101 protein-coding genes, 1 tRNA gene, 2 pseudogenes and 1 riboswitch (2 of these 105 running past the window's edge) are annotated in these 112,144 nt (G+C 74.6%); of the genes and pseudogenes, 41 read left to right on the forward strand and 63 right to left on the reverse strand.

What is annotated here, in order from left to right; translation table 11 throughout:
* The 10 genes from IE106_RS11980 to IE106_RS12025 all read right to left on the reverse strand — a co-directional run.
* Positions 1 to 409, reverse strand: the start of a protein-coding gene (locus tag IE106_RS11980; protein ID WP_229840299.1) for an LLM class flavin-dependent oxidoreductase. Its footprint begins 866 nt before the window's first position; the window shows 409 of its 1,275 coding nt (coding positions 1-409); it begins with the start codon at positions 407 to 409; its stop codon lies off the left edge, out of view.
* Positions 410 to 738: 329 nt separating this feature from the next.
* Positions 739 to 2,022 carry an MFS transporter gene (locus IE106_RS11985; RefSeq protein ID WP_189532819.1) on the reverse strand — a complete coding sequence of 428 codons (1,284 nt, stop codon included), beginning with the start codon at positions 2,020 to 2,022 and terminating at the stop codon, positions 739 to 741.
* A gap of 143 nt (positions 2,023 to 2,165) precedes the next feature.
* Positions 2,166 to 3,227, reverse strand: a complete 1,062-nt coding sequence (locus IE106_RS11990; RefSeq protein WP_189532821.1) for a polysaccharide deacetylase family protein — start codon at positions 3,225 to 3,227, stop codon at positions 2,166 to 2,168.
* On the reverse strand, positions 3,224 to 4,600 hold the full coding sequence (locus tag IE106_RS11995; RefSeq protein WP_189532823.1) for a condensation domain-containing protein: 1,377 nt from the start codon (positions 4,598 to 4,600) through the stop codon (positions 3,224 to 3,226). The genes IE106_RS11990 and IE106_RS11995 overlap by 4 nt, the downstream gene beginning before the upstream one ends.
* A 62-nt stretch (positions 4,601 to 4,662) precedes the next feature.
* Complete coding sequence (locus tag IE106_RS12000) at positions 4,663 to 5,802, reverse strand: acyl-CoA dehydrogenase family protein (RefSeq protein ID WP_189532825.1); 1,140 nt, start codon at positions 5,800 to 5,802, stop codon at positions 4,663 to 4,665.
* Between the two features lie 132 nt (positions 5,803 to 5,934).
* Positions 5,935 to 6,684 (reverse strand): class II aldolase/adducin family protein, encoded by a 750-nt coding sequence (locus IE106_RS12005; protein ID WP_189532827.1) that lies wholly within the window; start codon positions 6,682 to 6,684, stop codon positions 5,935 to 5,937.
* Positions 6,681 to 7,397: a dihydrodipicolinate reductase C-terminal domain-containing protein gene (locus tag IE106_RS12010; RefSeq protein WP_189532829.1), complete on the reverse strand. Its 717-nt coding sequence runs from the start codon at positions 7,395 to 7,397 to the stop codon at positions 6,681 to 6,683. The genes IE106_RS12005 and IE106_RS12010 overlap by 4 nt, the downstream gene beginning before the upstream one ends.
* Positions 7,390 to 7,653, reverse strand: coding sequence for a phosphopantetheine-binding protein (locus IE106_RS12015; RefSeq protein ID WP_189532831.1), 264 nt, complete (start codon positions 7,651 to 7,653; stop codon positions 7,390 to 7,392). Before IE106_RS12015 ends, IE106_RS12010 begins: the two co-directional genes overlap by 8 nt.
* 27 nt (positions 7,654 to 7,680) lie before the next feature.
* Positions 7,681 to 9,120 (reverse strand): class I adenylate-forming enzyme family protein, encoded by a 1,440-nt coding sequence (locus IE106_RS12020; RefSeq protein WP_189532833.1) that lies wholly within the window; start codon positions 9,118 to 9,120, stop codon positions 7,681 to 7,683.
* A gap of 5 nt (positions 9,121 to 9,125) precedes the next feature.
* Positions 9,126 to 10,586, reverse strand: a complete 1,461-nt coding sequence (locus IE106_RS12025; protein WP_189532835.1) for a nitroreductase family protein — start codon at positions 10,584 to 10,586, stop codon at positions 9,126 to 9,128.
* 722 nt (positions 10,587 to 11,308) lie between these two features.
* Between IE106_RS12025 and IE106_RS12030 the strand changes: the two genes are divergently transcribed.
* The 3 genes from IE106_RS12030 to IE106_RS12040 all read left to right on the forward strand — a co-directional run bounded on the left by IE106_RS12030 (position 11,309) and on the right by IE106_RS12040 (position 14,102).
* Positions 11,309 to 11,782, forward strand: a complete 474-nt coding sequence (locus IE106_RS12030; protein ID WP_189532837.1) for a carboxymuconolactone decarboxylase family protein — start codon at positions 11,309 to 11,311, stop codon at positions 11,780 to 11,782.
* Between the two features lie 158 nt (positions 11,783 to 11,940).
* A complete protein-coding gene (locus IE106_RS12035; protein WP_189532839.1) occupies positions 11,941 to 12,456 on the forward strand; it encodes a SigE family RNA polymerase sigma factor in 516 nt (171 codons plus the stop codon).
* 56 nt (positions 12,457 to 12,512) lie between these two features.
* A complete protein-coding gene (locus IE106_RS12040) occupies positions 12,513 to 14,102 on the forward strand; it encodes a hypothetical protein (RefSeq protein WP_189532841.1) in 1,590 nt (529 codons plus the stop codon).
* 7 nt (positions 14,103 to 14,109) lie between these two features.
* Here the strand turns inward: IE106_RS12040 and IE106_RS12045 are convergent, their stop codons facing one another.
* The 4 genes from IE106_RS12045 to IE106_RS12060 all read right to left on the reverse strand — a co-directional run bounded on the left by IE106_RS12045 (position 14,110) and on the right by IE106_RS12060 (position 18,272).
* Positions 14,110 to 14,754 (reverse strand): flavin reductase family protein, encoded by a 645-nt coding sequence (locus IE106_RS12045; protein WP_189532843.1) that lies wholly within the window; start codon positions 14,752 to 14,754, stop codon positions 14,110 to 14,112.
* An 84-nt stretch (positions 14,755 to 14,838) separates the two neighbouring features.
* On the reverse strand, positions 14,839 to 16,344 hold the full coding sequence (locus tag IE106_RS12050) for a PTS transporter subunit EIIC (RefSeq protein ID WP_189532845.1): 1,506 nt from the start codon (positions 16,342 to 16,344) through the stop codon (positions 14,839 to 14,841).
* Between the two features lie 28 nt (positions 16,345 to 16,372).
* Positions 16,373 to 17,299, reverse strand: coding sequence for an N-acetylmuramic acid 6-phosphate etherase (gene murQ, locus IE106_RS12055; protein ID WP_189532846.1), 927 nt, complete (start codon positions 17,297 to 17,299; stop codon positions 16,373 to 16,375).
* A 28-nt stretch (positions 17,300 to 17,327) separates the two neighbouring features.
* Positions 17,328 to 18,272: a MurR/RpiR family transcriptional regulator gene (locus tag IE106_RS12060; RefSeq protein WP_189532847.1), complete on the reverse strand. Its 945-nt coding sequence runs from the start codon at positions 18,270 to 18,272 to the stop codon at positions 17,328 to 17,330.
* 57 nt (positions 18,273 to 18,329) lie between these two features.
* Between IE106_RS12060 and IE106_RS12065 the strand changes: the two genes are divergently transcribed.
* Together IE106_RS12065 and IE106_RS12070 are read left to right on the forward strand one after the other, a co-directional pair.
* The gene (locus IE106_RS12065) at positions 18,330 to 18,686 is read left to right on the forward strand and encodes a DUF8819 family protein (protein WP_189532848.1); all 357 of its coding nucleotides are present in this window, start codon (positions 18,330 to 18,332) and stop codon (positions 18,684 to 18,686) included.
* Entirely contained in the window at positions 18,683 to 18,958 is a 276-nt protein-coding gene (locus IE106_RS12070; RefSeq protein WP_189532849.1) for a DUF4031 domain-containing protein, read from the forward strand. The genes IE106_RS12065 and IE106_RS12070 overlap by 4 nt, the downstream gene beginning before the upstream one ends.
* Here the strand turns inward: IE106_RS12070 and IE106_RS12075 are convergent.
* The 3 genes from IE106_RS12075 to IE106_RS12085 all read right to left on the reverse strand — a co-directional run bounded on the left by IE106_RS12075 (position 18,930) and on the right by IE106_RS12085 (position 23,944).
* Positions 18,930 to 20,159 (reverse strand): Cmx/CmrA family chloramphenicol efflux MFS transporter, encoded by a 1,230-nt coding sequence (locus IE106_RS12075; RefSeq protein ID WP_189533215.1) that lies wholly within the window; start codon positions 20,157 to 20,159, stop codon positions 18,930 to 18,932. The genes IE106_RS12070 and IE106_RS12075 overlap by 29 nt on opposite strands.
* A 102-nt stretch (positions 20,160 to 20,261) precedes the next feature.
* Positions 20,262 to 20,939: an HD domain-containing protein gene (locus tag IE106_RS12080; protein WP_189532850.1), complete on the reverse strand. Its 678-nt coding sequence runs from the start codon at positions 20,937 to 20,939 to the stop codon at positions 20,262 to 20,264.
* A gap of 734 nt (positions 20,940 to 21,673) precedes the next feature.
* On the reverse strand, positions 21,674 to 23,944 hold the full coding sequence (locus IE106_RS12085) for a heavy metal translocating P-type ATPase (RefSeq protein ID WP_189532851.1): 2,271 nt from the start codon (positions 23,942 to 23,944) through the stop codon (positions 21,674 to 21,676).
* Positions 23,945 to 24,084: 140 nt separating this feature from the next.
* Between IE106_RS12085 and IE106_RS12090 the strand changes: the two genes are divergently transcribed.
* Positions 24,085 to 24,798, forward strand: coding sequence for a copper homeostasis protein CutC (locus tag IE106_RS12090; RefSeq protein ID WP_189532853.1), 714 nt, complete (start codon positions 24,085 to 24,087; stop codon positions 24,796 to 24,798).
* A gap of 281 nt (positions 24,799 to 25,079) precedes the next feature.
* Here the strand turns inward: IE106_RS12090 and IE106_RS12095 are convergent, their stop codons facing one another.
* Both IE106_RS12095 and IE106_RS12100 read right to left on the reverse strand, forming a co-directional pair.
* Positions 25,080 to 25,589 carry a DinB family protein gene (locus tag IE106_RS12095; RefSeq protein ID WP_189532856.1) on the reverse strand — a complete coding sequence of 170 codons (510 nt, stop codon included), beginning with the start codon at positions 25,587 to 25,589 and terminating at the stop codon, positions 25,080 to 25,082.
* Between the two features lie 93 nt (positions 25,590 to 25,682).
* Positions 25,683 to 26,639 carry a hypothetical protein gene (locus IE106_RS12100; RefSeq protein ID WP_189532859.1) on the reverse strand — a complete coding sequence of 319 codons (957 nt, stop codon included), beginning with the start codon at positions 26,637 to 26,639 and terminating at the stop codon, positions 25,683 to 25,685.
* A gap of 85 nt (positions 26,640 to 26,724) precedes the next feature.
* Between IE106_RS12100 and IE106_RS12105 the strand changes: the two genes are divergently transcribed.
* Positions 26,725 to 29,187 carry a helicase C-terminal domain-containing protein gene (locus tag IE106_RS12105; RefSeq protein WP_189532860.1) on the forward strand — a complete coding sequence of 821 codons (2,463 nt, stop codon included), beginning with the start codon at positions 26,725 to 26,727 and terminating at the stop codon, positions 29,185 to 29,187.
* Positions 29,188 to 29,307: 120 nt separating this feature from the next.
* Positions 29,308 to 30,951: a DNA repair helicase XPB gene (locus IE106_RS12110; protein WP_189532863.1), complete on the forward strand. Its 1,644-nt coding sequence runs from the start codon at positions 29,308 to 29,310 to the stop codon at positions 30,949 to 30,951.
* Positions 30,952 to 31,095: 144 nt separating this feature from the next.
* On the opposite strand, the gene IE106_RS12115 is transcribed toward IE106_RS12110, so the two are convergent.
* Positions 31,096 to 31,275 (reverse strand): hypothetical protein, encoded by a 180-nt coding sequence (locus IE106_RS12115; protein WP_189532865.1) that lies wholly within the window; start codon positions 31,273 to 31,275, stop codon positions 31,096 to 31,098.
* A 621-nt stretch (positions 31,276 to 31,896) separates the two neighbouring features.
* On the opposite strand from IE106_RS12115, the gene IE106_RS12120 reads away from it, so the two are divergent.
* Together IE106_RS12120 and IE106_RS12125 are read left to right on the forward strand one after the other, a co-directional pair.
* On the forward strand, positions 31,897 to 33,933 hold the full coding sequence (locus IE106_RS12120) for a HelD family protein (RefSeq protein WP_189532867.1): 2,037 nt from the start codon (positions 31,897 to 31,899) through the stop codon (positions 33,931 to 33,933).
* Positions 33,934 to 34,267: 334 nt separating this feature from the next.
* Positions 34,268 to 34,891: an HAD family hydrolase gene (locus IE106_RS12125; RefSeq protein WP_189532869.1), complete on the forward strand. Its 624-nt coding sequence runs from the start codon at positions 34,268 to 34,270 to the stop codon at positions 34,889 to 34,891.
* Here IE106_RS12125 and IE106_RS12130 read toward each other — a convergent pair.
* A complete protein-coding gene (locus IE106_RS12130) occupies positions 34,861 to 35,118 on the reverse strand; it encodes a hypothetical protein (protein ID WP_189532871.1) in 258 nt (85 codons plus the stop codon). The genes IE106_RS12125 and IE106_RS12130 overlap by 31 nt on opposite strands.
* A 128-nt stretch (positions 35,119 to 35,246) precedes the next feature.
* Here IE106_RS12130 and IE106_RS30825 point away from each other — a divergent pair, with 128 nt between their 5' ends.
* On the forward strand, positions 35,247 to 35,630 hold the full coding sequence (locus IE106_RS30825; RefSeq protein ID WP_189532873.1) for a cold-shock protein: 384 nt from the start codon (positions 35,247 to 35,249) through the stop codon (positions 35,628 to 35,630).
* Positions 35,631 to 35,742: 112 nt separating this feature from the next.
* Here IE106_RS30825 and IE106_RS12140 read toward each other — a convergent pair whose 3' ends face one another.
* From IE106_RS12140 to IE106_RS12155, 4 genes are all read right to left on the reverse strand, one after another.
* Complete coding sequence (locus IE106_RS12140) at positions 35,743 to 36,576, reverse strand: 1,4-dihydroxy-6-naphtoate synthase (protein WP_189533217.1); 834 nt, start codon at positions 36,574 to 36,576, stop codon at positions 35,743 to 35,745.
* Positions 36,577 to 36,588: 12 nt separating this feature from the next.
* Complete coding sequence (locus tag IE106_RS12145; RefSeq protein ID WP_189533219.1) at positions 36,589 to 37,341, reverse strand: futalosine hydrolase; 753 nt, start codon at positions 37,339 to 37,341, stop codon at positions 36,589 to 36,591.
* A 2-nt stretch (positions 37,342 to 37,343) separates the two neighbouring features.
* Entirely contained in the window at positions 37,344 to 37,841 is a 498-nt protein-coding gene (locus IE106_RS12150; protein WP_189532875.1) for a DUF2771 domain-containing protein, read from the reverse strand.
* Between the two features lie 64 nt (positions 37,842 to 37,905).
* Positions 37,906 to 39,330, reverse strand: a complete 1,425-nt coding sequence (locus IE106_RS12155; protein ID WP_373295939.1) for an MFS transporter — start codon at positions 39,328 to 39,330, stop codon at positions 37,906 to 37,908.
* A gap of 260 nt (positions 39,331 to 39,590) precedes the next feature.
* Between IE106_RS12155 and IE106_RS12160 the strand changes: the two genes are divergently transcribed.
* The gene (locus tag IE106_RS12160; RefSeq protein WP_189532879.1) at positions 39,591 to 40,511 is read left to right on the forward strand and encodes a DUF3027 domain-containing protein; all 921 of its coding nucleotides are present in this window, start codon (positions 39,591 to 39,593) and stop codon (positions 40,509 to 40,511) included.
* A gap of 114 nt (positions 40,512 to 40,625) precedes the next feature.
* Here the strand turns inward: IE106_RS12160 and IE106_RS12165 are convergent, their stop codons facing one another.
* From IE106_RS12165 to IE106_RS12175, 3 genes are all read right to left on the reverse strand, one after another.
* The gene (locus IE106_RS12165; protein WP_189532881.1) at positions 40,626 to 41,669 is read right to left on the reverse strand and encodes a hypothetical protein; all 1,044 of its coding nucleotides are present in this window, start codon (positions 41,667 to 41,669) and stop codon (positions 40,626 to 40,628) included.
* Between the two features lie 27 nt (positions 41,670 to 41,696).
* Positions 41,697 to 42,392, reverse strand: coding sequence for an RNA polymerase sigma factor (locus IE106_RS12170; protein WP_189532883.1), 696 nt, complete (start codon positions 42,390 to 42,392; stop codon positions 41,697 to 41,699).
* Between the two features lie 118 nt (positions 42,393 to 42,510).
* Positions 42,511 to 44,238, reverse strand: coding sequence for an LAETG motif-containing sortase-dependent surface protein (locus tag IE106_RS12175; protein WP_189532885.1), 1,728 nt, complete (start codon positions 44,236 to 44,238; stop codon positions 42,511 to 42,513).
* Between the two features lie 273 nt (positions 44,239 to 44,511).
* Between IE106_RS12175 and IE106_RS12180 the strand changes: the two genes are divergently transcribed.
* The gene (locus tag IE106_RS12180; protein WP_189532887.1) at positions 44,512 to 47,619 is read left to right on the forward strand and encodes a sacsin N-terminal ATP-binding-like domain-containing protein; all 3,108 of its coding nucleotides are present in this window, start codon (positions 44,512 to 44,514) and stop codon (positions 47,617 to 47,619) included.
* Between the two features lie 308 nt (positions 47,620 to 47,927).
* On the opposite strand, the gene IE106_RS12185 is transcribed toward IE106_RS12180, so the two are convergent.
* Both IE106_RS12185 and IE106_RS12190 read right to left on the reverse strand, forming a co-directional pair.
* The gene (locus IE106_RS12185; RefSeq protein ID WP_189532889.1) at positions 47,928 to 50,333 is read right to left on the reverse strand and encodes an HAD-IC family P-type ATPase; all 2,406 of its coding nucleotides are present in this window, start codon (positions 50,331 to 50,333) and stop codon (positions 47,928 to 47,930) included.
* Between the two features lie 183 nt (positions 50,334 to 50,516).
* On the reverse strand, positions 50,517 to 50,783 hold the full coding sequence (locus tag IE106_RS12190) for a DUF2530 domain-containing protein (RefSeq protein ID WP_189532891.1): 267 nt from the start codon (positions 50,781 to 50,783) through the stop codon (positions 50,517 to 50,519).
* A 170-nt stretch (positions 50,784 to 50,953) separates the two neighbouring features.
* Between IE106_RS12190 and IE106_RS12195 the strand changes: the two genes are divergently transcribed.
* Complete coding sequence (locus IE106_RS12195; RefSeq protein WP_189532893.1) at positions 50,954 to 52,402, forward strand: NCS2 family permease; 1,449 nt, start codon at positions 50,954 to 50,956, stop codon at positions 52,400 to 52,402.
* Here the strand turns inward: IE106_RS12195 and IE106_RS12200 are convergent.
* Positions 52,372 to 53,301: a helix-turn-helix domain-containing protein gene (locus tag IE106_RS12200; RefSeq protein WP_189532895.1), complete on the reverse strand. Its 930-nt coding sequence runs from the start codon at positions 53,299 to 53,301 to the stop codon at positions 52,372 to 52,374. The two genes, IE106_RS12195 and IE106_RS12200, sit on opposite strands and share 31 nt — an antisense overlap.
* A 103-nt stretch (positions 53,302 to 53,404) precedes the next feature.
* Between IE106_RS12200 and IE106_RS12205 the strand changes: the two genes are divergently transcribed.
* A complete protein-coding gene (locus IE106_RS12205) occupies positions 53,405 to 54,931 on the forward strand; it encodes an MFS transporter (protein WP_189532897.1) in 1,527 nt (508 codons plus the stop codon).
* On the opposite strand, the gene IE106_RS12210 is transcribed toward IE106_RS12205, so the two are convergent.
* Positions 54,916 to 55,098, reverse strand: coding sequence for a ribbon-helix-helix protein, CopG family (locus tag IE106_RS12210; RefSeq protein WP_189532899.1), 183 nt, complete (start codon positions 55,096 to 55,098; stop codon positions 54,916 to 54,918). The genes IE106_RS12205 and IE106_RS12210 overlap by 16 nt on opposite strands.
* 257 nt (positions 55,099 to 55,355) lie before the next feature.
* Here IE106_RS12210 and IE106_RS12215 point away from each other — a divergent pair, with 257 nt between their 5' ends.
* Genes IE106_RS12215 through thpR form a run of 3 tightly spaced genes read left to right on the forward strand, consistent with a single transcriptional unit; the run spans position 55,356 to position 57,819 of the window.
* On the forward strand, positions 55,356 to 55,808 hold the full coding sequence (locus IE106_RS12215; protein WP_189532901.1) for a MarR family winged helix-turn-helix transcriptional regulator: 453 nt from the start codon (positions 55,356 to 55,358) through the stop codon (positions 55,806 to 55,808).
* A 28-nt stretch (positions 55,809 to 55,836) separates the two neighbouring features.
* Entirely contained in the window at positions 55,837 to 57,225 is a 1,389-nt protein-coding gene (locus tag IE106_RS12220; protein WP_189532903.1) for an MFS transporter, read from the forward strand.
* Between the two features lie 12 nt (positions 57,226 to 57,237).
* Positions 57,238 to 57,819 carry an RNA 2',3'-cyclic phosphodiesterase gene (thpR, locus tag IE106_RS12225; protein ID WP_189532905.1) on the forward strand — a complete coding sequence of 194 codons (582 nt, stop codon included), beginning with the start codon at positions 57,238 to 57,240 and terminating at the stop codon, positions 57,817 to 57,819.
* Positions 57,820 to 58,033: 214 nt separating this feature from the next.
* Here the strand turns inward: thpR and IE106_RS12230 are convergent.
* Positions 58,034 to 58,891: pseudogene (locus IE106_RS12230) on the reverse strand (aldo/keto reductase); the annotation flags it as partial.
* Positions 58,892 to 58,978: 87 nt separating this feature from the next.
* Here IE106_RS12230 and IE106_RS12235 point away from each other — a divergent pair.
* From IE106_RS12235 to IE106_RS12245, 3 genes are all read left to right on the forward strand, one after another.
* The gene (locus IE106_RS12235) at positions 58,979 to 60,628 is read left to right on the forward strand and encodes a recombinase family protein (RefSeq protein ID WP_189532909.1); all 1,650 of its coding nucleotides are present in this window, start codon (positions 58,979 to 58,981) and stop codon (positions 60,626 to 60,628) included.
* Between the two features lie 816 nt (positions 60,629 to 61,444).
* The gene (locus IE106_RS12240; protein WP_229840300.1) at positions 61,445 to 61,549 is read left to right on the forward strand and encodes a helix-turn-helix domain-containing protein; all 105 of its coding nucleotides are present in this window, start codon (positions 61,445 to 61,447) and stop codon (positions 61,547 to 61,549) included.
* 56 nt (positions 61,550 to 61,605) lie between these two features.
* A complete protein-coding gene (locus tag IE106_RS12245; protein WP_189532911.1) occupies positions 61,606 to 62,598 on the forward strand; it encodes an aldo/keto reductase in 993 nt (330 codons plus the stop codon).
* 156 nt (positions 62,599 to 62,754) lie between these two features.
* Here the strand turns inward: IE106_RS12245 and IE106_RS30960 are convergent.
* From IE106_RS30960 to thrC, 10 genes and pseudogenes are all read right to left on the reverse strand, one after another.
* Positions 62,755 to 63,102 (reverse strand): annotated as a pseudogene (locus IE106_RS30960) (hypothetical protein); the annotation flags it as partial.
* Positions 63,015 to 63,251, reverse strand: coding sequence for a hypothetical protein (locus tag IE106_RS12255; protein ID WP_189533221.1), 237 nt, complete (start codon positions 63,249 to 63,251; stop codon positions 63,015 to 63,017). The gene IE106_RS12255 and the pseudogene IE106_RS30960, both read right to left, overlap by 88 nt.
* Before the next feature lie 53 nt (positions 63,252 to 63,304).
* Positions 63,305 to 63,523, reverse strand: coding sequence for a hypothetical protein (locus IE106_RS12260; protein WP_189532913.1), 219 nt, complete (start codon positions 63,521 to 63,523; stop codon positions 63,305 to 63,307).
* 262 nt (positions 63,524 to 63,785) lie between these two features.
* Positions 63,786 to 65,912, reverse strand: coding sequence for an FG-GAP-like repeat-containing protein (locus tag IE106_RS12265; RefSeq protein WP_229840301.1), 2,127 nt, complete (start codon positions 65,910 to 65,912; stop codon positions 63,786 to 63,788).
* 11 nt (positions 65,913 to 65,923) lie between these two features.
* Positions 65,924 to 66,382, reverse strand: a complete 459-nt coding sequence (locus tag IE106_RS12270; protein WP_189532915.1) for a hypothetical protein — start codon at positions 66,380 to 66,382, stop codon at positions 65,924 to 65,926.
* Between the two features lie 36 nt (positions 66,383 to 66,418).
* Complete coding sequence (locus tag IE106_RS12275; RefSeq protein WP_189532917.1) at positions 66,419 to 70,432, reverse strand: polymorphic toxin-type HINT domain-containing protein; 4,014 nt, start codon at positions 70,430 to 70,432, stop codon at positions 66,419 to 66,421.
* Between the two features lie 621 nt (positions 70,433 to 71,053).
* On the reverse strand, positions 71,054 to 72,676 hold the full coding sequence (groL, locus tag IE106_RS12280; protein WP_168440692.1) for a chaperonin GroEL: 1,623 nt from the start codon (positions 72,674 to 72,676) through the stop codon (positions 71,054 to 71,056).
* Positions 72,677 to 73,013: 337 nt separating this feature from the next.
* Positions 73,014 to 73,217 carry a cold-shock protein gene (locus tag IE106_RS12285; RefSeq protein ID WP_010474007.1) on the reverse strand — a complete coding sequence of 68 codons (204 nt, stop codon included), beginning with the start codon at positions 73,215 to 73,217 and terminating at the stop codon, positions 73,014 to 73,016.
* 550 nt (positions 73,218 to 73,767) lie between these two features.
* Complete coding sequence (locus IE106_RS12290) at positions 73,768 to 74,046, reverse strand: ubiquitin-like small modifier protein 1 (protein ID WP_189532919.1); 279 nt, start codon at positions 74,044 to 74,046, stop codon at positions 73,768 to 73,770.
* 20 nt (positions 74,047 to 74,066) lie between these two features.
* The gene (gene thrC / locus IE106_RS12295; RefSeq protein ID WP_189532921.1) at positions 74,067 to 75,353 is read right to left on the reverse strand and encodes a threonine synthase; all 1,287 of its coding nucleotides are present in this window, start codon (positions 75,351 to 75,353) and stop codon (positions 74,067 to 74,069) included.
* An 18-nt stretch (positions 75,354 to 75,371) separates the two neighbouring features.
* Positions 75,372 to 75,516: riboswitch (SAM riboswitch) on the reverse strand.
* 147 nt (positions 75,517 to 75,663) lie between these two features.
* Here thrC and IE106_RS12300 point away from each other — a divergent pair.
* Positions 75,664 to 76,632 (forward strand): glucosyl-3-phosphoglycerate synthase, encoded by a 969-nt coding sequence (locus IE106_RS12300; protein ID WP_189532923.1) that lies wholly within the window; start codon positions 75,664 to 75,666, stop codon positions 76,630 to 76,632.
* 44 nt (positions 76,633 to 76,676) lie between these two features.
* Positions 76,677 to 78,080 carry an alpha,alpha-trehalose-phosphate synthase (UDP-forming) gene (locus IE106_RS12305; protein ID WP_189532924.1) on the forward strand — a complete coding sequence of 468 codons (1,404 nt, stop codon included), beginning with the start codon at positions 76,677 to 76,679 and terminating at the stop codon, positions 78,078 to 78,080.
* Between the two features lie 195 nt (positions 78,081 to 78,275).
* Here IE106_RS12305 and otsB read toward each other — a convergent pair whose 3' ends face one another.
* From otsB to IE106_RS12320, 3 genes are all read right to left on the reverse strand, one after another.
* Positions 78,276 to 79,118, reverse strand: coding sequence for a trehalose-phosphatase (gene otsB, locus IE106_RS12310; protein WP_189532926.1), 843 nt, complete (start codon positions 79,116 to 79,118; stop codon positions 78,276 to 78,278).
* Between the two features lie 86 nt (positions 79,119 to 79,204).
* Entirely contained in the window at positions 79,205 to 79,444 is a 240-nt protein-coding gene (locus tag IE106_RS12315; protein WP_189532928.1) for a DUF3263 domain-containing protein, read from the reverse strand.
* 14 nt (positions 79,445 to 79,458) lie between these two features.
* Positions 79,459 to 80,703, reverse strand: a complete 1,245-nt coding sequence (locus IE106_RS12320) for an ABC transporter substrate-binding protein (RefSeq protein ID WP_229840302.1) — start codon at positions 80,701 to 80,703, stop codon at positions 79,459 to 79,461.
* Between the two features lie 174 nt (positions 80,704 to 80,877).
* Here IE106_RS12320 and IE106_RS12325 point away from each other — a divergent pair, with 174 nt between their 5' ends.
* The 5 genes from IE106_RS12325 (at position 80,878) to IE106_RS12345 (ending at position 86,022) form a co-directional block, all read left to right on the forward strand.
* Entirely contained in the window at positions 80,878 to 81,789 is a 912-nt protein-coding gene (locus IE106_RS12325) for an SIS domain-containing protein (RefSeq protein ID WP_189532929.1), read from the forward strand.
* A gap of 134 nt (positions 81,790 to 81,923) precedes the next feature.
* Entirely contained in the window at positions 81,924 to 82,862 is a 939-nt protein-coding gene (locus tag IE106_RS12330) for an ROK family protein (protein WP_189532931.1), read from the forward strand.
* Complete coding sequence (gene nagA, locus IE106_RS12335) at positions 82,862 to 84,034, forward strand: N-acetylglucosamine-6-phosphate deacetylase (RefSeq protein WP_189532934.1); 1,173 nt, start codon at positions 82,862 to 82,864, stop codon at positions 84,032 to 84,034. Before IE106_RS12330 ends, nagA begins: the two co-directional genes overlap by 1 nt.
* A gap of 140 nt (positions 84,035 to 84,174) precedes the next feature.
* Entirely contained in the window at positions 84,175 to 85,101 is a 927-nt protein-coding gene (locus IE106_RS12340; RefSeq protein ID WP_189532936.1) for a 1-phosphofructokinase family hexose kinase, read from the forward strand.
* 33 nt (positions 85,102 to 85,134) lie between these two features.
* Positions 85,135 to 86,022, forward strand: a complete 888-nt coding sequence (locus tag IE106_RS12345) for a class II fructose-bisphosphate aldolase (RefSeq protein ID WP_189532938.1) — start codon at positions 85,135 to 85,137, stop codon at positions 86,020 to 86,022.
* A gap of 83 nt (positions 86,023 to 86,105) precedes the next feature.
* On the opposite strand, the gene IE106_RS12350 is transcribed toward IE106_RS12345, so the two are convergent.
* Complete coding sequence (locus IE106_RS12350) at positions 86,106 to 87,068, reverse strand: carbohydrate-binding protein (protein ID WP_189532940.1); 963 nt, start codon at positions 87,066 to 87,068, stop codon at positions 86,106 to 86,108.
* Positions 87,069 to 87,133: 65 nt separating this feature from the next.
* Positions 87,134 to 88,825, reverse strand: coding sequence for a diguanylate cyclase CdgB (gene cdgB / locus IE106_RS12355; RefSeq protein WP_189532944.1), 1,692 nt, complete (start codon positions 88,823 to 88,825; stop codon positions 87,134 to 87,136).
* Between the two features lie 354 nt (positions 88,826 to 89,179).
* Here cdgB and IE106_RS12360 point away from each other — a divergent pair, with 354 nt between their 5' ends.
* On the forward strand, positions 89,180 to 89,644 hold the full coding sequence (locus tag IE106_RS12360) for a flavin reductase family protein (RefSeq protein ID WP_229840344.1): 465 nt from the start codon (positions 89,180 to 89,182) through the stop codon (positions 89,642 to 89,644).
* Between the two features lie 22 nt (positions 89,645 to 89,666).
* Here IE106_RS12360 and arfB read toward each other — a convergent pair whose 3' ends face one another.
* On the reverse strand, positions 89,667 to 90,104 hold the full coding sequence (gene arfB / locus IE106_RS12365) for an alternative ribosome rescue aminoacyl-tRNA hydrolase ArfB (protein WP_189532946.1): 438 nt from the start codon (positions 90,102 to 90,104) through the stop codon (positions 89,667 to 89,669).
* A 130-nt stretch (positions 90,105 to 90,234) separates the two neighbouring features.
* On the opposite strand from arfB, the gene IE106_RS12370 reads away from it, so the two are divergent.
* Complete coding sequence (locus IE106_RS12370) at positions 90,235 to 90,810, forward strand: TerD family protein (protein ID WP_189532947.1); 576 nt, start codon at positions 90,235 to 90,237, stop codon at positions 90,808 to 90,810.
* Positions 90,811 to 90,912: 102 nt separating this feature from the next.
* The gene (locus IE106_RS12375; RefSeq protein WP_189532948.1) at positions 90,913 to 91,425 is read left to right on the forward strand and encodes a GNAT family N-acetyltransferase; all 513 of its coding nucleotides are present in this window, start codon (positions 90,913 to 90,915) and stop codon (positions 91,423 to 91,425) included.
* A 10-nt stretch (positions 91,426 to 91,435) separates the two neighbouring features.
* On the opposite strand, the gene IE106_RS12380 is transcribed toward IE106_RS12375, so the two are convergent.
* On the reverse strand, positions 91,436 to 92,827 hold the full coding sequence (locus tag IE106_RS12380; protein WP_189532949.1) for a M1 family metallopeptidase: 1,392 nt from the start codon (positions 92,825 to 92,827) through the stop codon (positions 91,436 to 91,438).
* A gap of 64 nt (positions 92,828 to 92,891) precedes the next feature.
* Positions 92,892 to 93,461, reverse strand: a complete 570-nt coding sequence (locus IE106_RS12385) for a GlcG/HbpS family heme-binding protein (RefSeq protein WP_189532951.1) — start codon at positions 93,459 to 93,461, stop codon at positions 92,892 to 92,894.
* A gap of 223 nt (positions 93,462 to 93,684) precedes the next feature.
* Here IE106_RS12385 and IE106_RS12390 point away from each other — a divergent pair, with 223 nt between their 5' ends.
* The 5 genes from IE106_RS12390 (at position 93,685) to IE106_RS12410 (ending at position 98,430) form a co-directional block, all read left to right on the forward strand.
* Positions 93,685 to 94,938, forward strand: coding sequence for a sensor histidine kinase (locus IE106_RS12390; protein WP_373295940.1), 1,254 nt, complete (start codon positions 93,685 to 93,687; stop codon positions 94,936 to 94,938).
* Positions 94,935 to 95,564 (forward strand): response regulator, encoded by a 630-nt coding sequence (locus tag IE106_RS12395; protein WP_189532953.1) that lies wholly within the window; start codon positions 94,935 to 94,937, stop codon positions 95,562 to 95,564. The genes IE106_RS12390 and IE106_RS12395 overlap by 4 nt, the downstream gene beginning before the upstream one ends.
* 35 nt (positions 95,565 to 95,599) lie before the next feature.
* On the forward strand, positions 95,600 to 96,100 hold the full coding sequence (locus tag IE106_RS12400; RefSeq protein WP_189533230.1) for a hypothetical protein: 501 nt from the start codon (positions 95,600 to 95,602) through the stop codon (positions 96,098 to 96,100).
* An 80-nt stretch (positions 96,101 to 96,180) separates the two neighbouring features.
* Positions 96,181 to 97,383 (forward strand): FAD-dependent oxidoreductase, encoded by a 1,203-nt coding sequence (locus tag IE106_RS12405; protein ID WP_189532955.1) that lies wholly within the window; start codon positions 96,181 to 96,183, stop codon positions 97,381 to 97,383.
* Between the two features lie 48 nt (positions 97,384 to 97,431).
* The gene (locus IE106_RS12410) at positions 97,432 to 98,430 is read left to right on the forward strand and encodes a zinc-binding dehydrogenase (RefSeq protein ID WP_189532957.1); all 999 of its coding nucleotides are present in this window, start codon (positions 97,432 to 97,434) and stop codon (positions 98,428 to 98,430) included.
* Between the two features lie 35 nt (positions 98,431 to 98,465).
* On the opposite strand, the gene IE106_RS12415 is transcribed toward IE106_RS12410, so the two are convergent.
* From IE106_RS12415 to IE106_RS12425, 3 genes are all read right to left on the reverse strand, one after another.
* Positions 98,466 to 98,939 carry a GNAT family N-acetyltransferase gene (locus tag IE106_RS12415; RefSeq protein WP_189532959.1) on the reverse strand — a complete coding sequence of 158 codons (474 nt, stop codon included), beginning with the start codon at positions 98,937 to 98,939 and terminating at the stop codon, positions 98,466 to 98,468.
* A 118-nt stretch (positions 98,940 to 99,057) separates the two neighbouring features.
* Positions 99,058 to 99,303, reverse strand: coding sequence for a hypothetical protein (locus IE106_RS12420; protein WP_189532962.1), 246 nt, complete (start codon positions 99,301 to 99,303; stop codon positions 99,058 to 99,060).
* A 56-nt stretch (positions 99,304 to 99,359) separates the two neighbouring features.
* Positions 99,360 to 99,436, reverse strand: a tRNA-Thr gene (locus tag IE106_RS12425).
* Positions 99,437 to 99,619: 183 nt separating this feature from the next.
* Between IE106_RS12425 and IE106_RS12430 the strand changes: the two genes are divergently transcribed.
* The 3 genes from IE106_RS12430 to IE106_RS12440 all read left to right on the forward strand — a co-directional run bounded on the left by IE106_RS12430 (position 99,620) and on the right by IE106_RS12440 (position 102,139).
* On the forward strand, positions 99,620 to 100,756 hold the full coding sequence (locus tag IE106_RS12430; protein WP_189532964.1) for an ABC transporter ATP-binding protein: 1,137 nt from the start codon (positions 99,620 to 99,622) through the stop codon (positions 100,754 to 100,756).
* Positions 100,757 to 100,956: 200 nt separating this feature from the next.
* A complete protein-coding gene (locus tag IE106_RS12435) occupies positions 100,957 to 101,373 on the forward strand; it encodes a hypothetical protein (protein WP_189532966.1) in 417 nt (138 codons plus the stop codon).
* Between the two features lie 49 nt (positions 101,374 to 101,422).
* A complete protein-coding gene (locus IE106_RS12440; RefSeq protein ID WP_189532968.1) occupies positions 101,423 to 102,139 on the forward strand; it encodes a nucleotidyltransferase family protein in 717 nt (238 codons plus the stop codon).
* Here the strand turns inward: IE106_RS12440 and IE106_RS12445 are convergent.
* The 4 genes from IE106_RS12445 to cysS form a co-directional block, all read right to left on the reverse strand.
* A complete protein-coding gene (locus IE106_RS12445) occupies positions 102,136 to 102,711 on the reverse strand; it encodes a helix-turn-helix domain-containing protein (protein ID WP_229840349.1) in 576 nt (191 codons plus the stop codon). The two genes, IE106_RS12440 and IE106_RS12445, sit on opposite strands and share 4 nt — an antisense overlap.
* Positions 102,712 to 102,918: 207 nt before the next feature.
* Positions 102,919 to 104,595, reverse strand: a complete 1,677-nt coding sequence (locus IE106_RS12450; RefSeq protein ID WP_189532972.1) for a DoxX family protein — start codon at positions 104,593 to 104,595, stop codon at positions 102,919 to 102,921.
* Between the two features lie 164 nt (positions 104,596 to 104,759).
* Positions 104,760 to 105,710, reverse strand: coding sequence for a 23S rRNA (guanosine(2251)-2'-O)-methyltransferase RlmB (gene rlmB / locus IE106_RS12455; protein ID WP_189532974.1), 951 nt, complete (start codon positions 105,708 to 105,710; stop codon positions 104,760 to 104,762).
* Between the two features lie 84 nt (positions 105,711 to 105,794).
* A complete protein-coding gene (cysS, locus tag IE106_RS12460) occupies positions 105,795 to 107,192 on the reverse strand; it encodes a cysteine--tRNA ligase (protein WP_189532976.1) in 1,398 nt (465 codons plus the stop codon).
* A gap of 137 nt (positions 107,193 to 107,329) precedes the next feature.
* On the opposite strand from cysS, the gene IE106_RS12465 reads away from it, so the two are divergent.
* On the forward strand, positions 107,330 to 107,578 hold the full coding sequence (locus IE106_RS12465; protein WP_229840303.1) for a DUF5133 domain-containing protein: 249 nt from the start codon (positions 107,330 to 107,332) through the stop codon (positions 107,576 to 107,578).
* 159 nt (positions 107,579 to 107,737) lie between these two features.
* Here IE106_RS12465 and ispF read toward each other — a convergent pair whose 3' ends face one another.
* The 3 genes from ispF to IE106_RS12480 form a co-directional block, all read right to left on the reverse strand.
* Positions 107,738 to 108,232, reverse strand: coding sequence for a 2-C-methyl-D-erythritol 2,4-cyclodiphosphate synthase (gene ispF, locus IE106_RS12470; RefSeq protein ID WP_189532980.1), 495 nt, complete (start codon positions 108,230 to 108,232; stop codon positions 107,738 to 107,740).
* On the reverse strand, positions 108,222 to 108,962 hold the full coding sequence (gene ispD / locus IE106_RS12475; RefSeq protein WP_189532982.1) for a 2-C-methyl-D-erythritol 4-phosphate cytidylyltransferase: 741 nt from the start codon (positions 108,960 to 108,962) through the stop codon (positions 108,222 to 108,224). The genes ispF and ispD overlap by 11 nt, the downstream gene beginning before the upstream one ends.
* Positions 108,963 to 109,314: 352 nt before the next feature.
* A complete protein-coding gene (locus IE106_RS12480) occupies positions 109,315 to 109,797 on the reverse strand; it encodes a CarD family transcriptional regulator (RefSeq protein ID WP_003953493.1) in 483 nt (160 codons plus the stop codon).
* Positions 109,798 to 110,411: 614 nt separating this feature from the next.
* On the opposite strand from IE106_RS12480, the gene IE106_RS12485 reads away from it, so the two are divergent.
* Positions 110,412 to 111,095 (forward strand): DUF461 domain-containing protein, encoded by a 684-nt coding sequence (locus tag IE106_RS12485; RefSeq protein ID WP_189532984.1) that lies wholly within the window; start codon positions 110,412 to 110,414, stop codon positions 111,093 to 111,095.
* A gap of 114 nt (positions 111,096 to 111,209) precedes the next feature.
* On the opposite strand, the gene phoP is transcribed toward IE106_RS12485, so the two are convergent.
* Together phoP and phoR are read right to left on the reverse strand one after the other, a co-directional pair.
* Positions 111,210 to 111,881 (reverse strand): two-component system response regulator PhoP, encoded by a 672-nt coding sequence (gene phoP / locus IE106_RS12490; RefSeq protein WP_467221130.1) that lies wholly within the window; start codon positions 111,879 to 111,881, stop codon positions 111,210 to 111,212.
* A gap of 5 nt (positions 111,882 to 111,886) precedes the next feature.
* Positions 111,887 to 112,144, reverse strand: the end of a protein-coding gene (gene phoR, locus IE106_RS12495) for a two-component system sensor histidine kinase PhoR (RefSeq protein ID WP_189532988.1). It continues 975 nt past the right edge of the window; only the last 258 of its 1,233 coding nucleotides appear in the window; its start codon lies beyond the right edge, outside the window; it ends in the stop codon at positions 111,887 to 111,889.

Consider the following 112,144-nt stretch of genomic DNA (forward strand, 5'->3'; position numbering starts at 1 on the left):
TGGCGCGGTCGACGCCGAAGCCGTCCAGCTCCATCTGCGAACTGCCCTGCCCGGTACCGAAGTCGACGCGCCCGCCCGAGATCAGGTCGAGCGTGGCGATCCGCTCGGCGACGCGCGCCGGGTGGTTGACGGCCGGGGAGAGGGTGACGATGCCGTGGGAGAGGCGGATCCGCTCGGTGCGGGCGGCCGCCGCGGCGAGGAAGACCTCCGGCGCGGAGGAGTGGGAGTACTCCTCCAGGAAGTGGTGCTCCGTCGCCCAGGCGTGGTCGAAGCCGAGCCGGTCGGCCAGCTCGATCTGCTCCAGCGCCTCCCGGATGAGGCGCTCCTCGCTGTCACCGTCCCACGGTCGGGGCAACTGGAGCTGGTACAGCAGTCCGAAGCGCATGGTGGGGAACTCCTCGATCGTCATCCGTCACAGGGGCATCGGGCGCACCTGTGGCACCTTCGCCCAACGATCTTGAGCTGCCCTTCCGTACCTCTGCGCATACCGAATCGGCCACGCTTTGGCCGGTAGCCGACGGATGTTCGGCCGTCGATATCCCTCTGGCAAAGGCCAGTTGACGAGGTGGACACGATCGCGCCCGGCCGTGCCCCGGGCGGACCGGGGTCCGGCCCCGGTCTCGGGGCCGGCCCGGATCCCCGCCTTCCCGGACGGCCCGCCTCCCCGGAGGGCGGCGGCCGGAAAGGACCCCTTCCGAAGGGCCCGGCCCCGCGCCGCCCGGGTCCGGCCCCCCTCGCTCAGGCACGGTCCGGCACCCGGGCCAGGGTGCGGATCGGGCGGGCGGCCAGCAGGGCGGCGGCGGTGAGGAGGGCGAACAGGATGCCCACCTGGAGCACCCGATCGGTGCCGAACGCCCCGGCCGCGGGGCCGGCCAGCGCGCTGCCGACCGGGAACATGCCGACGGAACCCGCGACCTCGTAGGCGTGGACGCGGTTGAGCACCTCGCCCGGCACCTGGGTCTGCACGCTGGTGGCCCACATGACGCCCCAGAAGGTGATGCCGATCCCGACCGCGACCTGGGCGACGGCGAGCAGCCAGACCGGCCAGTCGAGGACGATGCCCAGCGGGTAGAGCGGGTAGGCCAGCATCGCCACGGCCCCGACGGCGAGCGGCCGTTCGGGTTTGTAGCGCAGGGCCAACAGGCCGCCGACCACGGTGCCCGCGCCGAAGGCGCAGTTGAGCAGGCCGAAGGCGGTGGCCCCGTGCTCGGGCACGATCACCCCGGCGGCGATCGACAGCTGCGGCCCCCAGGCGAAGACGGCGAAGAACATCCAGATCACCATCACGCCCCAGAGCCAGCTGCGGCTGCGGACCTCCCGCCACCCGGCCACCAGGTTGCGCCACAGGCTCTCGCCGGCCGGCGGGGCGGGCACCACCCCCAGCCGGAGCGCGCACAGGCAGACCGCGCTGGTCCCGTAGGCGACGGCGGAGATCACCATCACCCAGCCGGTGGCGCCCACTCCGACCAGCACACCGGCCAGCGCCGGGCCGCCCAGCGCGGTGAGCGCCTCGGAGATGCGCAGCACCCCGTTGGCGCCCTGCACGTCCCGGGCCACCAGCGGGACGGTCGAGGAGGCGCCCGGCTGGAACATCGCGTTGGCGACGCCGGCCACCACCAGCAGCGCGTACAGGTGCCACAGCTGGTCGATGCCGCGGAGGAAGAGGAGGGCGAGCAGCACGTGGGCGGTGAGGTTGGCCAGGTCCGCGGCGATCATCAGCCGGCGGGCGGTGAAGCGGTCCGCGAGCACCCCGCCGAACAGCACCAGCCCGGCGAACGGGCCGACCAGGAAGGCCATCGCGTTCCCCGCCGTGCTCAGGCCGTACCCGGCGCTGAGCAGCCCGGCCGAGACCGCGACCGGCAGCATCGCCCAGCCGAGCAGGCCCGCGCTGCGGGCGGTGAAGTAGTACTGGAAGTTGCGCGACCAGATCGCCGGTTCCCCCGTCGGCGGGCCCTCGGCGGGCCGGTCCTGGTCCTGCGGGGGCGCCACCGCCGCGGTGTGCTCTGCCGAGCGCTCTCTCATGACTCTTCCCTGCTCCAGCCGTGGTTCGTGGTCGTGGTGGTCGAGTGGCCGCCCGGCGTCCCGTCCAGCGCCGCGCGGTGGGCCGCCGCCGGGGCGCCGGGGCCCCGGCGGCCGGTCCGCGGGGCGGTCCGGGACAGGGCGGGTCAGGGGGGTCCGGCGGGGCCGGCCTGGACGGGCGGCGCGGGCAGCTCTCCCACGGGCACCAGTTCCAGGCCGCGCGCGAGCAGACCCTCGATGATCGCCGGGAGGGCCCGCACGGTCTGGTCGCGGTCGCCGCCGCCCTCGTGCATCAGCACCACCGAGCCCGGCCCGGCGGCCCCCAGGACGGTCGCGGCGATCCGCTCCGGCCCCGGCCTGGCCCAGTCGCGGGAGTCCACGTCCCACAGCGCCAGGGTGGTCGGGTGCTCCGCCAGGGTGGCCAGCACCTCCGGGTCCAGGCCGCCGTACGGCGGCCTGAACCACCTCGGGGCCCCGCCGGTCACCCGGGCCACCGCCTCCGCCGTCCGGTCGAGCTGCTCGCGCAGCTGCTCCGGCGTCAGGTCGGGCAGGAAGGGGTGCGACCAGGAGTGGTTGCCCAGTTCGTGGCCGGCCGCGGCGATCCGGCGCACCTCGTCGGGCAGCGCCGCGACGTGGTGGCCGACGCAGAAGAAGGTCGCCCGGACGCCGTAGCGGTCCAGGATCCCCAGGATCCGGCGGGTGTGCACCGGATCGGGGCCGTCGTCGAAGGTGAGCGCGGCCCGCGGGGTGTCCCGGCGGCCGTGCTCGAAGCAGCGTCCGGCCGCCGTCAGCGCCGCCAGCATCGGCTCGCCGCGCCGTACGCCCTCGTGGAACTCGTCGGCGCGGCCGGTCAGGCTGCCGCCCTCGGCGGTCACCCGGGCCAGCGTGCCGGGCGCGCTCCGCGCCTGCTCCGCCAGCCGGCCGGCCGGGACGGAACCGAACCGCGGCCGGGGCGGCAGCAGCCAGGGGTCGGCGCGGTAGACCTCCAGGCCCGCCGCCGTCATCGGCCCGTCGAGCAGGCCGTTGGTGCTGTCGACGACCACGGCCGGCGGCCGCTGCCCGTCCAGGTCCCGCAGCCAGGCGATGAGTTCGGCGACCCGGTCGGCACGCCAGTCGCCCGGCTCCGCCACCCGGCGCCCCGCGGCGTCGAGGACCTCGACCCGGTAGCCCGCGCCCGTCCAGGCGATTCCCGCGTACCGCGCGCTCATCCGTCCCCCCGGGCGACCGCCTCGGCGACCACCGACTCCTCGACCCCGCGCAGGAAGCGCTCCATCCCCTCGCGGGTGAGGACCGCCGGGTCGGCGGTCATGGCCAGCTCCAGGGCGCCCGGCGCGGTCAGCACGTCCACCGCCATCGAGACGTTCGCCCGGGGCAGGAACTCCGTCGGCCAGGTCAGTTCGGTCCGGCCGAGCAGCTCGCCCAGCGGGGACCGCGGCCGCTCGACGGTGTCGAACGGCCCGTCGGCCGGGTCCCGGGTGTCGTTCCACCAGTACGAGTGGTCGGCCGCCTCGCCGCGCCCGACCAGCCGCGCCACCTCCCGGTCCAGCGCCCACTTGTCGTATCCCGCGTGGCGGAACGCGCCGAACGAGACGGACCGCGTCCGCCGTACCGCGTCCTCGAAGTCCCGGTCCGCGTCGGTGAGGAGGAACACGGCCTCCTGCGCCATCGTGCTGACCGACTCGGCGGCGGCCGGCTGGAAGCGGTTGCTCACCACCACCTGGAACAGGACGTCGCGGCTCCCGGACATCCGGGCCAGCCGGTGGGAGGCCGCCCCCAGCAGCACCGCGGCGTCGCTCACCCCCAGCCGCCGGGCCACCCGCTCGACGGCGACCGCCAGCGCGGGCGAGCGCAGCAGCGCGTTGGGGAACCGCCGGTCCGGGTCGGCCGCCGCCCGGTCCGGCGCCGCGGGCCCGGGGAGGATCCGCCGGGGCCCGGCGGCCAGCCGCTCGCACCAGTAGCGCCGGGCCGCCTCGTCCCGGCGGCGGCCGAGCGGCGACGCCTGGAGCTCCGCGGCCTCCAGGGGCTGGAGGGCGGGGCGTGCCAGGAGCAGCGCGCCGGCGGACTCCCCCGACTCGATCAGCCGCAGGTCGCGGAGCATCCGGCCCTCCCCCCACAGGTCCATCGCGGTGTGCGACGCCGCCAGCACCAGCCGGTGGACCAGGCCCCCGCACTCCACGAGGCCGACCCGGAAGGGCCACTCCCGGGCGTGGTCGAAGGGGCGCCCCGCCAGTTCCTCCATGAGGGCCCCGCCGACCTTCGGGGCCTCGGCGGCGGAGCACGCGCGGACCTCCACCGGGAGTTCGCCGCCGCCGTCCACGACCTGCTCCAGGCCGTCCCCGCCGTCCGGCAGGAGCCTGGTGTGCAGGCTGTCGTGCATCCGCAGCAGCTCCGTGAGGTCCGCGAGCACGCGGGAGGCGGGGCGGGGCGGGGCGAGGGGGAGGTCGAGCCGCAGGTTGTACCTGGGCGCGTCGTCCCCGAGCCGGGTGACGACGCCCCAGATCGCCCGCTGCCCCCAGGTGGCCGGGCCCGTCCCCGCTCGCGCGCGGTCCAGTGCGAGGGTCCGCCTCTCGACCGTGGTCATCGTGTTCCCACACCTGCTTTCGGTTGTCTCGTACGACGCCGGCCGGAAGGGGGCCGGGACGGCTAGTCCAGGCCCTGCGAGATGACCAGGCGCTGGATCTGGTTGGTGCCCTCGACGATCTGCAGCAGCTTGGCCTCGCGCATCCAGCGCTCCACCGGATGGTCGGAGACGTAGCCGGCGCCGCCGAGGACCTGCACCGCGTCGGTGGTCACCCTCATCGCCGTGTCGGTGGCGAACAGCTTCGCCTTCGCCGCCTCCAGCGAGTACGGCAGACCGGCGTCCTTCAGGCGGGCGGCCGCCAGGGTGAGGGCCCGCGCCGCGGCGATCTGGGTGGCCATGTCGGCGAGCATGAAGCCGACGCCCTGGAAGGAGGCGATCCGCTGCCCGAACTGGCGGCGTTCCCTCGCGTACCGCACGGCGTAGTCGGCGGCGGCCTGGGCGATGCCGACCGCGCAGGCCGCGATGCCCAGCCGGCCGCAGTCCAGGGCGCCCATCGCGATCAGGAAGCCCTTGCCCTCGCGGCCGATCAGCCGCCCGGCCGGCACCCGGACGTCCTCGAACCCGACCTGGGCGGTGGGGTTGGACCAGACGCCCAGCTTCCGCTCGGCCGCGTGCACCACCATGCCCGGCGTGCCGCCGGGGACCACCAGGCAGGACAGCCCCCGGGCCCCCGGCCCGCCGGTGCGGCAGAAGACGTTGTAGAAGTCCGCGTGGCCGGCGTGGGTGACCCAGGCCTTGGTGCCGGTGACGCGGTAGCCGTCGTCCTCCCGCACCGCCCGGGTGGTGAGCGAGGCCGCGTCCGAGCCGGCCTCCGGCTCGGACAGGCAGTAGGCGCCCAGGAGTTCGCCGCCCAACATGTCGGGCAGCAGCTCCTCGCGCTGGGCCGGGGTGCCGTACGCGGCGGTGCCGAAGCAGGCGAGGTTGTGCACGTTGACGGCCTCGGCCACCGCGAACCAGTGGTAGGCGATCTCCTCCAGCGCCTGGAGGTAGACCTCGTACGGCTGTCCGCCGCCGCCGTACTCCTCGGGGTACGGCAGGCTCAGCAGCCCGGCCTTGCCCAGGGTGCGCACGACCTCCCGGGGGAACTCGTGGGCCGCCTCGAACGCGGCGACGCGGGGCGCGAGTTCACCGGTCGCGATCTCCCGGACCAGGCCGAGCAGCTCGGCCGCCTCCTCCGTGGGCAGGATGCGCTGGACCTTCATCGGACGACCTCCGTGGGTGTCGGGTGTGGTGGGCGGAGCGGGGCCGCGCGCCCCCGGCCCGCGAGGGCGCGGCGGCCCGCCTGCTCCGTGGCGGCGGATCCTCCACCGGTGGGGACCGTTCGGGCGGCGCGGTCAGGCGCGGCCCCAGCCGGTGGTCTCCGGCCAGTGCCGGCCGACCCGGCGGACGGCGTGGTCCCAGTACGAGCGGACGGAGAGGTCGGCGTAGATGAAGTCCTGCTTGGCGGCGACGTCCCGTTCGGTGGACCAGGTGTACGGGACGCCGGTGCCCTCGGCGGTCAGCTGGAGGCGGCAGGCCCGCTCCAGCACCTGGGCGAAGACGGCGGCGTGCCGCACGCTCTTGCCGACGACCACCCCACCGTGGTTGCGCAGCAGGACGGCCGGGTGGTCGTCGAGGTCCTTGGCGATGCGCTCACCGGTCCCGATGTCCAGGACGGTGTTGCTGGTCTCGGTGAACAGGCCGATCCGGTCGCGGAAGTAGGCGCCGTCGTGCGAGATCGGGCGCATCGGCAGGTCGGTGGCGCCGAACAGCAGGGTGTACGGGGCGTGGCTGTGGACGATGCCGTTGACGTCCGGGCGGGCGCGGTAGACGGCCTGGTGCAGGGGCAGCTCCGGCGGCGCCAGCGGCGGCGCGGGCAGGGCGGGGTCCACCGGGCAGCGGACCACGTCCGCCGGGGCGGCCTCGTCGAAGCCGACCAGCGCCCCCTTGATGAAGAACTCGTCCCCGCCGGGCATCCGGGCGGAGATCTGGCCCTGGTTGAAGTCGTCGTGCCCGTCGAGGGAGAGCATCCGGGCGCCGATCGCCACCTGGAGGACGAGCCGGCGTTCGGCCGGGCTCAGCGGCTGGGGTTCGTCGGTGGTCATGTCGTGCTCCTCGCTGTCAGGTCGCCGTAGACGGTCCGCATGGTGACCAGGCCGGGGGACGCGGCGCGGGCCCAGCCGGCGGCGGCCAGCGCGCCCCGGGCCGGTACCGTCCAACTGCCGACGTGGTGCCGTACGTGCAGCGACTCGCCGTCCCAGGTGTGGGTCAGCTCGTGTTCGCTGACCGGCAGCCCGGCCCGCTCGTCGGCGACGTCGGCCACCGCCCGGCCGCTCGCCCGGGCCCAGGTGTCGGCCAGCGCCAGGGCGGTGGCGCTCGGCCGGTGGGCCTTGCCGAGCGGGTGCCGCTCCCGGACGGTGGTGGTCGCGCCGGGCCCGCCGGCGGTGAGGGCGGCGGTGAACTCGGCGATGCGCACCTGGAGGTAGTGGGCGAAGGAGAGGTTGGTGGCCCGGACCACCGGCACCTTCTCGGCCAGGCCCTCCAGCGCCTTCCACTGGGTGTCCGCCAGGTTCGAGACGCAGGCGACGAGCGGGACCCGGTGGGTGGCGCAGTAGTCGAGGACCTCGGCGTGGGCCCCGGGCGCGCTGGCGTCGACGAGCACGTCGGGGACCTCCTCGACGGACCAGCCGCCGCGGCGGGAGGCGGTGAGGGTCACCCTCGTGCCGTGGTCCCGGCAGACCGACCGCAGGGCCGAGCCGAGCCGCCCGAGGCCGACGATCCCGATCGTGGGGCTCCCGCCCACGGGTCTCTCAGGCATCGGCGCCCGTCCCGCTGGCGATCACCAGGGCCGTGACGGAGTCGATGGTCTCGTAGTGCTCGATGTCGGCCTCCGGGTCCAGGTAGACGCCGATCTCGTTCTCGATGCTGTCGATCAGGCGCATGTAGGAGAGGGAGGAGTAGCCGACGTCGCGCAGCGAGTAGCCGGCGCCGGCGAGTTCGGCGGCGGTGACGCTGCCGTCCCCCGCGGCGACGGCGAGGTCGAGGATCTTGGTGCGGAGCGCGCTGCTGTCCATGGGGTTTCCTGTGTCTCGAGAGGGGGTTCAGTCGTTCCGGGGCTCGCCGAGCAGGCGCCGCAGGCGTTCGACGGACGGCTTTCCGATCGAGTTCGCCGGGATGCGGTCCACCAGGCGGAGGATGCCGGGCACCTTGAACGAGGGGAGCGTCGCCGCGCAGTGGGTGCGCAGGGACTGCGCGGTCACGCCGGCCCCGACGGCGACGACGGCGGCCAGGGCCGGTTCGCCGTGCTGGTTCTCGGCCTCGAAGGCGACCGCGTCCAGCACCCCGGGGGCCGCGCGCAGCACGTCGGCGATCTCGATCGGGTCGATCTTGCGTCCGCCCACGTTGACCAGCCGGCTCGTGCGCCCGGTCAGGTGGAGCACGCCGTCGACCAGGTGGCCCTGGTCGCCGGTGCGGTAGTAGCCCTCGCCGTCGAGGCGTTCCTCGAACACGCCGGGGGCGTTGAGGTAGCGCGAGCCCATCGACTCGCTGCGGACCCGGATGCCCTGCTCCTCCGCGAGCAGGCGCACGCCGGGCAGGGGGGGTCCGAGCCCGCTGCCGGACCCGTCGGGGGCGTACGTCAGCGGCCCCGCCTCGGCGACCCCGTAGTAGTTGTGGATCGGCACGCCGGTGAGCCGGGTGAACTCCTCGCGCACGGTCTCGCGCAGCGGGGCGCCGGAGGAGATCGCGGCCCGGACGGTGGCGAAGCCCTCCTTCGGGGCGCGCCGCACGATCGACTCGTACAGCGCGGGGAACGCCACCAGCCGGGTGGCGGCGGTGCCCTCCAGGAGCCGTACGACCCGGGAGGCGGTGGGCAGGCCCTGCGACAGGTGCAGGGAGGCGCCCGGGAGGAAGGCCGCCAGCAGCGAGGTGTTGAAGGCCAGGCCGTTGGAGAGCGCGGCGAAACAGGCGATCCGGTCCCCGGCCGTGAGTCCGGTGCCCTTCGCCCAGTTGGCGGCCGCCGCGGACACGGCCGCGCCGGAGAACTCGATGCAGTTGGGCCGGCCGGTGGAGCCGGAGGTGAAGCGGCACACCTCGGTGTCGTCCAGCAGCCGCGGGCGGGGGGCGTCGTACCGGCGGACCCGGCTGACGCCGAGGGCGCCGATCCCGCCGGCGTCCCCGGGGGCCCGGTCCACGACGGCCCGGACGTCGGCGCCCGGGGCGTGGACCAGCAGGTCCAGCCCGCAGTCCTCGGCGATCCGGGAGAGTTCGAACGGGCCGAAGGCCGAGTCGGCCAGGAAGGGCACCGCTCCGGCGAACAGCGCCGCCAGGTAACCGACGACGTAGTCGGTGGAGTTGGCGGCGTACAGGCCCACCCGCAGCCGCTCGCCGGGCACTTCGTGCCGGGCGAGCGTGTCCGCCGCGGCACGGGCCCGGTCGGCGAGTGCGGCGTAGCCGAGGGAGCCGTCGGCGTCGGTGACCGCGACGCGGTCGCCGTGGCGGGCGAGGACCTCGGTGAAGACGTCGGGAAGGACGGTGTTCATCGGGCTCACCGCTCGTTCTGGGCGTGCGCGGTGGCGAGCCGGTCGAACTTGATCCCCGAGTCGTCCGGGCAGCCGAGCAGCAGGGCGTAGAGGATCTCGTCGTCCTCCGGCAGTCCCGCCAGCGTGCGCCACAGCGGCGTGTCGAAGCCGCCGATGGCGGTCACCCCGACCGCCGCGCGGTTCGCGCCCAGGTAGAGCAGCTGGCCCAGGGCGCCGCAGCGGAAGGCGAGTTCGCGCAGGTTCTCGGCGTCGGCGGCCGATCCGGCCCCGGCGAGCGAGGTGCGCGGCACGTGCAGCAGCAGGACGGCGGCGGCGCCGGCGAGGGCGCGCTGCTGCATGCAGGCGCGGGCCACCTCGTCGGTGGACGGCAGCCGTCCCGGCCGCCGCTCGCCGGTGCGCAGCCGGTACACGGCGTCCTGCCCGGGTTCCGTCGTCGACCGCAGGACCAGGGTCGCGGACAGCGGCGAGGGGGCGGGCAGGTCGGTCTCCAGCGGCGTCGACAGGGCCGAGACCGCCTGCCAGACGGCGGCGGCGGAGACGGGTTCGCCGGTGAACGCCTTGCTGGAGACGCGCGTCCCGATCAGTTCCGGCCACTGGGACGGGTCGCCCAGGCCGCCGTCCCCGCCGTCCGGCCGCCGGTCGGCGGACAGGTGCGCGAGCGGGGCGGGGGCGGCCTTGAGGGCGGGGGCGCCGGAGGGCGCGGACCACCCGGTGAGGGAGTCCCAGCAGGTGCTCTCCAGCCACGACCGCCAGGTGGGCCCGCGCAGTTCCCGGTCGGTGTCGTCGTGCACCGTCCAGCGGGTCCACGACTCGTCGGCCGGGGCGGCCGGCACCAGGACCGCGGAGTGGATCTCCCGGCAGTTCTCGCCCGCCTCCAGCAGCGCGGAGAGGGCCTCCCTCGGGAAGCGCAGCCGCAGCGCCCCCGCGGCGCCGCGGCCGGCCGCGGCCAGGACGAGGTTCCCGGCCGCGTGCCCCGCGTCGAGCTGCGTGTACAGGTAGCCGCGGTCGCCGTACTTGCGCATCGAGAGCCAGGGGCGGGTGAGCGTGACCACCAGCGCGCCGCCGTCCGGGACGTCCAGCGCGGACGCGTCCAGCGCGGCGGTGACGGGGGCGCCGGCGGCCGTCCGGGCGCAGGTGCGGCGGTCGGCGTCGATCCGGAAGGCCGTCGGCACGCCGTTCTCCACGGCGAGGACGGCGAACTCGTACGGGTACACGGCTCCGGCCGACGGCACCGCCCGCGCCACGTACGACCCGCAGGAGCGGTTGGCGCGGCTGGTCAGCACGCCCTCCTCCAGCAGGGACAGGGCGAGGCGCAGGCCGGGGGCGGCGACGGGCTCGGCGGGGGGCTCGGGTGACGCCGCCGGCAGGGCCACCCGGGCCCACAGGTCGGCGGCGTCGCCCGGGGATTCCCGCTCGGACGCGCAGGCGACCGGTACGGCTTTCTGTGTGATCAGATTTCCTTGCACGGCTGACGCAGACCTCCTTTTCTCTGACAGTCCACGGAATGCACATGGGGCAGAAATCGTCCTCCGCGCAGATATTGCGGGCTTATTGCGTGGCGGAGGAATGTGAGGAGCACGCGGCCGGCGATTGCGAAAGCCCTTTCACAGGGCCTCTGACCGCTCTTTGACCAGGGGCGATGCATCATCGGATCGCGAGAAGGGTGGCACGGTTTTCTGACACCTGAGCCGCTGCGCCGGTCACGGCGAGCGCTTTCCTGTCCGGCCCCCTGTCTCAGAATGTGACACATATCCGATGGAGCGCCCGCATCACGCGAGCGCATGATCGGTTACGGCCATTGCCAGCATGCCAAGCACCGTGGGCATTGGTCAAGACCAATAAAATCAAAGCTAGTTGAATAAATAACGGCGGACCGGGCGGCCTCCGTGAACCGGGGCGCGCTTCCGGAGCGGCCGGGCCCCGGAGCGGTCCGCGGCGCCCGTCCGGCCGGGGGCGCCGTGAAGCGGCGGGGGGGCCGTAAGGCAACGGGGGGGCGTGAGGCGGTGGGGGCCGTGAGGCGGCGGGACACCGTGAGGCGGTGGGAGCTCACGCGGCGCCGGGGACCCGCTCGGCGTCAGCCCGCGCCGCAGGCGGGTGACCCAGGTCACCTCCCTGCGCCGTCACGACCTCCCTGCCCGGTCCGTCAACCCGGTGCAAGCAACCCACCGCAACGACCCAGGAGTTCCCCATGGACGCTCGTCTCGCCTTCTACGGCAACCCCGTCGGCGCCCGGTTCCTGCGCTCCCTCGCCTCGGCCGGCAAGGTCGTCACCGACTCGCCCCTGCCCGCCGCCGTCCAGGAGCTGGTGAAGATCCGCGCCAGCCAGATCAACGGCTGCGGCGCCTGCACCGACATGCACACCAAGGACGCCGCGCACGCCGGTGAGTCCCCGACCCGCCTCCACCTGGTCGCGGTGTGGCGCGAGGCCACCGTCTTCACGGAGGCCGAGCGGGCCGCCCTGGAACTGACCGAGCAGGGCACCCGCATCGCGGACGCGGCCGGCGGCGTCACCGACGAGGCGTGGGCGCGGGCCGCCCGGCACTTCGACGAGGAGCAGCTCGCCGCCCTCGTGTCGCTCATCGCCGTCATCAACGCCTACAACCGGGTCAACGTCCTCACCCGTCAGCCCGCCGGCGACTACCGGCCGGGCCAGTGGGGGTGATCCTCCTGCCCCGGCCCCTGCCCCGGCCCGGACGGCGGCCGTCCGGACCGGGGCGTTCCGCGCCGAAGGGGATGTGAAACGTTTCCCCGGCCCCACCGGGTCGTACGGGTGAGGGGGCACGCAGGCCCCGCCCGACGACAGCGACGAACGGTGAGGGCATGAAGAGGTCCCGTGCGGACGAGTTCATGGAGTTCGCGGCCGCCCGCACGGGGCATCTCCTCCGGTCCGCGTGCCTCCTCACCAGCGGCGACGTCCACCTCGCCGAGGACCTGGTGCAGGAGACGCTGCGGCGGATGTACGTCGCGTGGGGGCGCCGCCTGGGCCGCCGGATCGACAACCCCGCCGCGTACGCCCAGACCGTCCTGGTCCGGGCGTTCCTCACCCACCGGGGCCGCCGCTCCTCCGACGAGGTCGTCCTCTCGGAACTCCCGGACGGGCAGGCCTTACCGGCCTGCGACCCGGACACGCGGCTGGCACTCCTGCACGCCCTCGCGCAACTGCCGCCGAAGGACCGCGCGGTGGTGGTGCTGCGCTACTGGGAGGACCGCAGCGTCGAGGAGACCGCCCACGCCATGAACACCAGCGCCGCCGCCGTACGGACCCGGTCCACGCGGGCACTGGCGCGTCTGCGGGCCCTCCTGGGGCCCAGCCTGGCCGAGTTCGTGTCGGCCTGACCGCCGGCCCGCGGGCCCGCCCCTCCTCGACCCCCTACGCGAACTGGTGGATGTCCATGCCCTTTGAGGACGAACTCGGCGAGGCGCTGCGCCGCGTCGGCGACAGCTTCGACACCGACCGACAGGAGAAGTTGATCATGACAGCCACGGAGCGGGGACGTCACAGCGTGCGCCGCAGGCGGACATGGGCCGTCGCCGCGAGCGTGATCGCGCTCGGCGTGCTCGGCACGGGCGCCTACGCGAGCGGGATCCTGCCCGACCTCGACCGGGAGGCGTCGGTCGCCGACGAGACGCCGGTGGTGGGGGGCGAGCGGGTGCTCGCGACCTTCGAGAAGCTCCTGCCCGACGGCACGATCAGCCGGAGGAAGGACTTCCCGCGCAAGCCCGGCGAGTACGTGCACGTGTCGTTCGTGTACGACGACGGCAGGAGCGGCGCCGGACTCGTCGACTTCCGCATGGGCGTGGCGGACCCCCGCCGGGGGGACACGGGCCGCGACACCTCCCGCTCCGGCCGCACGGGGAAAGCCGGCGCGGCCGAGGTCTGGCACGACCGGAACCAGGAGGTCACGCCGGACGGGCACTTCATCGAGGTGACCGTGTGGAACGCGCCCGACCCGAAGAGCCCCAGGGGCAGCCGGCCGGAGCCGGTGCTGTGGGGGGACGTGACCCGGCTGATGCGCGCCGGTGAGTGGCGCAAGGAACTCGACCGGCTCCCGAAGCCCGATCCGCTGCTCGGCGAGAAGCCGATGGACCCGGCCTGGGTGAGGCCCCCGGTCACCGTGACCGGCCCGGGCATGGCCGCCACGCTCACCTCGCTGCTGCCCAAGGGGACGATCACCGCGCCGGACGGGCGGGACACCTCCCACCCGCTGGGCCCGGCCGGGTCCGTCCTGTACGACGACGGCGAGGGCGGGGCCCGGGTCGAGGTCGCGCTGTACCGCGTCGACCCGGACGGCCCCTCCACCCAGCAGTTCACGAGGTGCTACCCCCGCGCCTGCAAGCGGCAGGAGCTGCCGGGCGGATCCGCGGTGGACGCCTACGAGGCGCGCCCCGGGAAGGGGCTGGTGGAGCGGAAGGCCACGTACGTCTCGGCCGGCGGCGACATGGTGGAGGTCACCGCCTGGAACGCCCCGGGGGAGAAGCGGCGGCCCGTCCGGGACGAACCGCCGCTGACGCTGGAGCAGTTGAAGTCCGTCGCCATGTCACCCGCGTGGAAGAAGGCCCTCGGGGCCCTGCCCGCCGCGCCGGAAGAGGAGACCGGCGGCCCCACCCGGCCGACGGCGCCCTACCGCTACATGGACGAGCTCGGCATCGAGGGGAAGCGGATCGAGGACGAGGACGGCCTCGGGCCCGGCCTGATCGAACTGCGGCGGGACGAGTCCCGGCGGAACACGACGTCCGAGCCGCAGCTCGCCGTCCGCCAGGAACCGGTGGAGGGCGGCGGCAAGGGCGTCGTCCGCTGGGTCGTCACCGGCGCCCGACCGGGTGGCGTGTACGTGACCGTCACGGCGTACAACGCGCCCGCGCCGGACGCCGACGCGACCCGCACCACCCCGGCGGTCGGCCTGCCACTGCTGAAGGCGACGGTCCTGTCCGGGCTGTGGAACGACGAGACCTACCTCAGGTCCCTGGAGGCCAGGCGCTAGCGCCCCCTCATCCCGCCCGGCGGGCCGCCGTCTCGGAGCGGAAACCGTGGCCGAGCTCCGGGCCGAGGCCGTGGTAGTGGCGGAAGTTGTAGACGAGGGGGCTCCACGCGCCCGGGTCGACGTGCTGGGTGCCCGGGACGGTGATGTCCGGGTCGGCGTGGACGTGGAGGACCTCCGCCTCCACCGTCCAGAAGGAGCCGTCGGCGCTGGGGGTGCGCTGCCGCACGCGGGCCTCCAGCTGGAGCGGGCACTGCGCGACGCGCGGCGGGCCGACCCGTACCGACGCCTGCGGGGTCAGCCCGGCGGCGGCGAACTTGTCCGGCTCGTACCGGTAGACGGGCCGCTTGGCGGGCGGCACCGGGTCGGCGCCGGTCAGCGGGGCCAGGCGCTCCACCGCCTCCCACAGGTCCGGGGAGGGCAGGTTGACGACCAGGTCGGGGCGGTCCGCCAGGTTGTGCGCGGTGCGGCCGTCCACGCCCAGGCCGAGGACGACCGTCCGGCCGAGCGCCCACGCGGACGACACGGGCGCCAGGTTGGCGGTGCCGTCCGGGTTCTCGGTGGTGAGGAGGACCACCGGGGTGCCGAAGTACAGGATGCTCGGGGTGAGGGTGCGGTGGTGCCGGACGGGCGCGGTCGTGGGCGTGGCGTTCATGGTCCCGACCGTAGGCGGCGGACCCTTCGGCGGACGCCGAAGGGTGGACCGCCCGCGGCGGGCGGCAGGAGCGCCGCGCCGCCGTCACGGGGCGGGCGGGGTCACGTTCCGGAGGCCGAAGAAGTACGTCGCGACGAAGCCCGCCGCGTACCCGGCGAACAGGCCCGCCGCGTAGGCGCCGACCGTGGCGAGGGGGCCGCCCGGCCCGTCCAGCAGGGGGAACAGCGCCCAGCCGGACGGGCCGATCGCCGTCGAGCCGACCGTGTCGCCCCCCATCCCGAACAGGCCGACCACTCCCCCGCCGACCGCCCCGCCCACGCACGCCGTCACGAACGGGCGGCCCAGCGGCAGCGTCACGCCGTAGATGAGGGGCTCGCCCACGCCCAGCAGCCCGGCGGGCAGCGCGGAGCGGATCGTCCGGCGCAGCCCCTCGGCCCGGCGCAGCCGCACGTACACGGCGAGCGCCGCGCCCACCTGCCCGGCGCCCGCCATGGCGAGGACCGGCAGGAGGACCGTGTACCCCTGCTGCTCGATCAGCGTGGCGTGCAGGGGGATCAGCGCCTGGTGCAGGCCCAGCATGACGAGCGGCAGGAACAGCCCGCCGAGGACGAACCCGGCCGCCGCGCCGCCGTGGGCGAGGAGCCCGTCGGTGGCGGTGCCGATGGCCGACGCGACCTTCCCGGCCGCGTACATCAGCCCGTACACGGTGGCGAGGCCCGCGACGAGGACGGTCAGGGTGGGGGTGAGGAGGACGTCCAGGGCCTCGGGGACGCGGCGGCGGCACCACTTCTCGACGCGCGTCGCGAGGAACGCCGCCGCGAGCGCGCCCAGCACCCCGCCCTGGCCGGGTGACAGCTGCTGCCCGAACACCTCGATCCGGGCGACGCCCGCGTAGACGACGACCGCGGCGACGGCCCCGCCCAGGATCGGGGTGCCGCCGAACTCCTGCGCCGTGTTGTAGCCGACGAAGACGGCGATCAGCGCCATGAAGCCGGACGCGATCGCGGTGAGGGCGGGGGTGAGGGAGGGCAGGACGCCGAGGTTGACCAGCAGGCCGCCCAGTCCGGCGATGACGCCGCAGCCGATGAGGGCGGGGATGAGGGGGACGAAGACGTTCGCGACGCGGCGCAGGAGGCGGCGCACCGGCCGCGCGTCCCCCGCGGCGGCGGGCCGCGCCGCCGCACCGCCCGGCCCGCCCGGCCCTCCGGGGCCGCCCGGCTCGACAGGCTCACCCGGCTCACCCGGCCCGCCCGGTTCGGCGGGACCTGCCGGACCCGCGGTGTCCGGGGGCCCGGTGGCGTCCGGGGCCGCCGCCTCGGCGACCAGGGCCCGGAACTCCGGGGCGACCCGCGCCACCCTCCCCGGGCCCAGCACGATCTGGTACGTCCCCTCGTCCTCCACCACGCCCAGCACCGCCGGGTGGGCGCGCAGCTCCGCGTCCCGGACGAGGGCGCGGTCGCCGAGGGCGAGGCGCAGGCGGGTCATGCAGTGCGTGACGGACGTGACGTTGGCGGCGCCGCCGACGAGCGGCAGGAGCGCGGCGGCCGTGGAGCGGTGGTCCGACGGGCGGGGGTCTTCGGTCGTCGTCATGTGGGGGGCCTCGCGTGCGGGGAGTGCGTCAGGGGGCCGCCGCTGCCAGCGCGGCGCGCAGGTGACCGTGGTGCTCCGCGAGGAGGCGCGCGGCGGCCGGGGCGTCCACCCCGCCCAGCAGGACGAGGATGGCGTGCTTCACCTCGCCGCCCGTCGCCTCCAGGGCCCGCGCTATCTCCTCGTCGCCGGCGCCCGTGGCCTGCGCGACGATGCGGTGGGAGCGGGCGCGCAGCTTGGCGTTGGTGGCCCGCACGTCGACCATCAGGTTCCCGTACGTCTTGCCGAGGCGGATCATCGTGATCGTCGAGATCATGTTGAGGACGAGCTTCTGCGCCGTACCGGCCTTCAGCCGCGTCGAGCCGGTGACGAACTCGGGCCCGACGACCACCTCGATCGCGTGGTCGGACGCCGCCGCCAGGGCGCTGCCCGCGTTGCAGGCGAGGCCGACGGTGAGGGCGCCCGCCTCGCGCGCGCGGGTGACGGCGCCCACCGCGTACGGGGTGCGGCCGGACGCGGACACGCCGACGACCGTGTCGTCCGGGGTGAGGGCGAGGGCCCCGAGGTCGTCGTGGGCGAGGGCCGCCGAGTCCTCCGCGCCCTCCACGGACCGTACGAGCGCGTCGGGCCCGCCCGCGATGAGGCCGACGACCTGCGACGGGTCGGCGTTGAAGGTGGGCGGGCACTCGCTGGCGTCCAGCACGCCGAGCCGCCCGGCGGTGCCCGCGCCCGCGTAGACCAGGCGCCCGCCGCGCGCCATGCGGGGCGCGATGGCGTCGATCGCCGCGGCGATGCGGGGCAGCTGCGCGGCGACCGCGTCGGGGACGGTCCGGTCCCCGGCGTTCATGGCGCGGGCGATGTCGAGGGTGGAGCGCGTGTCGACGTCCGCGAGGTCGGGGCGGAACTCCTCGGTGGTGAGGGCGCCCAGCTGGGTGCGGAGTGCGGCGGGGTCGTTCATGGTGCGGCTCTCTCGGTGCTCGGCGGGCTCAGCGGGGGGTCGTGCGCTGGCGCGGCGTCCTGCGGTGGGCGAGCGCCTCGTACGACGCGGACAGGGCGGGCGCGGCCGTCGCGTACGTGCGCTGGGTGACGCCGGTGAACAGGCAGTCCACGACGAGGAGCTGGCTCGTGCGGGACGACATGGCGGCCGGGCGCAGCTCGGACTCGCGGGCGGTGGAGGTGGTCAGGACGTGGTCGGCGTACTGGGCGACCGGCCCGTCCGGGCGGCCGGTGACGGCGACGGTCGTGGCGCCCCGTTCGAAGGCGACGCGGAGCGGTTCGATGACGTCGGCGGTGGCGCCCGAGTGGGTGATGGCGACGGCGACGTCACCGGAGCGGAGCTGCACGGCGCCGGTGACGGCGACGTGCGGGTCGCTGTGGGCGTGCGCGACGAGCCCTATGCGCAGCAGCTTCTGCGCCAGGTCCTGGGCGACGAGGCCGGAGGCGCCGATGCCGTACACGTCGATGCGGCGGGCGTCGACGAGGGCGGTGACGGCCGCGGCGAGCTGCGCGGTGTCGAGCGCGGCGGCCGTGTCGGCGAGGGTCTGCTGCTCGTCGCGGGCGAGCTTGGCGACGACGGCCTCGATCGGGTCGTCGACGGCGATGTCGGAGGTGACCGACGGGGAGCGGCCGGAGGTGCGCTGGGCGGCCAGTCCGGCGAGGGCCAGCCGCAGGTCGCGGTAGCCGGGGTAGCCGAGGAGGCGGGCCGTGCGGACGACGGTCGCCTCGCTGGTGCCGGTCCGCTCGGCGAGGCCGGTGACCGTGAGGGCGGCGCAGGCCGCCGGGTCGGAGGCGACGGCCTCGGCGACGCGCTGCATGGACCGCGTCATGGACGGGGCGAGGGTGCGCACCTTCGCGGCGAGCGGGTCGGGGGCGGCCCCACCGCCCACCGCCACCGCACCACCGGTGAAAGTTTCCTTCAGTTCCTCGGTCACTCCTGAAACGTATTTTCAGTGATGGTGGGCGTCAACCCCGCGCGTCAGAATGGCCGTATGAGCAAGCCGGACCCCGTGGAGCAGGCACTGCACACCGCACGTGCGCTGGTCCTCGCCGACCTGTCCGCCCGGGACGTCGCCCAGGCGGAGATCGTGTCACTCGTCGAGGACGCCGTCGCGGACCGCCGGTGGTGGGTCGAGCAGTGGCCGGACGGCCTCGCGTACGTCGCCGGGCTGGTCGCGCAGGACGTGCAGGACGCGCTGCTGGAGCGGTACGGGCGCTGGCCGCTGTGCCCGGTCTGCGACTCCGGCGACCCGCACGCCCTGGACGTGGAACCGGAGCTCGGCCCGGACCCGCACTGGGTGTGCGGGCGGGCCGGCGTGGTGGTCGCCCCGGTCGGCGGTCTCACGTGACCCTGTACATCGACCCGCCGAACTGGCCGGGCCACGGCCGCATGTGGTCCCACCTGGTCAGCGACGAGTCGTTCGACGAACTGCACGCGGCGGCCGCCGCGATCGGCTGCCCGCCCCGCGCCTTCGACGGCGACCACTACGACATCCCGTCCGACCGGTACGCGGACGCCGTCGCGGCGGGCGCCGTGGAGATCGGGTCGAAGGAACTCGTGCGGCGCCTCACCGCGGCCGGGCTGCGCCGCCCTAAACGGCGTCCGGCGCCTTCCGCGTGAGCGCCCCGGCCTGCTCCGCCGACGCCCCCATGACGATGCGGCTGGGCGTACGGGCCTCCCGGCGGTGCAGCCGCAGCGCCACGGCGACCGCCGCGAACGCGACCAGCGTCATCGCGGCACCCGCCCACGCGGTCGCCGGGAAGCCGAGCCCCGCGTCGATGACCGTCCCGCCGAGCCACGGCCCGCCGGTGTTGCCCAGGTTGAACGCGGCCGTCGTCGTGGCGCCCGCGAGGGTCGGGGCGGCACCGGCGACGTTGAACATCCGGGCGTTCAGGGCGGGCGCCGTGTAGAACGCCGACACGCCCAGCAGGAACGACAGGGCGACCGCCGCGACCGGGCTGCCCGCGAACAGCGCCAGCGCCGCGAGCAGCACCGTCGACGCGGCGATGCCGCTGAGCAGCACGCCGAACAGGTGCGCGTCCGCGACCCGCCCGCCGATCGTCGTCCCCACCAGCGCGCCGACCCCGAACAGCCCGAGCACCGTCGGCACCCAGCCGGACGCCAGCCCGGCCACGTCGGTCAGCAGCGGCGCCAGGTACGAGAACGCGCAGAACACGCCGCCCGCCGCGAGCGCGGTGACGACGACGGCGAGCCACACCTGCCGGTCCCGGTAGATGGTCAGCTCGCTCCGCAGCGCCGGCTTCCGCTCGGGCAGCGGAATGCGCGGGATCCGCGTCACCACGCCGACCAGGGCCACCGCGGACGCGGCGCCGACCGCCCAGAACGCCGACCGCCAGCCCAGCTGCTCACCGAGGAACGCGCCCGCCGGGACGCCCAGCACGTTCGCGATGGACAGGCCGCCGATCATCACGGCCATCGCGCGGGCCCGCGCCCCCGGCTGCACCATCGCGATGGCGACGGCCGCGCCGACCGCCCAGAACCCGGCACACGCCAGGGCACTGACCACCCGGGACGCGAACAGCACCCCGTACGACGGCGCGAGGGCACCCGCGACCTGGCCGAGGCCGAACACGGTGATCAGCGCGACGAGCGTCGTCTTGCGGGGCAGCCGCAACGTCGCCACGGCGAGGAGCGGCGCACCGATGACCATGCCGATCGCGAAGGCCGATATCAGCAGCCCCGCCCGCGGGATCGACACGTCCATGTCGTCCGCGATGGGCGGCAGCAACCCGGACAGCATGAACTCGCTGGTACCGAGCGCGAAGACGGACAGGCCCAGGATGTACACGGCCGCCGGCATGCGGGCCGGGGCCGGGGCGGAGGAGGCGGGCAGGGGGGAACCGGAGATGGAGGGATGATCGTCGTTGGACGGCATGTCCGGTGAGAACACCGCCCGGACGATCTAGATTCCCAGCCGCTCCAGCTCGGCGGCGACGTTGCGGCGCGCCGCACCCTCCCACCGCCCGGCGCCGTAGGGGGTGCGGAACAGCCGCGGCAGGGCCAGCAGCTGCCCCAGCACGGCGGCACGGCCCCCGCGGAACGCGTCGTCCGGCACGAACCCGTACTCCTCGCGCACCGCCGCCGCGTACGCCTCGTACGCCTCCGGGGCGCCCGCCAGCACCGCCAGGTCCGCGTCGCACAGCACCTCCCCGTCCCGGTCGCCGGGCGCCGGGTCGTGGGTGGCGGTGAGCCGGACGAGCCGGGCGACCTCCGCCGTACGCGCCGCCCCCACCCCCAGCTCCGGCAGCGCCCGCTCGGCGAGCCGCGCGCTGCGCTCCTCGTTGGTGTCCCGGTCGGGCAGGTACACCGCGTCGTGGAACCAGGCCGCGAGCCGCACCGCGGCCGGGTCGTCGGCATGGCCGGCGAGGTCGTCGACGCGGCGCAGGACGGCGAGGAGGTGGTCGGTCGTGTGGTAGCGCCGCTGCGGCTCGGCCCAGCGGCGCAGGAGGTCGTCGGCGTACCGGCCGACATCCGGCCCGCCGTCCCCGACGGGACGCCCCTCCCGCGCCTCGTGGACGGTCTCCGCCCAACGGCGGCGCAGCTCGTCGTGGGCGGGGTGCGGGGGCGGGGTGAGAGGCATGGGCCTATGTTCTCCCCTTTTTTGGCTCGTTCCGCCTCCGGGGCGCCCCCCTTTTTGGGCTCGTTCCGCCTCCGGGGCGCTGTGAGCGGGTGTCGAGGCGGTGAACGTGCTCGGCCCCTCGTACCTCGGGGCGCTGCGCGCGATCACCGCCTCGACACCCGCGCGCCCCTTCGGCTCCACGAGCGCTACAGGGGGGCGCCGTCCCCCTCCCCGGCACAGAGTGTGGCCCCTCAACCTCCCGAGCGGCCCGCATGGGCGCCCTCCCTCAGCCCGGACACCTCGTACCTCGGGGCCTGCGCGCGCTCGTCTTCCCGACACCCGCGCGCCCCTTCGGCTCCACGAGCGGTACAGGGGGGCGCCGTCCCCCTCCCCGGCACAGAGTGCGGCCCCTCAACCCCCCGAGCGGCCCGCATGGGCGCCCTCCCCCAGCCCGGACACCTCGTACCTCGGGGCCTGCGCGCGCCCGTCTTCCCGACACCCGCGCGCCCCTTCGGCTCCACGAGCGGCCCAACACGGCACCCTCCCCCTCCCCGGCACGGGTGTGGCCCCTCTGCCCATAAGCCGCCCACGAGCGGCCCACGAGGGAACCCTCCCCCAGACCCGGGCACCCATACGCCCCCAGTCCCCGTAGGCGGCCCCGCGAGAGCAGCCCGCGTAGGCGCAGCCGTCCGGCCCGGTACGCCCGTGCGCCCCGTCGGCAGGGCCGGCGGGGCGCGCGGGGAGGGGGGCCGTGCTCAGGCGGCGGCCTTGAAGCCGCGCAGGCGCAGGCTGTTGCCGACGACGAACACCGACGAGAACGCCATGGCCGCGCCCGCGATCATCGGGTTCAGGAAGCCCGCGGCCGCCAGCGGCAGGGCCGCCACGTTGTAGGCGAACGCCCAGAACAGGTTCCCCCTGATCGTGGCGAGGGTCCGCCGCGACAGGCGGATCGCGTCGGCCGCGGCGCGCAGGTCGCCCCGTACGAGCGTCAGGTCGCCCGCCTCGATGGCCGCGTCCGTGCCGGTGCCCATCGCGAGCCCCAGGTCGGCCTGGGCGAGGGCGGCCGCGTCGTTGACGCCGTCCCCGACCATGGCGACGGTGCGGCCCTCGGCCTGGAGGCGCTTGACGACGTCGACCTTGTCCTCGGGCATGACCTCCGCGATGACGTGCCCGGCGTCGATGCCGACCTCGGCGGCCACGGCCCGCGCGACGGCCTGGTTGTCGCCGGTGAGCAGCACCGGCGTGAGGCCCAGGGCGCGCAGCCGGCGGACGGCCTCCGCGCTGGTCTCCTTCACCGCGTCCGCGACCTCCAGGACCGCGCGGGCCTCACCGTCCCAGGCGACGAGGACGGCGGTGCGGCCGGCCGCCTCGGCGGCGTCCCGCGCCGCGGCGAGCGGCGCGGGCAGGGCGACGGAGGCCTGCGCGAGCAGCTTCTCCCGCCCCACGAGGACGGTGCGCCCCTCGACGACGCCCCGGACGCCGAGGCCGGGGACGTTCGCGAAGTCCTCGGGTACGGCCAGGTCGCCCACCTTGTCGGCCGCTCCGGCCGCGACGGCGCGGGCCACGGGGTGCTCGGAGGCGTTCTCCAGGGCGCCGGCGAGGCGCAGCGCCTCCGCCTCGTCCGTCGCCCCGGTGGTGCGCACCGCGAGGAGGGTCATGCGGCCGGTGGTGACGGTGCCGGTCTTGTCGAGGACGACGGTGTCGGCCTTGCGGGTGTTCTCCAGGACCTCGGGGCCCTTGATGAGGACGCCGAGCTGGGCGCCCCGGCCCGTACCGACCATGAGGGCGGTGGGCGTGGCGAGGCCGAGGGCGCACGGGCAGGCGATGATCAGGACGGCGACGGCGGCGGTGAACGCGGCGGTCATCCCGGCACCCGACAGCAGCCAGCCGGCGAGCGTCGCCAGGGCCAGGACGATGACGACGGGGACGAAGACGGCGGAGATCCGGTCCGCGAGGCGCTGCGCCGCCGCCTTGCCGTTCTGGGCGTCCTCGACGAGCTTCGCCATGCGGGCGAGCTGGGTGTCGGCGCCGACGCGGGTGGCCTCGACGACGAGGCGGCCCCCGGCGTTGAGGGTGGCTCCGGTGACGGCGTCGCCCACCGCGACCTCGACGGGCACGGACTCGCCGGTCAGCATGGACGCGTCGACGGCGGAGGCACCCTCCACGACGGTGCCGTCCGTGGCGATCTTCTCGCCGGGCCGCACGAGGAACCGGTCGCCCACCCGCAGCTCCGCCGTGGGCACGCGCACCTCGCGGCCGCCGCGCAGCACGGTGACCTCCTTGGCGCCCAGCTCCATGAGCGCCCTCAGCGCGGCGCCCGCCTTCCGCTTGGAGCGGGCCTCGAAGTACCGGCCGGCGAGGATGAAGGTGGTGACGCCTGCGGCGGCCTCCAGGTAGATGTTGGCGCTGCCGTCGCCGCGGGCGATGGTCAGCTCGAACGGGTGCCGCATGCCGTGCATGCCGGCCGTGCCGAAGAACAGCGCCCACAGGGACCACAGGAACGCGGCGGCCGTGCCGACCGAGATCAGCGTGTCCATGGTCGCGGCGCCGTGCCGGAGGTTCGTCCAAGCGGCGCGGTGGAAGGGCCAGCCCGCGTGGACGACCACGGGCGCGGCGAGGGTGAGGGAGAGCCACTGCCAGTTGTCGAACTGGAGCGGCGGGATCATCGCCATGGCGACGACGGGAACGGACAGGAAGAGGGCGATCAGGAGCCGCTGCCGCAGGTCGCGCAGCTCGTCGTGCTCCCCGGAGGACTCCGCCCCCGCCTCCGCATCCGCCTTCGCGGGGGGCGCGGGCGGCCGGGCGGTGTAGCCGGTGGCCTCGACGGTGGTGATGAGGTCCTGCACGGACACGTCGGCGTCCTTGTAGGTGACCTTCGCCCGCTCGGTGGCGTAGTTGACGGTGGCCTCGACGCCGTCCATGCGGTTGAGCTTCTTCTCGATGCGCGCGGCGCAGGAGGCGCAGGTCATGCCGCCGATGGCGAGTTCCACCTCGGCGGTGCCGGGTGTGGTCGCGGGACCCTTCATCTCACTCCTCCAATACCCAGGGGGGGTATACCAGGACCCCCAGTGTATACCCCCCTCGGGTAGACCGCGCCCTCCTGCGGACGCCGTCCACGCATTAGCATTGGACTAGACCTGTAGCCGTCTGTCGAGATTGGGGTCCGATGAACAACCGTGTACTCCTGGAGGTGATCGCCCTCGACGCGGAGGACGCGATCGCGGCCCAGGCCGGAGGAGCGGACCGCCTGGAGCTGGTCACCGACATGGCCGCCGACGGCCTGACCCCGTCCCGCGAGACGTACGCCCGCGTCCGCGCCGCCGTGGACGTCCCGCTGCGCGTGATGCTGCGCCTCGCGGACGGCTTCACGGCGGGCGACGTGGACGCGCTGGTGCGGGTCGCCGGGGAGCTGCGCTCCGAGGGCGCCGACGAGTTCGTGCTGGGCTTCCTCGACGCGGACGGCCACCCCGACCTCGTGACGCTGGAGCGGGTCGTCGCGGAGCTGGACGGCTGCCGGTGGACGTTCCACCGCGCCATCGACCACTGCGCCGACCGGGACGCCCTGCGCAGACGGCTCGCGGGCCTCCCCGGCCTCGACACCTACCTGACGGCCGGCTCGGCCGCCGGCGTCGACACGGGCCTGCCGGTCCTGGCGGCGGAGTCGGCGCGGCAGGGCGAGACCGGGTACGACTCCCGGCTCCTCGTCGGCGGCGGCCTGCGCCTCGACCACGTGCCGGCCCTGCTGGCGGTGGGCGTCGACGCCTTCCACATCGGCGGCGCGGCCCGCGCGGCGGGCTGGGCCTCCCCCGTCGCCCGCGGCGCGGTCGGCGCGTGGCGGCGCACCCTGGACGGCGAGACGGCCATGGTCGCCGCCGTCTGACCCCCTGGTCCTCCCCGCCTCCCCCGGCGTGCCGGGGGCTTCCGCGACGAACCGGCGGTCACCCGGCCCAGCCGCGCCACGCCCGGCCCGGCCGGGCGGCGCGCCCTGCCGGGGCCGCCGGGACCGGGCCGGGGCACGTACGACATCGACGTCACGGCAGCCACCGGTACGAGCTCCGGTACGCGTCCGCACCGGACCACGCCGACCACGCCCTCCGCGCTCGGCCGTGACCGCGCCGGGCGCCCCGCCGGCGCCCGGGACCGGCGGGTCCGGGCGGCCCCTCAGGCCCCCACGGACCCGTCGACGCCCTCGCGGAGGAAGTCCGCGTGCCCGTTGTGGCGGCCGTACTCCAGGAGCACGTGCACCATCACCATCCGCAGCGAGACCTCCCGGTCCCACCGGGGCTGGTACCCCGTCACGTCCAGGGAAGGGGCCCGCCGTTCGACGCGGCGGGAGTTCTCGACCTCCGCCTCCCAGGCGGTGAACGCCTCCGCCCGGGTCGACGCGCTCGCGTCGTACGCCGCCTGGAAGTCGATCTCGTCGGACCAGACCATGGGCGCGTCGTTGTCCTCGAACACCCGGCGGAACCAGGCCCGTTCCACCTCCGCCAGGTGGCGCACCAGGCCGAGCAGCGACAGCGTCGACGGAGGCATCGACCGCTGTCGCAGCTCCTCGTCGGTGAGCCCCTCGCACTTCATGGCGAGGGTCGCGCGGTGGTAGTCGAGGAAGGCCCGCAGGGTGTCGCGCTCGCCGCCCGCGACGGGCGGGGCGATCCGGTCGTCGGTGGCCACTGCCGCTCCCCTCGTCCGCGTCCGTCCTCCCACGGAACCTACCCGCTCCCGCCGTCCCGGCGGGAGCCGCCCGCCGGACCCAGCGGCGCCCCCCTACCGGCGGCGGGCCCTCCAGAGCAGGTACGCCGCCGTCACCAGGGCCGCCGCGCGCAGGGTCCACGGCCAGGTCTCGCGCAGGGCCTGCGTCAGCGCCGGGCCGCCCGGCTCGATCCGCTCCCCCCAGCGGCCGCCCATGCGCCCCCACAGCCAGACCGCGGCGCCCGCCGCCACCGCGCCGGGCAGGCCCAGCACCCCCCACTTCGCCTGGTTCCTGCTCAGCCGGCGCGTCGCGTACGCCAGGAGCCAGCCCGCCGCCAGCGCGATCCAGGAACCGGTGAGGGTGCCCGCCACCAGCAGCGCCGCCGCGAGCAGCAGGACCGGGTCGCCGAGCCGCCGCGCGGGCGCGGCGGCGACCGGGACGGCGACGACCGGCGCGGGGGCCGCCCTCCGCCCGCGCAGGAGGCGCCGCACGAGGCCGGGGCCCGCACCGGCCGCCGGGGCCGGCGCCTTCGCGGAGTCCGACGCGGACCGCGCCGCCGGCCGGTCCGCGCGCCCCCGGCCCAGGAACCGGCGCAGGCCCCGCCGGTCCGGCGGCGCGGCGGGCACCGGGGTCGGGTCCTGCGTCGGCTTCGGCGGCGCCAGCAGCTCCGGCACCTCCACCCCGCCCGTGAACCCGGGCACCACGCTCCACCAGTCCGGCTCCGGGCCCTCGTCCGGGCCCCGGGGCTCCGGCGGCTCCGGCGACTCCGCGGCGCGCTGGCCCGGCACCGTCATCCCGCCGCCCTCCAGCGCCGACACCACCGCGTCCGGCGTGCCCAGCCCGGCCAGGATGCGGCGGACCCCGGCCGGGCTGTCCGCACCGCCACCGCCGCCCTCCCGCTGCCGGGCGATCTCGTCCCGCAGCGACGCCACCAGGCTCATCCGCGCCTTCGACGGCAGCTGCCGTTGCTGCGCCAGGTCCCCGACCCGGCTCAGGTAGTCGAAGACCAGCTGGTCGCTCTCGATCCCCACCGCGTGCCCTCCATGCCGCCCGTCGCCTGGCCGACGTCCCGACGTTAGCGCCTGCGGCGGGCGGCATGGGGCTAACGTGGTGCGGATGGCGACCGGCGAGACCGAGCGGGAGGCGTACGTGCCCGAGGACCAAGGCGGCGCGGCGGCGCCCCGCACCCTCGCGGAGGCGCTGCGGGCCCGGGGCGACGAGGGGCTGGCGGCACTGCTGCGCGCCCGCCCCGACCTGCTGGCCCCCGTACCGAACGACCTGACGCAGCTCGCGACGCGGGCCGGCACGCGCGCGTCCGTCGTGCGCGCCCTGGAGCGGCTGGACCGGTTCACGCTCCAGACCGCCGAGGCGCTGGCCGTGGCACCCGACCCGGCGCCGTACCCGGTGCTGCTCCGGCTCATGGCCGGCGACGCCGGCGACCCGGGCGTCGAGGCCGCCCTGCCGGACGCCGTCGCCGTCCTGCGCGACCAGGCCCTGGTGTGGGGCGGCGACGACCGGCTGCGGCTGGTGCGCACCGCGCGCGAACTGCTCGTCCCGTCCCCGCAGCACCCCTCCCCCACCGGCCTCGGCCCGACCGTCGCGGAGGCCACCGCCGGGATGTCGCCGGGCCGGCTCCAGGAGATCCTCCAGGCCGTCGGGCTGCCCACCACCCACGACCCGGTGTCGGCCGTCGTCGCGCTGACCGGCCTGTTCACCGACCGCGCCCGGATGGACGCCCTCCTCGACCAGGCCCCGGCGGACGCCCTGGGCGTGCTGGACCGGCTCGTGTGGGGCCCGCCGTACGGCGAGGTGACCGCCAACCCCACCCCGCCGGTGCGCTGGCTCCGCGACCGCGGCCTGCTCCTGCCGACCACCGCCCGCACGGTGGCGCTGCCCCGAGAGGTGGCGCTGCACCTGCGGGCCGGGCGGGCGCACCGGACGCCGGAACCGGTGCCGCCGGCCGTCGGCCCGGCCCGCGAGTACCGCCCGCAGGTGGTGGACAGCACCGCGGCGGGCCAGGCGTACACGACGCTCGCCACCGCCGAGGAGCTGCTGAAGAAGTGGGACGAGGGCGGCCCCGCCGTCCTGCGCGCCGGCGGCCTGTCCGTCCGCGACCTGAAGCGGACCGCCGTCCTCCTCGACGTGGCCGAGCCGGTCGCCGCGTTCTGGCTGGAGCTGCTGTACGCGGCGGGGCTGCTCGCCTCGGACGGCGAGGCCGACGAGCGGTACGCGCCGACACCCGCGTACGACGAGTGGCTCGACCTGCCGGCCGCCCGCCGCTGGGCCCGCCTCGCCACCGCCTGGCTCACCGCGACCCGCACGTCCGGCCTGGTCGGCGGGCAGGACGCCAAGGGCCGCACCCTGTCCGCGCTCGGCCCCGACCTGGACCGGGGCGCCGCCCCCGAGGTACGCCGCCGGGTGCTGGAACTGCTCGCCGCGCTGCCGCCGGGCGCCGCCCCGGAACCGGAGGACGTACTGGCCCGGCTCCGCTGGGAACGGCCCCTGCGCGGCGGCGCCGGCGCCGGCGCGGACCTGCGCGCCCGCCTCGCCACGTGGACGCTGGACGAGGCCGAACTGCTCGGCCTCACCGGCCGGGGCGCCCTCTCCGGCCACGGCCGCGCCCTGCTGACCGGCCCCGGCGAGGACGCGGCCGTCGCGCTGCTGGCGCCGCTGCTGCCCGAGCCGGTCGACCACGTCCTGCTCCAGGCCGACCTGACCGCCGTCGCCCCCGGCCCGCTGCGCCGCCCGCTCGCCGACGCCCTGGCGGTCCTCGCGGACGTCGAGTCCAAGGGCGGCGCGACCGTGTACCGCTTCACGCCCGCCTCCGTCCGCCGCGCCCTCGACTCCGGGCGGTCCGCCGCCGACCTGCACGCCTTCCTCGCGGCGCACTCCCGCACGCCCGTGCCGCAGCCGCTGGCCTACCTGATCGACGACGTGGCCCGCCGCCACGGCCACCTGCGGGTCGGCGGCGCCTCCTCGTACGTCCGCTGCGACGACGACGCCGTCCTCGGGGAGATCCTCGCCGACAAGCGGTCCGCTCCCCTGGGCCTGCGCCGCCTCGCCCCGACCGTCCTGGCCGCCCAGGCCGACCCGGCGGCCCTGCTGGAGGGGCTGCGGTCCCTGGGGTTCGCGCCGGCCGCCGAGTCCGCCGAGGGCGACGTGCTGATCACCCGCGCCCACGCGCGCCGCACCCCGCCGCGGACCCCGCCCGCCCCCGTCCCGGACGGCCCGCCGGCGCCCGACGACACCCTGCTCAAAGCGGCCGTCCACGCCATCCGCGCCGGGGACCTCGCCTCCACCGTGGCCCGCAAGGAACCGGAGGCGGCGGTCGCCCGCGCCGACGGTTCCCTGCCGCGCACCTCCGCCGCCGAGACCCTGGCCACCCTCCAGGCCGCCGTGCTCACCAACTCGGCGGTCTGGATCGGGTACGTCAACGCCGACGGCGCCGCCAGCCAGCGCGTCATCGCGCCGGTGCGCGTCGAGGGCGGGTACGTCACCGCCTACGACCACACGGCCGACGAGGTCCGCACCTACCCGCTGCACCGCGTCACCGGCGTCGCGGAGCTGGCGGAGGAGTGAGCCGGCCGCGCCCGCCCCACCCCTTTCCCGGCCCCGTCCCCGGGGCGGCTCCCGTTCCGGGGGCGATGCGGCAGACTGGAGAGCTGGCCGCGTCCCGGGGCCGTACGGAAAGGGTGAGGCGTGAACGGACCGCTGATCGTCCAGAGTGACAAGACGCTCCTGCTCGAAGTCGACCACGAGCGGGCCGACGCCTGCCGCCGCGCCATCGCCCCGTTCGCCGAGCTGGAGCGGGCGCCCGAGCACATCCACACGTACCGCGTGACCCCGCTCGGCCTGTGGAACGCGCGGGCCGCCGGGCACGACGCGGAGCAGGTCGTCGACGCGCTGGTGGAGTTCTCCCGGTACCCCGTGCCGCACGCGCTGCTCGTCGACGTCGCCGAGACGATGGCCCGGTACGGGCGGCTCACCCTCCACAAGCACCCCGTGCACGGGCTCGTCCTCGCCACCACCGACCGGCCCGTCCTGGAGGAGGTGCTCCGGTCGAAGCGGATCAAGCCGCTCGTCGGGGAGCGCATAGACCCGGACACGGTCGCCGTCCACCCCTCCGAGCGCGGCCAGATCAAGCAGACCCTCCTCAAGCTGGGCTGGCCCGCGGAGGACCTCGCCGGGTACGTCGACGGCGAGGCGCACCGCATCGACCTGGACGAGTCGGGCTGGGCGCTCCGCCCGTACCAGCAGCAGGCCGTCGAGGGGTTCTGGCACGGCGGCTCGGGCGTCGTGGTGCTGCCCTGCGGCGCGGGCAAGACCCTCGTCGGCGCCGGGGCCATGGCGAAGGCGAAGGCGACGACGTTGATCCTCGTCACCAACACCGTCTCCGCCCGGCAGTGGAAGCACGAACTGGTCAAGCGGACCTCGCTCACCGAGGACGAGATCGGCGAGTACAGCGGCGCGCGCAAGGAGATCCGCCCGGTCACCATCGCCACGTACCAGGTGCTGACGACCCGGCGGAAGGGCGTCTACCCGCACCTGGAGCTGTTCGACTCCCGCGACTGGGGCCTCATCGTCTACGACGAGGTGCACCTGCTGCCCGCGCCGGTCTTCAAGTTCACCGCCGACCTCCAGGCGCGGCGGCGGCTCGGCCTGACCGCGACGCTGGTGCGGGAGGACGGCCGCGAGTCGGACGTCTTCTCCCTGATCGGGCCGAAGCGGTTCGACGCGCCGTGGAAGGAGATCGAGGCGCAGGGGTACATCGCGCCGGCCGACTGCGTCGAGGTCCGCGTCGACCTGACCGAGTCGGAGCGGCTGGCGTACGCCACGGCGGAGGCCGAGGAGAAGTACCGGTTCTGCGCGACGACGGACACCAAGCGGCGGGTCACCGAGGCGATCGTCCGGAAGTTCGCGGGGCAGCAGATCCTCGTCATCGGGCAGTACATCGACCAGCTGGACGAGCTGGGCGAGCACCTCGGGGCGCCCGTCATCAAGGGCGAGACGCCGAACGCGCAGCGCGAGAAGCTGTTCGAGTCGTTCCGGAACGGGGAGATCAGCGTGCTGGTCGTCTCGAAGGTCGCGAACTTCTCCATCGACCTGCCGGAGGCGACGGTCGCGATCCAGGTGTCGGGCACGTTCGGTTCGCGGCAGGAGGAGGCGCAGCGGCTGGGGCGGGTGCTGCGCCCCAAGTCGGACGGCCACCAGGCGCACTTCTACTCGGTGGTCGCGCGGGACACGATCGACCAGGACTTCGCCGCGCACCGGCAGCGGTTCCTGGCGGAGCAGGGCTACGCGTACCGGATCATGGACGCGAGCGAACTGCTGAGCGAGGCCTGAGCCCTCCGGCGCCGGCACGGGCGGCAGGGACGCCCGGCGTCCACCCGCCCCGTCGGCGTCCGGTACGGGCCCCGGGGGCGTCCGGTACGAACCGTGGAGGCGTCCGGCGTCCGGTCGCGCCAGCGGCGTCCGGCGCCCGCCGCGTCAGTGGCGCCTGACGCCCGCCGCGTCGGCGTCGTAGTCGCCGAGGACCGCGACGCCGAACGCCGCGGTCGCGAAGACCCGTACCGCGCGCAGCGCGCCGCCGAGCCGGGTCGAGGGCCGCTTCGCGGCGCCGGGCGCCTGCGGGGCGCGGGCCGTGGAGGTGAAGGTCGCTGTACTCATGTCCCCATGGTGGGTTCCGGACCCCCCGTTTCCATCACCCCCCGGACTGAACCCGCACCCCGCCCGCGTACGACTCCAGGCATACGGGGTCCCCTACGGGTCGTACGCGGCGCACTTCCGGAAGGACCACGTACGGGTGGGCCGGACGATTCGGGCGCGCCGGGCGGTTCGGGCGTCGTCGAGGAGCCGGGTCGGCGGGGGTGCCGCTCCCGGCGATCGAGGCATCTCCCTCATCCAGGGCCCGGGACGTCCGCATCCCCGCGCGGGCGCCGGGGCGAGCGACGGGGAACGTGCCGTGGTGGGACGTGAGAGGGAGGTCCGGGAAGGACTCGGCTTCCACCGATTCGCGTCACCATGACGAATACCGTGTGCCTCCAGGAGTGGCACCCCGATGCGACCAGGGGCGCACGTTCTCCGGCCCCAGGGCCCCGGGGCGGAGGAGGGGCGCACTCCGTCCGCATGCGGGAGCCTCCCCCAGCACCCTCCGGAAAACCGTTCGCACCCGCCCCGCCTTCCTCACTACAATCTCCCGCTTGCCCGCCTCCCCGTCGGGAGCGCCGCCCTCCGGTCGGAAACCGGACGGCCCTCAGCGACCACCGTTCCAGCGCCGGAGGCACAGCCATGTCCAGGACCGAAACCGACCCCCTCGGCCGCGAGCGCGCGCACCTCGCCGCGTCCCGTGCGGCGCTGCGCGCCATGCGGGAGGACGTGGAGGCGCTGGACATCCGCGACGTCACCGCGAACTGGGTCAACGCCGCCGTCCTGGAGCGGCAGATCGAGGAGCGCGTCAAGGCGCTCGCCGACCTCGCCCACACCCCCCTGTTCTTCGGGCGGCTCGACTACCTGCCCACCACGCAGGAGGGCCAGCGGTTCTACATCGGGCGGCGGCACGTCCACGACGCGCACGGCGACCCGATGGTGATCGACTGGCGCGCGCCCGTGTCGCAGCCCTTCTACCGGGCGTCGAAGCGGGACCCGCAGGACGTGCGGCTGCGGCGCCGGTTCGGTTACACGGGCGGTGACCTCACCGCGTACGAGGACGAGCACCTCACCGACCCGGCCGAGGCGGAGACGACGAGCCGGCTGCTCCAGGCGGAGATCGAGCGGCCGCGCGTCGGGCCGATGCGGGACATCGTGGCGACGATCCAGCCCGAGCAGGACGAGATCGTCCGCAGCGGCCTGTCGGGGACGGTGTGCGTGCAGGGAGGCCCGGGGACCGGCAAGACGGCGGTGGGCCTGCACCGGGTGGCGTACCTGCTGTACGCGCACCGGGAGCGGCTGGCCCGCACCGGCACCCTCGTCATCGGGCCGAACCGGTCGTTCCTCCGGTACATCGAGCAGGTGCTGCCCGCCCTGGGCGAGCTGGAGGTGCGGCAGGCGACCGTGGACGACCTGGTCGGCACCCATGTCGAGGTGCGCGGCTCCGACGACGCGACGGCCGCCGTCGTGAAGGGCGACGCCCGGATGGCCGAGGTGCTGCGCCGGGCGGTGCGGTCGCACGTGACGCTGCCGACCGAGCCGGTGGTGGTGGTGCGCGGGTCGCGGCGGTGGCGGATCCCCGCGTACGAGGTGGAGGAGATCGTCCGGGAGCTGCTGGCGCGCGACATGCGGTACGGCGCGGCCCGTGAGGCCCTGCCGCAGCGCATCGCCCACGCGGTGCTGGTGCGGATGGAGGCCGCCGGGGAAGCGCCGGACGACCGGGTGCAGGACCAGGTGGCGCGCAACGCCGCCGTGAAGGCCGCCGTGAAGGCGATCTGGCCGCCCGTCGACCCGGCGAAGCTGGTCCTGCGGCTGCTGTCCGACCCGGGGTTCCTCGCCGAGCACGCGCACGGCGTCCTGGACGAGGACGAGCAGAAGGCGATCCTGTGGGCGAAGCCCCCCAGGAGCGTCAAGTCCGCGAAGTGGTCGCCCGCCGACGCCGTCCTGGTCGACGAGGCCGCCGACCTGGTGGCCCGCACCCATTCGCTGGGCCACGTCGTGCTGGACGAGGCGCAGGACCTGTCCCCGATGCAGTACCGCGCGGTGGGGCGCCGCTGCTCGACCGGTTCGGCGACCGTGCTGGGCGACCTCGCGCAGGGCACCACCCCGTGGGCGACGCGCAGCTGGGCCGAGGCGCTGCGGCACCTGGGCAAGCCGGACGCGCTGGTGGAGGAGCTGACGGCCGGTTTCCGCGTGCCGCGCGACGTGATCGCGTACGCCTCCCGGCTGCTGCCGCACATCGCGCCGGACCTGGCGGAGGTCCGCTCGGTCCGGGAGAACCCCGGTTCGCTGGAGGTGCGGGAGGTGGACCTGGAGCGGCGGGACGCGGAGGTCGTCGCGGCGTGCGCGCGGTTCCTGGACCGGGAGGGCTCCATCGGCCTGATCGCCGCCGATCCGCGCCTGCCCGCCCTGGAGGAGGCGCTGCGGGAGGCCGGCGTGCCGTTCCTGTCGCCGGGCGAGGAGACGACCCCGGACGTACGGCTCACCCTGGTCCCGGCGTCGCTCGCGAAGGGCCTGGAGTACGACTACGTGGTCCTCGACGAGCCCGCCGCGGTGGTGGCCGCCGAGCCCGACGACCGCACGGGCCTGCGCCGCCTGTACGTGGCTCTGACCAGGGCGGTCTCCGGCCTGAAGGTCCTCCACGCGACCCCCTTGCCGGAACAGCTGGCCTCCGCCTGACGTCCCGTGCGGCGGGGTGGGCGAGGCGGGAGGACGCACACCTGTGGACATCGGGGCCCCGGCGGGCAAAGCGGTGGCTCGCCCGACTGAGGCCCCCGTACGCCCGCCCCTCGGACCCCGGCGTCCGAGGCGACGGGGCGGGCGCCGACCGCGAGGCTCAGCAGGACGGCGACGGCGAGGGCGGCGACGGCCGCGGCGGTCGCGAGGACACGTCGGGAACGCACAGCGGCAGCCAATCGGAAAGGTGCAGGCGGGGGGCCGGGCCGGGGGGCCGGGCGAGGTGAGGCCCAGTGGAGGCAGCGGCCGGAAACGCTCCCCGGGCAGAATGCCCCCCATGCCTCTCACCGTCGGGTTCGACCTCGATATGACCCTCATCGACTCCCGTCCCGGTATTCACGCGACATACCGGGAGCTTTCGGCGCGTACGGGGGTGTGGATCGACGCCGACCTGGCGGTGACCCGCCTCGGACCGCCGCTCGAACACGAGCTGGCGTACTGGTTCCCCCCGGAGCGCGTGACGGAGATGGTCGCCGCGTACCGTGAGATCTATCCCACACACGCCATCGAACCGTCCCTGGCGCTGCCCGGCGCGGGGGATGCGATTCAAGCCGTTCGCGCGGCCGGCGGGCGGAGCGTCGTCGTCACGGCGAAGAACGAGCCGCACGCCCGGCTGCACGTCTCCCACCTCGGCCTGGAGCCCGACGCGGTGGTCGGGTGGCTGTGGGCGGAGGCGAAGGCGGAGGCGCTGCGCGAGCACGGCGCGACGGTGTACGTCGGTGACCACCTGGGCGACATACGCGGTGCCCGCGCGGCGGGCGCCCTCGCCGTGTCGGTGGCCACCGGGCCGTACGACGAGGCGGCCCTGCGCGCGGCCGGCGCGGACGTCGTCCTGCCTGATCTGACGGCGTTTCCGGCGTGGTGGGCGGCCTACGCGGAGGGCGCGGTCTCCCGGGCCTGACGCCGCTGGGCGGCGATGGAGCGGAGCACTCCGGCGGCGGCGACGAGGAAGCCGACGCCCATCAGCATCGCCACGAGGTACACGATCGTGGGAAACGGGTCCGTCCCCAGGAAGAGTGGCGCGACCGTGACGAGCGTGGCGATCGCCCCGATGATGAAGAGGACCGCTCCGACACGAATGAGCCCGTCCCCGGGGAGGGCGCCGCTCGCGGTGGTTTCACTACGCATTCGGCCAGGGTAGTTCCCTGGCCGGGGGAACGGGCCGGCGGCGTCTTGTCACGAGGGCCGGGACCATTAGCCTGGACGCCCTGAGCCGCTCATCGCGGACCCATCGAGTACGAGGACGAGGACAGGACGTGCCTACCGGCAAGGTCAAGTGGTTCAACAGCGAGAAGGGCTTCGGCTTTCTCTCCCGCGACGACGGCGGCGACGTCTTCGTGCACTCGTCGGTGCTCCCTGCCGGGATCGACGGCCTGAAGCCGGGCCAGCGCGTGGAGTTCGGCGTGGTCGCCGGGCAGCGCGGCGACCAGGCGCTGTCGGTGACGGTCCTCGACCCGACCCCCTCGGTGGCGGCGGCGCAGCGGCGCAAGCCGGACGAGCTGGCGTCGATCGTGCAGGACCTGACGACGCTGCTGGAGAACATCACGCCGATGCTGGAGCGGGGCCGGTACCCCGACAAGGTGCACGGCAAGAAGATCGCCGGCCTGCTGCGCGCGGTGGCCGACCAGCTGGACGTCTGACCCTCCGCGGGCTCCCCCCTCGCGGGGCGCCCGCCGACGCGCCGTGCCGCCCGTCCCGTCCCGCGGGGCGGGCGGCCCCGCGACGGGGCGCCCGCACGCCGCGGGGCCGGGCCTACGGGAAGGCCAGGGCCTCCGGGGGGACGCCGGGGACCAGGTCGTGGGCGGCCGCGCGGGCCAGCAGCGTGTGCACCGCCTCGTACCCCGCGGGGCCCAGGTCCTCGGTGTACTCGTTCACGTACAGCCCGATGTGCCGCTCGGCCACCTCGGGGTCCATCTCCTGCGCGTGCGCCCGCACGTACGGCTGCGCGGCCGCCGGCGACGCCCACGCCCGCCGCACCGACTCCCGTGCCGCGTCCGCCAGCCCGCGCAGCGCCCGCGCGCCCAGCGACCGCTTCGCGATGATCGCGCCCAGCGGGATCGGGTGCCCGGTCGTGGCCTCCCAGTGCTCGCCCATGTCGGCGAGGCGGTGCAGCCCGTACCTCTGGTACGTGAACCGCGCCTCGTGGATGACCAGCCCCGCGTCGACCTTCCCGTCCCGCACCGCGGGCATGATCTCGTGGAAGGGCATCACGACGACCTCCCCGACCCCGCCCGGCACGGCCTGCGCGGCCCACAGCCGGAACAGCAGGTACGCCGTCGACCGCTCGCTCGGTACGGCGACGGTCCGGCCGGACAGGTCGGTGCCGGGCTCGCGGGTGAGGACCAGCGGCCCGCAGCCGCGCCCGAGCGCGCCGCCGCACGGCAGCAGGGCGTACTCGTCCAGGACCCACGGCAGGACGGCGTACGAGACCTTCAGGACGTCCAGCTCGCCCCGCTCGGCCATGCCGTTGGTGACGTCGATGTCGGCGAAGGTGACGTCCAGCTCGGGCGCCCCGGGCACCAGCCCGTGCGCCCACGCGTGGAAGACGAACGTGTCGTTCGGGCAGGGGGAGTATGCGATGCGCATCACCACTGGCCCTCACTCCTCCCTGAAGATGCGGGTACTCAGAGGCTCGAACGCCGCCCGCAGCGCGCCCAGCGCCTCGCCGATCCGCCAGGCGGCCCGGTCGCGGGGGCCGACGGTGTTGGAGACGGCGCGGACCTCGACGGCCGGCACGCCGTGCGCGGCGGCGGCCTCGGCGACGCCGAAGCCCTCCATGGCCTCCGCCCCGGCCCGCGGGTGCCGGGCGGTCAGCTCGGCGGCGCGGGCGGCGGTGCCGGTGACGGTGGAGACGGTCAGGACGGGCGCGAGCAGGCACGGCAGGCCGGTGTCGCGCACCGCCTCCGCCAGGCGGGCGGTCAGCGCGGCCGGCGGGGTGTGGACGGAGCGGCCGAAGCCCAGCTCCTCCACCGGCAGGTAGCCGCCGGGGGTGTCGGCGCCCAGGTCGGCGGCGACGATGCTGTCCGAGACGACGAGGGACCCGATCGGGGCGCGCGGCGCGAACCCGCCGCCGATCCCGGCGGTGATCACCAGGTCGTACGGGTAGGGGGCGGTGGCCAGCGCGGTCGCCGCGCCGACCGCCGCCGCGGCGGGCCCGACACCGGCCGCGAGGACGTCCACGACGGGCGCGGCGGGCCCGGCCGGCCGGGCGAGGGCGTGTCCGGTGAGCAGGTGGCCCGTCACGGTGTGGCCGCTCGGCAGCGGCCGGGAGGAGCGCGCGGCGCAGCCGACGAGTCCGCCGGCGACGGAGTGCGCCTCCGCCGCCACGGCGGTCACGACCAGGACGCGCAGGGTCACACCTTCTTGAGGACGAAGCGGTAGACGCCGATGGCCTTCTTCGTCTTCGCGTCCGTCTCCAGGATCGACACGCGGACGCTGCCGGCGGACTGGCCGCCCATCGCCGGGCCGGCGAAGAACGAGCTCGCGGTGATCGACCGGTACGTCTTGGTGTACGGCTCCTGCTCGGCGCGCTCGCCGTCCAGGAAGATCGTCCAGCCGTTCTCGGCGATCTCCGGGTCGACGCCGAAGCGGATCCGGTCGTCCACGGAGACGTCGACGGCCTTGCCGCCCTTGGCGCTGAGGCACTCCTGGACGCGGGACTCCTTCAGGCCGCCCTCGTCGTAGCAGTTTTCCGCGGCCTCGGTGTTGTACGAGTCGGATCCGACCGTCACGGTCGCGATCGGCGTCGGCTTGGTCCAGCCGCAGGCGGAGAGGACGAGCAGGCCGGCGGAGACGGCACCCAGAGCGACGCCGGCCCGGCGGGCCTTTCCGGAGAAGAACGCAACGGTCATGGGCCGAAGGCTATCGGTCCCGGCCGCCGCAGGCGCATGGGGGGCTCTCGCGACGCGCGCACGCTCACCCCGCGCGGCGGGAGTCCCGCACGGCGCGCGGGCCGCGGGGGGCCTCCCCGCCGTGCCGCGCCGCGCCGAGCAGGCCGCGGCCGGCGACCGCCGCCCCGGCGGCGAGGATGGCCGCCGCCACGGCCATCCCGAGCGTGCCGTTCAGCGGCAGGACGATGCCGACGGCACCGCCGACCACCCACGCCATCTGCAGCAACGTCTCGGAGCGGGCGAACGCGGACGTGCGCACGGACTCCGGCACGTCCCGCTGGATCAGGGCGTCGAGGGACAGCTTCGCCAGGGCCTGCGCCAGCCCCGCGACGGAACCCAGCAGGGCGACGAGCGGCCCGCCGAAGAAGACCGCCGCCGTGATCGTCGCGGCCAGCGCCAGGACCAGCATCGTGGCGATGATCGCCTCGGGGGCGCGGTCCCTGAGCCAGGCGCCGACCGCCGTGCCGCAGGCGTTGCCCGCGCCGGCCGCCACGCCGACGACGGCGAGGGAGACGGCGGCGCTCTGCCCGCCGATCGGGTGGACCCGCAGCAGGAACGCCAGGAAGAAGATCAGGAACCCGGACAGGCCGCGCAGCGCCGCGTTGGCCTGGAGGGCGTGCAGGACGGCCGGGCCGACCGTGCGCAGGCTGGGCTTGCGCTCGCCGTGGGTGAGCATGTGCGCCTTGCCCTCGCCCTTCGCGGAGTCCACCGCGTGGGGCAGGCGGAACGCCAGGAAGGTGCCCGCCGCGAACAGCGCGCACGCCCCGTACAGCGGCCACTCCGGCCCGATCCGGTGCAGGCCGACCGCGACGGGCGCGGCCGCGCCGGTGGCGAGGAGCCCCGCGAGGGTGACCCGCGAGTTCGCCTTCACCAGGGAGAAGCGGGGCGGCAGCAGCCGCGGGACGACGGCGGAGCGGACCACGCCGTACGCCTTGGAGGCGACGAGCACGCCGAGCGCCTCCGGGTACAGCTCCAGGCCACCCGTGGCGACCGCGCCCGACAGGGCGACCGCGAGGAACGCGCGGACGAGCATGGCCCCCGCCATCGCCGCGCGCCGGCCGTGCGGCACGTGGTCGAGGAGCGGGCCGATGACGGGGGCGAGGAGCACGAACGGGGCGAGCGTGATGGCGAGGTACAGGGCGACGCGGCCGCGCGCCTCGTCGGTCGGCACGGAGAAGAACACCGTCGACGCGAGCGCCACGGTGATCATCACGTCGCCCGCGCCGTTCACGGCGTGCAGCTCGATCAGCTTGCCGAGGCCGGACTCCCCGGCGCCCTGCGCGTGGGTGGCGCGGCGGATGCCGCGGGCGGTGGACGTGAACGGCAGGTGGGCGGCGCGGCCCAGGCCCCGGCCCGCCGCGCGGAGCCGCCCAGCGCGTCCGTACCGGCCGGCGCGCTGCGACGGTTTCCGGGACCACCGCGCGGATGCCACGTCGTCATAGTGCCCCACCGTTCCTGTCCGTGGAGGGTTACTTGGGGCGGCCGTGTGGGCGGCGGGCTGCGAAGGGGGTAGCGTGCGTAGCGCGCCACCGGCGGGAAAGGTCTCGGCCGCGCGCCTCTTCGGCATCCCGCAGAATGGATGACATGAGGTGTGCCCGAGCACGTCGGGCGCGGACGTCGATGCGGTCCCCGGGTCCGCTCCGTTCGCCGCCCGTGCAGTCGCGCATCGGCCGGCGCACCTGTGAGACGGCGTAGGAGAGAAGCGAACCTGTGAGTGCTGCGACGACGCGAAGCCGTGCCCGGCGTGCCCCCGCCCTGGACAGCCTGTGCGCCGAGGCGGTGGACCTCGCCCGGGAGGCCGCCGAAGAGGCGGCGGCGCCCGGCGTCGTCGGCGCGTACGTGGAGGCGGTGGCCGAGGGCGACCGGGTCGTCACGCACCTCTTCGAATGCTCCGAGCCCGGGTACCGGGGCTGGCGCTGGGCGGTGACGGTGGCCCGCGCGTCGCGCGCGAGGAACGTCACGCTCGACGAGGCGGTCCTGCTGCCGGGGCCGGACGCCCTCCTCGCGCCCGAGTGGGTGCCGTGGAGCGAGCGGCTGCGCCCCGGCGACATGGGGCCGGGCGACCTGCTGCCGACCGAGGCGGACGACCTGCGGCTGGAACCGGGCTACTCCGGGGAGGACGAGCCGCCGCCGAACTCCGCGGTGTCGGAGGAGATGACCGACCGGGCCGACGCGGAGGACGCCGAGTTCGTGTCGCGCACCCCGTCGCGGGGCGCGATCGCGGCCGTCGCGGACGAGCTGGGCATGCGGCGCGCGCGGGTGCTGTCCCGGTACGGGCTGCACGCGGCGGCGGACCGCTGGGAGGAGGCGTTCGGGGCGAAGACCCCGATGGCCCAGGCGGCGCCGGCGTCGTGCGTGTCCTGCGGGTTCCTGACGGCGATCGGCGGGTCGCTGGGGCAGGCGTTCGGGGTGTGCGCGAACGAGTTCTCGCCCGCGGACGGGCGGGTCGTGTCGCTGGACTACGGGTGCGGCGGGCACTCGGAGGCGGCGGTCATGCCGAAGCCCCCGCGCCCCGCGGAGCCCGTGCTGGACTCGATGGCGGCGGACGTGTTCCCCCTGCACCCCACCCCGGCCGCGGGTTCCGTCCCGACGGTCCCGGACCCGGCGTCCGAGGACCTGGGCCACTCGTAGGCACCTCCCCCGGCCCGCGCCCCCGCGGGCCGGGCCGTGTGGACCGCGTACGCCGGAGGGCCGCGCCGTGACGTACGGCGCGGCCCTTCCGCGTACGCGGGGTGCGGCGGGCGGTCAGCCCTTGAGGTCGAGCGTCTCGCTGCCGGCGTCGCTGAAGACGTTGATCCGCAGCCGGGTGACGCCCTGCGGGAAGGACGTCCCGAGCGAGACGCGCACCTCGTGGACGCGCTGCCGCTCGGCACCGAGCGTCTCGCCGCCGGGTGCGGTGAGCCGGGCCTCGACGCCGGACGAGCCGGTCGCGCCCACGGCCCGCCAGTCGCCGCCGTCGCGCAGCGACACGCTGACGTCCCCCGGCCGGAGCGTGCCGGACCCGCCGTCGACGGTGACGGTGAGCATGTCGGTCGTGTTCTCGGCGGGCCGCCCGAGCGTGTTGTGGACGGTCGCGAGGAACGCCGTCCCGTCACCGCCGGTGCGCAGGGTGGTGGTCTTCTCCATGGCCCCGTAGACGATCGTGACCGTGCGCGACGGGGGCGTGGACTCCCGTTCGACCGGTGGCGGGGCCGCTCCGCCGCCGGACGCCGACGGCGACTCGGCCGTGGTGCCGGGCTCCGCGGACGGACCCGTGGGGGAGGCGGTGCCGGGCCGGGTGCTCGGGGTGGCGCTGGGCGACGGGGTGAGCGACGGCGGGGCGGACACCCGGGCGGGCGGGGTGTCGGCGACGCCCGCCCGGTCGGGGCCCCGGAGCAGCGACACGGCGGCCGTCCCCACCAGGGCCACGGAGGCCACCGAGGCGGCGAGGGCCAGCACGAGCGGCCCCCGGCCGCGCGCCGCCCAGTTCGGGGCGGGCGGGCGGGCCGGCCGCAGCGAGTGGTGGGTGAGCTGCCCGGCGCGGGCCGCGAGGGCACGGACGAGCAGGTCCTCCGTCGGGGTGAGGCCGCGGCGGTCACCGGCGCCGTGCGGATCGTCGGTGCCGTGCGCGTCGGTGCCGTGCGCGTCGGCGTCGTGCGGATCGTCGGTGCCGTGCGCGTCGGCGGCGTCGTCGTACGCGTCGGCGGGGCGGAAGGCGCCGTACGGGCCGGCCGGGGGCCGATCCGGATCCGGCGAGTCGCCCGGAGGCCGATCCGGATCCTGCGGGCCGTGGTCACGTGGGCCGTTCATCGTGCGGTCCTCCTCTCCTCGGCTCGGTCAGCCGTTGTCCTGGGCCTTCATGGCCCGTTCCAGCGCGTCCAGGGCGCGGCTGGCGGTGGACTTCACCGCCCCGCGCGACAGCCCGAGCGTCTCGGCTATCCGCGCCTCGCTCAGGTCGGACCAGTAGCGCAGGACGAGCACCTCGCGCTGGCGGGGGGTGAGGCCCCGGAGCGCGTCGAGCACCCGGCGGTGTTCGTCGCCGAGCAGGGCCTGGTCCTCGGCCGACGCGGCGTCCGCCTCGTGCGGCGGCACGTAGGCGCGGGCGGTCCTGCGGCGGCGCAGGACGGAACGGGCCGCGTTCACCACGGACGTGCGCAGGTAGCCCAGCGCGTTGTCCACGTCGTCCAGCCGTTCGCCGTGCCGCTTGTACAGCGCGACGAACGCGTCCTGGACCACGTCCTCCGCGGTCGACTGGTCGTCGACCAGGAGGACCGCCATCCGCACCAGCGACAGCCGGTGCGCGTGGTAGAGCTCGGTGACCGTGGGCCGGGCCCGCTCCGGTGCCCCGGCCGGCCCGGCGGCCGGGTCCTGCCGCCGGGCGGTCCGCTCGCGCCCGCCGCCCAGCAGCCGGAAGCGGGGGCGTGCGGGCCGTGCCGCGCCGTCCTCCGCCTCCGGGCCCGCGGACAGGGAGCGGAGCAGTCGCCGCCAGAGCTCGGACAGGGGCGGCACAGGGGCGGCAAGGGCCGTGTTCATGGTGTCGGGTCCTCCGGAGCCACACAGGATTCGTGCTGCAGCGTCCGGTGATCCCCACCCCCGTGACCTTCAGCCCCCGCAGGCTACTCGACATGATCATTTGGTGGGACGGGACGGGTCAGGCGGCCCGGCGGCGGGCGACGAACAGGGCGGCGGCGCCGCCCGCCACCAGCAGGCCGGTGGCCCCGACCAGCAGGGGGGTGGTGTCGGTGCTGCCCGTCCTGGCCATCTCGCCGGCCGGGGCGGCGGCGGGCGAGGTGCCCGTGCCGGCCGGGACGACCGCGCCGGTGCCGGCGCCCGGGCCCGTGCCGGGCGCGGCGGAGGGCGACGCGGTGCCCGTGCCGGCCGGGGTGCCCGTGCCGGTGCCCGTGCCCGGGCCCGTGCCGGTGGAGCCGTTGAGCGTGAACGGCAGGCGCTTGCGGGTGGAGGTGAGCTCCGCGCGGGCCTCGATGTCGACGAAGAAGGACTTCGCCTTCGTCTGGGGCGTGGCGGTGATCCGCAGCCGGTAGGTGGCGCTCTCGCCGGGGGCGAGCTTCGGCTGGGTCGGGATGATCTTCGCCATCAGGTGGCCGCCCTCGCGGGAGGTGCTCAGCTCGGTGGGGAACCAGGTCCGCGGGGTGATCGCGTACTGCTCGACGCGGATCTCGCCGGCCGTCATGCGGCGCTTGACGTCCTGGTCGGTGATCTCCATCAGGACGTTCGTGCGCTGGGAGATGTTGCCCTTGTTGGTGACGGTGGCGGTGAACTCCCGGGCGACGCCCTTGTCGATCCGGGTGACGCCGTCGGCGCCCTTGACGGCGATGGCCAGCTGGCGGCTGACGTCCGGGTCGCTGGTGTCCGGGGTGCCGTGCTCGACGCCGTACGTGAAGGAGGCCGAGCCGTTGCCCGCGAGGAACGTGAAGGTGCCCGTGCGGGCCTTGCCCGGGTAGTACTTCGTCGCCGCGAGGCGGAGCTGGTACGTGCGGGACCGGCCGTTCTTGAGCAGGCCCTGGTCCAGGTTGCCGGTCACGGCCTGGTCCTGCTTGCCGAGCCGGACGGGGACCCAGGCGCCGGCGGGGGTGCGGCGCTCCAGCGTGACGTACTCGGGGTCGAGGTCGACGCCCTCGCCGTCGATGAAGAAGTAGTCGTTCGGGCTGATGTCCCGGCCGGTCCGGTTGGTGACCGTGGCGGTGAACGGGACGGCCTTGCCGCCGGTGTCCAGGACGGGGCGGCCGGCCAGTCCGCCGAAGGTGACCTCCGCCTCGTGGGCGGTGATGTGGCGGGGGATGCCGAAGCCGACCGTCCTCGCGCCGGTGCCGTCCGCGTACCCGGCGACGGAGACCTCGCCCATGGTGACGGACTCCGGGACGGACCGGTCGACGGTGACCTGGAACTGGCCCCACACCGTGGCGCCCGGCTTGACGTCGCCCATCGGGAAGGTGGCCTGGAGGGCGCCGCCGGCCCCCCGGGTGAGGGCCAGCGTCTGCCAGGAGCCGGTGGTGCGGTAGCGGACGGTCACCTTGGAGGGGTCGGCGGGCACGGCTTCCAGGGCGGCGTCGACGTGCTTGCCGTAGGCGACCGTGAAGCGGCCGGTGGCGTTCTCGACCGTCTCGGCGGAGCGGTTGGTGACGTGGCCGCGGAAGTCGTTCCTCTCGCCGAGGACGAACGGGGCGTCCGCCTTGTCGACGTCGGTGACCACCAGGGCCTGCGCGGTGGTGCCCGCGGTGGTGGCGGCCGGCAGGGCGACGGCCGGGGCGGCGACGGCGACCGGCGTGACGACGGTCAGCAGCACGGCGGCGGCGGACACGACCGAGCGGAGGGAGACCGCGGAACGGCGGGCAATACGGGACGAAAGGTGCTTCTGCATGACGGAGTTCCCCCCAGGGAGTACATGGCCTCGGTTGACGGTCGGCTTTGCTCGGCCCTGTCCCGGTCCCCCCGGTCCTGTCGGCCGTGTCGCTGCCTTCACTGGGATAGACGTGCGGCCCCCCCGGGGGTTGCAGGTGACTTCAGAAGTTTTTCGGGAACTTTCCCGTGACCCCTGCGCACCCCCGTTGACCTGGGCGTTCAGGGGGACGGGGGAGTGCGCGGTACCTTCGGCCGCAGACCGGTTCGTACGTCGAGGAGAGCGGAGCACATCGTGAGCGTGAGGGCGACGGCGGCGGGCGAGGGCACCGACCCGTTCGGGACCGCGCGGCTGCGGCGCGGAGTGCTCGACGCGTGGGGCGCCGGCCCCGCGCGGTTCCGGGAGGACGCCAACGCCGAGGAGGAGCTGAGCCTCGGCGGCTACCGCGACCGGCTGGTCGTCGAGCTGGCGCAGAACGCCGCCGACGCCGCCGCCCGCGCCGGCGTCCCGGGCCGCCTGCGGCTCACCCTGCACCCGGCCGACGCGGACGGCCCGGCCGTGCTCGCCGCGGCCAACACGGGCGCCCCGCTGGACGCGACGGGCGTGGAGTCGCTGTCCACGCTCCGCGCGTCCGCGAAGCGCGAGGGGCACGAGGGCGCGGTCGGCCGGTTCGGCGTCGGCTTCGCCGCGGTCCTCGCGGTGAGCGACGAGCCGGCGGTCATCGGCCGGCACGGCGGGGTGCGCTGGTCCCTCGCGGAGGCCCGCGAGCTGGCCGCCGAGGCCGCGAAGGCCAGCCCCGGCCTGGGTGACGAACTGCGCCGCCGCGACGGGCACGTACCGCTGCTGCGGCTGCCGCTGCCCGCCGAGGGCGCGCCGCCCACCGGGTACGACACGGTGGTCGTCCTCCCGCTGCGCGACGCCGCGGCCGTGGACCTGGTGGAGCGGCTCCTCGCCGGGATCGGGGACGCGCTGCTGCTGACCCTGCGGGGGCTCGCGGAGATCGTCGTGGAGACCCCGTCCGGCACCCGCACCCTCACGCGCGGCCGGGACGAGCAGTACACGGTCGTCGACGACTCCGCGCGCGGCACGACCCGCTGGCGGACCGTCACCCGCACCGGGCCGACCCCGCCGGAGCTGCTGAAGGACCGCCCCGTCGAGGAGCGGCTGCGCCCGCACTGGTCGGTCACCTGGGCCGTCCCGGTCGACGGGGAGGGCGCGCCCGCGCGCCCGGACACGGCGCCCGTCGTCCACGCGCCGACGCCGACCGACGAGCCGCTGACCGTACCGGCGCTGCTCATCGCGTCGTTCCCGCTGGACTCCACGCGCCGCCACCCGGCGCCCGGCCCGCTCACCGACTTCGTGGTGGCCCGCGCGGCCGAGGCGTACGCCGAACTGCTCGCCGCCTGGAGGCCCGTGTCGACCGGCACGATCGACCTGGTGCCGGGCCCGCTCGGCAAGGGCGTCCTGGACGGCGCGATCCGCGGGGCGGTCCTGGAGCTCCTGCCCCGGGTGCCGTTCCTCGCCCCGGCGGCGCCGTCCGAGGAGCTGACGGCGCTGCGCCCGTTCGAGGCGGAGGTCGTCGAGGGCGCCGGCGACCGGACCGTGCGGGTGCTGGCGGAGGTGCTGCCGACGCTGCTGCCCGCCGGCCTGGAGCGCCGCACGGAACTGCGGGCGCTGGGCGTGGCGCGGCTGCCGCTCGGGGACGCGATCGACCGGCTGGCCGGGGCGGAGCGGGCGCCCGAGTGGTGGCACCGGCTGTACGACTCGCTGGCGGGCGTCGACCCGGACCGGCTGACCGGCCTGCCGGTGCCGCTCGCGGACAACCGCACCACGATCGGCCCCCGCCAGGTCCTCCTGCCGCTGCCGGACACCCCCGTGGACCTGGCCCGGCTCGGGCTGAAGGTCGCCCACCCGGACGCGGCGCACCCGATCCTGGAGAAGCTGGGCGCCCTCCCGGCGACCCCCCGCGCCGTGCTGACGACCCCGCAGGTGCGGGCGGCGGTCGCGGCGTCGCTGGACGCGGACGAGGTGTGGGACGAGGACGGCCTGGACGCCGAGGAGCTGGCGGAGACCGTCCTGGCGCTGGTGCGGGACGCGGGCCTGGAGCCGGGCGACGAGCCGTGGCTGGGCGCGCTGGCGCTGCCCGACGAGGACGGGGAGCCGGCCCCGGCCGGTGAGCTGGTGATGCCGGGCAGCCCGTTCGCGTCGGTGATGCGGGAGGGCGAGCTGGCGCTGTGCGACGCGGAGCTGGCGGCCCGCTGGGGCGAGCAGCCGCTCGCGGCGTGCGGGGTGCTGGCCGACTTCGCTCTCGTACGGGCGGCGGACGTGGTGCTGGACCCGGACGAACTGGAGCCGCGCGACTCCGACTACGCCGAGCCCGACGACGTGGGCCTGCTGGACGCGGTGGACGTGTGGTGCGAGGACGTGCTGGACCGGCTGCCGGAGACCCCGGTGCCGCCGGTCGCCACGGAGGTCGTCGCCGTGCGGGACCTGGACCTGGTCGACGACGAGGCGTGGCCGCGGGCGCTGGCGCTGCTGTCCCGGCCGCCGCTGCGGGACGCGCTGACGCAGCCGGTGCGGGTGCTGCTGCCGGACGGGACGACGGAGACGGTCCGCTCGTACACGGCGTGGTGGCTGCGCGACCACCCGGTCCTGGACGGCCGCCGCCCGGCGGGCCTGCGCGCGGCGGGCGCCGACCCGTTGCTGGAGGGCCTGTACGAGCCGGTGGACACGACCGGCTTCGACGACGCGCAGGTGCTGCGCGCGCTGGGCGTGCGCACGTCGGTGGCGTCCCTGCTGGACGAGCCGGGCGGCGCGGCGGAGCTGCTGGGGCGGCTCGCGGACCCGGACCGGGAGGTGACGGGCGCGCAGCTGCACGGGCTGTACTCGGCGCTCGCGGAGCTGGACCCCGAGCAGGTGACGCTGCCGGACGAGCTGCGGGCCGTGGTGGACGGCGAGGTGCGGGTGGTGGACGCGGCGGACGCGGTGGTGGCGGACGCGCCGGACCTGCTGCCGTCGGCGGGCGGGCTGCCGCTGCTGCCGGTGGCGCCGTCGCGGGCGGCGGACCTGGCGGAGCTGCTCCAGGTGCGGCGGCTGAGCGAGGTCGTGGTCGCGGAGGTGACGACGCAGGGCGAGGAGCACGAGGTGCCGGCGGCGGTGCGCGTGCTGCTGGGCCCGGCGGCCCCGACGACGTACGTGGAGCACGAGGAGCTGGTGGCCGGCGGGGTGGAGCTGGACTGGCGGATCACGCCGGACGGGACGCTGCACGCGGCGACGCTGGAGGGCGTGGCGGCGGGGCTGGCCTGGGCGGCGGGGCAGTGGCCGCGCCGGTTCGAGGTGGCGGCGCTGCTGGAGGATCCGTCGCGGACGGAGGAACTGGCGCGGGACCGCTGGTTCGACTGACGGGCACGGGCCGCCGGCACCCGGCGGCCCGGTCCTCGCGGCCTCCGGTGCGCGGGGCCTCGCCGCCCGGACCTGCCGGGCGCGAGCCGGGTCGGGTCGGGCGCGGGCCGGGACGGGCGCGGGCCGGGACGGGCGCGGGCCGGGACGGGCGCGGGCCGCGCGACGGCACCCGCCGCGGGGCACGGTGGGCCGCGTGGAGCCGGTGTACCGCGCCGCCGGGCACCGCGAGCCGGAGCCGCCCGGCGGTGACGCCGGCCCCGGACGGCGCACCGGCCGAGGCCCCGCCGCTCAGGTCGAGGCCCTGCCGCTCAGGCCGGGACCCGCCGTTCCACCCACCGCCACGCGCCCTCCAGCAGCGCGGCGGCGGCCGCGGCGATGCCGACCGCCGCCCACGGCATCGTCGTGCCCACCAGTCGCAGCGCGAAGAAGTGCTGGAGCCAGGGCACGACGAGGACCAGCAGGAACGCCCCGCCCATCGCCGCGACCAGCGCCAGCCGCCACCACGTGTACGGGCGGGCGATGATCGCCAGCACCCACAGCGACACGAGGAACAGGGTGAGCGTGGCCGCGCTGGTCTCGGCGTCGAGGGCGCCCGGCCCGTCGTAGTACCGGCCGGCGAGCAGGTACGAGGTGAAGGTGGCCGCCGCCGCGATGACCCCGGCCGGGAGGGCGTACCGCATGACGCGCCGTACGAAGTGCGGCTGCGCGCGCTCCTTGTTGGGGGCGAGCGCCAGGAAGAACGCGGGCACGCCGATGGTGAGCGTGGACAGCAGCGTCAGGTGCCGGGGCAGGAACGGGTACTCGACCTGGGCGGCGACGACGAGGACGGCGAGCAGCACCGAGTACACGGTCTTGGTCAGGAACAGCGTGGCGACGCGCGTGATGTTGCCGATGACGCGCCGCCCCTCGGCGACGACGGCGGGGAGGGTGGCGAAGCTGTTGTCGAGGAGGACGATCTGGGCGACGGCGCGGGTGGCCTCGGAGCCGGTGCCCATGCTGACCCCGATGTCGGCGTCCTTGAGGGCGAGCACGTCGTTGACGCCGTCGCCGGTCATCGCGACGGTGTGGCCGCGGGACTGGAGGGCGCCGACCATGTCGCGCTTCTGCCGCGGGGTGACCCGCCCGAAGACGACGCCGTCCTCCAGGGAGCGCGCCATGGCGTCGGGCTCCTCGGGGAGGCGCCGGGCGTCGACGGGGTGCTCGGCGCCGGGCAGGCCGAGCTTCGCGGCGACGGCGCCGACGGAGACGGCGTTGTCCCCGGAGATGACCTTGGCGGCGACGTCCTGGTCGGCGAAGTAGGCGAGGGTGTCGGCGGCGTCGGGGCGCAGCCGCTGTTCGAGGACGACGAGGGCGGTGGCCCGGGCCTTGCGGGCGATCTGCGGGTCGTCGAGTTCGCCGCTGACCCGGGCGAGGAGGAGGACCCGCAGGCCCCGCCGGTTGAGCGCGTCGGTCTCGTCGAGGGCGGGGTCGCCGTCGGGGAGGAGGACGTCGGGGGCGCCGAGGAGCCAGGAGCTGGTCTGGCCGTCCCCCTCGCTGAAGGTGGCGCCGCTGTACTTGCGGGCGGAGGAGAAGGGGAGGGCCTCGGTGCAGCGCCAGTCGTCGTTGTCAGGGTAGGCGTCGATGACGGCCCGGAGGGAGGCGTTGGGGCGGGGGTCGGAGTCCCCGACGGCGCCGAGGACCCGCCGTACGTACGCCTCGTCGGCCCCGTCGAGGAGGTGCAGCGCGGTGACGTCCATGCCGCCCTCGGTGAGCGTGCCGGTCTTGTCGAGGCAGACGACGTCGACGCGGGCGAGCCCCTCGATGGCGGGCAGCTCCTGGACGAGGCACTGCTTGCGCCCGAGCCGGATGACGCCGATGGCGAAGGCGACGGAGGTGAGCAGGACGAGCCCCTCGGGGATCATCGGCACGATCCCGCCGACCGTCCGGGCCACGGAGTTCCTGACGTCGGTCTCCTTGACGACGAGCTGGCTGACGACGAGGGCGATCGCGGTGGGGACCATCATCCACGTGACGTACTTGAGGATGGTGGAGATCCCCGAGCGCAGCTCGGAGTGGACGAGGGTGAAGCGGGACGCCTCCTCCGCGAGCTGGGCGGCGTAGGCCTCGCGGCCGACCTTGGTGGTGGTGAAGGCGCCGCCGCCGGCGACGACGAAGCTGCCGGACATGACGGGGTCCCCAGGGCGCTTCGGCACGGGGTCGGCCTCGCCGGTCAGCAGCGACTCGTCGACCTCCAGGCCGTCGGCCTCGGCGACGACGCCGTCGACGACGACCTTGTCCCCGGGACCGAGTTCGACGAGGTCGCCGAGGACGATCCCGGAGGTGGGCACCTCGACGGGCTCCCCGTCCCGGCGGACGGTCGGCCTGGCCTCCCCGATGACGGCGAGGGAGTCGAGGGTCTTCTTGGCGCGGAGCTCCTGGATGATGCCGATGCCGGTGTTGGCGACGATGACGAAGCCGAAGAGGCTGTCCTGGATGGGCGCGACGAACAGCATGACCGCCCACAGGACGCCGATGAGGGCGTTGAAGCGGGTGAGGACGTTGCCCCGGACGATGTCGGCCGCGGACCGCGACGACCGCACGGGCACGTCGTTCACCTCGCCCCGCTCGACCCGCCGCGCCACCTCGTCGGCCGTCAGCCCGCCGGGCCGGTACGGCGCGTCCGCTTCCTCGCCGGCTTCCACGATCGCGTCCTCGGTCCTGGCCCGCTGCGTCATGCCTCCGACGGTACGGCCGGAGCCGGGCCGCCACCCCCCGAACGGCCGGGAGATCCGACCCCGGTAGGACGAGGACCCTCCCACGGCACCACGGGGGCGCGGGCACGGGCGGACGCGGGCGCGGGCTCCGAGCCGGGGCCGGGCGCCGGACCGGGCTCCGGGGTCGGGCGGCGCGGCCCGGGGTCAGCCCTCGGCGGCGGGGCGGCCGGCGGCGGCGCGCCGGATCGCGGCGTCGCGCCGGCGCACGTACCAGATGCCGATCAGGCCCAGCCCCGCGCCGGCGAGGCAGGTCCACACCCACCAGCCGAGGTCGCGGTCGGCGAACCAGCCGTAGAAGGGGACCTGCACCAGGAAGAGGACGAACCAAAGGATCGTGCCGCCGGTCACGGTGGCGACGACCGGCCCCTCCAGGGGTTCGGGCGCCTCGTACTTGGGGGTCCACTTGGCCATGCCCCACATCGTAAGCGGCCCTCCGGTCTACGCGCGGAGATAGCGATCTTCGACTTATATCTTCATACTGAAAACGTTTGCCGTTGGCTGGTTTTCTTGGTGCGAACGCACGAACCGGTCCCCCGTACGGCCGACATCACCCCCCGCCGTCCCGCACCATGAGGTTCCGCATGCCCTCCACGGTCACCGCTTCCCAGGCTTCGCCCGGGCAGCAGCCGGCCGGTTCCAGCAACGCGCTGGACCGGTTCTTCAAGATCTCGGAGCGTGGCTCCACCATCGGCCGTGAGGTACGCGGCGGCTTCGCGACGTTCTTCGCGATGGCCTACATCATCGTGCTGAACCCGATCATCCTCGGCAGCGCCAAGGACATGTACGGCCACCAGCTGGACGGCGGCGAGCTGGTCACGGCGACCGTGCTCAGCGCGGCGCTCTCCACGCTGCTCATGGGCGTCATCGGCAACGTCCCGATCGCCCTCGCCGCCGGCCTGGGCGTCAACACCGTCGTCGCCCTCCAGCTCGCGCCCCGCATGGCGTGGGCGGACGCGATGGGCATGGTGGTCCTCGCCGGCATCGTCGTGATGCTCCTCGTCGCGACCGGCCTGCGCGAACGCGTCATGAGCGCCGTCCCCGCGGGCCTGCGCAAGGGCATCGCGATCGGCATCGGCCTGTTCATCATGCTGATCGGCCTGGTCGACTCCGGCTTCGTCTCCCGCATGCCGGACGCCGCCCACACCACCGTCCCGATCCAGCTGGGCGCGGACGGCCACCTCGGCGGCTGGCCGGTCCTGATCTTCGCGATCGGCACCCTGCTCACCCTGGCGCTGATCATCCGCAGGGTGCCGGGCGCGATCCTCGTCTCGATCGTCGTCATGACGGTCGTCGCGGTGATCGTGAACGCCGTCGCCGAGGTCCCGTCCTGGGGCCTGACCACCCCGACCTGGCCGGGCAACCCCGTCGCGACCCCGGACTTCGGGCTGTTCGGCCAGGTCAGCCTGTTCGGCGGCTTCGAGAAGGTCGGCCTGCTCACCGGCTGCCTCTTCGTCTTCACCGTCCTGCTGTCCTGCTTCTTCGACGCCATGGGCACGATCCTGGGCGTCGGCGACGAGGCCAAGCTGATGGACCGGGACGGCAACTTCCCCGGCATCAACAAGGTCCTCCTCGTGGACGGCTTCGCCGTCGCCACGGGCGGCGCGACCTCGTCCTCCGCCACGACCTGCTTCGTGGAGTCCACGGCGGGCGTCGGCGAGGGCGCCCGGACGGGCCTCGCCTCCGTGGTGACCGGCGGCCTGTTCGGCGTGGCGCTGTTCCTCACGCCACTCGCCACGATGGTCCCCTCGCAGGCGGCGACGCCCGCCCTGCTCGCGGTCGGGTTCCTGATCCTCGCCGGGTCGGTCAAGGACATCGACTGGGGCGACTTCACCATCGGCGTGCCGGCGTTCCTCGCCATGACGATGATGCCGTTCACGTACTCGATCACGAACGGCATCGGCATCGGCTTCATCGCGTTCAGCGTGCTGCGCCTCGCCGCCGGCCGCGGCCGCGAGGTGCCGGTCGCGATGTACGTGGTCTCGGCGGTGTTCGTCTTCTACTACGCCATGCCGGCCCTGGGCCTCACGTAGGCCCCCGCCTCCTCGCCGACGGGCGGGAACCCGGGACGCCCGGGCTCCCGCCCGTCCGTCGTCCGCGCGGACAGCAGGCGCAGCGCGTCCGCCGAGGCGGCGCCGACGGGGGTGTAGACCTCCAGCCGGTGGTCGGGGCTGTCCGGCTGGAGCCACACCTGGTAGTCCACGTCGACCTCCCCGGCGGTGGGGTGCCGCAGGCGCATGGTGCCCACGGTGCAGTCCGCGACGTCGCCCCTGGCCCACAGCGCGGCGAAGTCGCCGCTGCGCATGGCCAGCTCGCCGATCAGTTCGGCCAGCCTCGCGTCGGTGGGGTACCGGCCCGCCGTGAGCCGCAGGTAGGCGACGTGGATCCGGGCGAGTTCGTCCCAGTTGCGGTGCAGGTCGCGGGCGTGGGGGTCGAGGAAGAACATCCGGGGGACGGACGGCCGGCGCGCGGGGTCGCGGGGCGCGTCGAAGTCGACGTGCTCCGCGACGAGGGCGTGCCCGGTGCGGTTCCAGGCCAGCACGTCCCCGCGGCGGCCGAGCACGACGGCCGGCGCGGCCTCCCCCAGGGACACCAGGAGCGCCAGCACGCGGGGGTGCGGCCGCTCGGGCCGGGGGCGGGCCAGGCGGGGGGCGGCGGGCTGCCGGGCCAGGTTGTGCAGGTGGGCCGTCTCGGCCGGGTCGAGCCGCAGCACGCGGGCGAGCGCGCCGAGGACCTGCGGGGAGGCGGTGCCGGCCTGGTCCTGCTCCAGCCGGGTGTAGTAGCCGACGCTCACGCCGGCGAGCTGGGCGAGCTCCTCGCGGCGCAGGCCCGGCACGCGGCGGGCGGTGCCGTAGGTGCGCAGTCCGACGTCGGCGGGCGTGACCCGGTCGCGGCGGGTCCTGAGGTACGCCCCGAGGCTCTCCAGTTCCATGGCCCCGAGCGTAGGCGGCGCGGCCCGCCCCAGGGTGCCCCTGCGAGGTGTACCCACGGCACGGGCCTGGTTGCCGGGCGGAGGGGCGGCGCACCGTCGGGGCATGAACGAACAGCGTGTTCCCCCCTCCTCCGACCTGCGCGCGTGGCTCGGCCTGCTGGTGGTGCTCGGCCCGGTGCTGCTGGTGGCGATGGACGGCTCGGTCCTGTTCCTGGCGATGCCCCGGGTGACCGAGGCCCTCGCGCCGACCGCCGACCAGGCCCTGTGGATCATGGACGTGTACGGGTTCGCGGTCGGGTCCCTGCTCGTCGCGTTCGGCGCCGTCGGCGACCGGTACGGCAGGCTGAGGCTGCTGATGGCCGGGACGGCCGTGTTCGGCGCCGCCTCGGCGGGGGCGGCGTTCGCGCCCGGCCCGGAGTCGCTGATCGCCTTCCGGGCGCTGATGGGCGTGGCCGGGGCCACCCTGCTGCCGTCGGCGCTGGCGGTGCTCGGCGAGCTGTTCCCCGACCCGCGCCGGCGGGCGAGGGCGATCGGGGTCTTCGCGGCCGCCTTCGCGGCCGGGTTCGCGATCGGCCCGGTCGTCGGCGGGCAGCTGTTGGGCAGGTTCTGGTGGGGGTCGGTCTTCCTGGTCAACCTCCCCGTCGCCGTGCTGTTCCTGCTCCTGGCCCCGGTCCTGCTCCGCGAGGTGCGGGCCGCCCGGCCCGGCCGGATCGACGCCCCGAGCGTGCTGCTCTCCGCCGCGGGCCTCCTGTCGGCCGCCTACGCGGTCAAGCACACCGCCGCGCAGGGGCCGACGGCGGCCGCGGCCGTCACGGGGGCCGCCGGCGTCGCCGCCCTGGCGTGGTTCGTCCGGCGGCAACGCCGGCTGGAGCACCCGCTGATCGATTTCCGCCTCTTCCGCGACCGGGTGTTCACGATCGCGGTCGTCACCGGGCTCCTGCCCCTGGCGGCGTGGTCGGCGGCCGCCTACCTCACCGGCGTCCACCTCCAGTCCGTCCTCGGGCTGGAGGTGGACCGGGCGGCCCTCCTCGCGCTGCCGGGCGCCGCCGTGCTCACCGCCACCTGCGTCCTCACCCCGGCGCTGGTGGAGCGCTTCGGCAGGCGGGCCGCGCTCGTCACCTGCCACTTCTGCGTCGCCGCCGGCCTGCTGCTGCTCCTGGCGACCGGCGTCTCCGGCGGGATCGGCTGGTACGTCGCGTCCACCGTCGTCGCCGGCGTCGGCTACGGCGTCTCCTTCAGCGTCGTCGCCGACACCGCCGTCGCCGCGGTCCCCGCGGAACGCGCCGGGTCGGCGGCGGCGATCGCCGAGACCTCCAACGAGATCGGCAACGCCCTCGGCATCGCGCTCCTCGGCTCGCTCGCCGCCCTGGTCTTCCGGCTCCGGGGGCCGGACCTCGCCGGCACGCTCGACGAGACGCTCCGCATCCCCGGCCTGGCGCCCGCGGTGATCGGTGAGGCGAAGGCCGCCTTCGTCGCCGGCCTGCACGCCGTCGCCGCCACCGCCGCCGTCCTCCACGCCGCGCTCGGCGTCCTCGCCCTGCGCTGGATCCCGAAACCCGCCCGCGGCGCGGCCGTCCCCGGCGCCGAGCCCCCGGCCCCGGACCCCGACGGGGCCTACGCCAGGCCGTAGAACCGCTCCGTCTCGTCGACGGCCGCGCTGAAGCGCTCGTCGAAGTCCTCGCGGACGAGCGTCCGGACGACGTAGTCCTGGACGCTCATCCCGCTCCGCGCCGCGTGCTGCCGGACCCGGTCGAGCAACTCCCCGTCCATCCGCAGGCTGAGCACTGTCGATCCCATGTCCGACAGGGTCGCGGCAGCCTCGGCGCCCCCGCGCCGCTTTTCGTCGGATTATCACTCCTACGAGTGACGCGCCCCCACGGGCGCCCGCACCGGGCTCCCGCCGCCCCGCGAGCGGGCTGCGGGCCTTGCACCCGGGCCCCGGCGGGTGACGGGTGACGGGTTGCAGGAGTGACAGGGGTGACGTCCCTCACCACGGGGCGACACGGGGCCACCCGAGTGGTCTTTAGACAGGGTAATGAGTTATGCTAAGGAACATGCCTGACCTGTCCCGCGGCGGACCCGGCGACGACGCCGACGCGGCCGCCGTGAACGCGCTCCGTTCCGCCGTCATCCGGCTGTCCCGGCGCCTGAAGCACCAGCGCGTCGACGAGTCGCTGAGCCCGACCGAGATGTCGGTGCTCGGCACCCTCGCCCGCTGCGGCTCGGCCACCCCCGGTGAGCTGGCCCGCAAGGAGCACGTGCAGCCGCCGTCGATGACCCGCATCGTCGCCCTGCTGGAGGCCAAGGGACTGGTCAGGCTGGAGCCGCATCCGGACGACCGCCGCCAGAAGGTGGTCAGCCAGACCGAGCGGGCCGAGGCCATGCTCGAGGAGTCCCGCCGCCGGCGGAACGCCTGGCTGGCCTCCCTGGCCGAAGGTCTCGACGAGGACGAGTGGGCCAAGCTGCGCGCCGCCGCCCCCGTACTGGAGAAGCTCGCGCACCTGTAGGACGACCGAGACGAGGAGGCGACCGCTTTTGAGTACGGGAACCGGAGAACTCTCCGCCCCCGGACACAACCCCCATCCCCCGAACCCCACCACCCGCGCCCCGCACCGCGCCGCAGGCGGCACGTTCGCCTCGCTGAAGGTGCGGAACTACCGCCTCTTCTTCACCGGGGCCATCGTCTCCAACACGGGGACGTGGATGGCCCGCATCACCCAGGACTGGCTGGTCCTGAGCCTCACCGGGTCCGCCGCCGCCGTCGGCGTCACCACGGCGCTCCAGTTCCTCCCGATGCTGCTGTTCGGCCTGTACGGCGGGGTGATCGCGGACCGGTGCCCCAAGCGGCGCCTCCTCGTCCTCAGCCAGGCCGCCCTCGGCCTGTGCGGGATCGCCCTCGCCGCGCTCACCCTGTCCGGGCACGTCCAGGTGTGGCACGTGTACCTGGTGGCGTTCCTGCTCGGCATGGTCACCGTCGTCGACAACCCGGCCCGCCAGTCGTTCGTCTCCGAGATGGTCGGCCCCGCGCAGCTGCGCAACGCGGTCAGCCTGAACTCGGCGAACTTCCAGTCCGCCCGCCTCGTCGGCCCCGCCGTCGCCGGTCTGCTGATCGCCTCGGTGGGCAGCGGCTGGGCGTTCCTGGTCAACGGCCTGTCGTTCCTGGCGCCGCTGGCGGCGCTGCTGATGATGCGCCCCGCCGAGCTGTACCCGTCCGCGCGCGCCCCGCGCGGCAAGGGCCAGCTGCGCGAGGGCCTGCGGTACGTCGCGGGGCGGCCCGACCTGATCTGGCCGATCGCGCTGGTCGGCTTCGTCGGCACGTTCGGGTTCAACTTCCCGATCTGGCTGACGGCCTTCGCGGACGGCGTCTTCCACGTCGGCCCCGGCGCGTACGGCCTCCTCAACACCCTCATGGCGGTCGGCTCCCTCGCGGGCGCCCTGCTGTCGGCCCGGCGCGGCACCTCCCGGCTGCGGCTGCTGGTCGGGGCCGCCGCGGTCTTCGGCGTGCTGGAGGTCGTCGCGGCGGTGACGCCGAGCTTCTGGCTGTTCACGCTGCTGCTCGTGCCGATCGGGATGTTCGGCCTGACCGTGAACGTGACGGCCAACTCGCTCGTGCAGCTCGCGACGGACCCGGTGATGCGGGGCCGGGTGATGAGCCTGTACATGATGGTCTTCGCCGGTGGCACGCCGCTGGGCGCGCCGCTGCTGGGCTGGGTCACCGACACGTACGGCGCGCGCGTCGGCTTCGCGACGGGCGGGGTCGTGTCGCTGGCCGCCGCGGTGGTGATCGGCCTGCTGCTGTCCCGGGCGGTCGGCGTGCGGCTGCGCGTGGAGCTGCGGCCGGGGCGCCGCGTCCGGCACCCGCAGGTGCGCTTCGTCCCCCGGGAGGGGCGGCGGGAACGCGCCCGTCTCGCCGCGACGGCGTGACAGACTCGCCGCATGAGGCTTTTCGCTGCCGTGCTGCCGCCTCCCGCGGCGGTCGAGGAACTGGCCGTTCTCGTCGAGGGGTTGCGGACACTGCCGGGCGCGGACGAGCTGCGCTGGACGGGCCGCCCCGGCTGGCACTACACGCTGGCGTTCATGGGCGAGGTGGACGAGGCCCTGCTGCCGGAGCTGTCGGAGCGGCTCGCCCGGGCCGCGCACCGCACGCTGCCGTTCCCGCTGCGCGTCCACGGGGGCGGGCGGTTCGGCCGCCGCGCCCTGTGGGCGGGCGCCGCGGGCGGCCTCGACGACCTGCGGCTGCTCGCCGAGCGCTCCGACGCGGCGGCCCGGCGCGCGGGCGTCGCGATGGAGGAGCACCGCCGGTACCAGGCGCACCTCACGCTCGCCCGGAGCCGCGTCGACACGGACCTGCGGCCGTTCGTGGCGGAGCTGGAGCGCTTCAAGGGCGGCCGCTGGGAGGTGGCGGAGCTGGCCCTGGTCCGCAGCAACCTCCCCACGTCGGGCCTCCCCGGTGAGGCGCCCCGCTACGAGACGGTCGCCACATGGCCCCTGGGCGGGACGCGTCCGGCCGCCGGTTAACCTCGAAGGGTGGACCCGAAGACCCGAAACCGCGTCATGGCCGCCATCCTCGTCCTGATGTTCGCCGTCGTCGCCGTCGCGGCGGCGACCGGTCGGTAGACCCGACCGGCCGCCGCCCGCGCGCGTACGCCCGCCGCGCCCCGGAACGCCCGGCTCGCGGCGTGCGGCTCGCGGCACCGGGCTCGCCGGCGCCCGGCTCGCGCCGTGGGGCCGCCTACCAGGCGAAGGCCTCCGGGGACGGGCCCGGACCCGGGAAGATGCCGTCCAGTTCGGTGAGCAGCTCCTCCGCGAGGTCCAGCTCCGAGGCGCGGACCGCCGACGCCATCTGGTCCGCCGTGCGGGGCCCCACGATCGGGCCCGTGACACCCGGGCGGGTGAGGAGCCAGGCCAGGGCCACCTCGCCGGGCTCCAGGCCGTGCTTCTCCAGCAGCGTCTCGTACGCCTGGATCCGCTCCCGCACGTCGGTGTTCTTCAGCGCGTCGGCGGACCGGCCCGCCTGGGCGCGCGGCGACGCGCCGCCCTCGCGCTCCTTGCGCAGGACCCCGCCCAGCAGCCCGCCGTGCAGCGGCGACCACGGGATCACGCCGAGCCCGTAGTCCTGCGCCGCCGGGATGACCTCCATCTCGGCGCGCCGCTCCACCAGGTTGTACAGGCACTGCTCGCTGACCAGGCCGACCATGCCGCGCCGCGCGGCCGCCTCGTTCGCCTGGGCGATCTTGTAGCCGGGGAAGTTGCTCGACCCCGCGTACAGCACCTTGCCCTGCTGGACCAGCACGTCGATCGCCTGCCAGATCTCCTCGAAGGGGGTCCGGCGGTCGATGTGGTGGAACTGGTACAGGTCGATGTGGTCGGTGTTCAGCCGCTTCAGGCTCGCCTCGACCGCCCGCCGGATGTTCACCGCGGACAGCCGGTCGTGGTTGGGCCACACCTCCCCGTCCGCGGCCATCGACCCGTACACCTTCGTCGCGAGGACGACCTTGTCGCGGCGGCCGGGGTCGCCCGCGAACCACGAGCCGATGATCTCCTCGGTGCGGCCCTTGTTCTCGCCCCACCCGTAGACGTTGGCGATGTCCAAAGGTCAATTTTGAAGCCATGACCCGAATCACACACCGTCACCCCTCGTGCGCTATGCGTGCCACAGGGGAGAGGGAGAACGAGCATGGCGAGAGTTCTGGGTGTAGTCCGTCTGTCGAGGGTGTCGGACGAGACCACATCGCCGGAGCGTCAACGTCGGTCCATCCAGCGATGGGCCGACCAGGAGGGGCACGTCGTCGTGGGATGGGTCGAGGACATCGACGTGTCCGGCGGGCTAGAGCCTTGGAAGCGCCCAGAGTTCGGCAAGTGGTTGCCTTCTACGATCGGAAAGGAGGTCAGCGCGATCGAGCACCGGATCGCGGTGGAGGAGTCGCGCGCCGACGAGTACGACATCCTCTGCGCGCTGAAGATCGACCGTCTCTCGCGACGCGTGCTCCACGTGCACACCCTCCTGGAGTGGTGCGAGAAGAACGGCAAGGAGGTCGCCACCGTCGAGGACGGGATCAACCTCAACACGCAGATGGGAAAGCTCCTCCTCAGCCTGATCGCGTCCTTCGCGGAAGGGGAGCTCGAAGCCATCAAGGCGCGGGCCAAGTCCTCGTACAACCATCTGGTGAAGGAGGGGCGCTGGCGCGGCGGCCGCACTCCGTACGGTTACCGCGAGGAGAAGCAGGAGACCGGCGAGGGGTGGAAGCTCGTCCCTGACGACTACGGGACCGACACGGCCGGGACCCTCCGTGAGATCGTTCGCCGTCTCATCGCGGGCGAGTCGGCGAACAGCATCGCGCAGTGGCTCAACGAGGACGTGTCGAAGACCCCGACATCACTCGACGCTCAGATGATCCGCAGCGGCAAAACCCCGAAGGGAAGCCGCTGGACCGCCGCGAACACGGCCAAGGTCGTGCGCTCCCGCTGCATCCTGGGGCAGATGGAGGTATCTGAGGAAGTGATGGTCGACGGGAAGAAGACGACACGACGCCGGGTCGTCCGGGACGCTGACGGCCAGCCCCTCCAGCGCGCGGAGCCGCTGATCACGTACGAGGAGTGGGAGCTGGCCAACAAGAAGCTGGACGAGAACACCAGCAAGCGCAACGGCAACCGCAAAGGTGGGTCGCCCTTGCTCCGGGTCGCGTTCTGCACATGTGGGGAACCGGCATACCTCAGCCCTGGTCGCAACTGGCCCTACTACCGCTGCGCCTCCCGTACCACGCACAAGCCGTGTCCGACCGGAAACAAGGGCATCGCGGCGCACACGCTGGAAGACGCCGTGGAAAAGGCGTTCCTCCTCGCTGCCGGAGACGTCGAGATCGTCCGGAAGGTCTTCCGGCCGGGCGTGGACTACACGTGCGACATCGAGGAAGTGAACCGCGCCCTGTCGGACCTGAGGGAGGACCGCGAGGCGGGCCTCTACTCCAGTGAGCTGGGCAAGCAGGAGTACCGGGAGGCGTACAAACGGTTGGACGCGCGACGTGAACAGCTCATCGCGCAGCCCACGCGCCCGGACACCTGGGAGGAGATCCCGACAGGAGAGACCTACCGGGAACGGTGGAGCACGTTGTCGACCCAGCACGAAAAGGGCAGGGAGCTACGCGCCGCAGGAGTCAGGGCCGTCATCCATGCCGAGCCGATTCCCGGGATGACCGCCGCGCAGCTCATGGCTCCCGATGGCCATGATGGGATGTGGCAACACCCCGTCGGGAGGGTTCAGGTTCTGATCCCGATGGACTTCAAGCAGCGTCTGCGCAACATGGCGGCGGTCCACAGCGAAGGCTGACCGACAGCTGCAGGTGACGAGGAGGGTCCTGTGGTCAGGGCTCTTCCACCCGTTTGCAAGATGCCCGGCCGGTCGCCGCCGTCGCTCCCGACCGCACGAGACCGAGTCCAGGCCCGAAGGTTTGGACGTCCACCTATGAAGAGAGACCGCGCCATCCGTGCACGGCCCACCCCCGCGAAGAAAGGCAGGCACATGTCCCGCCATCCGGCGGGGGACTGGCGCACGCGGGTGCGCCTCACAGGAAGGAGCCGCACCCGGTGGCCATCGGCTTCGGCCATGACCGCCCGTGGGGCGGTGTCCCTCAGCACGAATACCGGCGCATGGCGCAGAACCCTGCGCACCGGCTCGCCTACCGCGTCCACTTCGCCGCCATCGGATGGGCAGACCGGCACGGACACGCGGGCTTCGCCCCCGGCCAGCCGGCCGCACTGCTGGGCAAGGAAGGTAAGCCACTGTCCGAGCAGGGCACCCGCGAGGCGGTGGCCCGCGCCAAGGAGCTGGACCTCGTGTCGCCCCGTTCCGGGGCCGCCTGCCTCGTGCTCCCCTCCCCACCTGTTCCAGGAGGTCAAGGGCACACCAGTTCCCTGCCGTCTCCACCAGGACCGGCAAGTACACGCTGTCCGTGTAGTCAGAGCACGCCTGGCGTGTACCCAGACAGCATCCGAACTGCGGGAACGCTCGCGTCCTCTCTTATCTATGTGGCCCAAGTGCAGTCGAGCCTATGTCGGGGTCGGCTGAAGGAAGCAGCCTGCTTCAAGGCGAGGGTGAGCAGGGGCGCGGCAGCGTCCCCCTGGGCCGTGTATCGAAGGTGGGACCGTGGCCCGCGCGAGGAAGGCGAAAGGAGAGAGTGTCAGCGCCGTCGCCAAGGCTCTGGGCGTCCCCCGGGCCACGCTGTACCGGCTCCTCGGAGACGACTCCTGACGGCGGCACCTGACGCCCTTGCCTGGAGTGGGCTCGAAGCAGTTGGCTTGTGGTCCATGAAGTACACGCAGCTCGGACGCACCGGACTCAAGGTCAGCCGACTCGTCCTCGGTACGATGAACTTCGGCCCGCAGACAGACGAATCAACCAGCCACGACATCATGGACGCCGCCCTCGACGCGGGTCTGAACTTTGTAGACACGGCCAACGTCTATGGGTGGGGTGAGAACAAGGGTCGCACCGAGGAGATCATCGGTGCTTGGTTCGCCCAGGGTGGCGGGCGGCGCGACAGGACGGTCCTCGCCACCAAGGTGTACGGGAACATGGCCCCGGACGACTCCTCCGTCTGGCCCAACCACGACAAGCTCTCCGCGGTGAACATCCGCCGGGCCGTCGACGCCTCCCTCAAGCGGCTGCAGACCGACTACATCGACATCTACCAGTTCCATCACATCGACCGGTCGACGCCGTTCGAGGAGATCTGGCAGGCGATCGACGTCCTGGTCCAGCAGGGCAAGATCCTCTACGCCGGATCGTCCAACTTTCCCGGCTACAAGATCGCCCAGGCCAACGAGCTGGCTGCCCGGCACGGCCGCATGGGCCTGGTCAGCGAGCAGTGCCTGTACAACCTCGCCGAGCGCCGCACCGAGATGGAGGTCATCCCTGCGGCGCAGGACTACGGGCTCGGCGTCATCCCCTGGTCACCGCTGCACGGCGGACTGCTGGGCGGAGTCCTCAAGAAGGAGGCCACGGAGGGGCGCCGGGCGAGCGGCCGCGCTGCCGACGCGCTCAAGGACATCAAGACACGCGAGCAGATCCAGGCATACGAGGACCTCCTCGACAAGCACGGCCTGGAGCCCGGTGAAGCGGCGCTCGCCTGGCTGCTGACCCGCCCCGGCGTCACCGGCCCGATCGTCGGCCCCCGCACGCAGGAGCAGCTGGACTCGGCGCTGCGCGCCCTGGAGCTGGAGCTGAGCGAGGAACTGCTGACGTCTCTGGACGAGATCTTCCCCGGTCCCGGACCGTCTCCCGAGGCCTTCGCATGGTGAGGTAGCGGGTCTGTGTGAGGGGCCGTCGCCTTCTGCTTGCGTTCGAAGCGAGTGGGAGGCGGCGGCTTCGTCGTTATCCACTCGGGGTCCGCAGGAGCGGTGAGCATCAGCGATGCGCTCCTGCGCAACCCGGTCTCAAAGTCGCCTGTCTACCATGTCGAAAAAATTTATGCCGGCGTCGAGCGCCGCGTCCATGATGGCGTGGCTGCCGGCCTCGTCCGTCTGCGGTCCGAAGTTCATCGTGCCGAGGACGAGTCGGCTGACCTTGAGTCCGGTGCGTCCGAGCTGCGTGTACTTCATGGGAGACAAGCCAACGCCTTGGAGCGCACTCCAGGCAAGGGCCCCCCGGGCGCGCCGCCCCGCGGTGAGCGTGCGTGCCGGGCGCCGACCGGCGGACGGGACTCCGGGGACGCGGCCTAGCGCAGGCTCGCCCGGTTCAGCTCCCGCACCCGGGCGCGCAGGACCACGTCCGGCGCGGCGAGGGCCACCGCGTCGGGCGGGCAGTCCCACTCCCGGCCGCCCCCCGGTGGCCGCAGCTGCACGTACCCGCCGACATGGCCCATCACCTGGCCCACCCGCCCGTCGCGCGCGTCGATCACGTACGCGCCGGCGTCCGCCGCACGGGTCGTGTCCGCCGCCGCGCCCGCCGCCATGTCCCCCGCCGCCCCGTTCCCCGCCGTACCGGCCCTGCCGCCGTCCGCCGAACTCACTTCCGCGCCCCCTCCAGCGCGGCCGCCAGCCGGACCGCCGTGTCCAGGTTGCACCGCCCCAGCTCCACCAGCGGGTACGGCGCCTCGCTCGCCACCGTCACCGGGTCCACCCGCAGCGACGGCAGGACCACACCGATCTTGAGCAGCTCGCCCCGCAACCTGGCCACCGCCTCCTCCGTCGCCCGCAGCCGCTCCTTCATGACACGCACCTCCATACGCAGCGTATTGGTATTCCATACACAGCGTGGTCAAAGAGTCGGTACCCTGAACGGAGTCGGCACCCTGACAACCCCATCTGGCTAACGGGAGTTGCGCCGCGCCCGGTCCACCGTCCCTGATCGGGGCGGCGGCGGAGGGCCACGCCCGCACGGCCGCAGGCCCCGGGCGGCGGGCCGCCGCATGCCCGGAGCCGGGTGCGGACGCCCGACAGGCCGGTACGGGGGGCACCCGTACCGGCCTGTCGGACGTCGTTCGCGGTCAGCCGCTGTAGGGGCGGACGAACTTCGTCTGCTCGTACAGGAAGCTGCCGGGCGCGGACTCCCAGCCGAGCAGGGCGCCGTTGAACCCGGCGTCCGGCTTCGTCGTCCACGTCCACATCCTCACGACGCCGGTGGCGGCGTAGTGGTACATGGCGCCGAGGTCGTCGCGTCCGTCGCCGTTGTAGTCGCCGACGACGAGCTGGAGGGAAGCGGTGTCCAGGTCGCCGCCGAGGGTCAGCTTCGGCGCGGCGAACGCCGTGCCGGTGGACAGCAGGGTGTGGCCGGTGGTCTTGCCGTTGTCGTACCAGAACATCACGTCGTCGCGGCGGTCGCCGTTGAAGTCCCCGGCGTGCGGCTGGGCCTTGTTCCAGTCGTAGGTGGTGGCGGCGGGGCCGGTCCACCAGACCTGCGGGGCGGTGAAGACGCCGGCGGCGGTGGTCGGGAAGACGTACTGCTTGACGGTGTTGTCGCCCTGGCCGTAGAAGGCGCCGAGCTCGTCGCGGCCGTCGCCGTTGAAGTCGCCGGTCAGGAACTTGGCGCGGTCGCGGGCCCAGGTGCCGGACGGGCCGGACCACTCGGACGCGACCATGCGGTCGAAGCCGCCCGAGGCGTTCGCGGTGAACGTCCAGATCCGGGTGACGCCGGTCGTCCTGTCGACGTTCCACAGGGCCACGTCGTCGCGGCCGTCGCCGTTGAAGTCACCGGCCTGCGGGGTCATGTAGGTGTAGTGGAAGGTGGTGTGGTTCGGCGCCACGGCCCACACCTGGACCGGCTCGGCGAACGTGCCGTCCGCCTTGCCCGCGGCCAGGAACATCTTGACGCTGGTGTCGCCGTAGCCCTGGACGAGGACCAGGTCGCCGCGGCCGTCGCCGGTGAAGTCGCCGGTGACGCGCTTCATGTACTCGGCGCGCCACTGGCCCAGGGCGGCCGTGTACGTCTTGGTGTGGCCGCTGAGGCTGCCGTCCGCCCGGCCCTTGAAGGTGTACGTCGCGTCGGTGCCCTCCGCGAAGTCGTACCAGGCCGTCATGTCGCTGCGGCCGTCGTGGTCCTGGTCGTGGTCGACGACCGTGTTGCTGGACCACACCGTGGCGCCGGCGGCGTCGCGGACGACGACGTTGCCGCGGTCCTGGACGACGAGGGTGCCGCCCGCCGCGCTGGTGCCGGACGCCCACCGGGTGGTGCCGGCGGCGTCGCGGACGACGAGGTTGCCGTCCGTGCCGAACACGGCGGTCGCGCCCGGGTACCCGGCGGTGCCGGTGGACCACAGGACGTTGCCGGCGCGGGAGGTGACGACGAGGTCGCCGTCCGCGCGCAGGGTGAGGCGGGCCGACGCCGAGACGAGCGTGTCGCCCGCCCGGAGGCGGCCGCCCGCGGCGAGGCGGGAGCCGAAGGTGAACGTGTCCGTGCGGGTGGCGACGGCGCCGGTCCGGGTCTCGTCGGTGCCGAAGCAGCCGCCCTGCCAGGAACGGGTGCTGACGCCGACGAGCTCGAAGCCACCTCCGGTCCTCTCCCGCAGGACCGGGCCGCCGGTGTCGCCGGCGCAGATCGCGTCGTTCGCCGTGGCGCCCGACACGTTCAGCGTGCCGCCCGTGACGGAGTCCACGCCGAACGACGCGGCGTGGAGCCGGTCCGGGCGCCACTCGGTCTTCGTACGGCCGAATCCGGCCGCCTTCAGGGCCTGGCCCTGGGCCACCGGCGTCGACGCCAGCGGTACGGGCGCGATCCCGGCCGCCGGGGTGGCGAGGCGCGCCAGGACCAGGTCGGTGCCGTCGCGCGGTACGAGCTCGACGACCTCGGAGACGTGGCCGCCGGTGCCGGCCAGGTCGTTGCGGCCGAGCGTGGCGACGGTCTTCAGCTCGGGCTTGCCTGGCTTGGCCTCGCCGCCGAGGACCGGGTCGGACGCGAAGCAGGCGGACGCGGTCAGGACCCACGAGGAGTCGATCAGCGCGCCGGAGCAGGCGCGCGTCCGCTCGCCCTCGCCGATCCGCAGGTTCGCGGTGAACGCGTACGAGGCGTCCGCGACGGCGGCGCCGACGACCGCGTTCGCGGGTATCGCCGTGCCGAGGAGGCCGGTGGCGACACCGGCCGTGAAGACGCCCGTCATCCAGACGGATCTACCGAACACAGGGGTTCCTCTCACTGGTGGTGGGTGGTCAGCGGCCCGAAGGGGTCCTCCAGGCCGTGCAGCTCCTCGACGGCCGAGGCCAGGAACCGCAGGGCGCCGTCCAGGTCGACGCCGTCGGCACGGCGCTCCCAGAGGACCGAGGGGCCCTCCGGGAGCGCCGCGACGGGCGCGTCGAGGTGGACGTCGACGGCGACGCGTGCCGTGCAGGAGCCTTCGGCGACGGTGACGGCCGCGGTGAAGTCGACCTCGTGGGTCTCCTCGCCGCCGGGTGCGAGCGGCACCACGAAGCGGTGCAGCAGGGTCACCCGGACCGCGTCGTCGTCCCGGCGGTCCGTGCGGAGCTCGTGGAGCAGCTCCCGGTCGTCGCCGAGGCCGTCGGTGTGGAGCAGCAGCTCACTGGTGTGGCGGCCCAGCCGGTCGTGCAGCCGGTCCAGTTCCCGGAGGAACGTCAGAACGTCGTCGTGTGCCATGCGGTCCCGTCTCTCGTGCGCCGGGGAGGACCCCTGCTAGCTGGCCATCAGGGTGTGGACGACCCAGGTTCCCTTGTGGCCGTCCTCCCCCTTGTCGACCCGCCGGATGAGCAGTTCCAGGGTGTACGCGTCCTTCACGTTGCCCTGGCTGTCGGCGACGCGGCCGATCGGGGCGGCGAACTTCTTCTTGAGGATCCGCTCGGCGCCGCGCGAGTTCTTCGCCGCCCACTTGGTGAGGTCGACGCCGTCGAGGACGGCGTCGATGCTCTGCTGCGCCGTGGCCGGGTCCAGGCTGGAGGCCTTGCCGCCCCGCAGGCTGGGGGCGCGGGCGATGATGTCGTCGTCGGTGAGGCCCACGTGGTCCTTCGCGTGACCGCCGGCGATGTTGTAGTCCTTGTTCAGGTTGCCGCAGTTGTGGACCAGCAGCGGCGCGTCGCCGGCCAGCGCGTAGTACGTGTGGAGGCCCTTCACGGACAGGTTGTAGACCCGCTCCGTCTCGGTCCACGTGCGCGTGCCGGTCACCTCGACGGTCGTGCCGTCCGGGGTGCGCAGGCCGGTGCCGGGGCGGAGGTCCCCGGCGTCGACCCAGGCCGCCTCGTCCACCGCCCAGAACGGGTGGTTGGCGGTGGCGGTGACGGTGCCGGTGGCGTCGCCGCGGTCGCCGTCGGTGTCGACGGTCAGCCGGACGAGGGTCTTCACGCCGTACCCGACGATGACGTCCTCGACGGGGCGGGCGGCCGTGCGGCCGCTCGCCGGGTCGGTCGCCAGGACCTCGTCACCGACGCGGACGCCGCTGATGGGGGTGCTGGTGCCGTCCGCCTTGGCGACGCGCGTGGTGCCGGTGAAGCTGTTGGGGACCTTGCACGGCGGGGTGCCCCCCTTGCCGAAGAGGTCCTTGAAGAAGCCGACCGCCTTGTCGCCCCACTTGCCGAACTTGACGCCGGAGGCGGCGTATCCGGCGATGGGGACGGCCGAGCCGCAGGACAGGCCGGCGTTCAGGGCGTCGCCCTCGGCGCCGTACCAGGCGCAGTTCGCGCCGTCCGCCGCCTCGCCGAAGCCGGGGACCAGGCCGCCGACGTCGAGCAGGAAGTGGCCCGTCTCGGACAGGATGCCCCAGCCGTCGGTCTCGTTCGCCTCGGCGTTGGCCGCCTCGATGATGGCGGCGTTCTGCTTCAGCTCGTCGATCCGCTTCTGCTCCTCGCGGGCGGCCGCCTCGCGGCGCTTCGCGGCCTCCTCGGCCTTCCGCTTGACGAGGAACGCGGCGTACGCCTCCTTCGACGCCTTGTCGGCGGCCTCCGCGTCCTTGCCGGCGGCGGTCGCGGAGGCGCGGGCCTCGTTGGCCGCGGCCCAGGCGTCGTCGGCGGAGTAGCGGGCGGCCGCGGCCGAGTCGGCGGCGCGGGCCGCGGACACGGTCGCCTCGCGGGCGGCCTCCTTGGCGTCGGCCTCGGCGGCGCGCGCGGCCTTGGCGGACGCGGCCGCCTGGTCGGCGGACTTCTGCGCCTCGTCGGCGGACTTGCGGGCGTCGTCGGCGTACTTCTTCGCCTGGTCGGCGGAGGCCTTCGCCTTGTTCGCCCAGTCGGCGGCCTCGGCGGCGGCCTTGCGGGCGAGGGCGGCGACGCGGGCGGCCTCGGCGGCCTGCTGCTGCGCGGTCGCCGCGGACACGGCGGCCTGGGCGATCAGCTGCTGGACCGCCGCCTGGTGGGTGGCGGCGAGCTGGTCCTTGCGCTTGGCCTTGAACTGGCCGACCTCGACGAAGTGGTGCAGCAGCTGCGGCGGGCCCTCCAGGGCGATCCGCGCGGCGGCCTTCACCTCGGGGCCGCCCGTGTTCAGCAGCTGCGCCGCCTGGACGCGCTCGTCCTCCGTGCGGGCCGCGTACTGGCCGGTCGTGATGAACTCGCGGAGCTTGCCCGTCGAGCCGTCGTTCAGCGCGGCCTGCGCGGCGGCGTTGAGGCCCTTCCCGGAGTCGTCGCTGATCTGGATGACGCGGACCCGGTAGTCGTCGGCGGCCGCGTCGTGCTGGCCGGTGGCCAGGAACGCCCGTACCGCCGCGGCGTCGCCGCCCAGGGTGGCGACGGCCGCGTCCCGCACGACCGGCGACTCGGCCTCGTCGGCGAGGCGTTCGACGCGCACCAGCTCGTCCTGTTCGGCGGCCTCGGCGCGGCCGGTGCGGACGTAGTGCACGACGTCCGCGTCGGATCCGGCGAGGGCGGCCTGCGCGGCGGCGGCGGCCCACGGGCCGCTGTACCGCATGGTGGCGACGGCGACCTCGCGGCCCTTGTCGGCCACGACGGCCGGGTCCGTGCCCGGCTGGGCCGCCTCGGCGGCGAGCCGGTCGGCCTCCGCGACGAGCTTCGCCGCCTCGGCGTTCTTCCCGGCCTGCGCCTTGCGGCGCTCGTCGTCCTCGGCCCTGAGGTCACGGGCCCGTTCGACGGCGGCCGTCGTACGGGTCTCGAGGTCCTCCTGCTCGGAGCGGCGGGCCAGGTCGTAGATCTTGCGGGCCTTGGCCACGGCGGCGGTCGCCGCGTCGGCGGCCTTCTTCGCCTCGGCGGCGTGCGCCGTGGACTCCTTGGCGGCCTTCGCCGAGTCGCCCGCGTGCTTCGCGGCCTCGTCGGCCGCCGCGGCGGCGCGTTCGGCGTGCGCCGCGGCGTCGTTCGCCGCGTCCCGCGCCTCGAACGCCGCGGCGGCGGACTCGCGGGCCAGGGACTCCGCGGCGTTCGCCGCGCGCGTCGCCTCGGCGGCGTGGCGGCGGGCCGTGGCGGCCGCGGAGGCGGCCTGCGCGGAGTGCGCCCCGGCGGCGTCGGCGTGGCCGCTGGCCTCCGTCGCGGCGTTGGCCGCGGCGGCCGCGTTGGCGCCCGCGCCGGCGGCGGCCTTCGCCGCGTCACCGGCGGCGAGCGCGGCGACACCGGCCTGGAACGCCGCCTCGGACGCGAGCTTCGCGCCCTTCGCGGCCGTACGGGCCTCCTCGGCGGCCTTGCGGGCGGCGGACGCCTCACCGGCGTTGGTCGCGGCGGCCGCGGCGGCGCCCCGGGCGCGCGAGGCGGCCTGGGCCGCGGCGGCGGCGGCGGACGCGGCCTGCGACGCGGCGGCGGCGGCCACGCGGGCGGAGGCGTTCGCGGCGCGGGCCGCGCTGATCGCCTGCTGCGCGGCGGAGGCGGCCCCGCGCGCGGCGGAGGCGGCGCGGCCGGCCGCGTTGGCGGCGCGCTGGGAGTCCTTGCGGGCCTCCTCCGTCTCCTTCGCCGCCTTCAGCGCGGCTTCCTTCGCCAGCTGCGACGCGGCGATGGCGCGGGCGGACGCCTCCTTCGCGGCCTCCGTCTCCCGCTTCGCCCGCTCACCGGCGGCCTTGGCCTGCGCGGCCAGCTCGGCGACCGACGCCCGCTCCTGGTCACGGGCGCGCGCGACGTGCTGCCCGACCTCCAGGAACTCCCGTACGTCGTGGACGGAGCCCTCCATCGCCAGCGAGGCGGCCGCCTTCGTGGCGGGCCCGCCCGTGGCCATGATCTGCATGAGCTGCACCCGGTCGTCCGACTCGCGGGCGCTGTGCTGGGTGTAGTCCAGGAACTGCCGTACGTCCTCGATGGTGCCGCCCAGCGCGGCCTGGCCGGCCTCGCGGACCCCGCGGCCGCCCTCGTTCATGATCCGGGCGACCTCGACGCGCTGGTCGTCCTCCAGCGGCTTCTGCCAGCCGGTGCGCAGGAACGCGTCCAGGTCGGCCTGCGTCCCGCTCAGCGCCCGCTGCGCCGCCTCGCGGACGCCCTTGCCGCCCAGCGAGATCATCTGGAGCGCCGTCACCCGGTCGTCGTGCAGCTCGGTGACGGCCCGTTCACTGTCGAGGAACCGGCGCACGTCCGCGTCGGTCCCCATGAGCGCGGCCTCGGCGGCGGCCTTCACGCCGGGCCCGCCGGTCTTCCACAGTTCGACGACCCGCGCCCGGTCGGTGTCCGGCAGCGGACTGCCGTCGACGTTCGCGGTCCCCGCCACATTCGTCTCGTCGGCCACCGCGGGGCTCACGCCCACGACTCCGGCGGCCAGGGCCATGGAGAGCGTGCTCACGCACAGCGCACGCAGCGCACGCCCCCGCCTTCCCCCTGATCCATACAATTTTTCATCCCCTCTGAGGGCGGACCGACTCGGTCATGGGTCGGCCCACCGCGCCGTGAAGCGCGTGCAGAGCATAGTCGCGAAGATCAACTGGAGGTCGGGGGAATCCGCTCCGAGAACCCCTCGCGGCGAGGACGTCCACCCCGAACATCCCGCAGGTCAGCCCGTCCGAACAGACCAGCGGCCCGCCCGGTGAACAAGCCGGCGGCCCACCCGACTGAGGCCCCGTACGCCCGCCCCGTGGACCCCGGTACCTGAGGTGAAGGGGCGCGCCTGCGCCGAAAGAGAGAGCGCCCAGCCCACACCCGGCCGAACAGACCAGTGGCTCGCCCGACTGCGGCCCTGCAGGCCCCCACCCTGTACCCGGCCGCCTGAGGCGAAGGGGCGCGCCTGTGCCGAAAGGGAGAGCGCGCGCAGCCCCCGACGAAGGAGGGGGCGAGCACGGTCGACCGTCGGCGCAGGCTCCGGCGCCCCGGAGCCGAAGGCGCCCCAAAAAAACAAGAACGGCACCCCCGCAAGCAGGGGTGCCGTTCTCTTTGTCCGTACTACTGGACGGTTCCGATCCGTGACGGATCAGAAGTCCATGTCACCGCCCGGCATGCCGCCGCCGGCCGGCGCGGCGGCCTTCTCCGGCTTGTCGGCGATGACGGCCTCGGTGGTGAGGAACAGCGCGGCGATCGACGCGGCGTTCTGGAGCGCGGAGCGCGTCACCTTGGCCGGGTCGATGATGCCCTCGGCGACCAGGTCGACGTACTCGCCGGTCGCGGCGTTGAGGCCGTGGCCCGGGGTGAGGTTGCGCACCTTCTCCACCACGACGCCGCCCTCGAGGCCGGCGTTGACGGCGATCTGCTTGAGCGGGGCCTCCAGGGCGGCCTTGACGGCGGCGGCACCGGTGGCCTCGTCGCCGTCCAGCTCCAGCTTCTCGAAGACGCTGGACGCCTGGAGCAGGGCCACGCCACCACCGGCGACGATGCCCTCCTCGACGGCGGCCTTGGCGTTGCGCACCGCGTCCTCGATGCGGTGCTTGCGCTCCTTCAGCTCGACCTCGGTGGCGGCACCGGCCTTGATGACGGCCACGCCGCCGGCCAGCTTCGCCAGGCGCTCCTGGAGCTTCTCGCGGTCGTAGTCCGAGTCGGAGTTCTCGATCTCGGCGCGGATCTGGTTGACGCGGCCCTGGACCTGCTCGCTGTCGCCGGCACCGTCGACGATCGTCGTCTCGTCCTTGGTGATGACGACCTTGCGGGCGCGGCCCAGGAGGTCCAGACCGGCGTTCTCCAGCTTGAGGCCGACCTCCTCGGAGATGACCTGGCCGCCCGTGAGGATGGCGATGTCGCCGAGCATGGCCTTGCGGCGGTCGCCGAAGCCCGGGGCCTTGACGGCGACGGACTTGAACGTGCCGCGGATCTTGTTGACGACCAGCGTGGAGAGGGCCTCGCCCTCGACGTCCTCGGCGATGATCAGCAGCGGCTTGCCGGACTGCATGACCTTCTCCAGCAGCGGGAGGAGGTCCTTCACCGCGGAGACCTTGGAGTTGACGATGAGGATGTACGGGTCCTCGAGGACGGCCTCCATGCGCTCCATGTCGGTCGCGAAGTACGCCGAGATGTAGCCCTTGTCGAAGCGCATGCCCTCGGTGAGCTCCAGCTCCAGACCGAAGGTGTTGGACTCCTCGACGGTGATGACGCCTTCCTTGCCGACCTTGTCCATGGCCTCGGCGATCAGCTCGCCGATCTGGGTGTCGGCGGCGGAGATGGAGGCGGTGGAGGCGATCTGCTCCTTGGTCTCCACGTCCTTCGCCTGCTCCAGCAGCGCGCCGGAGACGGCCTCGACGGCCTTCTCGATGCCGCGCTTCAGGGCCATCGGGTTGGCGCCGGCGGCGACGTTGCGCAGGCCCTCGCGGACCAGCGCCTGGGCGAGCACGGTCGCGGTGGTCGTACCGTCGCCGGCGACGTCGTCCGTCTTCTTGGCGACTTCCTTGACCAGCTCGGCGCCGATCTTCTCGTACGGGTCCTCGAGCTCGATCTCCTTGGCGATGGAAACACCATCGTTGGTGATCGTGGGGGCGCCCCACTTCTTCTCGAGGACGACGTTGCGACCCTTGGGACCAAGGGTGACCTTGACGGCGTCGGCGAGCTGGTTCATCCCGCGCTCGAGACCGCGCCGTGCCTCCTCGTCGAACGCGATGATCTTGGCCATGTGAAGTGGTCCTCCCGGACTGGGGTGGATTGCTCCGGACCGCGCTGGCGCCCGCGACGGACGGCCCGCGTGCCGCGTGGTTCCTTGCCCCACGCGCCCTGCGGACCTCACCGACGAGGTCCTTCCGTTGTCACTCTCACTCGCAGAGTGCTAACGCCAATGATTAGCACTCGCCCTATGAGAGTGCAAGCGCCCCGGGGTGGCGGCGGGGCTCCGGAGGCGTTCACGGCAGGGTCCCGGAGGCGTCCGCGGAGGGGGTGGGCGGACGTGCGGAGGGCCCGCACCCCTGGTGGGGTGCGGGCCCTCCGCCGAATGCCGTCGGCCGGACGCGTCGCGCCTAGACGGCGATCTTGACCATGTCCGCCTGCGGACCCTTCTGGCCCTGCGAGATCTCGAACTCGACCCGCTGGCCCTCCTCAAGGGTGCGGTAGCCGTCCATCTGGATCGCGCTGTAGTGCACGAAAACATCCGCACCACCGTCGACCGCGATGAAGCCGTACCCCTTCTCCGCGTTGAACCACTTGACGGTGCCCTGAGCCATGCCTAACTCCCCTATTACTGGCCCTTGCACAGGACCGCACTTCGCGGACCCGGGTCAGACCTCGCCCACTGACAGGGGTGGGCGTGCGCCGGAACGCGTCGACCGCGGCTGAATGTATCTGCCCAACTGCCCTCTGCAACAGGTCAATCGGACGAGAAATCCAAGCACGGATGAAGGGAAATGGCGGCCGGAAAGGCGATAATCCCGGGCAACTCGGGCCGGGCAAAGGGCGCAAAGCGCGCATCGGACGGCGGCACTTTGGCTACTTCTTGTCGGGCCCCGGCGCGTTCTCATATGCGCCCGGTACGGGCGGCGGCGGGGACTTCCCCAACTCTATCGCGCTCAACCATGCAGAATGACCGCCTCCGTTTTCCCGCCGTCCCGTGCGAATGGAACAAGCCGCCTGCTTTACCGGCAGCCCCCCCTTTCCCACCGCGCGCACGGCGGGCGGCCGTGCGGGGCCGGGAAAGCGGAACGGCCCCCGCCGGTGACGGCGGGGGCCGGGTGCCGGGGCCGGCGCGCGCCCGCGGGGCGGGCCGGCGCCGGCGGGTCAGCAGCCGCCGGCGACCGCCGGGATGATCGAGACGCCCGCGCCCTCCGGCGTGGCCGTCTCCAGGCCCTGCTCGAAGCGGACGTCGTCGTCGTTGACGTAGACGTTCACGAAGCGGCGCAGCCGGCCCTGGTCGTCAAGGACCCGGGCGGCGATGCCCGGGTGGTTCTCCTCCAGGGACCCGATGACCTCCGCGAGGGTCGCGCCCTCCGCCGGGACCTCGGCCCGGCCGCCGGTGTAGGTGCGCAGGATGGTGGGGATGCGGACGTTGACGCTCATGGTGGGTGTCTCCCGGGGGTTCAGTGGGCGAGGCCGGCGTCGCGGAACGCGTCCAGGCTCGGGCGGATCGTCGCGGTGGGACCGGTCGTCGGGGCGACCGCGTCCAGGGTCTTCAGGCCGTCGCCCGTGTTGAGGACGACGGTGGTCAGGGACGGGTCCAGCAGGCCGTTCTCGATCAGCTTGCGCGTCACGCCCACGGTCACCCCGCCCGCCGTCTCGGCGAAGACGCCCTCCGTGCGGGCCAGCAGCTTGATCGCGTCGACGATCTGCTCGTCGTCGACGTCCTCCACCGCGCCGCCGGTGCGGCGGGCGATGTCCAGGACGTACGGGCCGTCCGCCGGGTTGCCGATGGCGAGGGACTTGGCGATGGTGTTCGGCTTCTGGGGCCGTACGACGTCGTGGCCCGCCTTGAAGGCCGCCGACACCGGGGAGCACCCCTGCGCCTGCGCGCCGAAGATCCGGTACGGCCGGTCCTCGACGAGGCCCAGCCTGATCAGCTCCTGCAGCCCCTTGTCGATCTTCGTCAGCTGGGAGCCCGACGCGATCGGGACGACCAGCTGGTCCGGCAGCCGCCAGCCGAGCTGCTCGCAGATCTCGTACGCGAGGGTCTTGGAGCCCTCCGCGTAGTACGGCCGCAGGTTGACGTTCACGAAGCCCCAGCCCTCGCCGAGCGGGTCACCGATGAGCTCCGAGCAGAAGCGGTTGACGTCGTCGTACGTGCCCTCGATGCCGACCAGGTCGCCGCCGTACACCGCGGCCATGACGACCTTGCCCTGCTCCAGGTCGTGCGGGATGAACACGCAGGAGCGGAAGCCCGCCCGGGCGGCGGCCGCGCCGACCGCGCCCGCCAGGTTGCCGGTGGAGGAGCACGACAGGGTGGTGAAGCCGAAGGCGCGCGCCGCCTCCAGGGCCTGGGCGACCACCCGGTCCTTGAAGGAGTGCGTGGGGTTGCCCGAGTCGTCCTTGACGTACAGGCCGCCGGTCACGCCCAGTTCGCGCGCGAGGTTGTCGGCCTTGACGAGGGGGGTCCAGCCGGGGTTGAGGTTCGGCTTGTCCGCGACGTCCGCGGGGACGGGGAGCAGCGGCGCGTACCGCCAGATGTTGGCGGGGCCGGCCTCGATGCGCTTGCGCAGTTCCTCCGGGTCGCCGGCCGGCAGGTCGTACGCGACTTCGAGGGGGCCGAAACAGTGCTCGCAGGCGAAGACGGGACCGAGCGGGAAGCGCTCACCGCACTCGCGGCAGGAGAGACCGGCGGCGGGGCCGAGGTCGACGGAGGGGGTGGTGGGTGCGGCGGTCTGCACAGCCATGGATGGCGAGGCCCTTTCTCCTCATCTTTCTCACTGGCGCGTGTCGCCGTGAGACGGATTTGGCACCTTCCCTAGCCGGGGACCTCGCGTGAACGCTGCGAGACCGACTGGAGGGTTGCCGGGGCTTCATCGGGCCGTATCCCTCTGCCCCTCTGGATGAGCGGTATGTGGTTGTCGGCGCGGGACCCCGGCATGCGGTGGTCTCGCGCGTTGTTCAAGACTGTAACCGAAGGGGTGGAGGTCTGAGATAGACGTCCGAACCGCGAGATGGATCACATACGGCCCCGTAACGACCCGAGGAGTGGCGCGCGTGCTGGAAGAGGTGGAGCGCTGGCTGGGCCGGCGGTCCTGGTCCGTGGCCGACCGGCCGATCGACCGGCTGCTCGCCGCGAAGCGGGAGCACGGCACGACCGTGAGCGTCGTCCTGCCCGCGCTGAACGAGGAGGCGACGGTCGGCGAGATCGTCGCCGTGATCCGCCGGGACCTGATGTCGGAGGCGGTGCCGCTCGTCGACGAGCTGGTCGTCCTCGACTCGGGGTCGACGGACCGTACGGCGGAGGTGGCCGCGCGGGCCGGGGCGCGGGTGGTGGCGCGGGACGACGTGCTGCCGCGCATACCCGCCCTGCCCGGCAAGGGGGAGGTGCTGTGGCGCTCCCTGCTGGTGACGGGTGGTGACGTGGTCTGCTTCGTCGACGCGGACCTGCGGGAGTTCGACGCGGACTTCGTGACGGGGATCGTGGGGCCGCTGCTCACGGACCCGGACGTGGAGTTCGTGAAGGCGATGTACGACCGCCCGTTCGCGGCCGGGCAGGGCGGCGGGCAGGGCGGCGGCCAGGGCGGGCGGGTGACGGAGCTGGTCGCGCGGCCGCTGCTGAACCTGCACTGGCCGCAGCTGGCCGGGTTCGTCCAGCCGCTGGGCGGGGAGTACGCGGCCCGGCGCACGCTGCTGGAGCGGCTGCCGTTCCCGGTGGGGTACGGGGTGGAGCTGGGGCTGCTGGTGGACGCGCTGCACCTGGTGGGCCTGGACGCGCTGGCGCAGGTCGACGTGGGCGTGCGGCTGCACCGGCACCAGGACGACCGGGCGCTGGGGCGGATGGCCGCGGCGATCTACCGGACGGCGCAGCTGCGGCTGTCGCGCGGGCACCTGGTACGGCCGCGGCTGACCCAGTTCGACCGCACGGAGACGGGTTTCGCGCCGCGCACCCACCCGGTGGACACGGAGGAGCGGCCGCCGATGCGGGAGGTCGCGGAGTACCTGCACAAGCGCCGGGTGGCTTGATTTCCGCACGTTTGAGCGTTTCCCGCTCGGGCTAGGTTGGGCTCATGGTCTCGGACATCCTGGTGGCATCGAATCGCGGTCCGGTCAGCTACGCGCTGCGCGAGGCGGACGGCGGGCTGGAGGCGCGGCGCGGCGGCGGGGGCCTGGTCTCGGGGCTCTCCGCGATCGGGCCCGACGCGGGCGCGGTGTGGGTGTGCGCGGCGCTGGGCGACGGGGACCGGGAGGCGGTGCGGCGCGGCGTCAGCGAGACGGGCGTCCGGATGCTGGACATCGACGCGGTGGCGGGCGACGGGACGCACGCAGCCGCGTACAACGGCGTCGCGAACTCGGTGCTGTGGTTCGTCCACCACATGCTGTACCAGACGCCGCTGGAGCCGGTCTTCGACGCGGGGTTCCGCCGCCAGTGGGAGGCGTACCGGGCGTACAACGACGCCTTCGCCCGGGCGCTCGCCGCGGAGGCGGCGCCGGGCGCGGCGGTCCTGATCCAGGACTACCACCTGGCGCTGGCGCCGGGCATGCTGCGCGCGCTGCGGCCCGACCTGCGCATCGGGCACTTCTCGCACACGCCGTGGGCGCCGCCGGACTACTTCGGGATGCTGCCCGACGACATCGCGCGCGAACTGCTGCACGGCATGCTGGGAGCGGACCGGCTCGGCTTCCTGACGCACCGCTGGGCGGAGGCGTTCACGGCGTGCTGCGACCGCGTGGTGGGCGGCACGGGCACGACCGAGGTGGGGGTGCACGGGCTGGGCGCGGACGCCGGGTTCCTGCGGGCGCGCTCGCGGGAGGCGGACGTCGAGGAGCGGATGGCGGCGCTGCGGGAGCAGATCGGCGGGGCCGACCGCAAGACGGTCATCCGGGTGGACCGCACGGAGCTGTCGAAGAACATCGTGCGCGGGCTGCTGGCGTACCGGGAGCTGCTGGCCGAGTGGCCGCAGTGGCGCGAGCGGGTCGTCCACATCGCCTTCGCGTACCCGTCCCGGCAGGACCTGGAGGTGTACCGGCGGTACACGGCGGAGGTCTCGCGGGTCGCGGAGGAGATCAACGCCGAGTACGGCACGGAGACGTGGACGCCGGTGCTGCTCCACGTGAAGGACGACTTCGCCCGGTCGCTGGCGGCGTACCGCCTGGCGGACGTGGCGCTGGTGAACCCCGTCCGGGACGGGATGAACCTGGTCGCGAAGGAGGTCCCGGTCGTCTCCGACGAGGGCTGCGCCCTGGTGCTGTCCCGTGAGGCGGGCGCGCACGAGGAGCTGGGCGCCGACGCGGTGACGGTGAACCCGTACGACGTGACCGGCACGGCCCGGGCCCTGCACGAGGCGCTGTCGATGCCGCCCGCGGACCGCGCGGACCGCACGAAGCGCCTGGCGGCCGCGGCGACGGCCCTCCCGCCCCAGCGCTGGTTCCTGGACCAGCTGGAGGCGCTGCGGGGCGGGACGGCGGGCTGACACCCGCGGCCGGGCACGGGCGCCCGCCCGGTACGGCCGGCCGCCTGGTACGGGCGCCCGCCCGGCGCGGTCGGGCCTGGTACGACCCCGCCGGGCCCGGAGTCCGGCCCGGTACGCCCCCGCCGGGTCAGGGGCCGTGCCGGACTGACCCGCGCCGGCTGCGGGGGCCGGTCCGCCGCCCGCCCCGCCCGCGGGTCAGTCCGGCACGGCCTCCGCGAGGGCCGCGAGGAAGGCGGCCACCTCCGCCGGGCCCCGGAGGGTCAGGTCCGCCCGGGCGGACAGGGCCTGGACCTCGTCGCTGCCGCTGCAGACCAGCAGGCCCGGCACGCCGTCCGCGCGGAGCTTCTCGACCGCCGCGAAGGCCGGGAGGTCGCCCAGGTCGTCACCCGCGTAGACGACGGCCTTCGCGCCCGTCTCCCGTACGTGTTCGAGGAGGGCCCGGCCCTTGTCCATGCCCGGGGGGCGCAGTTCGAGGACCATGCGGCCCGGTTCGACGACGAGGCCGTGGCGGGTGGCCAGGTCGGTGAGCGGGCCGGTCAGGGCGTCGAACGCGGCCTGCGGGTCGGTGGCGCGGCGGGTGTGGACGGCGACCGCGCGGCCCTTCTCCTCGATCCAGGTGCCGGGCCAGGCCCCGGCCCGCTCCAGCACGCCGGGGAGTTCGGCGCGTACGGCGGTGACGCCCGGGTGCTCGGGGGCGGCGCGCACCTCGCCGGTGGCGGCGTCCCAGCGCTCGGCGCCGTAGTGGCCGAGGACGACGAGGTGGTCGAGGCCGGGGACGCCGGCGAAGCCGCCGTACCGGACGGCGACGCCGGCGGGGCGGCCGGTGATCACCGCGACGGAGGCGACGCGCGGGGCGAGGGCGGCGAGCGCGGGGACGGCGCCGGGGTGGGCGCGGGCCTGCTCGGGGTCGGCGACGATGGGGGCGAGGGTGCCGTCGAAGTCGACGGCGACGGTGGTGGTGGAGGGGTGCGCGAGGATCGTGGCCAGGGCGTCGCGGCCGGCGGGGGTGGTGGGGCGGGGGAGCGAGTTGCTGGACATGTGTGCGTACCTATCCACAAGCCGTCCGCACCACACCTGGCCCCCGCCGTCCCCCCGGCCGGCCGCCCGGGGGCGCGGGCGCGGCGTCAGCGGCGGGTGTCCCGGGCGGCGCGCAGGCGCCGGAGGCGGTTGACGGTGACGGGGTCGTGGGCCAGCGCCCGCTCGTCGTCCAGCAGGGCGTTGAGCAGCTGGTAGTACCGCACCGGCGACAGGTCCAGCTGCTCCCGGATCGCCCGCTCCTTCGCCCCCGGCCCCGGCCACGCGCGCCGCTCCATGGCCAGGACCGCGCGTTCGCGGTCGCTGAGTGCGGGGCGGCGTTCGGTCATATCAGCAACTTAAGCTATCGGGCCGACGTCGACGCCTCCGCCGACCTGGCGTCCCGCGCGATCTCCTCCAGCACGGCCCGCGGGTTCCCGTCCGGCGCCACGGCCCTGCCGATGTTCTTCTTCACGCTCTCGCTGACCTTCGCCCAGGACGTCTCGCCCACCGGGTACAGCTCCGAACCCGCCAGCTCCTCCAGGAACGGGCGGAGCGCCGCGTGCTGGGCGTCCGCCTCCATGGCGTCGCTGGCGGTGACGGTGACGGGCAGCAGGTCGTACCGGTCGGAGAACTCCAGCACGTTCTTGTCCGTGTACACGAAGTCGAGGAACTCCCCGATCTCCTTGCGGTGCCCGTTCTGCTTGAAGGCCATCATCCAGTCGGCCACGCCCAGCGTCGCCTTCGCCTTGCCGTCCACACCGGGCAGCGGGACCGTGCCGACCTTCACGCCCGCCTTCTCGGCGGTCTCCATCAGCGTCGGGTGCCCGTTCAGCATGCCGACCTCGCCGCGCACGAACGCGTCGAACGCCTGCTGGCGGTCGAGGTCGCCGGGGGCGACGGGCCCGGTGAGGCCCTTGCCGACCAGCTCCTCCTTCAGCCAGGTCATCGTCTCGACGTTCGCGGGCGAGTCGATCTGGTAGGACGTGCCGGTCGTGTCGCGGTAGCCGCCGCCCCCGCCGAGCAGCCACATCATGGTCTCCGCCTGGGACTCCTCGGAGCCGAGCGGCAGCGCGAAGGGGAACTTCACGTCCTTCGCCTTCAGCTTCGCCGCGGCCTTCTGCAGCGCGTCCCAGTCGGCCGGCGGCTCGGCCCCGGCCTTCTCGAACAGCTTCTCGTTGAAGAACAGCATCCGGGTGCTCGCGCCGAACGGCAGGCCGTACTGGACGCGGTCCACCTCGCCGGCCTGCCGCAGCATGGGCAGGAAGTTGGCCTGGGTGGGGACGGAGACGAGGTTGTCTATCGGGTACAGCTTCCCGTCGCGCGCGTAGTCCGCGTACGCGCCGATCTGGGCCATGTCGGGGGCCTCGCCGCGCTCGACCATCTCGGCGACCTCGCGGTCGACGTCCTTCCAGGACAGGACGGTGACCTGGACCTTCACTCCGGGCGTCTTCTTCTCGTACGCGCGGGCGAGGTCGTTCCAGTACTTCTCCGACGTGTTGGCGTCGGTGCTGCCGTAGTCGGCGGCGACGAGCTTGAGGGTGACGCCGTCGGCGGCGCCCGTTCCGCATCCCGACAGCGTCGTCGTGATCGTCAGTGCGGCCAGCACCGCGGTCGTTCCTTTGTAGCGGCGCACTGCCTTACCACCCTTGCTCCACGTCGAGCTGCGTTTTTCCTCCGGAAGGATAAGAGGTCTACACCTAGGTCTAAACCACGGGGCTCGGTGCCCGCGCCACCGGGTACGTTCCGTGCGTCCGCAGACGACGACCGTGGGAGTCCTCGCATGTCCCGAACAGCCGCCGAGATCACCACCCAGCCGCACTGCTGGCGCCGCGCGGCCGAGGCCGCGACCGAGGCGGGGGCCGGTGCGGGGGTGCTGCCCCGCACCGGTGAGCGCGTCGCCGTGACCGGCTGCGGCACGTCCTGGTTCATGGCCCTGGCCTACGCGGCGCTGCGCGAGGCGGCCGGCCAGGGCGAGACGGACGCGTTCGCGGCGTCGGAGTTCCCGGTCGGGCGGGCCGCGGCGTACGACCGGGTGGTGGCGATCACCCGGTCGGGCACCACGACGGAGGTGCTGGACCTGCTGGCCCGGCTGCGCGGGACGACCCGCACGGCGGCGCTGACGGCCGACGCGGGGACCCCGGTGGTGGACGCGGCGGACGCGGTCGCGGTGCTGGACTGGGCGGACGAGGAGTCGGTGGTGCAGACCCGGTTCGCGACGACCGCGCTGGCCTTCCTGCGCGCCGGCCTCGGGGACGTGCCGGGCGTGAAGCCGGTCGGGGAGGCCGCGCTGGACGCGGAGCTGGCGGTGACGGAGCCGCTGCCGGAGGCGGTGCTGGCGGCCGAGCAGTGGACGTTCCTGGGGCGCGGCTGGGCGTACGGGCTGGCGCTGGAGGCGGCGCTGAAGATGCGGGAGGCGGCGGGGGCCTGGACGGAGGCGTACCCGTCGATGGAGTACCGCCACGGTCCGATCGCGGTCACCGGGCCGGGCCGGGTGGCGTGGGTCTTCGGGGCGCTGCCGGAGGGCCTGGCGGCGGACGTGGCGCGGGTCGGCGGGACGCTGCACGCCCACGCGTCGGCGGACCCGATGGCCGATCTCGTGCGCGTCCAGCGGCTGGCGGTGGCGCTGGCGGAGGCGCACGGCCTGGACCCGGACCGGCCCCGCAACCTCACGCGGAGCGTGATCCTCTCCTGATCCGGGGAGGCCCGCACCGGCGCGGCCCCGCCCGCCGGTGCGGCGGATCGTCCGTTGATCGCATTTGTATGTCGCGGCAACAATCCTCCGAAGTGGACTAGACCTTTCACGTCGCTCGGGCGACACTGTCTCCCGTGAGACACGTCATCGCCCTCGATGTGGGCGGCACCGGCATGAAGGCCGCCCTGGTCGGGGCCGACGGGGCCCTGCTGTACGAGGCCCGGCGCGCGACCGGCCGCGAGCGCGGCCCCGACGCCGTCGTGGCGTCGATCCTCGGTTTCGCCGCCGACCTGCTCGCCCGGGGCGAGGAGCGGTACGGCGTACGGGCGGAGGCCGCCGGTGTCGCCGTACCCGGCATCGTCGACCCCGACGGCGGCGTCGCCGTGTACGCCGCGAACCTCGGCTGGCGGGACGTGCCGCTGCGCGCCCTGCTGGGCGAGCGGCTCGGCGGGCTGCCCGTCGCCCTCGGCCACGACGTGCGCACCGGCGGGCTCGCCGAGGGGCGCGTCGGCGCGGGCCGGGGCGCGGACCGGTTCCTGTTCGTCCCCCTGGGCACCGGCATCGCGGGCGCCATCGGCATCGACGGGGCCATCGAGGCCGGCGCGCACGGCTGCGCCGGCGAGATCGGCCACGTCGTCGTGCGGCCCGGCGGCCCCGCCTGCGGCTGCGGGCAGCGCGGCTGCCTGGAGACCCTGGCGTCGGCCGCCGCCGTGACCCGCGCCTGGGCAGAGGCGAGCGGCGACCCCGACGCGGACGCCGCCGACTGCGCCAAGGCCGTCGACTCGGGTGACGCGCGCGCCGTACGCGTCTGGCAGGACGCCGTCGACGCGCTCGCCGACGGGCTGGTCACCGCGCTCACCCTGCTGGACCCCCGCACCCTGATCATCGGTGGCGGTCTCGCCGAGGCGGGGGAAACCTTGTTCACACCCCTCAGGGCCGCCGTCGAGGAGCGCGTCACGTTCCAGCAGCCGCCCACCATCGTGCCCGCGGCCCTCGGGGACACCGCCGGCTGCCTGGGCGCGGGGCTCCTCGCCTGGGACCTGCTCGCCACCGACCTGGAGGTATCCGCCTGATGGCCGTTCACGCCGACCGCAAGGTCCTCGCCGGGGCCCGCGTGGTGCTGCCGACCGGCGTCGTCGAGGGCGGGCGGGTCACCGTCGAGGGTGCCCGGATCACCGACGTCTCCGCCGTGCCCGCCGACGCGCCCGCCGACGCGCCCGCGCCGGACCTGACGGGGCACTGGCTGGTGCCCGGCTTCGTCGACCTCCACAACCACGGCGGCGGCGGCGCGTCCTTCACCTCGGGCACGCTCGACGAGGTGCTGCGGGGCATCCGCACCCACCGCGCGCACGGCACGACGACCCTCGTCGCCTCGACCGTCACCGGCGACATGGACTTCCTCGCCCACCGCGCCGGCGAGCTGTCCGAACTGGCCGAGCAGGGCGACATCGCCGGCATCCACTTCGAGGGCCCGTTCATCTCCCCGTGCCGCAAGGGCGCCCACAGCGAGGCCCTGCTGCGCGACCCCGACCCGGCCGAGGTCCGCAAGCTGGTCGACGCCGCGCGCGGCCACGCCCGCATGGTGACCCTCGCGACCGAACTGCCCGGCGGCGTCGACTCCGTACGCCTCCTCGCCGAGCACGGCGTCATCGCCGCCATCGGCCACACGGACGCCACCTACGAGCAGACCGTCGAGGCCATCGAGGCGGGCGCCACCGTCGCCACGCACCTGTTCAACGCGATGCCCGCGCTGGGCCACCGCGCGCCCGGCCCCATCGCCGCCCTCCTGGAGGACGAGCGGGTCACCGTCGAGCTGATCAACGACGGCACGCACCTCCACCCCGCCGCCTTGGAGCTGGCGTTCCGTCACGCCGGCCCGGGCCGGGTCGCCTTCATCACGGACGCGATGGACGCGGCCGGGTTCGGGGACGGGGTCTACCACCTCGGCCCGTTGGAGGTCGAGGTCAGGGAGGGGGTGGCCCGGCTCGTCGAGGGTGGCTCCATCGCCGGGTCCACCCTCACCCTCGACACCGCCTTCCGGCGCGCCGCCACCGTCGACGGGCTGCCCGTCGAGGCGATCGTCCAGGCCCTCTCCGCCAACCCGGCGAAGCTGCTGGGCCTGGACGACCGGATCGGTTCGATCGCGCCCGGCAAGGACGCCGACCTGGTCGTCCTCGACGAGGAGTTCGTCCTCAAGGGCGTGATGCGCAGGGGAGAATGGGTGATTGAGCCCCAAGTGGGCTGATTTCCCGGCGCATTGCGGCAGGACGGCCCACCCGGGGACTGGGCGGGCCGTCTTCCGTTTGGCATGATCGTGCACCGTGATTTTTCCGGGCCGGACACCCAGACGTAACCGGTCCACGACTTACGGGGGTGTGGGAACCGGTGATCCTGACGGTCACGCTCAACACCGCGCTCGACCTCACCTACACGGTGCCCGCGCTCACCCCGCACACCGCGCACCGCGTCACCGACGCGACCGAACGCCCCGGCGGCAAGGGCGTCAACGTGGCCCGCGTCCTGGCCGCCCTCGGCCACGAGGCGGTCGTCACGGGCTTCGCGGGCGGCCCGACCGGGGACGTCCTGCGCGACCTGCTCGCCCCGCTGCCGGTACGGGACGCCCTGGTGCCCACCTCCGGCGCCACGCGCCGCACCGTCGCCGTCGTCGACACCGCCTCGGGCGACGCGACGCAGTTCAGCGAACCCGGCCCGGTGATCACCCCCGCGGAGTGGGCGGCGCTCGTCTCCTCGTACGAGGAGCTGCTCGACGGGGCCCGGGCGGTCGCCCTGTGCGGCAGCCTGCCGCGCGGCGTCCACGTCGGCGCGTACGGGGAGCTGGTGCGCCGCGCCCGCCGCGCCGGCGTCCCCGTCCTCCTCGACACGAGTGGCGAGCCGCTGCGCCGGGGCATCGCCGCCCGCCCCGACCTGGTCAAACCGAACGCCGACGAACTGGCCGCCCTGACCGGCTCCCGCGAACCGCTGCGCGCCGCCCGCGACGCCCGCCGCCGCGGCGCCCACGCGGTCGTCGCGTCCCTCGGCCCGGAAGGGCTCCTCGCGGTCACCCCGGACGGCACGTGGGCCGCCGCCCCGCCCGCCCGCGTCGCCGGGAACCCGACGGGCGCGGGCGACTCGGCGGTCGCCGGACTGCTGTCCGCCCTGGTCGAGGGGGCGCCGTGGCCGCTGCGGCTGGCCCGCGCGACCGCGCTGGCGACGGCCACCGTGCACGCGCCGGCCGCCGGTGAGTTCGACGCGGCCCGGTACGGGGAACTGCTGGAGCGGGTGACGGTCACGGAGCACGCCACCGCGGCCTGACCCGCCGCCACCCGACGCGGAAGGGACCCGCGCATGCCCCTCGTCAGCACCGCCGGCCTCGTCGTCCCGGCCCGCGCGGCGCGCCGCGCGGTCGTCGCGTTCAACGTCATCACCCTCGAACACGCCGAGGCCGTCGCGGCGGGCGCCGAGCGCACCGGGCTCCCGGCGATCCTCCAGATCTCGGAGAACGCGGTCCGCTTCCACGGCGGCGACCTGTCCGCCGTCGCCGCCGCCACGACGGCCGTGGCCCGCGCCTCCACCGCGCCGCTGGCCCTCCACCTCGACCACGTGGTCACCCCCGGCCTGGTGCACGCCGCGCACGCGGCGGGCTTCGACTCGGTGATGGTCGACGCCTCCCGGCTCGACCACGGCGACAACGTGAAGGCCACCGCGGAGGCGGTCCGCTGGGGCCACGCGCGCGGCATGTGGGTGGAGGCGGAGCTGGGCCGCGTCGGTGGCAAGGACGGCGAGCCGCCGCTCGACGCCCACGCCCCGGGCGCCCGCACGGACCCGGCGGAGGCGGCGGCGTACGTGGCGGAGACCGGCGTGGACGCCCTGGCCGTCGCGGTCGGCTCGGTCCACGCCATGACGGAGCGCACGGCCGCCCTGGACCACGACCTGATCGCCGCCCTCCGCGAGGCCCTCCCGGTCCCCCTGGTCCTCCACGGCTCGTCGGGCGTCCCCGACGAGGAGCTCCGCGCGGCGGTCCGCGCCGGCATGACCAAGATCAACGTGGGTACGGCGCTGAACACGGCCTACACCGCCGCGATCCGCGCCTTCCTGGCGGCGCACCCGGAGACGGTGGACCCCCGCCGCTATCTGGCGGGGGCCCGGGAGGCGATGGCGGAGACGGCCGCCCGGTTCCTGACGGTGGTCGCCGGGGAGGGGCACCCCGCCCGTCCGCGCACCGGCGGCGCGTGAGTCCGACTCGGCCCGGGCGGTCCCCCACCGGCTCGGTGAGCGGCCGGTGGGGCCCGCCTCCGCGCGTCGTCGGCGCTCCGCCGCTAGCCGTCCCTGCGGAGCTGGCCGGGCTTCAGCCAGACCTGGTCGAGGTACGCCTCGCACTGGTTGCCCTGCTCGCAGGACATCTTCAGGGTGTTCTCGCCCTTGCGCAGCTGCATCCAGGCGTACGTCTCGGTCCAGCCCTTCTGCCAGTCGCCCTCGGGGGCGTGGGCGAAGTTGGACATGTTGAGCTTGCGCGGCTGGCCGTCGTTGACGGTGAGGGAGGTCTCCGCGTCCTTGCCGGGCACGCTGTAGGTGAGGAACAGCGTGTACTGGCCGTCCTCCGGCACGTCGACCTTCCAGCTCGCCGCGCCGCCGACGCCGTTGAACATCACGTACGCGCCGCCCACGCCCTTGGCGCCCTTCACCTGCGTGCCGAGCACGGCCGGCGGGGTGAGCTGCAGCGTGGCCGCGTCGCGCTTGGGGTACTCGGCGTCGTTCCCGTCGGTCGGCGACGGGTCCGGGTCCGTGCTGGGGCCGTCGGTCGCCGGAGCGGAGGCGGTGGGGCCGGGGGCCGCCTTGCCCTCGTCGTCGGAGTTGGTGGTGAGGAACGCCACCGTGATTCCGGCCACCACGACCAGGACCACCGCGACCGCGGCGATCAGGAGGCCCTTCGTGTTGGGGCCGCCGCCCCGGCCGCGGCCGCCGCCCTGGACCGGGACCGGCCGGGTGGGGGCGCCGCCCGGGTACGTCTCGGGCGCGGCGTACTGCGGGTGCGGCTGGCCGTAGGGCGCGCCGGGCTGCTGCCCGTACTGGGGCTGCGGCGGGATCTGCGCGCGCGGGCGCTCGCCGACCGCCCTGACCTGGTTGTACGAGGTGCGGGGGCGCCCCGGCTGGGCACCGGCGGGGCCGGGGTAGCCGTAGCCGCCCTGGGTGCCGGAGGCCTGGCCGTCCGCGTACAGGTAGCCGAACGGATCGTCGTCCTCGGGCGTGCCCTCACCGTTGCCGTGGTTTCCGGCAGCCATCCCTGGTCACTCCTCATCCGTGCTCGCCAGCCGTCACCGACCCCGGCGAGCCTACCCCGAACGGGTTACCCCGCCCGGCGGTGCACCTTGGCCCGGGACCGCTTTTCCATGTACATCCGCTGGTCGGCGGAGTTCAGCACCTCTTCGACGGACATCCCGCACTCCGCCCAGCCGATGCCGAAACTGGCGCCCACCCGCACCGCGCGCCCGTCCACCCGGATCGGCGGGACGATGCCGTTGCGGAGGCGCGCGGCCAGGTCGGCGGCGTCGGCCGCGCCGAGCCCGTCGGCGAGGACGACGAACTCGTCGCCGCCGAGCCGGGCGACCGTGTCGCCGTCGCGGACCCCGGCAGTCAGCCGGTGGGCGACCTCGATGAGGACGGCGTCGCCGGTGTGGTGGCCGAACCGGTCGTTGATCGACTTGAAGCCGTCGAGGTCGCAGAAGAGGACCGCGAGGCCCTTCGTCCCGTCGTCGACCTCCCCGTCCGGCGCGACCGCGTGCACGTGGCCGTCGTACGTACCGACGCCCGCGCCCCCGGAGGGGTCGAAGCCGAAGCCGTCGCCGCGGTAGGCGTGCTCGTACTCGTACGCGCCGGCGGCACCGGCGTCGTACACGCCGCCGTAGGCCGGTTCGAAGCCGGCCGCGTCGGCGGCGGTGGCGCGGACGCGGTCGCCGGGGCGGGAGCACAGCCGGGCGCTGAGCCGGGCGCGCAGCTCGGCGCTGTTGGGCAGGCCGGTCAGCGCGTCGTGGGAGGCGCGGTGGGCGAGCTGGAGCTCGTGCCGCTTGCGCTCCTCGATGTCCTCGACGTGCGTGAGGAGGAAGCGGGGGCCGTCGGCGGTGTCGGCGACCACCGAGTTCCGCAGGGAGACCCAGACGTACGTGCCGTCCCGGCGGGCGAGGCGCAGCTCGGCGCGGCCGCCCTCGGCGGAGGTCCGCAGCAGCGTGCCCACGTCCTCGGGGTGGACGAGGTCCGCGAAGGAGTACCGGCGCATCACCGCGGCGGGCCGGCCGAGGAGCCGGCACAGCGCGTCGTTGGCCCGCAGCAGGCGGCCGTGCTGGTCGCCGCCCATCTCCGCGATGGCCATCCCGGACGGCGCGTACTCGAAGGCCTGCCGGAACGACTCCTCGCTGGCCCGGAGCGCCTGCTGTTCACGCTCCAGCCGCACGAGCGCCCGCTGCATGTTTGCTCGCAGGCGGGCATTGCTGATCGCAATCGCCGACTGGGAGGCGTACATCTGGAGCGCCTCGCGGCCCCAGGCGCCCGGACGGCGGCCGTTGCGGGGCCGGTCGACGGAGATGACGCCGAGCAGCTCCCGCTGGCCGCCGGAGGTGTACATGGGGGCGTAGAGCCGGTCGCGGGGGTGCCACTCGTCCTCGAAGCGGGGCTCGGGGCCGTCCGTGTGCCACTGGGGCACGTCGTCGTCTATGAGCACCCAGCCCTCGGTGTGCGGTATGAACCGCAGGTCGCCCCAGGCCTCCCCCATGTGGAGGCGCCGCTCCCAGGAGACGCGGGAGCCGACCCGGCCGGTGATCAGCGCTTCCGCCGCGGCGTTCCCGGCGAACGCGGCGACGACGAGGTCACCGTCGGGGCGGACGAGGTTGACGCAGGCCAGCTCGTAGCCGAGGCCGGTGATGACGCCGTCGGCGACGGTCTGCAGCGTGTCGGCCAGACTCCGGGCCGTGTTGAGGCCGGCGACGACCTGGTGCAGCTGCCGCAGGGTCGCAAGACGGACGTACGGCTCCGACTCGGTCTCCATTTGCTCGCTCTCCCCGAGACCTCGACAGCAACAACTCCAGGTGTGTCAGCGGCGTTCTCGTGCGGTGTCACCGGCCACTGAATCACAGCGAGCTGTGCCGTCGGTACACAGGGTCAACAATTACCGCCCTCTGTGACTCAAGTCACAGGAACTCGGGCGGAACCGGAGAATCCCGGAAGCAAATCGATCCCGGGACCTAGGTCCGACGCGGTCCCGGCTGGTCCCCTGGCCCGATGCGACCGGGTGGCGGGCGAGGTTAGCGTTCCGGGTGTGCTGCCAACAACCCCGACCCCGGTGTCAGACTCCGACCTGCCCCATCCTGAAGGGGTGGGCAGCGAGGAGTTCCGTGCGGCGATGTCCCGGCTGGCGGCCGGCGTCGTCCTGGTGACGGCGGTGGAGCCGCCGCTGGACGAGGACGTCGGCATGACGGCGACGGCGTTCGTCTCGGTGTCGCTGGACCCGCCGCTGGTCCTGGTGAGCCTCCGCAGCGGTTCCCGCATGGACGACCTGCTGGCGGAGCAGCCGCTGTGGGGCGTCTCCGTCCTCGCGGAGGGCCAGCGGCACGTCGCGGGCCGGTTCGCGATGAAGGGCAGGATCAGCGACCGCCTGCTGTTCGCGGACCTCCCGTACACGCGCGGGGAGCTGACCGGGGCGCCGCTGATCGGCGGGGCGCTGGCGACGCTGGAGTGCCGGACGGAGCAGCGGGTGGAGGCCGGGGACCACACGCTGGTCGTCGCCCGCGTCCTGACGGCCGCCTTCCCGAGCCCGGAGGGCGCGCCCCTGACGTACTTCCGGGGGAGGTACCGCCACCTGGGGTAGGCCCGGCCGGGTCCCCGGGGCGCTAGGACCAGTCGCGCGCCGAGCGCCCGCGCTTGGTCTCGGAGCGCTGCTTCTTCTCCCGCAGCCGGCGTTCGTTGATGCCGCGCGGGATCCTCGTGGGCCGCCGGGTCCGCGGCGGGGGCGCCGTGGCCTCCGCGAGCAGCCCCGCCATCCGCACGGCCGCCGTCTCCCGGTTGCGCCACTGCGACCGGTGCTCGGAGGCCCGTACGACGAGGACGCCGCCGACCAGCCGTCCGGCGAGCCGCTCCAGGGCGCGCTCCTTCCAGACCGGCGGCAGCGCCTCCGTGCGGGCGAGGTCGAAGCGCAGCTCCACCTGGGAGTCGCTGGTGTTGACGTGCTGTCCACCCGGCCCGGAGGACCTGGAGAAACGCCACATCAGCTCGGCCTCCGGCAGGGAGACCGAGCCTCTGACGACATAGGGACCGGGCATGTCACCCATGTTCCCCAACGGGCGCCCGCCGCGTCACGCGCTTTTCCACGGGCGACGGGCGAATCTGGAACCACCTCGCCCCTCCGGGCGTTATCAGCAGTGACGCCACAGCGCACTAGGCACAAGGAAAGGGACTTCCATGGCTGTAAGCCTGTCCAAGGGCGGCAACGTCTCGCTGACCAAGGAGGCTCCGGGCCTCACCGCCGTCACGGTGGGCCTCGGCTGGGACGTCCGCACCACCACCGGTACCGACTTCGACCTCGACGCCTCGGCCATCGGCGTCGACGCGGCCGGCAAGGTCGCCTCCGACGCCCACTTCGTCTTCTTCAACAACAAGTCCACCCCGGACGGCACCATCGTCCACACCGGTGACAACCGCACGGGTGAGGGCGGCGGCGACGACGAGCAGATCAACGTCAACCTCGCCGACCTCCCGGCGAACGTCGACAAGATCGTCTTCCCGGTCTCCATCTACGACGCGGTCAACCGCTCGCAGAACTTCGGCCAGGTCCGCAACGCGTACATCCGCATCGTGAACCAGACCGGTGGCGCGGAGATCGCCCGCTACGACCTCAGCGAGGACGCCGCGACGGAGACCGCCATGGTCTTCGGCGAGCTGTACCGGAACGGCGCCGAGTGGAAGTTCCGCGCGGTCGGCCAGGGCTACGCCTCGGGCCTGGAGGGCATCGCCCGCGACTTCGGTGTGAACGTCTGATCCACGCGCCCCGCGGACGCGCCCGCGTCCGCCCGCGGCGCTGACGACGGGCCCCGGTGGCGGTCGCCGCTCCGGGGCCCGTCGTTGCCTACTGTGGGCCGCATGATCGTCGAACCGCTGGAGCTCGGCGAGGAGGGCGCCCTGCCGGGCCCGCTCCTCACCGAGCTCACCGACCTGTACGCGTCGAACCGGGAGTTCCAGCAGCTCAGCGGGGAGTTCCCGGACCCCGACGACATCCGGCCCGAGCAGGTCGCCGCCTCGCTCGCCGAGGAGCTGGCGCAGCCGGGGGCCGAGGTGCTGCTGGCGCGTTCGGCCGGGCGGGTGATCGGCGTCTCGGTGACCCTGGCCCACCACCCGGACCCCGACGACCCGGACCCGTGGATCGGGCTGCTGATGGTGCACGGCCGGGACCACCGCATGGGCTTCGGCCGGGAGCTGACGGAGATCGTCGAGAAGCGGTTCCGGGCCGTGGGCCGCACGGGCGTCAAGCTCGCCGTGCTCGACAACAACCGCAAGGCGCTGACCTTCTGGCGGTCCCTCGGGTACGAGGAGGTCGGCCGCCGCAAGGACCGCAGGCTGGGCCGGGACTGCGTGGTGCTCCGCAAGCGGCTGTAGGCGGGCCGCGTCAGGGCGCGTCCGGCCTCTCCCCGCCGTACAGCCAGGTGTCCCACAGCCCGGTCAGGTCCTCGCCGGTCTCCTCCTCCACGTACGCGGTGAAGTCGTCCGTCGAGGCGTTGCCGTGCCGGTGCCCGGCCGCCCAGCCGCGGAGCAGGCCGAAGAAGGCGTCGTCGCCGACCGCCTGGCGGACCTTGTGCAGCACCATCGCGCCCCGGTCGTACACGGGCGGCCCGGAGACGTCGGCGGCGGTCGGCGGCTCGGCGGGCGGGAACGCCCAGTTCGCGGGGTCCGCGAAGGCCTCCTCGAAGCTCTCCTGCGCGGGCGTGTCCTCGAAGTCCTCCGCGTACAGCCACTCGGCGTACTGGGCGAAGCCCTCGTTGAGCCACATGTCCCGCCACGACCGGGGCGAGACGGAGTTGCCGTACCACTGGTGGGCCAGCTCGTGGACGAGGATGCCGGTGGTGAACTGGTCCTGCGGTATGACCGGCCGCGCCTGCGTCTCCAGGGCGTACGAGGAGTCGCCCGGCCGCTCGACGATCACCCCGGAGGAGGAGAAGGGGTACGGGCCGAAGTTCCCCGCCAGCCAGTCCAGCAGCTCGGGCAGCCGGGCCAGCAGGTCCGCGCTCTCCTCCGTGACGGTCCGGTCGGTGGCCGTGACCACGGGCAGTCCGGCCGGGGTGCGGGTGGTGGCGACGTCGAACCGGCCGACGGCGAGCGTCGCCAGGTAGCTCGCCATCGGCTCGGTGGTCCGCCAGGTGGCGGTGGTGCGGCCGCCCCGGGTGACGGCCCGGCCGGGCAGCCCGTTGGAGACGGCCTGGACGCCGGAGGGGACGGTGACCGTGACGGCGTACGTCGCCTTGTCGGACGGGTGGTGGTTGCCGGGGAACCACGCCATCGACCCCGTCGGCTCGCCGAGCGCGACCGCCCCGTCCGCCGTCCGCAGCCAGCCCTCCCGCGACCCGTCGGGGTCGGTGATCGTACGCGGGGCGCCCGAGTAGCGGACGACGGCGCGGAAGACGGCACCGTCGCCGATGTCGGCGCGCGGCCGGAGCGTCACCTCGTGCCCGGCGCGCCGGACGGAGGCCGGGTCGCCGTCGACGGTGGCGCCGTGGACGGTGAGCCCGGCCAGGTCCAGGTTGAAGGAGCTGAGGCCCTGGGTGGCCCGGGCGGTGATCTCGGCGGTGCCGTCCAGGCGCCCGGTGGCGGGGTCGTAGGCGACGGTGAGGGCGTAGTGCCGCACGTCGTAGCCGCCGTTGCCGAGGCGCGGGAAGTACGGGTCCCGCAGGCCGGCGGCGCCGGGGGTGCCGGTGACGCCGCCCGTGCAGCCGGCCGTGGACAGCAGCAGCAGCGCGGCGAGCGACGCGGAGGCGGGGCCCCTCCCCCTCTTCCCATGGGTCACCCGGTGATCCTAAGCGGACGCCGCGCCCCGGCACACGGCCGCCGGCCGGCCGTGCGGCGTCCGGTCAGCGGACGCCGAGCGCCGCGGCGCCGGCCCGCGCGTACGCCTCGTCGAGGGCGCCGCTCGGGGCGCCGGCCACGCCGATGCCGGCGACGGGCGCGCCGTCCACGGCCACGGGGACGCCGCCGCCGAGGAACAGCGTGCCGGGGATGTCCTTCAGGGTGGGCGTGGTCTCCAGGCGCTTGACCAGGTCGGACGTCGGGGCGTTCCAGGAGACGGCGGTGTACGCCTTGCGCTGGGCCGACTCGTACGACTGCGGGCCCGCGCCGTCGCCGCGCAGGACGGCGACCGTGGTGCCGTTGCGGTCGACGACGGCGACGGTGACCTGCCGGCCGTCCTGGCGGGCGGCCTTCAGCGCGGCCTGGGCGGCGCGGGTGGCGGCGTCGACGGTGAGGTGGCGGGTCCGGTGCACGTTCCGGTCGGCGGCCTCGGCGGTCTCGGCGGCCGGTGCCTGCCGCGGCGTGGAGGCGGTGGCGGAGACCGCGCCGAACGTACCGGCGGAGAGGGCGGCCGCGGCGAGGGCGCCGATCAGGAGGCGGGTGCGGGGGGAGGTCTTCTCGCGGCGGGTTTCCATGGGGGCTCCAAGGTGTCGGGGGTCGGTCGCCGGAGGGGCGCGGGGCCCGGTGCGGGCCCCGGTACCGGACCCGAGGCGGGCTCCGGTGCGGGCCCGGTGCGGGCCCGGTGCGGCACCTCCACCCTCCCGCCGTGACGCGGGGCCCCGCGTCGCCGGAGGGGGTGACAGGGGGGTCGGCCGATCGGCTGATGCCGCGCGGCGCGCGGCGGCGGAGGATGGGGACGTGACGCACACGGACACACCGGAGGCCCCCGGGCACGCTCCGGACCGGGCCCCCGACCCGGTGCCGGTCCCGGACGGGGCCGGGGACGCGGACGCCCGCCGGCTGGCGCGGGTGATGCACGCGGCCTTCTTCCTGCTGCTCGCCGCCTCCCTGGCCCGGTACCTGCTGCGCCACCCCTGGGACGGCCCGGCCGGCTGGGTCGTCGCCCTGTCGGCGGCGCTGGCCGGGCTGTACGTCCTCGGCCCCGGCGCGGCCGCCCCCGCGCGGCGCGGCCGGGCGTGGCTGCTCACCGTGGTGGCGGTGTGGATGGTGCTGGTGGTCGTGGCGCCGAGCTTCGCGCTGTGCGCCGTGCCCCTGCTGTACACCGGGCTGCGGCTGCTGCCGCCGCGCGCCGCGCTGGTGCTGGTCGGGCTGCTGACGCTGTTCGTGGTCGTCGCCCTGCAGAAGCTCGCGGACTCCGGGGTCGACCCGGTGCTGCTGGTGGCGCCGCCCGCCGCCGCGGCCATCGCGACGGCCGTGTTCGTCCTCGCCCAGCGGCAGGCCGACCGGCAGCGGGCGCTCATCGGGGACCTGCTGCGCACCCGCCGCGAGCTGGCCGCGACCGAGCGGCGCGAGGGCACCCTCGCGGAGCGGCAGCGGCTGGCGATGGAGATCCACGACACCCTCGCGCAGGGCCTGTCGAGCCAGCGGATGCTGCTCCAGGCCGCCGACCGCACGTGGGACGGCGACCCGGAGGCGGCGCGCCGCCACGTCCGTACCGCCGCGTCGATCGCCGAGCACAATCTCGCCGAGGCCCGCCGCTTCGTCCACGACCTGGCCCCCGCCGACCTGGCCGCCGGCGGCGGCGACCTGGCGAAGGCGCTGGCGGCCCTCGCCGCCCGCGAGACGACCGCCGCGCTCCGGGTCCGCTTCCACGCCGAGGGCGACGGCGGGCCCCTGCCCGACCGGGTGGCGTCGGCGCTGCTGCGGATCGCGCAGGGCGCCCTCGCGAACGTACGGGAGCACGCCGGGGCCACCACCGCCGCGGTCACCCTGACCCGCCTGGACGACCAGGTGGTGCTGGACGTGGCGGACGACGGCCGCGGCTTCGACCCGTCCGGCGCCCCGGCGCGCGGCGGGGGCGTGCGGGGCCACGGCCTGCCCGCGATGCGCGCCCGGCTGGCGGCGCTGGGCGGCACCCTGACGGTGGAGTCCGCGCCGGACGAGGGCACGGTCCTGTCCGCGTCGGTCCCCGTGGAAGCGGCCACCCGATGACGGCGGGGACGATCCGGGTGCTGCTCTGCGACGACCACGCGGTCGTCCGCGCGGGCCTGCTGGCCCTGCTGGGCAGCGAGCCGGGCATGGAGGTCGTCGGCGAGGCGGGCAGCGGCGAGGAGGCCGTCGCGCGGGCGGCGCGGCTGCGCCCCGACGTGGTCCTGATGGACCTCCAGCTGGGGCCCGGCATGGACGGCGTGGAGGCCACCCGCCGCATCGCGTCGTCCGGCGTCCGGGTCCTCGTCCTCACCACGTACGACACGGACGCCGACGTCACCCGCGCCGTCGGCGCGGGCGCCACCGGCTACCTCCTCAAGGCCGAGCGCCCCGAGGAGCTGTTCACCGCGATCCGCGCGGCCGCCGAGGGCCGCACGGCCCTGTCCGCCCCCGTCGCCGGCCGCGTCATGGACCGCGCCCGCGGCGCCGCGGGCCCCTCCCTGACCGCCCGCGAGCGCGACATCCTGCGCCAGCTGGCCCGCGGGCTCGGCAACCGCGACATCGCCCGCGCCCTCTTCATCAGCGAGGCGACGGTCAAGACCCACCTGAGCCGCGTCTACGCCAAGCTCGGCGTCGACACCCGCGCGGGCGCGGTGGCGGTCGCCAAGGAGCAACGCCTCCTCCCGTGACCTCCCGGTCCCGGCGACGTGACACCATCGCGTACGTGCTCGACATCGGCTACTCGCTCTCCCGTCGCTTCCCCGACCCCCCGCAGACCGACTACCGGCGGGCCGACGTGCACGCCCTGCGGCACGACCTGTTCTGCGGGGACGTGTACCTCGCGGACACCGAGGCCGACCGGGAGGTGTCCACGGCCTGGGGATGGGTGCCGGTGCTCGACTTCGCCTGGGCGCTGTGCGACATCGTCGAGCGGCTCGACCGGGACCCGCGCGGCAGCCGGGCGGCGCAGCCGCAGTACGCCGAGCTGGACTTCACCGAGTCCACCGACCGGATGCTGTTCGAGCGCCGCTTCGGCTGGGTCGACGTGGAGGCGGACTGGATGCCCGGGGACGAGCCGCCGCTCACCTTCGGCCACGCCGAGCTGCGCCGGGAGGCGCGGGACTTCCTGCACGACCTGATCGCCGACCTCGTCGACCTGCACGAGGACCTCGCCGACAACCCGGTCGTCTGGGACCTCCAGGCCCGCTTCCCCCGCCTGCCCTGAGCGGCCCGCGCCGGCACGTCACGAAACCGGACCGCCGTCGGTCTACCTGGTGAGAGCACCCCGCCCCACCAGGAGGAGTCATGACCACCCGTTCCGGCCGGCGCGTCACCGTCATAGGCGGCGGTTTCGCCGGGCTGACCGCCGCGATCACCGCCGCCGAGGCCGGCGCCCGCGTCACCCTGTACGAGGCGCACCGGACGCTCGGCGGCCGCGCCCGCACCGCCGGCGCCCCGTACCGCACCAACGAGGGCCCGCACGCCCTGTACCACCGCGGACCGCACCGGGCGTGGCTGGCGGAGCGCGGCCTGCTCGGGCCGCTGGCGCGGATCCCGCTGGCGGAGGGCGCCCGGTTCCGCTTCCACCAGGGCGGGGCCCTGCGCCGCACCCCGCCCCCGGGCCTGCTGCGCCTGGCCCGGCGCGCCCCCGCGGACGCGCCGGTGGACGCGGACTTCCGGACCTGGGCCACCGCCCAGGCCGGACCGGCCGCCGCCCGCGTCGCTGCGCACTACAGCGGGGTCGCCCTGTTCCACCACGACCCCGGCGCCCTGTCGGCCCGCTTCGTCCAGGAGCGGCTGCACCGCGCCGCCGCCCTGCTGCCCGAGGCGCGCTACCCGCGCGGCGGCTGGGGCCAGGTCGTGGAGCGCATGGCGGCGCACGCCTGGAACCTGGGCGTGCGCATCGAGGTCGGCTCCCGCGTGGACGCCCTGCCGGACGCGGCCGGCGGGCCGGTCATCGTCGCCACGTCCCTGGACGCGGCCCGCCGGCTCCTGGGGGACCCGGCGGTCACCTGGGAGAGCGGCCGCACGGCGCTGCTGGACCTGGTGCTGCGCTCCCGCACCGGCGACCCGTTCGTGGTGTCCGACCTGGACGCGCCGGGCTGGCTGGAACGGTTCACCGCCCAGGACCCGGGCCTCGCGCCGGCCGGGCGGCAGCTGCTGCAGGGCCAGTTCCCGGTGGCGCCCGGCGAGTCGAGGGCCGTGGGGATCGCGCGCGCCGAGCGCCTGCTGGACCTGGGCTTCCCCGGGTGGCGCGACCGTACGGAATGGTCGCGCGAGGCCCTCGCGCAGGGCCGTACCGGCGCCGTCGACCGCCCCGGTACGACCTGGCGGGACCGGCCGGCGATCGTGCGGGGCGACGGGCTGTTCCTCGCGGGCGACGCCGTCGCGGCGCCGGGCCTCCTGACGGAGGTGGCGTTCCACAGCGGCCTGCGGGCGGCGGCCCTCGCCCTCGAATCGCTCGGCGCGTCCGGGGCGGCCGACCGCCTTGACCTCAACCATGCTTGAGGACGAAGGCTGTCTTGTGCACACCGCCGCACGAGACAGGAGCCCTCCATGCACGCGATCCGCCTGCACGCCTTCGGCCCCGCCGAGAACCTGACGTACGAGGAGGTCCCGGACCCCGTACCGGCCCCCGGCCAGGTCCGCGTCGCCGTCGCCGCCGCGGGGGTCCACCTCCTCGACACGGCCCTGCGCGAGGGCCTGCCCGGCCCCTTCGCCGCCCCCGCCGACCTGCCCACCGTCCCCGGCCGCGAGGTCGCCGGCACGGTCGACGCGCTCGGCGAGGGCACCGACCCGGCCTGGCTCGGCGCACGCGTCGTCGCCCACCTCGGCACCGGCCCCGGCGGCTACGCCGAACTCGCCGTCACCGACGCGGCCCGCCTCCACCGGATCCCCCCGGGCCTCGACGAGGCGCAGGCCGTCGCGATGATCGGCACCGGCCGCACCACGATGGGGATCGTCCAGTTCACCGACCTCGGCCCCGGCGACGTCGCCGTCGTCCCGGCCGCGGCGGGCGGCATCGGCACGCTCCTCGTCCAGTACGCGAAGAACGCCGGCGCCACCGTCCTCGGCCTCGCGGGCGGCCCCGCGAAGACGGCCCTCGCCCTCGCGGGCGGCGCCGACGCCGCGATCGACTACACGCGCCCCGACTGGCCGTCCGAGGCCCGCGCGTTCCTCGGGGAGCGGCGGGCGACGGTCGTGTACGACTCCGTGGGCGGCGAGACCGGGCGCGCCGCGGTCGACCTGCTCGGCGAGGGCGGCCGGCACGTCGTCTTCGGCTGGTCCGGCCAGGGCATCAGGGACGGCGGGCCGCTCACCTTCACGCAGGAGGAGCTTGCCGCCCGGGGCATCACCTCGGAGCAGGTCCTCGGTCGGGCCATGCTCGACCGGGCGGGCGGTGACGTCCGCACCCTGGAGACCCGCGCCCTGGCCGAGGCCGCGGCCGGCCGCCTGCGCCCCGCCGTCTCCCGCTTCCCGCTGAGGGAGGCCGCCGAGGCCCACCGCGCGCTGGAGACCCGCCGCACGACCGGCAAGGTGGTCCTGGTCCCGTAGGGCCGCGCGGCCCTCACGGGCCCGGGTCGCGCGCCCTATCCGCGTCCCAGCTCCGCCAGCGCCCCGTCGGTCAGCCGGTACACGGTCCACTCCTCCTGGGGACGCGCGCCCAGCGCCTCGTAGAAGTCGATCGACGGGGTGTTCCAGTTCAGGACGGACCACTCCAGCCGCTCGTACCCGCGCTCCACGCAGATCCGCGCCAGCTCCCGCAGCAGCGCCTTCCCGTACCCGCCGCCGCGCGCCTCGGGGCGCACGTACAGGTCCTCCAGGTAGACGCCGTGCACTCCGCGCCAGGTGGAGAAGTTCAGGAACCACAGGGCGAAGCCGACCACCTCGCCGTCCTCGTCCTGCGCGACGTGGGCGTACGCCGCCGCCCGCTCCCCGAACAGCGCCTCGTGCAGCTGCTCCTCGGTGGCCCGCACCTCGTGCAGGGCCTTCTCGTACTCGGCGAGGTCGCGGATCATGGCGTGGATGACGGGCACGTCGGCCGCGGTGGCGCTACGAATCATGCCCCCACCCTCCCCCGCCCCGGGCCCCGCGGTCCAGGGCCTTCCGTCCCCCGGCCGCCGCTCCGCCGGGCTCCCGGCGGGCCGGACGGGCGCGGTGGGGGTCACCGCGCGGACGCGCTCACTCCTGGGGTTCCAGCACGTCGGACCAGGTGCGGCCGGTCCACACCCGGCCGTCCGCGACGCCCAGCCGCTCGGCCACCACGTCGTCGAGGAGCAGGGCCGTCCCCTCGCCCACCACCGCGTCGGGCCACCAGAAGGCCTCGCACTCCGTGCACAGCAGGAACGGCTCGCCGCCGTCCTTGAAGCGGTACACCTGGACGAACATCTGCTCGCAGCAGGGACACACCGGCCACACCGGCGCCATCGCCACACCCCCCGGAACGCCGAAGACTCCCGGCCGGGCGGGCCAGGAGTCTTCCGTGGAGCCGCCTGTCGGAATCGAACCGACGACCTCAAGATTACAAGTCAAGCGCTCTAGCCAACTGAGCTAAGGCGGCAGCCGGGCCAGTGTAACCAACCGCGGACCCGCCGACATCGAAAATTTCGCCGGTCTCGAACTGCTGACAGGCCCCGTCCCGCCAGGTAGCGTCACCGGGAAGTTCACCTGGGTGGACTGGACACACATCCTTCCTTTACTCGGATCGTCCGGCACGTTCCTGCCGGTGAAGGGACCCATCACCATGGCGTCTGTCACGTTCGACAAGGCAACCCGGCTCTACCCGGGCGGCACCAAGCCCGCCGTCGACCAGCTCGAGATCGAGATCGCGGACGGCGAGTTCCTCGTCCTCGTCGGCCCCTCCGGCTGCGGCAAGTCCACCTCCCTGCGCATGCTCGCGGGCCTGGAGGACGTCAACGGCGGCGCGATCCGCATCGGCGACCGCGACGTCACCCACCTGCCGCCGAAGGACCGGGACATCGCCATGGTGTTCCAGAACTACGCGCTCTACCCGCACATGACCGTCGCCGACAACATGGGCTTCGCCCTCAAGATCGCCGGCGTCAACAAGGCGGAGATCCGCAAGAAGGTCGAGGAGGCGGCGAAGATCCTCGACCTGACCGAGTACCTGGACCGCAAGCCGAAGGCGCTCTCCGGCGGTCAGCGCCAGCGCGTCGCCATGGGCCGCGCCATCGTCCGCGAGCCCCAGGTGTTCCTCATGGACGAGCCGCTGTCCAACCTCGACGCCAAGCTCCGCGTCTCCACCCGTACGCAGATCGCGTCCCTGCAGCGCCGCCTCGGCATCACCACCGTGTACGTCACGCACGACCAGGTCGAGGCCCTCACCATGGGCGACCGCGTCGCCGTCCTCAAGGACGGCCTGCTCCAGCAGGTCGACACCCCGCGCAACATGTACGACCGCCCGGCCAACCTCTTCGTCGCCGGCTTCATCGGCTCCCCCGCCATGAACCTGGTCGAGGTGCCGATCACGGACGGCGGCGTGAAGTTCGGCAACAGCGTCGTCCCCGTGTCGCGCGAGGCGCTCACCGCCGCCGCCGACCGGGGCGACACGACCGTCACGGTCGGCATCCGCCCCGAGCACTTCGACGTCGTCGAGCACGGCGGCGCCGCGGCCACGCAGGCCCTGACCAAGGACGCCTCCGCCCCGGCCGGCCTCGCCGTCTCCGTCAACGTCGTCGAGGAGCTCGGCGCCGACGGCTACGTGTACGGCTCCGCCCGCGTCGGCGGCGAGCCGAAGGACCTCGTCGTCCGCGTCGGCGGCCGCGCCATCCCGGAGAAGGGCTCCGAGTTGCACGTCGTCCCGCGCCCGGACGAGCTGCACGTCTTCTCCACCTCCACCGGCGAGCGCCTCAGCGACTGATCCCGCCCGACCGCCGGACGGCTCCGCGTGCTCCACGCGGAGCCGTCCGCGTTTACCGCCCCCGCATACGGAAATACCCCGGCACACCGGCCATTTCGGGTGGCGTTCGTCAACACGTGACGCACGAGGGGGTGGAGAAACCTCCCCCGTGAGAGTGACGGAATGTCCCCGAAACTTCACCGAGCGCTACGCTCGCCTCCGTGAACCAGACAGCACGCCGCATCGGCCGTTCCCTCGCCCTCGTCCTGCCCGTCGTCCTGGTCCTCTCCGGTACGCTCGCGGTCTCCAGCGTCCCCTGGGCGGGCCAGCGCTCCGAAGCCCAACTCCTCACCGCCTCCGCGGAGAACGTCTCGGTCCGGTCGGCCGAGCCGCGCACCCCCGAGGACGTGCTCCGCGACCGGCTCCTGACCGAGCTGGAGCGCGAGGACCCGGGCGTCGCCCTGACGCACCTCCAGCGCGCCGTGGAGGACAGCCCGTCCCTCGCCAGGCACTGCATGTCGATCGCCCGCGACCTGGGCACCGCCGCCGTCCGCGTCTACGGCCCGACCGAGGCGCAGTCCTACTCGCGGCCCGTCTGCGACACCTCGTTCGCCGGTGGCGTCGCCTCTGCGAGCTGAGCGGCGGAGCGCGCCCGGTGACCACCGCGGTACGCCTATCGTGCCCGGTATGCACACCACTCCGACGCAGGCCGTGGTCCTGGCGGGCGGCCAGGGGTCCCGCCTGCGCCCCTACACCGACGACCGCCCCAAGCCGATGGTCGAGATCCCGGGCACCGGGACCCCGATCATCGGCCACCAGTTGTCCTGGCTGGCCGCCGAGGGCGTGACCCACGCGGTCGTCTCCTGCGGCCACCTCGCCGACGTCCTGCGGCAGTGGCTCGACACCGCCGACCTGCCCCTGCACGTCACCACCGTCGTCGAGGAGCAGCCGCTGGGCCGCGGCGGCGGCCTGAAGTACGCGGCGGCCCGCCTGCCGTACCCCGACGAGCCCTGGTACGCGACCAACGGCGACGTCTGGACCCGTTTCTCGCTGCGCGAGATGGCCGGGTTCCACACCGAGCGCGACGCCACCGCCACCCTCGCCCTGGCCCGCCCCCGCATCCCGTGGGGCGCCGTCGAGACCGACGCGTTCGGGCACATCACCGACTTCATCGAGGCGCCCCCGTCGCCGTACCTGATCAACGCGGGCGTGTACGTCTTCTCCGCGGCCTTCCGCGACCTGCTGCCCGAGCGGGGCGACCACGAGCGGACCACGTTCCCGCGCCTCGCCCGCGAACGGCGCCTCGCCGGCTTCCCGCTGCCGCAGGGCGCCTACTGGCGCGCCATCGACACCGCGAAGGACCTGGCGGAGGCCGCCAGGGAACTGGCCGCGCACGGCGGCTAGCCGGCGCCGTCCCGCCGCGTCCGCGCCCGTACGTGCATCCGCTCGCCCTGGCTGCCGAAGATGCTGAGCACCTCCACCGGGCCGTTCCCGGTGCTGCCGAACCAGTGCGGCACCCGCGTGTCGAACTCGGCGGCCTCACCGGACCCCAGCACCACGTCGTGGTCGCCGAGCACCAGCCGCAGCCGCCCCGCCAGCACGTACAGCCACTCGTGCCCCTCGTGGACGCGCGGGTCGGGCGTGGCCCGGGAGGCCGGGATGACCATCTTGTACGTCTGCAGCGGGCCGGGCTGCCGGGTGAGCGGCACCACGGTCGAGCCGTGCACGGTACGCGGCTTGAGCCGTACCCGCGGGTCCCCGACGTCGGGGGCGTCGACCAGCTCGTCGAGCGGCACCTGGTGCGCCTGGGAGAGCGGCAGCAGCAGTTCCAGCGTGGGCCGCCGCTGCCCGGTCTCCAGCCGGGAGAGGGTGCTGCGCGAGATCCCGGTGGCCTCGGACAGCGCGGCGAGGGTCACCCCGCGCCGCTGCCGCAGCTCCCGCAGCCGGGGCCCGACCCGGGCGAGTGCCTGCTCCATGTCGGCGGGCCGCGGGCCGGGGGAGGGGCGCCGCCGTACGGACCGGTGCTCCGGTGTCTCGTGCCGCATGCCCGTCATTGGACCCCGGCCGTTCCGGGGGCGGCAACCGTTGTTGCCGTTTCCGGGAAACGGCCGAGGGCGGCCACCGGCGCGTCCTCGCGCGCGGTGGCCGCCCTCGGTCCGGGAAGGGGCCCGGGAGCCCCCGGGTCAGCCGAAGAGACCGCCCAGGGGGTTGCGGTTGCCGCCCGTGCCGCCTCCGGAGGAGCCGCCGGACGAGCCGTCCTCCGTGCCGCCCGGGCCGGAGTCCTCGCCGCTCCCGCCGGAGCCGCCGGAGCCGCCGCTGGACGTGGGGCCGGCGCTGGAGGGCGGCGGCGGTTCGGGGCGGGTCTCCTGGGGGGCCTCGCCGACGCCCTGCGTGGCCGTGGGCTCCTCGACCCGGTCGTTCTCGTACACCGTCTCCTCCTCGGCCTCCTGACCGGCCGTGGGGCTCTCGGTCGGGGTGGTCGACTCGGACGGGGACGCCGACTCGGACGGGGAGGGCTCCTGCTCCGACGTGCTCGCGGACCCGCCGCTCTCCACCGGCTCCTCGGGGAGGGGCCGGCCGGTCAGGTGGTTCGTCGGGTCGTCGTTCGGGCCGGGCACGGTGATCAGGTCGGAGGAGCGTACGGCCCCGCCGAGCACCGAGCCGACGAGCAGCGTCAGGCCCGCCACCACGGCCGCGACGACCGCGCCGCGGCGCAGGACGCGACGGCGCAGCTCCCACAGCGCGGCGCGCGGACCGAGCGTCCGCCAGGCCTCGCCCGCCAGGCGGCCGTCGACGGAGTAGACCGGCGCCCCGGCGATGAGCAGCGGCGACCAGGCGGCGAGGTAGATGATGTCGGGCGCCTCGTACACCGGTACGGCCCGCCAGCTCATCGTCAGCAGCAGCGCCGCCGACAGCAGCGCGCCGAATGCGGCGGCGACCCGCTGCCACAGCCCCAGGACCGTGAGGACGCCCACGATGACCTGGGCGAACGCCACACCGAGGCCCGCGCCGACCGGGTGGGACAGCGCGAAGTCCCGCAGGGGTTCGGCGAGCGGCCACGGATTCAGCGAGGTGAGCCACCGGACCATCGAGCCGCGCTCGCCGCCGTCGAAGTAGACGGGGTCGCAGAGCTTGCCCATGCCGGCGTAGACGGAGATGAGGCCGAGGAAGACGCGCAGCGGCAGCAGCACGACCCCGAGGTTCATCCGGCGGCCGGGGTAGTAGGCGTGGCGGTGGTGCGCGGCGGAGCCCTCGGCGTACGCGTCGCGGTCCCCGGAGCCGTACCGGTCGCCGTCGCCGTACCGGTCGCCGTACCCGTCGGAGTCGCGGTCCGCGTCGTACGCCGGCCCGTGCCGGGGGCCGGGGACGTCGAGGTCCTCGGGGCGGGCGTCGTAGGCGCCCTCGGCCCGCCGCATGGGCGGCAGCAGCGGCGCGCCGGGGCCGCGCCGCCCGCCGACGACGGGCGTCGGCAGGGTGTCGTCGGGGTGGCCGACGCGCGGGACGGTCCGGGTGGCGCCCGTATCCGCGTCCAGGAGCGGGACGGCGGCCGTGCGGTCGAGGGTGTCGACGGAGGCGGAGTCCCGTACGGCCTGGAGGAGCCGGGTCGCGCCGGGGTCGCCGGGCGAGGACTTGCCGGTCCACACGACGGGTGCCCGCCGCCGGCTCCCGCCGGGCGCCGCGCCGCTCATGGCGGGGACGCGGCCGGGGTCGGCGAACCGGGGCCTTCGGACCGGGGCGAGCTCTACCCGGAAACTGGCGTGGTTCACGATGACCTGTGCGGGGTCGCTGTGCACCTTGACCATGTTCAGCGCAGGCTGATCATCGAAGCCGGGCCGGGGCGTTCTGGTGTCCACGCTCATCTAACCGAGTGATGGCGCTTTAGGACACTGCTGTGACGGCTCCGAAATGTCCGAGGCCCGTCAAGATCACGACGGGCCCCGGTACGGCGGTGACGGATGGTGCGGGTGGGGCGCCCACGGCGGGCGGGCCGCCCGGCGGCGGACGGGCCGCCCCACCGGGCGGGTCAGCCGCGGCGGCGCGCCGCCTCGTACAGCACGACACCGGCGGCGACACCGGCGTTCAGCGACTCCGCGCCGCCCGGCATCGGGATGCGGACGAGGTGGTCGCAGGTCTCCCCGACGAGCCGGGACAGGCCCTTGCCCTCGCTGCCGACGACGATGACGACCGGGCCCTCCAGCGCCTCCAGGTCGCCGACCTCGGTCTCGCCCTCGGCGGCGAGGCCGACGACGGTCAGGCCGGCCTTCTGGTACGCCTCCAGGGCGCGCGTCAGGTTGGTGGCGCGGGCGACGGGCGTGCGGGCGGCCGTGCCGGCGGACGTCTTCCACGCGCCCGCGGTCATGCCGGCGGCGCGCCGCTCCGGGACGACGACGCCGTGTCCGCCGAACGCCGACACGGACCGGACGATCGCGCCGAGGTTCCGCGGGTCGGTGACGCCGTCGAGGGCGACGATCAGCGGCTCCTCGCCCTCGTCGTACGCGGCGGCGGCCAGGTCCTCCGGGTGGGCGTACTCGTAGGGCGGGACCTGGAGGACGAGGCCCTGGTGGTTCAGGCCGTTCGTCATCCGGTCGAGCTCGGCGCGCGGGGCCTCCATCAGGTGGATGCCGCCGCGGTCGGCCGCGAGCTTGAGCGCGTCGCGCACCCGCTCGTCGTTGTCGATGAACTGCTGGACGTACAGCGTGGTCGCGGGGACGCCGTCGCGCAGGGCCTCGTAGACCGGGTTGCGGCCGACGACCATCTCGGACTGGCCCTTGCCGCCGCGCCGGGCGACGGGGCGGCGCGCGGCCTGCTTGGCCTTGGCGTTGGCGACGCGGTTCTTCGTATGGCCCTTGCGCATGTGCGCGGGCGGCGTCGGCCCCTTGCCCTCGAGCGAGCGGCGCCGCTTGCCACCGCTGCCGACCGTCGCGCCCTTCTTGTTGCTGGTGCGGCGGTTCCTGCGCTGGCTGTTCCCGGCCATGACCTACCTGTCTCCGTCAAACTTCACAGTCGTACATACGTCAGTGTGCCGCCCGGCCGGGCCGGGCGGCACATCAAGAGTGCGTCAGCGGGCGCCGAGCGTCCAGCGAGGACCGTCCGGCCCGTCCTCGATGACGAGTCCGGACTGCCCGAGCTGGTCGCGGATCGCGTCGGCGGTGGCCCAGTCCTTGCGGGCGCGGGCCGCCTCCCGCTGGTCGAGCACCATCCGTACGAGGCTGTCGACGACGCCGTGCAGGTCCTGGCCGCCGCTCTCGCCCGCCCAGTGCGGGTCGAGCGGGTCCAGGCCCAGGACGCCGAGCATCGCCCGGACCTCCGAGAGCCGGGCGACGGCCGTGTCCTTGTCGTCGGCGGCCAGGGCGCTGTTGCCCTGCCGGACGGTGTTGTGGATGACCGCGAGCGCCTGCGGGACGCCCATGTCGTCGTCCATCGCCTCGGCGAACGCCGGCGGCACCTCGGCCGCGGGGTCGACGACCCGGCCGGCCTTCTCGACGACCCGCTGGACGAAGCCCTCGATCCGCGCGTACGCGGCGTCCGCCTCGCGCAGGGCCTCCTCGCTGTACTCGATCATCGACCGGTAGTGCGGGGTGCCGAGGTAGTAGCGCAGGACGACGGGGCGCCACTGCTTGACCATCTCGGAGACGAGCACGGAGTTGCCGAGCGACTTCGACATCTTCTCGCCGCTCATGGTGACCCAGGCGTTGTGCGCCCAGTACCGGGCGAACGTGTCGCCGTACGCCTTGGCCTGGGCGATCTCGTTCTCGTGGTGCGGGAAGATCAGGTCGAGGCCGCCGCCGTGGATGTCGAAGGCCTCGCCCAGGTACTTGTGGGCCATGGCCGAGCACTCCAGGTGCCAGCCCGGCCGGCCCCGGCCCCAGGGCGTCTCCCAGCTGGGCTCGCCGGGCTTGGCCGCCTTCCACAGGGCGAAGTCCCGCGGGTCGCGCTTGCCGGTCTCGCCCTCGCCGGACGGCTGGCGCAGGTCGTCCAGGTCCTGCCGGGACAGCTCCAGGTACCCGGGGAAGGAGCGCACGTCGAAGTAGACGTTGCCGTCCGCCTCGTAGGCGTGGCCCCGCTCGATGAGGCCGCGCATCATCTCGACCATCTCGGTGACGTGTCCGGTGGCCCGGGGCTCGTACGTGGGCGGCAGGCAGCCGAGGACCCGGTAGCCGTCGTTGAACGCGCGCTCGTTCTCGTACCCGATCGACCACCACGGACGGCCCTGGTCGGCGGCCTTGGCGATGATCTTGTCATCGATGTCGGTGACGTTGCGGACGAACGTCACCTCGTAGCCGCGGTAGGCGAACCAGCGGCGCATGATGTCGAAGTTCAGCCCGGACCTGATGTGCCCGATGTGGGGGGCCGCCTGCACGGTCGCGCCACACAGGTAGATCGAGACGCACCCGGGCCTGAGGGGGGCGAAGTCGCGGATCTGCCGGGCGCTGGTGTCGTACAGCCGAATAGTCACCACTCCAGGGTAGTGGGCGGCCGCCCGTGCCCACGCCCGGTCGCCCGGATTCCCGGCCCCGTCTTCCCCGCCCCGCGCATGCTTGATCGAAGTCGGGGTAGGCGCGCAGTCCCAGCCCGTCGATGGAGGTCCCAGCCGTGCTGACACCCGACCCCCGCTACCTGCGTTCCCTGCTCGCCCGCTACGCCGACCTGCGCATCGCGCACAGCCGCGGCGAGAAGGGGCTCGAGCAGCACCTGGACGACGTCACCTACACGCTGTGCGTCGCCACCGGCACCACCCGCATCGAGGACGCCCTGACGACCGCCGACGCCCTCCTCGCCCCGCCGGCCGGCGCCACCGCTCCCCCCGCCCTGGAGGCGGAGCGCACGGAGCTGGCGGCCTGACGCCCCTCCCCCGCCCGGGCCCCCCCACCTCGGCCCGGCGGGGGCCCCGCCCGTACCGTCCGGTGACCCGGGCGGTACGGACGGGGCGGCGCACGCGTGCGAGCGGGCCCCGGCCCGCCGGTCCCTTCCCCGGCCGGCGGGCCGTCCGGGGAAGGCGGTCTACGGCCGCCGTACGAGCAGCGCGGTGGCGATGGCCGCCAGGCCCTCGGCCCGGCCGGTCAGGCCGAGCCCATCGGTGGTCGTCCCGGACACGGCGACCGGGGCGCCCACCGCCGCGCCCAGCGCCTCCTGCGCCTCCGCGCGGCGCTTGCCGATCTTCGGCCGTACGCCGATGACCTGCACGGCCACGTTGCCGATCTCGTACCCCTCCGCGCGGACGATCCGCGCCGCCTCCCTGAGGAGGGTGACGCCGGACGCGCCCGACCACTCGGGGCGGCTCGTGCCGAAGTGCGCGCCGAGGTCGCCGATCCCGGCGGCGGAGAACAGCGCGTCGCACGCCGCGTGGGCGGCCACGTCCCCGTCGGAGTGCCCGGCCAGGCCGTACTCCTCGCCCTCCCAGAGCAGGCCCGCGCACCACAGCTCGCGGCCGGGCTCGAAGGCGTGGACGTCCGTGCCGATGCCGACGAGCGGCAGCGGGAAGCCCTCAGAACCCATCGTTCACCCTCCTGCGCGCCAGGACGGCCTCCGCCAGCACCAGGTCCAGCGGCCGCGTCACCTTGAACGCCTCCTCGTGGCCGGGCACGGCGACGACCCGGACGCCGAGCCGCTCGACCATGCTCGCGTCGTCGGTGACCTCGCCGGTGACCTCCGCGTGCGCGCGCACCAGGGTGGCGCGGTCGAAGCCCTGGGGGGTCTGCACCGCGCGCAGCCGGGCCCGCTCGGGCGTGCCGAGGACCGGCTCGGGCGCGCCGTCGGCGGCCGGCTCGACCTCCTTGACCGTGTCCGCCAGCGGCACGGCCGGCACGACGGCGGCGGCGCCCCCGTCCCGTACGGCCTCGATGACCGCGTCGACCGTGTCGACCGGGACGAGGGGGCGGGCGGCGTCGTGGACGAGGACGGTGGTGACCGAGTCGGGCAGCGCGTCCAGGCCGTGCCGCACGGACTCCTGGCGGGTGGCGCCGCCGGGGACGACGAGGACCTCGGTGCGCTCGGGCGCCGGGTACTCGTCCAGGAGCGCCCGTACGCCCGCGACGTCGTCCGGGGGTGCCACGACGACGACCAGGGACACGGCGCGGGACGCGGACATGGCCCGCACGGCGTGGATCAGCATCGGGGTGCCGCCCAGCGTGCGGAGCGCCTTGGGGGCGCCCGGCCCGAGCCGTACGCCTCGGCCCGCGGCGGGGATGACCGCCGCGGTGCGGGCAGGAGGTGCTGCGTCTGACATCGGTTGCACTCCGGCAGGTTTGTTTACTCGGCCGACATGGGTATGGCCACAGCGCGGGCGCGACCCCTTGACCGGACCCTTCCGTGACGCTGGTCGAGCGAGTCGCCCGGTCGCCGACAGCCGCGACCCCGGTGGGGGTACGAACATGCCGCAGCGCCCGGCGACGAAGCTGTGGTTTCACAGCATGTCATCGGGCACCGCGGCAGTGGTGACCACTTTCGCCATGTGAGGCGTACCGCACAGTGGCGTACCGCGCGGACGGCGGCTCAGTCCGGTACTCGGTGCTCGGGACCCCGGTCCGTCCGCCCCCTTCCGGAGGGTGCGGTGGTGCCGGGGGTCCGAGGACCCGGCGTCAGGACGCGAGGACCTCGTCGAGCAGGGCCTCGGCCTTGTCTTCGTTGGTGTTCTCCGCGAGCGCGAGCTCGCTGACGAGGATCTGGCGCGCCTTGGCGAGCATCCGCTTCTCTCCGGCGGAGAGACCGCGCTCGCGCTCACGACGCCACAGGTCGCGCACTACCTCGGCGACCTTGATGACATCGCCCGAGGCGAGCTTCTCGAGGTTCGCCTTGTAGCGACGGGACCAGTTCGTGGGCTCCTCGGCGTACGGCGCGCGAAGCACCTCGAAGACCCGGTCCAGGCCGTCCTGGCCGACCACATCGCGCACACCGACGAACTCCGCGTTGTCCGCCGGGACACGTACCGTCAAGTCACCCTGGGCGACCTTGAGCACCAAGTAGGTCTTGTCCACGCCTTTGATCTGGCGAGTTTCGATAGCCTCGATCAGCGCGGCCCCGTGATGGGGATAGACCACGGTGTCGCCAACCTTGAACGTCATGTGACAGGTACCCCTTCCGTGGCTATCCAGGGTAACACGGATACGGCTTCTTCTGAATGGCGTTTTCGCAGGTCAGGGCATATCTCGGGGCTTGACAACAGCGACACGGACGTGCTGCGACAGGCTTCCGGCGGGAGGTATTCGCAGGTCGGAGCGGCTGCGGACGCGGCCCGAAACGCCCCGGCCGGGGCCGCTCGGAGGACCACCGGACGAGTGAAACGTCACAGTTCGTCCGGTTCGCGGGTGCCCAGTTCCCGTACTCCGTTCGGTTGTCGGTCACACGCACGGACGGAAGCCGGGCACTTTCCCGAATTGATCACGGGTGGCTTTTCCGTGGGGAATGTGTGAGCGCCGGAGAATTGATCAAGCCGGTTATGCGAACGGCGCCGAGAAGCCGGCCGCCGGCGGGGCCCGACGGGGCCCGCCGGGACCGCGGCGCGGGCACCGGGGGCGGTACAGGGCGGGTCGGGTGCGGGTCGGGGACACGGGGTCGGTAACCTGAGCCCGCCGACCGCCCCTTGATCCGGTCCTGCCGGCCCGGTCCCGGAGAGGTCGCACCCGTTCCACCGAACGTGCCCGTCCTCCAGTCCGTACGTCTAGGAGTTGCCGCCGCCGTGAGCCGCAGCCTTCGACGCGGCGCCCTCGCCGCCACCGCCCTCGTGGTCTCCCTCGCCTCGCTCACCGCATGCGGGGCGGGCAACGACGCGCAGACCCTCCAAATCAAGCCGGACAACGCCTCCACCACCGTCGGCGACATCAAGGTCCAGGGCGCCGCCCTGATCACCCCGGCCAAGGACGCCGAGGGCCCGTCGGCCGTCTCGGCCACGGTCTTCAACGACGGCCCCAAGGCCGAGGTCCTGGAGGCCGTCGAGCTGCCCGGCTCCGGCGCCAAGGTCACGCTGAAGCCCGCCAAGGGCTCCGGCCCCCTCACCGTCCCCGCCGGCGGCTCGATCATCCTCGGCGGCCAGGGCAACGCCTCCGCCGTGGTCGAGGGCCTCAAGGACTCCGCCGACGGGGGCGTCCAGGAGCTCGTCCTCCAGCTCAGCGAGACCGGCGACGTGAAGCTCCGGGTGCTCGTCCACCCGGCGAACGGCTACTACGAGGCCTTCGGCCCGACCGTCGCGCCGTCGTCCCCGGCCGCCTCGCCGTCGGGCTCCCCGGCCCCGTCCGGTTCTCCGGCCGCCTCGCCGTCGGGCTCCCCGGCCGGCACGCCGGCCGCGTCGCCGACCGGTTCGGTCCCGGCGACGGGCGACGACCACGCCGAGGGCGAGCACGCCGAGGGCGACCACAGCCACTGAGGCCCGGCCCCCGGCGTACGCGCCGGGGCGTGGACAGCGTGAAGGGCGCCCCACCGGTACTGACCGGTGGGGCGCCCTTCACGTCGTACGGGCCGGATCCGCGCCCGTCGCGGCCTACGGCTCGAACTTGTAGCCCAGGCCGCGGACCGTGACCAGGTAGCGCGGGGCGCCCGGGTCCGGCTCGATCTTGGCGCGCAGCCGCTTGACGTGCACGTCGAGGGTCTTGGTGTCGCCCACGTAGTCGGCGCCCCACACCCGGTCGATGAGCTGCATCCGCGTCAGCACGCGGCCCGCGTTGCGCAGCAGCATCTCCAGCAGGTCGAACTCCTTCAGCGGCAGGTCCACCTTGCTGCCGTCCACCGTCACCACGTGCCGGTCCACGTCCATCCGCACGGGGCCCGCCTCCAGGGCCGCCGGGGCGGTCTCCTCCGGCTCGCCGCGGCGGCGCAGCACCGCGCGGATGCGGGCGACCAGCTCCCGCGAGGAGAAGGGCTTGGTCACGTAGTCGTCGGCGCCTATCTCCAGGCCGACGACCTTGTCGATCTCGCTGTCCTTCGCGGTGACCATGATGACCGGCACGTTCGACCGGCCGCGGAGCTGGCGGCAGACCTCCGTGCCGGGCAGCCCGGGGAGCATCAGGTCGAGCAGGACGAGGTCCGCGCCGTTGCGCTCGAACTCGTCGAGCCCCTCCGGCCCGGTGGTCGCGACGGCTACCTCGAATCCCTCCTTGCGGAGCATGTACGACAGGGCGTCGCTGAAGGACTCCTCGTCCTCGACGACAAGCACTCGGGTCACGGAAGGACCTCCGGGGCGGTGAGCGGTTCGTTGGTGATCTCGGAGCTGGGGGTACGGCGGTCCTGAGTGCGGTCGCGGCCCGCGGCCGCCTCGGGGAGGCGAAGGGTGAAGGTGGAACCCTGGCCCTCGGTGGACCATACGGTCACCTCGCCGCCGTGCGAGGCGACCACGTGCTTGACGATGGCCAGGCCGAGGCCCGTACCGCCGGTGGCGCGGGAGCGGGCCGGGTCGACGCGGTAGAAGCGCTCGAAGAT

Source organism: Streptomyces roseolilacinus (assembly GCF_014649335.1).
GTDB lineage: Bacteria > Actinomycetota > Actinomycetes > Streptomycetales > Streptomycetaceae > Streptomyces > Streptomyces roseolilacinus.

Bases quoted from the DNA above. Each gene is read 5' to 3' on its own strand.
- IE106_RS11985 (WP_189532819.1), bottom strand. From the start codon at position 2,022: ATGAGAGAGCGCTCGGCAGAGCACACCGCGGCGGTGGCGCCCCCGCAG.
- IE106_RS11990 (WP_189532821.1), bottom strand. From the start codon at position 3,227: ATGAGCGCGCGGTACGCGGGAATCGCCTGGACGGGCGCGGGCTACCGG.
- IE106_RS11995 (WP_189532823.1), bottom strand. From the start codon at position 4,600: ATGACCACGGTCGAGAGGCGGACCCTCGCACTGGACCGCGCGCGAGCG.
- IE106_RS12000 (WP_189532825.1), bottom strand. From the start codon at position 5,802: ATGAAGGTCCAGCGCATCCTGCCCACGGAGGAGGCGGCCGAGCTGCTC.
- IE106_RS12005 (WP_189532827.1), bottom strand. From the start codon at position 6,684: ATGACCACCGACGAACCCCAGCCGCTGAGCCCGGCCGAACGCCGGCTC.
- IE106_RS12010 (WP_189532829.1), bottom strand. From the start codon at position 7,397: ATGCCTGAGAGACCCGTGGGCGGGAGCCCCACGATCGGGATCGTCGGC.
- IE106_RS12015 (WP_189532831.1), bottom strand. From the start codon at position 7,653: ATGGACAGCAGCGCGCTCCGCACCAAGATCCTCGACCTCGCCGTCGCC.
- IE106_RS12020 (WP_189532833.1), bottom strand. From the start codon at position 9,120: ATGAACACCGTCCTTCCCGACGTCTTCACCGAGGTCCTCGCCCGCCAC.
- IE106_RS12030 (WP_189532837.1), top strand. From the start codon at position 11,309: ATGGACGCTCGTCTCGCCTTCTACGGCAACCCCGTCGGCGCCCGGTTC.
- IE106_RS12035 (WP_189532839.1), top strand. From the start codon at position 11,941: ATGAAGAGGTCCCGTGCGGACGAGTTCATGGAGTTCGCGGCCGCCCGC.
- IE106_RS12040 (WP_189532841.1), top strand. From the start codon at position 12,513: ATGCCCTTTGAGGACGAACTCGGCGAGGCGCTGCGCCGCGTCGGCGAC.
- IE106_RS12045 (WP_189532843.1), bottom strand. From the start codon at position 14,754: ATGAACGCCACGCCCACGACCGCGCCCGTCCGGCACCACCGCACCCTC.
- IE106_RS12050 (WP_189532845.1), bottom strand. From the start codon at position 16,344: ATGACGACGACCGAAGACCCCCGCCCGTCGGACCACCGCTCCACGGCC.
- murQ (WP_189532846.1), bottom strand. From the start codon at position 17,299: ATGAACGACCCCGCCGCACTCCGCACCCAGCTGGGCGCCCTCACCACC.
- IE106_RS12065 (WP_189532848.1), top strand. From the start codon at position 18,330: ATGAGCAAGCCGGACCCCGTGGAGCAGGCACTGCACACCGCACGTGCG.
- IE106_RS12075 (WP_189533215.1), bottom strand. From the start codon at position 20,159: ATGCCGGCGGCCGTGTACATCCTGGGCCTGTCCGTCTTCGCGCTCGGT.
- IE106_RS12080 (WP_189532850.1), bottom strand. From the start codon at position 20,939: ATGCCTCTCACCCCGCCCCCGCACCCCGCCCACGACGAGCTGCGCCGC.
- IE106_RS12085 (WP_189532851.1), bottom strand. From the start codon at position 23,944: ATGAAGGGTCCCGCGACCACACCCGGCACCGCCGAGGTGGAACTCGCC.
- IE106_RS12090 (WP_189532853.1), top strand. From the start codon at position 24,085: ATGAACAACCGTGTACTCCTGGAGGTGATCGCCCTCGACGCGGAGGAC.
- IE106_RS12105 (WP_189532860.1), top strand. From the start codon at position 26,725: ATGGCGACCGGCGAGACCGAGCGGGAGGCGTACGTGCCCGAGGACCAA.
- IE106_RS12115 (WP_189532865.1), bottom strand. From the start codon at position 31,275: ATGAGTACAGCGACCTTCACCTCCACGGCCCGCGCCCCGCAGGCGCCC.
- IE106_RS12120 (WP_189532867.1), top strand. From the start codon at position 31,897: ATGTCCAGGACCGAAACCGACCCCCTCGGCCGCGAGCGCGCGCACCTC.
- IE106_RS12125 (WP_189532869.1), top strand. From the start codon at position 34,268: ATGCCTCTCACCGTCGGGTTCGACCTCGATATGACCCTCATCGACTCC.
- IE106_RS12130 (WP_189532871.1), bottom strand. From the start codon at position 35,118: ATGCGTAGTGAAACCACCGCGAGCGGCGCCCTCCCCGGGGACGGGCTC.
- IE106_RS12140 (WP_189533217.1), bottom strand. From the start codon at position 36,576: ATGCGCATCGCATACTCCCCCTGCCCGAACGACACGTTCGTCTTCCAC.
- IE106_RS12150 (WP_189532875.1), bottom strand. From the start codon at position 37,841: ATGACCGTTGCGTTCTTCTCCGGAAAGGCCCGCCGGGCCGGCGTCGCT.
- IE106_RS12165 (WP_189532881.1), bottom strand. From the start codon at position 41,669: ATGAACGGCCCACGTGACCACGGCCCGCAGGATCCGGATCGGCCTCCG.
- IE106_RS12170 (WP_189532883.1), bottom strand. From the start codon at position 42,392: ATGAACACGGCCCTTGCCGCCCCTGTGCCGCCCCTGTCCGAGCTCTGG.
- IE106_RS12175 (WP_189532885.1), bottom strand. From the start codon at position 44,238: ATGCAGAAGCACCTTTCGTCCCGTATTGCCCGCCGTTCCGCGGTCTCC.
- IE106_RS12185 (WP_189532889.1), bottom strand. From the start codon at position 50,333: ATGACGCAGCGGGCCAGGACCGAGGACGCGATCGTGGAAGCCGGCGAG.
- IE106_RS12190 (WP_189532891.1), bottom strand. From the start codon at position 50,783: ATGGCCAAGTGGACCCCCAAGTACGAGGCGCCCGAACCCCTGGAGGGG.
- IE106_RS12195 (WP_189532893.1), top strand. From the start codon at position 50,954: ATGCCCTCCACGGTCACCGCTTCCCAGGCTTCGCCCGGGCAGCAGCCG.
- IE106_RS12200 (WP_189532895.1), bottom strand. From the start codon at position 53,301: ATGGAACTGGAGAGCCTCGGGGCGTACCTCAGGACCCGCCGCGACCGG.
- IE106_RS12205 (WP_189532897.1), top strand. From the start codon at position 53,405: ATGAACGAACAGCGTGTTCCCCCCTCCTCCGACCTGCGCGCGTGGCTC.
- IE106_RS12210 (WP_189532899.1), bottom strand. From the start codon at position 55,098: ATGGGATCGACAGTGCTCAGCCTGCGGATGGACGGGGAGTTGCTCGAC.
- IE106_RS12215 (WP_189532901.1), top strand. From the start codon at position 55,356: ATGCCTGACCTGTCCCGCGGCGGACCCGGCGACGACGCCGACGCGGCC.
- thpR (WP_189532905.1), top strand. From the start codon at position 57,238: ATGAGGCTTTTCGCTGCCGTGCTGCCGCCTCCCGCGGCGGTCGAGGAA.
- IE106_RS12235 (WP_189532909.1), top strand. From the start codon at position 58,979: ATGGCGAGAGTTCTGGGTGTAGTCCGTCTGTCGAGGGTGTCGGACGAG.
- IE106_RS12245 (WP_189532911.1), top strand. From the start codon at position 61,606: ATGAAGTACACGCAGCTCGGACGCACCGGACTCAAGGTCAGCCGACTC.
- IE106_RS12255 (WP_189533221.1), bottom strand. From the start codon at position 63,251: ATGGCGGCGGGCGCGGCGGCGGACACGACCCGTGCGGCGGACGCCGGC.
- IE106_RS12260 (WP_189532913.1), bottom strand. From the start codon at position 63,523: ATGGAGGTGCGTGTCATGAAGGAGCGGCTGCGGGCGACGGAGGAGGCG.
- IE106_RS12270 (WP_189532915.1), bottom strand. From the start codon at position 66,382: ATGGCACACGACGACGTTCTGACGTTCCTCCGGGAACTGGACCGGCTG.
- groL (WP_168440692.1), bottom strand. From the start codon at position 72,676: ATGGCCAAGATCATCGCGTTCGACGAGGAGGCACGGCGCGGTCTCGAG.
- IE106_RS12285 (WP_010474007.1), bottom strand. From the start codon at position 73,217: ATGGCTCAGGGCACCGTCAAGTGGTTCAACGCGGAGAAGGGGTACGGC.
- IE106_RS12290 (WP_189532919.1), bottom strand. From the start codon at position 74,046: ATGAGCGTCAACGTCCGCATCCCCACCATCCTGCGCACCTACACCGGC.
- thrC (WP_189532921.1), bottom strand. From the start codon at position 75,353: ATGGCTGTGCAGACCGCCGCACCCACCACCCCCTCCGTCGACCTCGGC.
- IE106_RS12305 (WP_189532924.1), top strand. From the start codon at position 76,677: ATGGTCTCGGACATCCTGGTGGCATCGAATCGCGGTCCGGTCAGCTAC.
- otsB (WP_189532926.1), bottom strand. From the start codon at position 79,118: ATGTCCAGCAACTCGCTCCCCCGCCCCACCACCCCCGCCGGCCGCGAC.
- IE106_RS12315 (WP_189532928.1), bottom strand. From the start codon at position 79,444: ATGACCGAACGCCGCCCCGCACTCAGCGACCGCGAACGCGCGGTCCTG.
- IE106_RS12325 (WP_189532929.1), top strand. From the start codon at position 80,878: ATGTCCCGAACAGCCGCCGAGATCACCACCCAGCCGCACTGCTGGCGC.
- nagA (WP_189532934.1), top strand. From the start codon at position 82,862: ATGGCCGTTCACGCCGACCGCAAGGTCCTCGCCGGGGCCCGCGTGGTG.
- IE106_RS12345 (WP_189532938.1), top strand. From the start codon at position 85,135: ATGCCCCTCGTCAGCACCGCCGGCCTCGTCGTCCCGGCCCGCGCGGCG.
- IE106_RS12350 (WP_189532940.1), bottom strand. From the start codon at position 87,068: ATGGCTGCCGGAAACCACGGCAACGGTGAGGGCACGCCCGAGGACGAC.
- cdgB (WP_189532944.1), bottom strand. From the start codon at position 88,825: ATGGAGACCGAGTCGGAGCCGTACGTCCGTCTTGCGACCCTGCGGCAG.
- IE106_RS12360 (WP_229840344.1), top strand. From the start codon at position 89,180: ATGTCCCGGCTGGCGGCCGGCGTCGTCCTGGTGACGGCGGTGGAGCCG.
- arfB (WP_189532946.1), bottom strand. From the start codon at position 90,104: ATGGGTGACATGCCCGGTCCCTATGTCGTCAGAGGCTCGGTCTCCCTG.
- IE106_RS12370 (WP_189532947.1), top strand. From the start codon at position 90,235: ATGGCTGTAAGCCTGTCCAAGGGCGGCAACGTCTCGCTGACCAAGGAG.
- IE106_RS12375 (WP_189532948.1), top strand. From the start codon at position 90,913: ATGATCGTCGAACCGCTGGAGCTCGGCGAGGAGGGCGCCCTGCCGGGC.
- IE106_RS12385 (WP_189532951.1), bottom strand. From the start codon at position 93,461: ATGGAAACCCGCCGCGAGAAGACCTCCCCCCGCACCCGCCTCCTGATC.
- IE106_RS12395 (WP_189532953.1), top strand. From the start codon at position 94,935: ATGACGGCGGGGACGATCCGGGTGCTGCTCTGCGACGACCACGCGGTC.
- IE106_RS12405 (WP_189532955.1), top strand. From the start codon at position 96,181: ATGACCACCCGTTCCGGCCGGCGCGTCACCGTCATAGGCGGCGGTTTC.
- IE106_RS12410 (WP_189532957.1), top strand. From the start codon at position 97,432: ATGCACGCGATCCGCCTGCACGCCTTCGGCCCCGCCGAGAACCTGACG.
- IE106_RS12415 (WP_189532959.1), bottom strand. From the start codon at position 98,939: ATGATTCGTAGCGCCACCGCGGCCGACGTGCCCGTCATCCACGCCATG.
- IE106_RS12420 (WP_189532962.1), bottom strand. From the start codon at position 99,303: ATGGCGCCGGTGTGGCCGGTGTGTCCCTGCTGCGAGCAGATGTTCGTC.
- IE106_RS12430 (WP_189532964.1), top strand. From the start codon at position 99,620: ATGGCGTCTGTCACGTTCGACAAGGCAACCCGGCTCTACCCGGGCGGC.
- IE106_RS12440 (WP_189532968.1), top strand. From the start codon at position 101,423: ATGCACACCACTCCGACGCAGGCCGTGGTCCTGGCGGGCGGCCAGGGG.
- IE106_RS12445 (WP_229840349.1), bottom strand. From the start codon at position 102,711: ATGGAGCAGGCACTCGCCCGGGTCGGGCCCCGGCTGCGGGAGCTGCGG.
- IE106_RS12450 (WP_189532972.1), bottom strand. From the start codon at position 104,595: ATGAGCGTGGACACCAGAACGCCCCGGCCCGGCTTCGATGATCAGCCT.
- rlmB (WP_189532974.1), bottom strand. From the start codon at position 105,710: ATGGCCGGGAACAGCCAGCGCAGGAACCGCCGCACCAGCAACAAGAAG.
- ispF (WP_189532980.1), bottom strand. From the start codon at position 108,232: ATGGGTTCTGAGGGCTTCCCGCTGCCGCTCGTCGGCATCGGCACGGAC.
- ispD (WP_189532982.1), bottom strand. From the start codon at position 108,962: ATGTCAGACGCAGCACCTCCTGCCCGCACCGCGGCGGTCATCCCCGCC.
- IE106_RS12480 (WP_003953493.1), bottom strand. From the start codon at position 109,797: ATGACGTTCAAGGTTGGCGACACCGTGGTCTATCCCCATCACGGGGCC.